The 111,845-nt window shown below is 70.8% G+C and carries 108 protein-coding genes, 4 pseudogenes and 1 riboswitch (2 of these 113 only partly in view); of the genes and pseudogenes, 52 read left to right on the forward strand and 60 right to left on the reverse strand.

Translation table 11 applies throughout. The features are described from left to right. From ACZ7HQ_RS22335 to ACZ7HQ_RS22390, 12 genes and pseudogenes are all read right to left on the reverse strand, one after another. Positions 1-87, reverse strand: the beginning of a protein-coding gene (locus ACZ7HQ_RS22335; protein WP_470992563.1) for a hypothetical protein. The gene continues 510 nt to the left of window position 1, outside the view; 87 of the gene's 597 nt are visible here — the first part of the coding sequence; the start codon lies at positions 85-87; the stop codon falls past the left edge of the window. A gap of 13 nt (positions 88-100) precedes the next feature. Then, positions 101-295, reverse strand: a complete 195-nt coding sequence (locus ACZ7HQ_RS22340) for a hypothetical protein (RefSeq protein ID WP_362618793.1) — start codon at positions 293-295, stop codon at positions 101-103. A 153-nt stretch (positions 296-448) separates the two neighbouring features. After that, positions 449-700, reverse strand: coding sequence for a hypothetical protein (locus ACZ7HQ_RS22345; protein ID WP_470992566.1), 252 nt, complete (start codon positions 698-700; stop codon positions 449-451). Positions 701-841: 141 nt separating this feature from the next. After that, a complete protein-coding gene (locus tag ACZ7HQ_RS22350) occupies positions 842-3,070 on the reverse strand; it encodes a cell division protein FtsK (protein ID WP_470992569.1) in 2,229 nt (742 codons plus the stop codon). Between the two features lie 411 nt (positions 3,071-3,481). Further along, entirely contained in the window at positions 3,482-3,658 is a 177-nt protein-coding gene (locus ACZ7HQ_RS22355) for a pRL2-8 (protein ID WP_470993555.1), read from the reverse strand. After that, the gene (locus ACZ7HQ_RS22360) at positions 3,655-3,972 is read right to left on the reverse strand and encodes a hypothetical protein (protein WP_470992571.1); all 318 of its coding nucleotides are present in this window, start codon (positions 3,970-3,972) and stop codon (positions 3,655-3,657) included. The genes ACZ7HQ_RS22355 and ACZ7HQ_RS22360 overlap by 4 nt, the downstream gene beginning before the upstream one ends. A gap of 65 nt (positions 3,973-4,037) precedes the next feature. Beyond that, a complete protein-coding gene (locus tag ACZ7HQ_RS22365) occupies positions 4,038-4,367 on the reverse strand; it encodes a hypothetical protein (RefSeq protein ID WP_470992574.1) in 330 nt (109 codons plus the stop codon). Next, entirely contained in the window at positions 4,364-5,014 is a 651-nt protein-coding gene (locus ACZ7HQ_RS22370; protein ID WP_470992577.1) for a GGDEF domain-containing protein, read from the reverse strand. Before ACZ7HQ_RS22370 ends, ACZ7HQ_RS22365 begins: the two co-directional genes overlap by 4 nt. After that, complete coding sequence (locus ACZ7HQ_RS22375) at positions 5,011-6,027, reverse strand: DUF2637 domain-containing protein (protein WP_470992579.1); 1,017 nt, start codon at positions 6,025-6,027, stop codon at positions 5,011-5,013. Before ACZ7HQ_RS22375 ends, ACZ7HQ_RS22370 begins: the two co-directional genes overlap by 4 nt. Further along, the gene (locus ACZ7HQ_RS22380; protein WP_470992583.1) at positions 6,024-6,317 is read right to left on the reverse strand and encodes a hypothetical protein; all 294 of its coding nucleotides are present in this window, start codon (positions 6,315-6,317) and stop codon (positions 6,024-6,026) included. Before ACZ7HQ_RS22380 ends, ACZ7HQ_RS22375 begins: the two co-directional genes overlap by 4 nt. A 165-nt stretch (positions 6,318-6,482) precedes the next feature. Then, positions 6,483-6,716 (reverse strand): RapZ C-terminal domain-containing protein, encoded by a 234-nt coding sequence (locus ACZ7HQ_RS22385; RefSeq protein WP_470992586.1) that lies wholly within the window; start codon positions 6,714-6,716, stop codon positions 6,483-6,485. Further along, positions 6,706-7,083: pseudogene (locus ACZ7HQ_RS22390) on the reverse strand (RapZ C-terminal domain-containing protein); the annotation flags it as partial. The gene ACZ7HQ_RS22385 and the pseudogene ACZ7HQ_RS22390, both read right to left, overlap by 11 nt. A gap of 180 nt (positions 7,084-7,263) precedes the next feature. Here ACZ7HQ_RS22390 and ACZ7HQ_RS22395 point away from each other — a divergent pair. After that, positions 7,264-7,659, forward strand: a complete 396-nt coding sequence (locus ACZ7HQ_RS22395) for a GntR family transcriptional regulator (protein ID WP_468319280.1) — start codon at positions 7,264-7,266, stop codon at positions 7,657-7,659. A gap of 197 nt (positions 7,660-7,856) precedes the next feature. Here ACZ7HQ_RS22395 and ACZ7HQ_RS22400 read toward each other — a convergent pair whose 3' ends face one another. Beyond that, positions 7,857-9,092 (reverse strand): helix-turn-helix domain-containing protein, encoded by a 1,236-nt coding sequence (locus tag ACZ7HQ_RS22400; RefSeq protein WP_470992589.1) that lies wholly within the window; start codon positions 9,090-9,092, stop codon positions 7,857-7,859. 416 nt (positions 9,093-9,508) lie between these two features. Further along, positions 9,509-10,828, reverse strand: a complete 1,320-nt coding sequence (locus ACZ7HQ_RS22405; protein ID WP_470992592.1) for an AlbA family DNA-binding domain-containing protein — start codon at positions 10,826-10,828, stop codon at positions 9,509-9,511. A gap of 374 nt (positions 10,829-11,202) precedes the next feature. Between ACZ7HQ_RS22405 and ACZ7HQ_RS22410 the strand changes: the two genes are divergently transcribed. Continuing rightward, on the forward strand, positions 11,203-11,508 hold the full coding sequence (locus tag ACZ7HQ_RS22410; RefSeq protein WP_470992595.1) for a winged helix-turn-helix domain-containing protein: 306 nt from the start codon (positions 11,203-11,205) through the stop codon (positions 11,506-11,508). A gap of 256 nt (positions 11,509-11,764) precedes the next feature. Next, complete coding sequence (locus tag ACZ7HQ_RS22415; protein ID WP_470992598.1) at positions 11,765-12,151, forward strand: hypothetical protein; 387 nt, start codon at positions 11,765-11,767, stop codon at positions 12,149-12,151. A gap of 166 nt (positions 12,152-12,317) precedes the next feature. On the opposite strand, the gene ACZ7HQ_RS22420 is transcribed toward ACZ7HQ_RS22415, so the two are convergent. Next, positions 12,318-12,800, reverse strand: a complete 483-nt coding sequence (locus ACZ7HQ_RS22420; RefSeq protein WP_470992601.1) for an SMI1/KNR4 family protein — start codon at positions 12,798-12,800, stop codon at positions 12,318-12,320. A gap of 1,077 nt (positions 12,801-13,877) precedes the next feature. On the opposite strand from ACZ7HQ_RS22420, the gene ACZ7HQ_RS22425 reads away from it, so the two are divergent. The 3 genes and pseudogenes from ACZ7HQ_RS22425 to ACZ7HQ_RS22435 all read left to right on the forward strand — a co-directional run bounded on the left by ACZ7HQ_RS22425 (position 13,878) and on the right by ACZ7HQ_RS22435 (position 16,378). Then, on the forward strand, positions 13,878-14,627 hold the full coding sequence (locus ACZ7HQ_RS22425; RefSeq protein WP_470992604.1) for a transposase family protein: 750 nt from the start codon (positions 13,878-13,880) through the stop codon (positions 14,625-14,627). Between the two features lie 379 nt (positions 14,628-15,006). After that, entirely contained in the window at positions 15,007-15,531 is a 525-nt protein-coding gene (locus ACZ7HQ_RS22430) for a CAP domain-containing protein (RefSeq protein ID WP_470992607.1), read from the forward strand. 112 nt (positions 15,532-15,643) lie between these two features. Next, positions 15,644-16,378, forward strand: a pseudogene (locus ACZ7HQ_RS22435) (transposase). 953 nt (positions 16,379-17,331) lie between these two features. On the opposite strand, the gene ACZ7HQ_RS22440 reads toward ACZ7HQ_RS22435, so the two are convergent. After that, positions 17,332-17,916 (reverse strand): hypothetical protein, encoded by a 585-nt coding sequence (locus ACZ7HQ_RS22440; protein ID WP_470992609.1) that lies wholly within the window; start codon positions 17,914-17,916, stop codon positions 17,332-17,334. 459 nt (positions 17,917-18,375) lie between these two features. On the opposite strand from ACZ7HQ_RS22440, the gene ACZ7HQ_RS22445 reads away from it, so the two are divergent. From ACZ7HQ_RS22445 to ACZ7HQ_RS22455, 3 genes are all read left to right on the forward strand, one after another. Next, complete coding sequence (locus ACZ7HQ_RS22445; RefSeq protein ID WP_470992612.1) at positions 18,376-19,344, forward strand: hypothetical protein; 969 nt, start codon at positions 18,376-18,378, stop codon at positions 19,342-19,344. A gap of 202 nt (positions 19,345-19,546) precedes the next feature. Then, positions 19,547-20,710, forward strand: a complete 1,164-nt coding sequence (locus ACZ7HQ_RS22450) for a metallophosphoesterase family protein (protein WP_470992616.1) — start codon at positions 19,547-19,549, stop codon at positions 20,708-20,710. Between the two features lie 193 nt (positions 20,711-20,903). Then, positions 20,904-21,734: a serine/threonine-protein kinase gene (locus ACZ7HQ_RS22455; protein WP_470992618.1), complete on the forward strand. Its 831-nt coding sequence runs from the start codon at positions 20,904-20,906 to the stop codon at positions 21,732-21,734. A gap of 58 nt (positions 21,735-21,792) precedes the next feature. Here the strand turns inward: ACZ7HQ_RS22455 and ku are convergent, their stop codons facing one another. After that, complete coding sequence (gene ku, locus ACZ7HQ_RS22460) at positions 21,793-22,851, reverse strand: non-homologous end joining protein Ku (protein WP_470992622.1); 1,059 nt, start codon at positions 22,849-22,851, stop codon at positions 21,793-21,795. A gap of 125 nt (positions 22,852-22,976) precedes the next feature. Here ku and ligD point away from each other — a divergent pair, with 125 nt between their 5' ends. Continuing rightward, complete coding sequence (gene ligD / locus ACZ7HQ_RS22465; RefSeq protein ID WP_470992625.1) at positions 22,977-23,864, forward strand: non-homologous end-joining DNA ligase; 888 nt, start codon at positions 22,977-22,979, stop codon at positions 23,862-23,864. 45 nt (positions 23,865-23,909) lie between these two features. Here the strand turns inward: ligD and ACZ7HQ_RS22470 are convergent, their stop codons facing one another. Beyond that, positions 23,910-24,713: a nuclease-related domain-containing protein gene (locus ACZ7HQ_RS22470; protein ID WP_470992628.1), complete on the reverse strand. Its 804-nt coding sequence runs from the start codon at positions 24,711-24,713 to the stop codon at positions 23,910-23,912. A gap of 100 nt (positions 24,714-24,813) precedes the next feature. On the opposite strand from ACZ7HQ_RS22470, the gene ACZ7HQ_RS22475 reads away from it, so the two are divergent. The 5 genes from ACZ7HQ_RS22475 (at position 24,814) to ACZ7HQ_RS22495 (ending at position 30,345) form a co-directional block, all read left to right on the forward strand. Further along, a complete protein-coding gene (locus ACZ7HQ_RS22475) occupies positions 24,814-25,323 on the forward strand; it encodes a protein-tyrosine phosphatase family protein (RefSeq protein WP_470992631.1) in 510 nt (169 codons plus the stop codon). A 111-nt stretch (positions 25,324-25,434) separates the two neighbouring features. Beyond that, positions 25,435-26,169 (forward strand): hypothetical protein, encoded by a 735-nt coding sequence (locus tag ACZ7HQ_RS22480; protein ID WP_470992634.1) that lies wholly within the window; start codon positions 25,435-25,437, stop codon positions 26,167-26,169. After that, positions 26,166-27,416 carry an ATP-binding protein gene (locus tag ACZ7HQ_RS22485; protein WP_470992637.1) on the forward strand — a complete coding sequence of 417 codons (1,251 nt, stop codon included), beginning with the start codon at positions 26,166-26,168 and terminating at the stop codon, positions 27,414-27,416. Before ACZ7HQ_RS22480 ends, ACZ7HQ_RS22485 begins: the two co-directional genes overlap by 4 nt. A 74-nt stretch (positions 27,417-27,490) precedes the next feature. Then, on the forward strand, positions 27,491-28,852 hold the full coding sequence (locus ACZ7HQ_RS22490; protein ID WP_470992640.1) for an FtsW/RodA/SpoVE family cell cycle protein: 1,362 nt from the start codon (positions 27,491-27,493) through the stop codon (positions 28,850-28,852). A gap of 35 nt (positions 28,853-28,887) precedes the next feature. Next, positions 28,888-30,345, forward strand: a complete 1,458-nt coding sequence (locus ACZ7HQ_RS22495; protein WP_470993558.1) for a peptidoglycan D,D-transpeptidase FtsI family protein — start codon at positions 28,888-28,890, stop codon at positions 30,343-30,345. Positions 30,346-30,370: 25 nt separating this feature from the next. On the opposite strand, the gene ACZ7HQ_RS22500 is transcribed toward ACZ7HQ_RS22495, so the two are convergent. Next, entirely contained in the window at positions 30,371-31,285 is a 915-nt protein-coding gene (locus tag ACZ7HQ_RS22500) for a hypothetical protein (protein ID WP_470993561.1), read from the reverse strand. Positions 31,286-31,350: 65 nt separating this feature from the next. Continuing rightward, positions 31,351-32,460, reverse strand: coding sequence for a ferritin-like domain-containing protein (locus ACZ7HQ_RS22505; protein ID WP_470992643.1), 1,110 nt, complete (start codon positions 32,458-32,460; stop codon positions 31,351-31,353). Between the two features lie 146 nt (positions 32,461-32,606). Between ACZ7HQ_RS22505 and ACZ7HQ_RS22510 the strand changes: the two genes are divergently transcribed. The 4 genes from ACZ7HQ_RS22510 to ACZ7HQ_RS22525 all read left to right on the forward strand — a co-directional run bounded on the left by ACZ7HQ_RS22510 (position 32,607) and on the right by ACZ7HQ_RS22525 (position 35,751). Continuing rightward, the gene (locus ACZ7HQ_RS22510) at positions 32,607-33,545 is read left to right on the forward strand and encodes an AurF N-oxygenase family protein (RefSeq protein ID WP_470992645.1); all 939 of its coding nucleotides are present in this window, start codon (positions 32,607-32,609) and stop codon (positions 33,543-33,545) included. A 59-nt stretch (positions 33,546-33,604) separates the two neighbouring features. Next, the gene (locus tag ACZ7HQ_RS22515; protein WP_470992648.1) at positions 33,605-34,261 is read left to right on the forward strand and encodes a TetR/AcrR family transcriptional regulator; all 657 of its coding nucleotides are present in this window, start codon (positions 33,605-33,607) and stop codon (positions 34,259-34,261) included. A 4-nt stretch (positions 34,262-34,265) separates the two neighbouring features. Further along, positions 34,266-34,568, forward strand: coding sequence for a hypothetical protein (locus ACZ7HQ_RS22520; RefSeq protein WP_470992651.1), 303 nt, complete (start codon positions 34,266-34,268; stop codon positions 34,566-34,568). A gap of 124 nt (positions 34,569-34,692) precedes the next feature. After that, on the forward strand, positions 34,693-35,751 hold the full coding sequence (locus tag ACZ7HQ_RS22525) for a C40 family peptidase (protein ID WP_470992654.1): 1,059 nt from the start codon (positions 34,693-34,695) through the stop codon (positions 35,749-35,751). Positions 35,752-35,797: 46 nt separating this feature from the next. On the opposite strand, the gene ACZ7HQ_RS22530 is transcribed toward ACZ7HQ_RS22525, so the two are convergent. The 6 genes from ACZ7HQ_RS22530 to ACZ7HQ_RS22555 all read right to left on the reverse strand — a co-directional run bounded on the left by ACZ7HQ_RS22530 (position 35,798) and on the right by ACZ7HQ_RS22555 (position 42,055). Beyond that, positions 35,798-36,028: a hypothetical protein gene (locus tag ACZ7HQ_RS22530; RefSeq protein WP_470992657.1), complete on the reverse strand. Its 231-nt coding sequence runs from the start codon at positions 36,026-36,028 to the stop codon at positions 35,798-35,800. A gap of 189 nt (positions 36,029-36,217) precedes the next feature. After that, positions 36,218-37,471: a styrene monooxygenase/indole monooxygenase family protein gene (locus ACZ7HQ_RS22535; RefSeq protein WP_470992660.1), complete on the reverse strand. Its 1,254-nt coding sequence runs from the start codon at positions 37,469-37,471 to the stop codon at positions 36,218-36,220. A 34-nt stretch (positions 37,472-37,505) separates the two neighbouring features. Then, complete coding sequence (locus tag ACZ7HQ_RS22540) at positions 37,506-38,153, reverse strand: GTP-binding protein (RefSeq protein WP_470992663.1); 648 nt, start codon at positions 38,151-38,153, stop codon at positions 37,506-37,508. Next, the gene (locus ACZ7HQ_RS22545; RefSeq protein WP_470992665.1) at positions 38,134-38,541 is read right to left on the reverse strand and encodes a DUF742 domain-containing protein; all 408 of its coding nucleotides are present in this window, start codon (positions 38,539-38,541) and stop codon (positions 38,134-38,136) included. Before ACZ7HQ_RS22545 ends, ACZ7HQ_RS22540 begins: the two co-directional genes overlap by 20 nt. After that, complete coding sequence (locus ACZ7HQ_RS22550; protein WP_470992668.1) at positions 38,538-39,035, reverse strand: roadblock/LC7 domain-containing protein; 498 nt, start codon at positions 39,033-39,035, stop codon at positions 38,538-38,540. The genes ACZ7HQ_RS22545 and ACZ7HQ_RS22550 overlap by 4 nt, the downstream gene beginning before the upstream one ends. Continuing rightward, positions 39,032-42,055: a sensor histidine kinase gene (locus ACZ7HQ_RS22555; protein WP_470992671.1), complete on the reverse strand. Its 3,024-nt coding sequence runs from the start codon at positions 42,053-42,055 to the stop codon at positions 39,032-39,034. Before ACZ7HQ_RS22555 ends, ACZ7HQ_RS22550 begins: the two co-directional genes overlap by 4 nt. A 384-nt stretch (positions 42,056-42,439) precedes the next feature. Here ACZ7HQ_RS22555 and ACZ7HQ_RS22560 point away from each other — a divergent pair, with 384 nt between their 5' ends. Next, positions 42,440-43,258, forward strand: coding sequence for a protein phosphatase 2C domain-containing protein (locus ACZ7HQ_RS22560; RefSeq protein ID WP_470992673.1), 819 nt, complete (start codon positions 42,440-42,442; stop codon positions 43,256-43,258). Here ACZ7HQ_RS22560 and ACZ7HQ_RS22565 read toward each other — a convergent pair. Continuing rightward, positions 43,245-43,736, reverse strand: coding sequence for a MarR family winged helix-turn-helix transcriptional regulator (locus tag ACZ7HQ_RS22565; RefSeq protein WP_470992676.1), 492 nt, complete (start codon positions 43,734-43,736; stop codon positions 43,245-43,247). The two genes, ACZ7HQ_RS22560 and ACZ7HQ_RS22565, sit on opposite strands and share 14 nt — an antisense overlap. A 237-nt stretch (positions 43,737-43,973) precedes the next feature. On the opposite strand from ACZ7HQ_RS22565, the gene ACZ7HQ_RS22570 reads away from it, so the two are divergent. Further along, a complete protein-coding gene (locus ACZ7HQ_RS22570) occupies positions 43,974-44,816 on the forward strand; it encodes a lysozyme (RefSeq protein WP_470992678.1) in 843 nt (280 codons plus the stop codon). 121 nt (positions 44,817-44,937) lie between these two features. Next, positions 44,938-47,301: an ATP-binding SpoIIE family protein phosphatase gene (locus ACZ7HQ_RS22575; RefSeq protein WP_470992681.1), complete on the forward strand. Its 2,364-nt coding sequence runs from the start codon at positions 44,938-44,940 to the stop codon at positions 47,299-47,301. Position 47,302: 1 nt separating this feature from the next. Here the strand turns inward: ACZ7HQ_RS22575 and ACZ7HQ_RS22580 are convergent, their stop codons facing one another. From ACZ7HQ_RS22580 to ACZ7HQ_RS22595, 4 genes are all read right to left on the reverse strand, one after another. Next, the gene (locus ACZ7HQ_RS22580; protein ID WP_470992684.1) at positions 47,303-47,677 is read right to left on the reverse strand and encodes a hypothetical protein; all 375 of its coding nucleotides are present in this window, start codon (positions 47,675-47,677) and stop codon (positions 47,303-47,305) included. Positions 47,678-47,727: 50 nt separating this feature from the next. Beyond that, the gene (locus ACZ7HQ_RS22585) at positions 47,728-48,678 is read right to left on the reverse strand and encodes a serine/threonine-protein kinase (RefSeq protein WP_470992687.1); all 951 of its coding nucleotides are present in this window, start codon (positions 48,676-48,678) and stop codon (positions 47,728-47,730) included. A 112-nt stretch (positions 48,679-48,790) separates the two neighbouring features. Then, positions 48,791-51,220, reverse strand: coding sequence for an endopeptidase La (gene lon, locus ACZ7HQ_RS22590; RefSeq protein ID WP_470992690.1), 2,430 nt, complete (start codon positions 51,218-51,220; stop codon positions 48,791-48,793). A 139-nt stretch (positions 51,221-51,359) separates the two neighbouring features. Beyond that, positions 51,360-52,163, reverse strand: coding sequence for a rhomboid-like protein (locus ACZ7HQ_RS22595; protein WP_470992693.1), 804 nt, complete (start codon positions 52,161-52,163; stop codon positions 51,360-51,362). Positions 52,164-52,351: 188 nt separating this feature from the next. Between ACZ7HQ_RS22595 and ACZ7HQ_RS22600 the strand changes: the two genes are divergently transcribed. The 4 genes from ACZ7HQ_RS22600 (at position 52,352) to ACZ7HQ_RS22615 (ending at position 59,108) form a co-directional block, all read left to right on the forward strand. Then, on the forward strand, positions 52,352-53,032 hold the full coding sequence (locus ACZ7HQ_RS22600) for a spermine/spermidine synthase domain-containing protein (RefSeq protein ID WP_470992695.1): 681 nt from the start codon (positions 52,352-52,354) through the stop codon (positions 53,030-53,032). Positions 53,033-53,145: 113 nt separating this feature from the next. Next, complete coding sequence (locus tag ACZ7HQ_RS22605) at positions 53,146-53,886, forward strand: response regulator transcription factor (protein WP_031163266.1); 741 nt, start codon at positions 53,146-53,148, stop codon at positions 53,884-53,886. Then, the gene (locus tag ACZ7HQ_RS22610; RefSeq protein WP_470992698.1) at positions 53,883-55,001 is read left to right on the forward strand and encodes a HAMP domain-containing sensor histidine kinase; all 1,119 of its coding nucleotides are present in this window, start codon (positions 53,883-53,885) and stop codon (positions 54,999-55,001) included. The genes ACZ7HQ_RS22605 and ACZ7HQ_RS22610 overlap by 4 nt, the downstream gene beginning before the upstream one ends. A 303-nt stretch (positions 55,002-55,304) precedes the next feature. Next, on the forward strand, positions 55,305-59,108 hold the full coding sequence (locus ACZ7HQ_RS22615) for a multifunctional oxoglutarate decarboxylase/oxoglutarate dehydrogenase thiamine pyrophosphate-binding subunit/dihydrolipoyllysine-residue succinyltransferase subunit (RefSeq protein WP_470992701.1): 3,804 nt from the start codon (positions 55,305-55,307) through the stop codon (positions 59,106-59,108). 99 nt (positions 59,109-59,207) lie between these two features. Here ACZ7HQ_RS22615 and ACZ7HQ_RS22620 read toward each other — a convergent pair whose 3' ends face one another. Next, complete coding sequence (locus ACZ7HQ_RS22620) at positions 59,208-59,387, reverse strand: DUF6104 family protein (protein ID WP_028420339.1); 180 nt, start codon at positions 59,385-59,387, stop codon at positions 59,208-59,210. A 164-nt stretch (positions 59,388-59,551) separates the two neighbouring features. Between ACZ7HQ_RS22620 and ACZ7HQ_RS22625 the strand changes: the two genes are divergently transcribed. Continuing rightward, positions 59,552-60,538 carry a DUF4097 family beta strand repeat-containing protein gene (locus tag ACZ7HQ_RS22625; RefSeq protein ID WP_470992704.1) on the forward strand — a complete coding sequence of 329 codons (987 nt, stop codon included), beginning with the start codon at positions 59,552-59,554 and terminating at the stop codon, positions 60,536-60,538. Position 60,539: 1 nt separating this feature from the next. Continuing rightward, positions 60,540-61,586 (forward strand): PadR family transcriptional regulator, encoded by a 1,047-nt coding sequence (locus tag ACZ7HQ_RS22630; protein WP_470992707.1) that lies wholly within the window; start codon positions 60,540-60,542, stop codon positions 61,584-61,586. 76 nt (positions 61,587-61,662) lie between these two features. Here the strand turns inward: ACZ7HQ_RS22630 and ACZ7HQ_RS22635 are convergent, their stop codons facing one another. Then, complete coding sequence (locus ACZ7HQ_RS22635; protein ID WP_470992710.1) at positions 61,663-62,628, reverse strand: zinc-binding dehydrogenase; 966 nt, start codon at positions 62,626-62,628, stop codon at positions 61,663-61,665. Between the two features lie 175 nt (positions 62,629-62,803). Beyond that, entirely contained in the window at positions 62,804-64,027 is a 1,224-nt protein-coding gene (locus ACZ7HQ_RS22640) for an NAD(P)-dependent malic enzyme (protein ID WP_470992713.1), read from the reverse strand. A gap of 567 nt (positions 64,028-64,594) precedes the next feature. Here ACZ7HQ_RS22640 and ACZ7HQ_RS22645 point away from each other — a divergent pair. From ACZ7HQ_RS22645 to ACZ7HQ_RS22655, 3 genes are read left to right on the forward strand one after another with little or no spacing between them, the layout of a single operon-like run. Continuing rightward, entirely contained in the window at positions 64,595-65,557 is a 963-nt protein-coding gene (locus ACZ7HQ_RS22645) for an ABC transporter substrate-binding protein (protein WP_470992716.1), read from the forward strand. 28 nt (positions 65,558-65,585) lie between these two features. After that, the gene (locus ACZ7HQ_RS22650; RefSeq protein ID WP_470992719.1) at positions 65,586-66,554 is read left to right on the forward strand and encodes an amino acid ABC transporter permease; all 969 of its coding nucleotides are present in this window, start codon (positions 65,586-65,588) and stop codon (positions 66,552-66,554) included. Beyond that, positions 66,551-67,312, forward strand: coding sequence for an amino acid ABC transporter ATP-binding protein (locus ACZ7HQ_RS22655; protein WP_470992722.1), 762 nt, complete (start codon positions 66,551-66,553; stop codon positions 67,310-67,312). Before ACZ7HQ_RS22650 ends, ACZ7HQ_RS22655 begins: the two co-directional genes overlap by 4 nt. Before the next feature lie 84 nt (positions 67,313-67,396). Here ACZ7HQ_RS22655 and ACZ7HQ_RS22660 read toward each other — a convergent pair whose 3' ends face one another. Next, complete coding sequence (locus tag ACZ7HQ_RS22660) at positions 67,397-68,155, reverse strand: class I SAM-dependent methyltransferase (protein ID WP_470992725.1); 759 nt, start codon at positions 68,153-68,155, stop codon at positions 67,397-67,399. A 100-nt stretch (positions 68,156-68,255) separates the two neighbouring features. Here ACZ7HQ_RS22660 and ACZ7HQ_RS22665 point away from each other — a divergent pair, with 100 nt between their 5' ends. After that, positions 68,256-68,885, forward strand: a complete 630-nt coding sequence (locus tag ACZ7HQ_RS22665; RefSeq protein ID WP_470992728.1) for a CGNR zinc finger domain-containing protein — start codon at positions 68,256-68,258, stop codon at positions 68,883-68,885. Here ACZ7HQ_RS22665 and sodX read toward each other — a convergent pair. Continuing rightward, positions 68,789-69,223: a nickel-type superoxide dismutase maturation protease gene (gene sodX / locus ACZ7HQ_RS22670; RefSeq protein ID WP_470993563.1), complete on the reverse strand. Its 435-nt coding sequence runs from the start codon at positions 69,221-69,223 to the stop codon at positions 68,789-68,791. The genes ACZ7HQ_RS22665 and sodX overlap by 97 nt on opposite strands. Before the next feature lie 145 nt (positions 69,224-69,368). Between sodX and sodN the strand changes: the two genes are divergently transcribed. Then, complete coding sequence (gene sodN / locus ACZ7HQ_RS22675) at positions 69,369-69,764, forward strand: superoxide dismutase, Ni (protein ID WP_014674929.1); 396 nt, start codon at positions 69,369-69,371, stop codon at positions 69,762-69,764. A 341-nt stretch (positions 69,765-70,105) separates the two neighbouring features. On the opposite strand, the pseudogene ACZ7HQ_RS22680 reads toward sodN, so the two are convergent. Continuing rightward, positions 70,106-70,477: pseudogene (locus ACZ7HQ_RS22680) on the reverse strand (inorganic phosphate transporter); the annotation flags it as partial. A gap of 151 nt (positions 70,478-70,628) precedes the next feature. Here ACZ7HQ_RS22680 and ACZ7HQ_RS22685 point away from each other — a divergent pair. The 3 genes from ACZ7HQ_RS22685 (at position 70,629) to ACZ7HQ_RS22695 (ending at position 72,330) form a co-directional block, all read left to right on the forward strand. Next, positions 70,629-71,027, forward strand: coding sequence for a helix-turn-helix transcriptional regulator (locus ACZ7HQ_RS22685; RefSeq protein ID WP_470992732.1), 399 nt, complete (start codon positions 70,629-70,631; stop codon positions 71,025-71,027). A gap of 40 nt (positions 71,028-71,067) precedes the next feature. Next, positions 71,068-71,484: a VOC family protein gene (locus ACZ7HQ_RS22690; protein ID WP_067129055.1), complete on the forward strand. Its 417-nt coding sequence runs from the start codon at positions 71,068-71,070 to the stop codon at positions 71,482-71,484. 81 nt (positions 71,485-71,565) lie between these two features. Further along, positions 71,566-72,330, forward strand: coding sequence for a VOC family protein (locus ACZ7HQ_RS22695; protein ID WP_470992735.1), 765 nt, complete (start codon positions 71,566-71,568; stop codon positions 72,328-72,330). A gap of 107 nt (positions 72,331-72,437) precedes the next feature. Here the strand turns inward: ACZ7HQ_RS22695 and ACZ7HQ_RS22700 are convergent, their stop codons facing one another. The 6 genes from ACZ7HQ_RS22700 to ACZ7HQ_RS22725 form a co-directional block, all read right to left on the reverse strand. Continuing rightward, positions 72,438-72,770 (reverse strand): DUF952 domain-containing protein, encoded by a 333-nt coding sequence (locus tag ACZ7HQ_RS22700; protein ID WP_470992738.1) that lies wholly within the window; start codon positions 72,768-72,770, stop codon positions 72,438-72,440. 9 nt (positions 72,771-72,779) lie between these two features. Further along, positions 72,780-73,181, reverse strand: coding sequence for a YciI family protein (locus ACZ7HQ_RS22705; RefSeq protein ID WP_470992741.1), 402 nt, complete (start codon positions 73,179-73,181; stop codon positions 72,780-72,782). Further along, positions 73,178-73,414, reverse strand: a complete 237-nt coding sequence (locus ACZ7HQ_RS22710; RefSeq protein ID WP_470992744.1) for a hypothetical protein — start codon at positions 73,412-73,414, stop codon at positions 73,178-73,180. Before ACZ7HQ_RS22710 ends, ACZ7HQ_RS22705 begins: the two co-directional genes overlap by 4 nt. Positions 73,415-73,440: 26 nt before the next feature. Then, positions 73,441-74,025 (reverse strand): dihydrofolate reductase family protein, encoded by a 585-nt coding sequence (locus ACZ7HQ_RS22715; RefSeq protein ID WP_470992746.1) that lies wholly within the window; start codon positions 74,023-74,025, stop codon positions 73,441-73,443. A 152-nt stretch (positions 74,026-74,177) separates the two neighbouring features. After that, on the reverse strand, positions 74,178-75,317 hold the full coding sequence (locus tag ACZ7HQ_RS22720) for a family 2 encapsulin nanocompartment cargo protein polyprenyl transferase (RefSeq protein WP_470992749.1): 1,140 nt from the start codon (positions 75,315-75,317) through the stop codon (positions 74,178-74,180). Positions 75,318-75,429: 112 nt separating this feature from the next. Next, positions 75,430-76,836, reverse strand: coding sequence for a family 2B encapsulin nanocompartment shell protein (locus ACZ7HQ_RS22725; RefSeq protein WP_470992751.1), 1,407 nt, complete (start codon positions 76,834-76,836; stop codon positions 75,430-75,432). Between the two features lie 213 nt (positions 76,837-77,049). On the opposite strand from ACZ7HQ_RS22725, the gene ACZ7HQ_RS22730 reads away from it, so the two are divergent. Then, the gene (locus ACZ7HQ_RS22730) at positions 77,050-77,967 is read left to right on the forward strand and encodes a 1-aminocyclopropane-1-carboxylate deaminase/D-cysteine desulfhydrase (protein WP_470992754.1); all 918 of its coding nucleotides are present in this window, start codon (positions 77,050-77,052) and stop codon (positions 77,965-77,967) included. Here ACZ7HQ_RS22730 and ACZ7HQ_RS22735 read toward each other — a convergent pair. After that, positions 77,949-79,544, reverse strand: a complete 1,596-nt coding sequence (locus tag ACZ7HQ_RS22735) for a Na+/H+ antiporter (protein ID WP_470992757.1) — start codon at positions 79,542-79,544, stop codon at positions 77,949-77,951. The two genes, ACZ7HQ_RS22730 and ACZ7HQ_RS22735, sit on opposite strands and share 19 nt — an antisense overlap. A 61-nt stretch (positions 79,545-79,605) precedes the next feature. Here ACZ7HQ_RS22735 and ACZ7HQ_RS22740 point away from each other — a divergent pair, with 61 nt between their 5' ends. The 3 genes from ACZ7HQ_RS22740 (at position 79,606) to ACZ7HQ_RS22750 (ending at position 81,716) form a co-directional block, all read left to right on the forward strand. Next, complete coding sequence (locus ACZ7HQ_RS22740) at positions 79,606-79,866, forward strand: UBP-type zinc finger domain-containing protein (RefSeq protein WP_470992759.1); 261 nt, start codon at positions 79,606-79,608, stop codon at positions 79,864-79,866. Positions 79,867-80,190: 324 nt separating this feature from the next. Then, positions 80,191-80,607 carry an ATP-binding protein gene (locus ACZ7HQ_RS22745; protein ID WP_031163342.1) on the forward strand — a complete coding sequence of 139 codons (417 nt, stop codon included), beginning with the start codon at positions 80,191-80,193 and terminating at the stop codon, positions 80,605-80,607. Beyond that, on the forward strand, positions 80,604-81,716 hold the full coding sequence (locus ACZ7HQ_RS22750; protein ID WP_470992762.1) for an RNA polymerase sigma factor SigF: 1,113 nt from the start codon (positions 80,604-80,606) through the stop codon (positions 81,714-81,716). Before ACZ7HQ_RS22745 ends, ACZ7HQ_RS22750 begins: the two co-directional genes overlap by 4 nt. 3 nt (positions 81,717-81,719) lie before the next feature. Here the strand turns inward: ACZ7HQ_RS22750 and ACZ7HQ_RS22755 are convergent, their stop codons facing one another. Then, positions 81,720-82,166: a hypothetical protein gene (locus ACZ7HQ_RS22755; RefSeq protein WP_470992765.1), complete on the reverse strand. Its 447-nt coding sequence runs from the start codon at positions 82,164-82,166 to the stop codon at positions 81,720-81,722. Positions 82,167-82,310: 144 nt separating this feature from the next. On the opposite strand from ACZ7HQ_RS22755, the gene ACZ7HQ_RS22760 reads away from it, so the two are divergent. Continuing rightward, on the forward strand, positions 82,311-83,279 hold the full coding sequence (locus ACZ7HQ_RS22760; RefSeq protein ID WP_470992768.1) for a diacylglycerol/lipid kinase family protein: 969 nt from the start codon (positions 82,311-82,313) through the stop codon (positions 83,277-83,279). Between the two features lie 320 nt (positions 83,280-83,599). Further along, positions 83,600-83,857, forward strand: a complete 258-nt coding sequence (locus ACZ7HQ_RS22765) for a WhiB family transcriptional regulator (RefSeq protein WP_003992873.1) — start codon at positions 83,600-83,602, stop codon at positions 83,855-83,857. Between the two features lie 172 nt (positions 83,858-84,029). Here the strand turns inward: ACZ7HQ_RS22765 and ACZ7HQ_RS22770 are convergent, their stop codons facing one another. Both ACZ7HQ_RS22770 and ACZ7HQ_RS22775 read right to left on the reverse strand, forming a co-directional pair. Further along, a complete protein-coding gene (locus ACZ7HQ_RS22770) occupies positions 84,030-85,505 on the reverse strand; it encodes a sensor histidine kinase (protein WP_470992771.1) in 1,476 nt (491 codons plus the stop codon). A gap of 330 nt (positions 85,506-85,835) precedes the next feature. Next, positions 85,836-86,465, reverse strand: a complete 630-nt coding sequence (locus ACZ7HQ_RS22775) for a TetR/AcrR family transcriptional regulator (RefSeq protein ID WP_470992774.1) — start codon at positions 86,463-86,465, stop codon at positions 85,836-85,838. A 166-nt stretch (positions 86,466-86,631) separates the two neighbouring features. Here ACZ7HQ_RS22775 and nagB point away from each other — a divergent pair, with 166 nt between their 5' ends. The 4 genes from nagB to mctP all read left to right on the forward strand — a co-directional run bounded on the left by nagB (position 86,632) and on the right by mctP (position 90,350). Next, on the forward strand, positions 86,632-87,417 hold the full coding sequence (nagB, locus tag ACZ7HQ_RS22780) for a glucosamine-6-phosphate deaminase (protein WP_470992777.1): 786 nt from the start codon (positions 86,632-86,634) through the stop codon (positions 87,415-87,417). A 154-nt stretch (positions 87,418-87,571) separates the two neighbouring features. Continuing rightward, positions 87,572-88,336, forward strand: coding sequence for a GntR family transcriptional regulator (locus ACZ7HQ_RS22785; RefSeq protein WP_470992780.1), 765 nt, complete (start codon positions 87,572-87,574; stop codon positions 88,334-88,336). A gap of 125 nt (positions 88,337-88,461) precedes the next feature. Then, positions 88,462-88,725, forward strand: a complete 264-nt coding sequence (locus ACZ7HQ_RS22790) for a DUF3311 domain-containing protein (protein WP_470992784.1) — start codon at positions 88,462-88,464, stop codon at positions 88,723-88,725. Further along, a complete protein-coding gene (gene mctP, locus ACZ7HQ_RS22795) occupies positions 88,722-90,350 on the forward strand; it encodes a monocarboxylate uptake permease MctP (RefSeq protein ID WP_470992787.1) in 1,629 nt (542 codons plus the stop codon). Before ACZ7HQ_RS22790 ends, mctP begins: the two co-directional genes overlap by 4 nt. 210 nt (positions 90,351-90,560) lie before the next feature. Here mctP and ACZ7HQ_RS22800 read toward each other — a convergent pair. Together ACZ7HQ_RS22800 and ACZ7HQ_RS22805 are read right to left on the reverse strand one after the other, a co-directional pair. After that, a pseudogene (locus ACZ7HQ_RS22800) lies at positions 90,561-90,668 on the reverse strand (roadblock/LC7 domain-containing protein); the annotation flags it as partial. A gap of 155 nt (positions 90,669-90,823) precedes the next feature. Beyond that, complete coding sequence (locus ACZ7HQ_RS22805) at positions 90,824-93,796, reverse strand: NACHT domain-containing protein (RefSeq protein WP_470992790.1); 2,973 nt, start codon at positions 93,794-93,796, stop codon at positions 90,824-90,826. A 194-nt stretch (positions 93,797-93,990) separates the two neighbouring features. Then, positions 93,991-94,133, forward strand: a riboswitch (cobalamin riboswitch). Between the two features lie 125 nt (positions 94,134-94,258). Here ACZ7HQ_RS22805 and ACZ7HQ_RS22810 point away from each other — a divergent pair. Beyond that, on the forward strand, positions 94,259-96,628 hold the full coding sequence (locus ACZ7HQ_RS22810) for a ribonucleoside-diphosphate reductase subunit alpha (RefSeq protein WP_470992793.1): 2,370 nt from the start codon (positions 94,259-94,261) through the stop codon (positions 96,626-96,628). Then, on the forward strand, positions 96,628-97,641 hold the full coding sequence (locus tag ACZ7HQ_RS22815; RefSeq protein ID WP_470992796.1) for a ribonucleotide-diphosphate reductase subunit beta: 1,014 nt from the start codon (positions 96,628-96,630) through the stop codon (positions 97,639-97,641). The genes ACZ7HQ_RS22810 and ACZ7HQ_RS22815 overlap by 1 nt, the downstream gene beginning before the upstream one ends. An 84-nt stretch (positions 97,642-97,725) precedes the next feature. On the opposite strand, the gene ACZ7HQ_RS22820 is transcribed toward ACZ7HQ_RS22815, so the two are convergent. From ACZ7HQ_RS22820 to ACZ7HQ_RS22865, 10 genes are all read right to left on the reverse strand, one after another. Beyond that, entirely contained in the window at positions 97,726-99,096 is a 1,371-nt protein-coding gene (locus ACZ7HQ_RS22820; protein WP_470992799.1) for a bifunctional albaflavenone monooxygenase/terpene synthase, read from the reverse strand. After that, on the reverse strand, positions 99,093-100,178 hold the full coding sequence (gene cyc1 / locus ACZ7HQ_RS22825) for an epi-isozizaene synthase (protein WP_470992801.1): 1,086 nt from the start codon (positions 100,176-100,178) through the stop codon (positions 99,093-99,095). The genes ACZ7HQ_RS22820 and cyc1 overlap by 4 nt, the downstream gene beginning before the upstream one ends. Before the next feature lie 293 nt (positions 100,179-100,471). Next, positions 100,472-101,122: a peptide deformylase gene (gene def, locus ACZ7HQ_RS22830; protein WP_470992804.1), complete on the reverse strand. Its 651-nt coding sequence runs from the start codon at positions 101,120-101,122 to the stop codon at positions 100,472-100,474. 73 nt (positions 101,123-101,195) lie between these two features. Next, positions 101,196-102,176 carry a hypothetical protein gene (locus tag ACZ7HQ_RS22835; RefSeq protein WP_191871517.1) on the reverse strand — a complete coding sequence of 327 codons (981 nt, stop codon included), beginning with the start codon at positions 102,174-102,176 and terminating at the stop codon, positions 101,196-101,198. 100 nt (positions 102,177-102,276) lie between these two features. Beyond that, entirely contained in the window at positions 102,277-103,569 is a 1,293-nt protein-coding gene (locus tag ACZ7HQ_RS22840; protein ID WP_470992808.1) for an HD-GYP domain-containing protein, read from the reverse strand. Beyond that, on the reverse strand, positions 103,566-104,876 hold the full coding sequence (locus tag ACZ7HQ_RS22845) for an HD-GYP domain-containing protein (protein WP_470992811.1): 1,311 nt from the start codon (positions 104,874-104,876) through the stop codon (positions 103,566-103,568). Before ACZ7HQ_RS22845 ends, ACZ7HQ_RS22840 begins: the two co-directional genes overlap by 4 nt. 127 nt (positions 104,877-105,003) lie before the next feature. Beyond that, entirely contained in the window at positions 105,004-105,306 is a 303-nt protein-coding gene (gene rsrA, locus ACZ7HQ_RS22850) for a mycothiol system anti-sigma-R factor (protein WP_470992814.1), read from the reverse strand. After that, positions 105,303-105,998: an RNA polymerase sigma factor SigR gene (gene sigR, locus ACZ7HQ_RS22855; protein WP_470993566.1), complete on the reverse strand. Its 696-nt coding sequence runs from the start codon at positions 105,996-105,998 to the stop codon at positions 105,303-105,305. Before sigR ends, rsrA begins: the two co-directional genes overlap by 4 nt. 256 nt (positions 105,999-106,254) lie before the next feature. Further along, positions 106,255-106,881 (reverse strand): alpha/beta hydrolase family protein, encoded by a 627-nt coding sequence (locus tag ACZ7HQ_RS22860; RefSeq protein WP_470993569.1) that lies wholly within the window; start codon positions 106,879-106,881, stop codon positions 106,255-106,257. A gap of 21 nt (positions 106,882-106,902) precedes the next feature. Beyond that, on the reverse strand, positions 106,903-107,718 hold the full coding sequence (locus ACZ7HQ_RS22865; RefSeq protein WP_470992817.1) for an SOS response-associated peptidase: 816 nt from the start codon (positions 107,716-107,718) through the stop codon (positions 106,903-106,905). Positions 107,719-107,768: 50 nt separating this feature from the next. Here ACZ7HQ_RS22865 and ACZ7HQ_RS22870 point away from each other — a divergent pair, with 50 nt between their 5' ends. From ACZ7HQ_RS22870 to ACZ7HQ_RS22885, 4 genes are all read left to right on the forward strand, one after another. Continuing rightward, a complete protein-coding gene (locus ACZ7HQ_RS22870; RefSeq protein ID WP_470992820.1) occupies positions 107,769-108,491 on the forward strand; it encodes a M50 family metallopeptidase in 723 nt (240 codons plus the stop codon). A 110-nt stretch (positions 108,492-108,601) separates the two neighbouring features. Further along, positions 108,602-109,918, forward strand: coding sequence for a 3-phosphoshikimate 1-carboxyvinyltransferase (gene aroA, locus ACZ7HQ_RS22875; RefSeq protein ID WP_470992823.1), 1,317 nt, complete (start codon positions 108,602-108,604; stop codon positions 109,916-109,918). Between the two features lie 9 nt (positions 109,919-109,927). Next, positions 109,928-110,938: a ribosome small subunit-dependent GTPase A gene (gene rsgA, locus ACZ7HQ_RS22880; RefSeq protein ID WP_470992826.1), complete on the forward strand. Its 1,011-nt coding sequence runs from the start codon at positions 109,928-109,930 to the stop codon at positions 110,936-110,938. Positions 110,939-111,022: 84 nt separating this feature from the next. Continuing rightward, a complete protein-coding gene (locus ACZ7HQ_RS22885) occupies positions 111,023-111,346 on the forward strand; it encodes a DMT family transporter (RefSeq protein ID WP_470992829.1) in 324 nt (107 codons plus the stop codon). 67 nt (positions 111,347-111,413) lie between these two features. Here ACZ7HQ_RS22885 and ACZ7HQ_RS22890 read toward each other — a convergent pair whose 3' ends face one another. Beyond that, on the reverse strand, positions 111,414-111,845 hold the 3' portion of the coding sequence (locus ACZ7HQ_RS22890) for a TetR/AcrR family transcriptional regulator (protein ID WP_470992831.1). 168 nt of this gene lie beyond the right edge of the window; 432 of the gene's 600 nt are visible here — the last part of the coding sequence; its start codon lies beyond the right edge, outside the window; the stop codon is at positions 111,414-111,416.

The following is a 111,845-nucleotide window of genomic DNA, read 5'->3' on the forward strand; positions in this document are numbered from 1 at the left end:
GGCGAGCACGGTCGTGGTGGCGACGGCGGGCGCGGCCTTGGGTGCGGCGGTGGTGAGCCAGTGCCGCGCGACGATGGGTTCGTTCACGGGATGGCTCCGGTCAGTGGCCGAGCTGGGACAGGAACCGGGCGAAGGACGCCACCAGGTCGTGAATCGGGCCGTAGGCGCCGGTCCCGGCGGTGAAGAACCCGAACAGGAACAGCAGCACCGCGGCTCCCCCGCCGGTGGCCCTGGTCTTGATGGCGAAGAACGAGGCGATGCCGAACAGCAGCACGGCCGAGATGGTGAGGGTCATAGAGGAATCTCGCTTTCAGGCGAGGGAGACGGATCGGTAGGCTCTGCGGGCCCCGGGTGCTGCCAAGTTCGGGGTGCTGACCGGCGACCGCGCTGGCCTGGCTCCAGCTAGGAGCGGGGTCCGTCTCATGGCGGGCGGTCGCCGGTCGTCTGTTCAGTTGGTGCCTGCGCGGTAGATGCGGGCCCAGCGGTTGTAGAGCCAGCGGCCGACGCGGATGCGCTTGCCGGTGGCGTGGCAGCGGCGGCAGTCCTTGCCGCGCTTGAGCCGTCCCTTGCGGTCGGTCTTGAGCTGGTGGCCCATGCCGCGGCACTTGCGGCAGTTGCCGAACGGCGAGGCCGCACACAAACCGCTGTAACCGAGAGTGACGAAGGCCAGGTAGGCGATAGCAAGCAGGATGAGGGTCACGTGGGGCCCTTCCAGGCGGTTTTCGGGGGTTTCCGCAGGTGGGCCGCTATGCACTAGCGGCCTGATCAGACTGGGTTTGGGCCGCTAAGGGGGCCGCTAACGATAGCGGGGCGCACCGCTATCGGTAGCGCCCCCCGGGCGTCAGCTCGCGTCCCGCTTTCCATTACGCTCCGCAATCGCGGTGACGATGTGGGAGCGGTCCACGCCTCGCCGGTTGACGACCTTGCCGTCGATGCGGCGCCCCACCTGGATCGTGGAGATGCCCAGCGGCTTGAGGGCGGCGGCGATGGTCTCGGGCTCCCAGCCCGTGTAGACCTCCGGGCGCAGTTCGGCGAGCCGGGCGACGACCGTCTCGGACCATTCCTTGGCCTGCGCTGCGGGCACGACGGCGAGGATGTCGGCGAGCAGGTCGTAGGCCGGGCCCGTGACCTCCTCGGGGGCCTCCCCGAGCGCGTAGCCGGACAACAGCCCCGCCTTCTCACGGGCCCTGCGGGCGCGGGCGCCGATAGCGTCGGCACCGGGTGCGTCCACGTAGACGGAGGAGACGATCCGGGCGTCGGCGCCCTCGCCGACGAAGTAGTGAATGCCCTTGTCTCCCCAGGCGAACATGGTGGCGCGCACGCCGCGCTTGTACGCGGACGTGCCCAGCACCATGTCGTTCTCGGTCTGGCCCATGACCTTCAGGCACCAGCGGGCGGACGCGTTCGCGGAAATGCCGGTGGGCAGCGACTTGGCGTCCGGGCGCTGGGTGGCCAACAGCACGACGATGCCGGTGGCCGGACCCCGCTTGACCAGGTCCGTGATGATCTCCTCGAACTCCTTGCCGTGGTCGGAATGCTCGAACAGCACCTGGCACTCATCGACTCCGACCACGATCGGATGCAGCCCCAGGGAGCGCTTGTCAGCAAGCTGGCTGGTCACTTTGTTCTCGGGGCAGATGTCCCGGGGCAGGGAGCGGATCACCTTCACGCGGTGGCGCAGTACCTCGCGCAGGGCGCGGAAGTCGGCGAGCGCGTACAGGATCGCCTCGTCGTCGTCGCCGGCGGCGTGCCGGTGGGAGACGTTGTTGCCGACCGGGTCGAGGTCGCCGGTGCCCTTCATGTCGTAGCTGTGCACCTCCGCGCGCGGGTCCAGCGCGGCGATGAGCAGCAGCAGACGCAGCAGGAACGTCTTGCCCATGCGCGGGATGGCGCCGATAACGCCCGCGATGTACATAAGAGTGATCTCGACCCAGCGCCCGCGCTGGTCGGTACCGAACGCGACCGGCTTGAACAGGTCGACCGTGCCGGACTTGGCCAGCGGCCACGCGGGCTTCTTGGCCTTGTTCATGTCCTGGTCGCCCACCCACAGCACCAGGTGGCCGGTGTGCTCGTCGGGCACGGCTTCGGGCCACACGCACCCCAGCGGGCGGCGCAGGCCGGAGGCGAGCCGGTCGCGGCGCTCGATGACGTCGGTCACGGTGACGCCGTAGGGGAGGTTGCCCTCCGCCCTCCAGCCGGGGCCGTCGCGGGTGATGGGGGCGGTGAACTCGAACCCGTCCCGGCCCTTGGACTGCGCCTGGTTGATCGCCGGGATGCCCAGCGCCCCCAGTGCGCGCAGCACGATGTCACTGGTGAGCTTGGTCGCCTTGGGTACCTCCACAGCCCTGTGGATGACCGGGGCGTCCGGGCGGCGGCCGGCGAACCCGAGCGCCATCACGACCCCACTCACCGACACCGCCTGAAGCCAGCCCGGCGCGAGCACGTACATGGCGAGCGCGGCACCGATGCCGACGAACAGAGCGAGCACGGTGACGAGGGTGCGCAGCCGGACCCGGCCGTCACGCTGCCGCGACAGCTTCAGGTACTCGGCGGCGTCCTCGCGGCGCACGGCGGCGAGTCGGACCGGCTCGCCCTCGCGGTCGGCCACCCACCGCATGGTGCCGCCGATGAACCGGGCCGCGCCGGTCGGGGCCTGAAGGGTGAGGCGGGCGGCGTAGACCGGGGTCCGCAGGGCGTGGTATCCGGCGGCGTGCGCGTAGTGCCGGGCCACCCATGCCGCGGCGGTCCGCAGCTCCGCTACCGAGCGCAGCCACTCCGGGACGACCGCCCGGCGCCGGGCTCCGGCGAGCCGACCGAGGTAGCCCGGACCGGTCGCGGTCGGCGTCGGCTGGTCGACCATCACGGTTGCGGTCGGGTCGGCCGACTCCGCCCCCGACCGAGCCGCGCCAGAGTCGGGCGACCGGTCGGCATGGGGGCGGGTGGTCGGGTCGGCCGACTCGGCGCGGGCCGACCGCGCCTTGCCCAGGTCGACCACCTCTCCGCCGGAGTCGGCGGCCAACTCGGCTTCGAGTCGGTTGAAGAGTTCGTTGTCGTCGTCGGGGTGCTTCACTGAAGGTCCTTCCGGAATTGGCGGGAGGGTGGGGCCCGGCCGTCGCTGTAGGAGGTGAGCGGCCGGGCCCGTGTTTGGGCGCTGAAGAAGCGTTCCGCGGTGTGTCGCTGAGCTGAAGAAACGAGACGGACGACTCTGGTTATTTGACGTTCTTCGAAGTAGTACGAGGCGGACGAGTTCGATGGACGTCCGACCTTGAAAGTCGTCCGTTGCGGTGTAGTTCGATGGGCGTCGGATCGTCAAAGCCGTCCGTAACGGCCGACTTCGACGGCGCGCCCGTGGTGGTGCGAGTGCCGGCCAGGTCGGATTCGATCCGGCGCCCTCGCGGGCGTGGATGCCTGGGCGGTGTGCCGCATCGCAGGGTGCGGTGGTCCATGACTTGGGCGACGGTGCGGATCCGCCTGGATGCGGTCACCACCAGCGGGACGGCTTCTTGGGCACGATGTAGGGGCAGCCGTTGCGCATGTGGTCCACGCACTGCGGGCAGTCCTCGCGGGGCCGCAGCTTGCGGTGGATGCGCCGGTCGTAGGCGTGCTGCCAGCACTGCGGGCACTGCCCTGGAGGCGTCTGGTCACCGGCCACGGTCACCACCACCCCGAGGACTTCTTCGCGGCCTTGGCGGTGGCGGCCTCGTTCACGATCCGCTGCCGCTCGGTCTGAAGCACGGTGATCTCCGCGGACAGCCGCGTCTCGGCCGATCCCCACGCCGTCTCCAGCTTCCGTTCGGCGCTCGCCGGGCTGTTGCCCCGCACGACCTTGTAGGAGCCGCCAGCCAGGGCGGCCAGGACAGCGCGCCGCTCGCGGCCGTTCAGCGGCCACATCTCGCGCTTCTGGACGGCCGTGAGCTTGCGGGTGGTCTGCTGGATCTCACGGTCCAGGCGACGGGTGTCGGGCTTGGTCATGGTCAACCCCTCCTCGGGGCGGTATGTCGCCCGGCGGGCGCGCGGCCCGCCGGGAGCAGATGGGGTCACACGTCGAACAGGCCCGGCGCGTCGTCCACCGGCGCCGTGGCGCGGGCACGGCGGGCGGCGGCGGTGTGGCACTCCGGGCACCAGGCCCGCAGCTCACCCATCGGCAGCGCGGCGGCCTTCACGGGCGGGGTGAGCGGGTCGGTGGGGGCGGCCATCAGGCGGATGCGGTGGCCGTGCTTGCTGGTGTAGGCGTCGTGCTCGCGCGGGCAGCGGCCCTCGGTCTTGGCGTGCGGGTTGCCGCACTGGCCGGTGCACTGGCAGCGGTAGCCCGCCACCTCCATCACCGGCCGCCAGATGTCCACCGCGGCGAGCGGCTGAGACTTCATGCCGCCACCCCCACGACCGGGGCATCGGTGCGGGCGCCACTCCGGCCGGCGCGGCGGCCGGTGACGGTGGCGAACAGCCAGCCGAGGCCCGCGCGGCGGGTCCCGGTACGAGCCTGTTTGGCCGCGTACATCGCCTCATCGGCCCGCCGCAGCAGGCCGGACAGGTCGTCGCCGGGGAAGTCGGCAGCGCGCACCCACCCGAGACTGACCGTGGTGCGGACGGCGGGGTCCTGGCCGTCGACCGGCCGGGCCAACACGCTGTGCAGCACGGCGAGCAGGTCCGCGGCGGTGCCGTGGTCGTCGAGCAGGACGGCGGCGAACTCATCGCCCCCGAGCCGTCCGGCGACCCCGTAGCGGCCGACGTGGTGGGCGAGCCGGTCGGCCGTCGCCTTCAACAGGGCGTCCCCGGCGGCGTGACCGTAGGTGTCGTTGATGTGCTTGAACTTGTCGACGTCGGCGAGGACGACGACCGCGCGCGGGTCCTTCAGCAGGGCCGTGGCGCGCCGGGTGAAGCCGTCGCGGGTGCGTAACCCGGTGAGCGGGTCACGCCGGGCGGTGTTCAGGCAGCCTCGCAGCCACCACACGTGGACCGCCCACCCGGCGGCCAGGGGCAGCGCGGACAGCAGGACCGTGGCCAGGGTGTTCACGCGGCCACCTCCTCAAGGGCGCTCTCGGCCTCGTCGGCCGGGGCGGGGGCGGCGTGCAGGGGATAGTTCTGGGCGCGCTCGGCGAGCAGGGCGTCACGCACCTGCCGGGCAGGGCCCGAGCCGCAGTGCAGGGCCTTGCGCAGCGACTCGCCGTTGATCTCGGCATCCTTCCAATCGGCCGTAACGGTGCGCGCCTCGGCCAGCAGTTCGGCCGTCGTACGCTGCGGCCCGGTGGCCTTTTTCTTGGCCGGTCGCTTGCGCGGCGGCTTGGGTGCCTCGCGCGTCGACTCCGCCGGGGGCTGGTCCGGCTCCGGCGTCGGGTCGGGCTTGATGTCCGCGGCAGCCGGGGCCAGCTCCCCCAGGCGCAGAAGGACGCGTTCGCGGCGCGGCGTCTGGCGGCGCCAGGAACGGCCGTAGCGCTCCCGCAGGTCCGCGCGGGCCAGCAGACGTTCCTTCTCCAGGGCGAGGGCGTCGCTGTATGAGGTGACCTCCCACAGCGTCATTCGGCGCCACAGGGCGAACGTGGAGCCTGGGGCCAGCAGCCAGCGAGAGAACCGGATCTTCTCCATGCGCCGGCTGGTGACGGCCCCGATCCGGACGGCGTAGACGTGCGCGCCGATCTCGGAAAAGACCACCCACAGCAGCGGCATCGTGCCGTGCGCCATCTTCGCCGACAGCGAGTGCCCGGCGGCCACGTTCAGGCCGCAGGTGACCAGAGTGAGCACCCACGGCACGAACCGCACCCACGCCAACGCCATGTCCAGCCGGATCAACAGCAGGTTGGCCAGCGTGAACACCGGAATGGCCACGTCGATGGCGACCGGCAGGATGTGCGGCTGGGTGAAACTCCAACGGGCCGCAGCGAGGGACACCGCGTCGAAGGAGGAGATCAGGCCCAGGGCGCCGACCGCAGCAGCGGCGAGCGCACCCACCCCGGCAAGGCCCATCTCCGGCTTCGTGAGCGGTGGGACCGTCGGACGCTCGGCCGGGGGGATTGTCTCGACGGTGTTCATGCCGCCGCTCCCCTCCGCGCGGGCCGCCGGCGCCCGCCCGGGCGGGACAGCGGGACGACGTTGAACAGCTCCGGGGCGTGCGCCTCGATCACCTCGGCCACGACCCGGCTCACGTCGTCTGGGAGGTCCGGGTTCTCGGCGAGGATGTCGCGCGCGGCGTCCAAGCGGGCCATGCGCTCCTCGTCGGTCTCGCCCTCCACCCCGAGCCACAGCTCAGCCGGGGTGCCCAGCGCCAGTTCGATGAAGTCGTTGACGGAGACGGCCTGATGACCGCCGATGTACGTGCGCATTCAGCGCTCCTGATGTCGAAGGGACAGGGAAAGCGCCCGGGTGGGTCGTGGCCTGGTGGTGAGAGGCGACCGTTCGGGATGCGACCCCAAGCCGCGTCGGCGGCGGGGTGGTGCCCCGACCGGGAGTCGAACCCGGTCTTGCGACCATCGGGGCTGTCGTACGGCTCAGCGGTGAACGACGGGCTTGTCCATGTCCCGGTGGTGGACTGTCACGTCGTGTCCGGCGTCGCTCAGCACTTCGGCGAGGGCGCGAGCGAAGACTGGGGCGCCGTGCCGGCCGCCCGCACATCCGTCGGCGACCGATAACTCCGGCGGATGGTCCGGACGCGAGTGCCTCGACGGCCGATGCGGTCTCCAGCACCAGGGCTGCGACCCCCGGTGTGCCCAGCACCGCGGCACGGACCGGCTGGTCGTCGGCGGTCATGTGCCGCAGCTCCGGCGAGATGTGCGGGTCGCGGAAGTGGTGGCGCAGGTCGATGGTCAGGTGCGCGGCGGGCGGCTCGTCGTGCAGGTAGCCGAACGAGACGATCTCGACAACAGCCATGAGGACTCCCAGGAGTCGAAGGGGTGGAAAGGGCGGCCGGGGTCGTGGCGTGGTGAGAGGCGGCCGCCCCGAGTGCCCCGGAGCGGATTCGATCCGCTGCCTCACGGCCGGCCGGGGCCGCAGCGCCGGAGCGCTGCGAGGGGTTGGGTTGCGCTGTACCTCACGCGGCACGAAGCCCGCGTGGCCGCCTACTTGGCCGAGGAGAGGCGGCGTGATCCCCATTCAGTTGTCAAGGAACGAACACTTCCGGCGAGCGCGGTAACCCCTGGTCAAAGGGGCTCCCGTCCCTTGCGGAGCGGGGTCCGCCGGGCACATGCTCAGATTGACTTAAGTCAATCTGACTGTCAAGGGGGTCCGACGGAGAGGCGGAGATTGACTTAGGTCCCAGCTACTCTCGAACCCATGGAGCAGAGCTCAGGAGCGCCCAAGCAGGCGCATACGGCCAAGGACATCGCTGCCGACTTCCGCGCGAAGATCACAGGCCCGAACCGCGAATACGGACCGGGCGAGCAGCTCCCGGCGGCCCGCAAGCTCGCCAAGGAACTTGGCGTGCAGCTCCTGACCGTGCAAAGCGCGTACAGCCAGCTCCGTGATGAGGGGCTGGTTCTCACCCAGCAGGGCCGGGGGACGTTCGTCCGTGACCCTTCCGTGCCGCTCGGCACTGAGCCGGGCAGCAGCCCCGCGTTCACCGCTCTGGCCGCAGAACTCAGCTCGATTCACGAAGCTCTTCGCCTGTTCGGTGAGCGGCTTGACCGTCTTGAGCACCTCGTTGGCAAGGAGACTCCACCCGCGCAATGAGTTCATCCGCGCGCCTCAGCAGTCGCTCCACCGTGGCGCGGGCCTCGCTGAGACTCGCTTCGATCACTGCGAGTTCTGAGGGGGTGAGACCCCCCAACTCTCCGCGTCGCTCCTGGATCCCTGACATGCCAATGAGCATGCGGCCGCGCCCCCGGCCGCCGACCCGACGACCCCGAGCACCCCACGCTTGCCTGAACTCACTGCACCGCCCTGCACCGCTGAGCCATCGCGAACACCTCGGACGAACGCGAACCACTCGTAACCGGGGATTGCTTGATCAGGTCCCGTAGCGTCTCGCGCACCCTCGGATTGTTGCGCACGAGCTGCGGCGACGTGCGCTCAGCCGTACGCAGTTCCGTGAACGCATCGTCCCCTTGCCCGGCAAGGGACAAGGCACGCGCGAAGTCGATGCGGTGCGAGACGCTGCGCTCCTGCGGCATGTGGTCGACATTGATCCGGCCGTGCTCCACCACGTAGGAGACGTTGTCCAGGTCCAGCTCAACGGACAGACGGTGAAGCAGTACGTTCGTCGGCCCGAAACCGGTCTGCCAGTAGTTCTCATCCGAGCCGAGATCATCCGCGAGTTCTTCGGCACGGTTCAGCAGCCTCGTCGCGGTGGACCGGTCCTGATGTCGGGCCGCAGCGACGGCGGCCCGCAGGTGGATCATTCCGAGCAAGCTGAGCGCTGCCGGATCGTGTTCGGTCACCTGAGACGACAGCCACGCTGCGGCCGTGTTGCCCAGTTCCAGGGCGTCGTCATAGCGCCCGTTGGCGAGCAGGGCATGAGTGCCGGACCGTGCAGCAGACGCCAGTACGAGCGGGTCATCCGACTCGTCAGCGGCTCGCATCGCGCGCTCAGCGGCGAGCCATGAGATGTCCGACTCACCGATCTTGGCCAGCGTCGTGGCCGCGAGGTGATGCGTGCGCGCCGACACCGCCCAGCAGTCGCCACCTTCCTCGCTGCGGCGCGCCGCTCGCTCCTCCAACTCCTGCGCCGTCTGCAGCAGGGCTGGGAGAGCAGAGATGACGCTGCCGAGCCGGCCGCCCTGATAGTCGTTCCATGCCTGCTCCACGCGCACGGCGACAGGCGCAGGCGTCGGGAGCTGAGCCTCAGCATCCGGGCCGAACAGCAGACGGGACAACCGTCGCGGGCTCATGAGGGCGTCGCGCACAGAAGGGACGTCGTCCTGGTGCCGCTCGTCTTCCATGAGGATGGACTGTCCGAGCAAATCCCCGAGGGGTACGCGAAGGATGCGCGACAGCTCGGCGAGCATGTCGATACGAGGTGGCTTCCGACGCCCCGTCTCGATCTTCGCGAGCCAGTCAGTGCTGCGTCCGACGAGGCCGGCCAACACCTCTTGCGTGTAGCCGCGACGCTTCCGATAGAACGCGATGCGCTCACCGATGCTGAGGTGATCTCCGAGACCACGCATGGCCTGTTGCCTCCTGCTCGTAGGGGCTGGCTTTACGGTACCTAGCTGACTGGCGCTGAGGCAGACAGTCGTCCACCGATCCGAGCATGCAGGCGCCAACAGGCGAGAGCCCGGACGAAGTGTCCGGGTACAGGGTTTCCCTACGTCATCAAGGCCCGCGCACGGCGCGGGCGCGCGCCGCCTCTGCGGCGCGCTCGGCGGCTGCAGGCACATCGCGGGGAGAAAACCCTCTGTGGCTGGGGCGGTCGGCTCCACGGCTTTAGGCAGCCAATTTGGCGCGAGCCTCGAAGATCATGGCCCAAGATCGGGCACTAGCGGGCAGGCTCACAAACCTGCCCGATCCGCTGGCTAGCGTAATTGGCCATGATCACTCGCGCCAAATCAGCTCCAGCCCAAAGCCGCTCCGCCGACCTTTTCTACTCGCCCGCCTGGGCGGCGTACGCGTCTTTCTCGATCTTGGGACCGGCGCTGATTTCCAAGTGCCCCCTGGTGCGGCCCAGGGCGTTAACTGCGGTCAGAGACCACGGCATCACCAGCGGTGATACGCTCAACCTTTCGGGAGCCATCAAATGCACGGAGGGCAGAAGCAATGTCTCTTCGGCCCGCAGGCTTGTCACGTCACATAGGATGGCACTTCCCTCTACCCGCATATGGACATCAGGGACAACCCTAGGGGAAACAATCCCCTGCATATTAGTGATGTTGCTCTGTATGATCGAGTATTCACCACCAAGGGGTGTAGGCCTGCGAGGCTGCCTAAATTTTATGCCCGTATAGTCATCACCCAGGAAGGCAGAGATGCCCTCCGGAAGGTCGAGTTCTACCCTTACTTGCTGATAACTGCGCTCTTGTGAATTCTTGAGCCGCAGACGCAGCAGTCCGTGACCTTTGCGCATGTAGGTCTGCATCGCCACATTGAAGAGGTATTCCTTGAAGTGGCGCAAGTAGGTCCGCGCCTCCCTGTCGTAGTCACTTTCCGAGCGACGGTCAAAACTCATGGCAGTGATAAATCCGTTTTTACGGGGAGGAGGCTTCCTCCTGCCCGCCTTGACGACTTCTACCTCCTTCGCGAGGGTGGAGCTGATAGCTTTTTCAAGCAACGGCCAAGACGGTACTTCCACAGGATTGACTAGGCTCTCAAGCGAAAGAGACTGGCGCTCTCCTGAGGTCTGCGCTCTCTGCGTAAGACGCAGAACCTCACCAGGCCCGGCAATCGCTGTCTGAGCCGTCCTGCGTACAAATATCATGCCAGCGTAATATCGATCAAAGTCCTTATAGAGCGTGTGAATAGGGTCACCGTCCTTCGGGGGGTCAACGGCTATAACTAGCACTTCGTTACCGTCGACAGTAACGTAGGAGGGAACCCATTCAGGGCCTTGCGGTCCCAGGTAGGACCTAATTCCCGACTCTAGGTCGGCCAGGTCGATTGTAGCTACTCCGTTTACGGAACCTGGTTCAACTCCCACAAGGATGTACCCAAAGCCACCGGCCGTTTGTGAGCTTTTCTCTACTGATCTATTTGCCATAGCAAGAATATGGCGAGCGAGAGTGGCCTTGGTCTGCTTCTCGCTTAGGTTGTAGTTCGACTTCCACTCGATCCAGTCATTCTCATCGTGCTCACCCGCACCCTTCACCGCTTCGACGAGCGACCTCAGCTGCAGGGGGGTGCGAAAGGGCTTGCTGTGGTCAACATCCAACGCCATGTACCGATTATGTGCTGCGATGAAGGCCAGCACCCAGCTATTAAGGTAGTAGGGCGATGATCGCGGACCTGTGGTTGGTGTGAGGTGCGCCAGTCGGCACGGTCGGTGGGCTTGGCCGCCCGACCAAAGGACAGGGGGCCGATGCGACGTTCGGGTGCCGTCCCTGGGCCGTCCGACGCCGCCCAAGGCCACCCGACGACCGGCAGTGACAGTCGAGCCGCACCCCTCAACCGCGAAGCCCCAGGTCAGCGGCCTGCGACCGAACCGGTTTCCCCCTCAGGGTGGACCTCAGGCAGGATGGGGCGCTTCTTTCCAGCCGAGGGCAGCACCCCAACTGGCGCCGGATCCGTGCCACGTTCTCACAGAGGGCGCCACGCAGGTTGGAGTGGCATCCTACGATCGCTGGCATGCAACTGACACCCCACGAGGTACTCGGCCGTTGGCTTCTCACAACGCTTGGTGAGATGGGCGGTGCGGGTTCCAAGCAGGCCGTGCTTCGGAGGATCGAGGAGCGCTACGGTTCCCAACTGACCGAGACCGACCACTTGCCGCAACCATCCAACGGAGAAGTCAAGTGGGAGAACCGAACCGCTTGGCAGCGGAACCGGATGGTCAAGGCAGGGCTACTCAAGCCTTATGCGAGGCGTGGGGACCCTTGGGCGCTCACCGAGGCAGGCTGGGCGGCTTACCGTGCCCTTGTACCTGGTCAGTAGGGATCCACGTAGAGGTCCAACGCCGACGGACAACCGCGGACGAGCCCGGACGGCTAGAAACCATCAGCAAAAGGTGGAAGACCTACCAACCCAAGGCAGCGCCCCTGCTCAAGTTGCTTCGGGACGAAGAGGTCAGTTTCGCCGCGCGAGGCGGGACTCGCTGGGGTGCCCTCTGCCGGCCGCGCCGAGGCATTGCTACCGTGCGCCCCCGTCGCGCCGCTCCCCCGGTCTGGGCCCGGCTGGATCATCGGCGCGCATGAAGGGATTCGGGAAGTACTGGGGTTGGATCGTCTTTGCTGTGCTGATCGCAGGATGGCTGACCTTCGACTTTGGGCCGGTCGCGCTCCTCATCCTGTCTGGGATCAGCGCCTTCTACTTCTTCTTCAACGTGCCCGTCTGGTGTGGAGCTGAGGGTCGTGGCGGATCATGCCGTAACAACAGCCACGGCGCGCTCATGGGCTGCCACCTCCGTCAGCACAAGTGGCAGAAGGTCAAGATGCTCTTCTGGAGTGCGCGCTGGGCACGTCTCCGGCAGGAGCTGTTCCAGAACGCGACCACCACCCTGGCAAGCCTGGGCGGCATACTCGCCGTCACGTCAGGTATAGCGGCAACCCTGCAACCCCTATTCGGCGGTGGCTGGTAGCGGGACACGCTGGCGCTCAACCTGCGCGCCGCTCGGGCCGTCTCTGGGCCGTGCGAGGCCACCCGAAGCCGACCAACAACGACAGAAGCCCACGGCATCTGAACTGGTCAGAGCCGTGGGCTTCTTCAGTCTCGCTGGTCAGCGGGACCGGTGATCAGTAGACCGGCTACTGAACGCCCTCGACGGCGGGCTGGCTGTCGAGCAGCGTGTCCACCGTCACTGTTCCTGCCGACGTGCCGATCAGCCACTCCGCGAGAGTGATCCCTTGGGCCCAAAGCTCTCCCTGGTGGTTGCACCACATCCGGCCCGCGGGGTCGCGGAAGTCGACCAGAGACCAGATGGTGCACCCCCAGTCGTAGACCAGCACCAGGCCAGCGGGAATGCGGCCGGACGGATCTGGTCCGTCCCGGTACAACTCGGCGATGTCGTAGAAGTTGCCTTGGGCGTGGCCCCCGCTCACGCCCAGGATGCCGTCGTCCGGCCCGAATCCTCCGTTGGCCACTTCGCTGTACAGACGCCGCAGGAGCGGAGGCGTCCGAAACCCGATGACCTGTTCCGCCTCGGCGATAGCATCCGACCCTGCGGGCGGGGGCAGGGTTCGTGTCCGGGTTACAGCACGCACCATCTCCACGACCTCGTCATCAGTCACCGGCTCACCCTCTCAGCCCGGAGAGAGGGAGGCCAGTGCCCTTGGGGGGCCGCAAGTCCCTGAGTCCCTCCTGGGCCGTCTCTGGGCCGTGCGAGGACGCCCGAGGACACCCAGCGGCGACCGACAGTGACAAACGCGCCATGAGCGTCAGCAGCAAAGCCCCAGGTCAGGGCCCCGTGACGATACGGGTTTCCGCCCAGGGGTGGCGGTCGGGCAAGATGGGGTGTTTCTTGTCGCCCCGTCTTAGCTTGAGCGATTCTTCCCGGCCTCATGTCTCCTGACGTTGCTGGGCCATATGCTCAGCCGACCTTCACACTTCCTTCAGGAGTGCACCCGTGCGTCGGTTGGTCATAGTCGCGCTGTTCACTGCCGCTTCCCTCACAGGCTGTTCACCCGCACCGTCATCTGGGCACGCGCCCTCCAGAGCCGAACCCGCGTCAGCGGCCCGCCCGACGCCCTCAGCCTCACCCACCGTCCCAGCTTGCGCAGCCTCGGCCAAAGCCACCGAAGCACTATCCAGGTCGGGCGAATTGCTCGTGACTGCAGTGTCTCTGAGTGATGCAACGCTGACCTCTGCCGAAAAGATCGTGAAGCAGGTTCAGGGCCTAAAGGGGGTCTCTGACTCCGTGTGCCAGCTTGAGACCGGTAACGGGGGCAAGCCGAACCGCGAGACGGTATGCGAGTCGGCCAAAGAGTTGGACCGTGACGGTGGGCTGAGGGCGCAAACCCAAGCGGAGGCCGCCGCGGACGCAGCGCCACTTGCGTCGAGTGATGACGTCAAAGCTTTCAAAGACCAACTGACAGCCGTCACAGACCCGACCACTGCCGGCACAGTCTCACTCCAAGCGCAGTACTGCGACGATCTTCCATAACGTGGCTCTCCGGGACACCGAGTATCTGTCGAATGCGTGTCGAAGTCCGTTGGAAGGCTTCCTCAGCTGAGGAGAAGCTCCAGGTCAGTGAGCTCTTTCAGCGTGGCCACTGATCGGGTGACGGGTCGATGTCCCGCAGCGCACGAGGCTCCCGTGCCGTTGAGAGAGGTGTTCGACGTCTCAACTCATCAGCGCAGGAGCCTCGTTGGTTCCCTATCCTGCCTCACTCGACCTGCCTCACGCCCTCGTCGAGTGGGTAACCATGCTCATCGTCACCCGTGAGGGTGACCGCCGCTGCAAGCTCCCGCCTCGCCTGCGTGCTCTCGTCGCCCTGGTCTACCTGCGCCAGCACGACCCTCTCACGCAGATCGCCGCCGGGTTCGGCATATCCGTCGGCACCGCCCACGCCTACGTCACTGCCGTCGTCGACCACCTCGCCCGGCGGGCGCCCGGTCTGCTGCGAGTCCTGAGGGAGACCGATCCCGAGCACGTCCTGCTCGACGGCACGCTCGCCGAGTGCGACCGGGTCGGCGACAGCCGGGCCGACTTCTCGCACAAGCACCGCCGACACGGCGTGAACGTGCAGGTCGTCGCCGATCCCGCGGGCGAGCTGCTGTGGCTCTCGCCCACACTGCCCGGACGCACCCACGACCTGACCGCAGCCCGCATCCGCCGCATCATCCGGATCTGCGAACGCCGGGGCGTTCCCGTTCTCGCCGACCGTGCCTACATCGGGGCCGGCCCCTGGGTGACCACGCCGATCAAGCGACTCCCGCACCAGGACCTCAACCCGACCCAGCGGACGATCAACCGGGCCCTGTCGGCGGCGCGGGCGCCAGTCGAACGAAGCGTCGCGAGACTGAAGTCCTGGCGCATCTTCCGCAGAGCCCGCTGCAGCCCCAACCGCATGACGGTCATCGCCAAAGCCGTCCTCACCCTGGAGAGGCAACGCTGAAAACCCTCAGTGCCTCATTCGGTGAGATTGCGGCCCGTAACTAATTTTGCACTCTATGGAAGCGACGAGGCAGGCGGGAGACGAGTTGCGTATTCTCAGCGGAGCAACTCTACTGGAAGTTGGGAACGGGGGCTTGGGGGATTCACCTCGTCGAGATTTGGAGCGTCCCGTCAGTGGCGCTGCCGCGGCTTCTTCCCTTTGCCCCGGAGCGGTGAATATTCGACAGTGCCGGAAGAGCGAAACAATGCAGCACATACACGCCCTACGCACTGCGCAGGTCGCAGTGGCCGCCGCCGCAGCCGGCGCCCTGGCAGCGATCACAACCCTGGGTAGCGCCACACCTGCGGCCGCCCGCCCCGCACGGTGCAACAGCCTAGTTATGAGCTTTTACGACAAAGCGCCGACAAAAGGCGGTCTTTTGCCGGACTTGTGGAATTTCAGGCTGGGCCAGGCGACACATTGCCTCATCAACGCGGAGCGCGCCAAAGTCGGCGCGCAGCCGCTGATGTGGGGAGACGCCACCGGCGGGCCGCTGATCGACGCCGCAGCCGAGCACGCTAAGGCCGCTGTGACCCAGCAATGGTGGGGGGAGCCGAACGCGGACCCTCACTACAACCCTGTGACCAAAACGCATCCACTAGATCGCATTAGGCGCGCAGGCTTCTGCGCGAACGGCAGCGCATGGGGAGGAGCCGAGATTGTGTACTCCGGCTGGGGCGGTTCAGGTACCCCGAGGAAGGCTGTCGAGTGGTGGATGTCCAGCCCAACCCACGCCGCGATCATCAAGGATTCCCAGCTGGCCTGGATCGGCTATGAGGTGCTACCCGGATCGGGTTATAAAGCCGACGCGGGCCGGCCAGGCGCTGGAACGTACGTCGTGACGTTTGGGTACTGCCAACAATGAGCTTCTTCGAGCTGGTCCCTGATCAGGTGACAGGCCGCGAAACGCAACGAGCGAGGCCCCCGAGCTGTTGATCGAGATGTCTGACGTCTCAATCAACTGCCCGGGGGCCTCGTTGGTCATCTATCCTGCCGCACTCGACCTGCCCCATGCACTCGTGGAGTGGGTGACCATGCTGGTCGTCACCCGTGAGGGTGACCGGCGCTGCAAGCTCCGCCCGTCCCAGCGCGCGATGGTGGCACTGGTGTACCTGCGCGAACACGATCGCTGCCGGGGTCGGGATCAGCGAGTCCACCGCCCACGCCGACACCAGCCACGTCATCGACCTGCTCGCCGAACGCGCGCCGGGCTTGCTGAAGGCCCTGCGCGAGGCCGACGCGGACTTCGTCCTGCTGGACGGCACGCTCACCGAGTGCGATCGGGTCGGCGACGGACGGGCCGACTACTCCCACAAACACCGCCGACACGGGGTGAACGTGCAGGTGGCACCGATCCGGACGGCCAGCTGCTGTGGCTGTCACCCGCGCTGCCGGGCCGGGCTCACGACCTGACCGCGGCCCGTACCCACCGGATCATCCGCATCTGCGAGCGCCAGGGCGTCCCCATCCTGGCCGATCTCGCTTACCAGGGCGGTGGCCCCTGGGTGACCACCGGCATCAAACGCAGGCCCCTTCAAGAACTCACCCTCACCGAGAAGACCGTCAACCGGGCCCTGGCGGCGGCACGGGCACCGGTCGAACGCGGCGTCGCACGCCTGAAGTCCTGGCGGATCTTCCGCAGATCCCGCTGCAGCCCCAACCGCATGACGTCAATCGGCAAAGCCATCCTCACTCTGGAGCGGCAACGCTGAAAAAGCTCAGTAAGTGGACAGGACTCAACCCGCAAAGCGCCTTCCAAGCACACCGCCGCTAACTGCTCCAAGCAGGCCCACGGCCAACGCAGGACGTCATGGGAGGGTGTCCTAGGTGTCCGACTGTCCGGTTAGAGCGTTGACCTGCACGAATGGATCGGACACCCCTAGACGGCAAGTGTCCGACTGTCTGGGTGCCGAGGCTGAAACACCAGGGTGTTTCAGCACTCCCGACGACGACAGTGCACAGGCCTATGCCAGCGGGAGCACACGGCCCTGTGCGTGAGCAGTGCGTGAGATTCGGGACCTGCGACCTTGCGTGCGCATCTACGCAGGTCAGGGGCATCATGCGCATGATCTCCGGAGCCGTGTGCGCAGGTTCGAATCCTGCCGGGGGCACCCAGTATGAGGTGCCCAAAGACCCCGTCACCAGCGGAAACGCTGAGGCCGGGATCTTCGCGTATGTGCAGGCGTATGCCAGCGCCGAGCGGTCGTATACCCGGGTCTGCGGACGTGGGTCGACGGGATCTTGAAACAGCGGCGCAGGTGAGGTCGAGGGAAAGGCGGGGCCGCACCAAAGCCAGGCGCCCCGGTCCCGTACGAATCGTCACGCCGCTCGGGGCTGCCCATGGGCGTCGGTGAGGACTGCCGGCACCCCGAGAGACACCGACTCAGGCCTGAGTCCGAGCCTGACAATGGCGAGCGACGCGTGGCACCTGCTCCGTCTGGTCGGCCGTGAGCGCTCCTGGGGGCGGAGTGAGTGCCGCTACTTGGTGCTCCTGGTGGACCCGGGCAGCTCCGTCCGCCTCGGGCCAGGTTCGTTGAGAAGTCGGCAGCGCCGGACGCGCCTGTGCCCCGGCGCTCTGTCTGGACAGCAGCAACCGAGACGAGGCCGTCGCGGAACGTCTCGTGCTCCTCGCCAGCGAGCGTCACCGCACGTTTTCACGCCCCGCTCAGGGCTCGGGGGTCCATTCCACGGGAGGGGGCTTGCGGCTGTAGCGGGCTCCCTTGGTGCCGTAGTGGGCGAGGTGCAGGGTCTCGCCGTCGAGCTGGATCTCTGGCGGCGGAGGGTTGGGTACGGAGATCCGTGGGTGGGTGTAGGGGTGGCCTTCGATGAAGACGGGCTCCCGGAAGTTGTTCCGGGCGTCCGCCCAGTCCTGGGCCCCTTCGCGGGTCCATGGGTTCTGCAGGGTCCGCGGGGCGGCCGGGTCGTGGTCGTAGCCGTTGAGGCTGCGCACCAGAGCCTCGCTGTAGACACCCTTGACCCGGAAGTTCTCCAGGTCATCCGCGCGTACGATCATGTGGACGTACCGGCGGCCGTTGCCCCGGTGCCGGCCCACCGCGGGCCAGCGACCGTGGCCCGGGTCCCAGCGGACGGGCGGGAGCCACAGCAGGGCGCCCGCGCGGAAGTGCTTCGTGCCGTGCTGGATGTCGAGACCGCTCTCGCCGTGCGCGGTTTCCCGTGCCACGTTGGCCACCAGGCACCAGCCCAACAGCCCGTCCGGCGCCTCTTCTTCGGTGGGTCCCGTGTCTGTCACGCCGAGAATTCTGAGGCACGGGACGGGTCGCGAGCCAGCTCTTATCAGCCGGGCCGACCGGAGCAGGCGTGTGGGTCCTTCTCGCCCTTGCCGGCCACGGACCTCTTCGGCGTCGTGCTCGCGCCCGCCCCTTCCACCGGTAGGGGCCGGGATTCGGCGTCGTGCTCGCGCCCACCCCTCCCACCGGTAAGGCCCCGGCCCCGCATCGTGCTCACACCCACCCCTCCCACCGGCAAAGCCCCAGCCCCCGCATCGTGCTCACACCCACCCCTCCCACCGGTAAAGCCCAGGCTTCCTCACGTTCCGGCAACGAGGGCACCCTCGTCCCGCATCGCTGCCACAGTGTCTCCACCAACTCCGGTCACCTGTGGGGGAATCGTGCGCCGCACCGTCTCGGCTGTCGCTCTGCTCTCCTGTCTTCCTCTCGCTGCCTGCGCGTCTTCCCACAGGCCTTCTGCCGTGCCCCGCATCCGACCGGCTTCCTCGGCGCCTTCGGCCACGAGCAGCGCAGCGGCGGCGGCAGCGGCGACGCCGGCGGCAGGTGGCGGCGGGGGTGTCTGCACGATCTACCTGTACGGGCACGCCGCCCGTGCCGAGGTGCACGGCAGCGGGGAGGCCGATCCGGCGGCCGAGTGCCGCGGCCTCGCTTCTTCCCTGTCCGCCGGCGGGGACTTCTGGACCACGCAGGCCGTCGCCGTGCAGGGTCTCGTCCCCGAGGTGTGTGCGGTGCGGAGGAACGACGTCGTGGTCGTGGTCCGCGACACCAACGGCCAGATATTCGGGCAGAAGGTGTGCAGCGCCCTGCTTCAAGGCGGCTGGACTGAGGACGCGCAGGCGGAGCGGACCGCACAGCAGCAGGACCAGGCGACGGTTCGTGCGCGTGCTCAGGCCAGTGCGCAGGCGGCGGACCAGCAAACGGCGCAGGACGCGCTGGCAGCGCTTCAGGACTCCAACAGCTCCTTCAACAACGCCAAGCCGGTACGGGACGACGTCGGGACGGCCGACCAGGACCTCGCGCAGGAACGGCAGGACGCCAAGGGCGGAAACGGCGACGGCTGCTACAACGTGGAGAACGTGGTCGGCTACGACGCCGAGAACGTCGTCGGGTACGACGTCACGACCACAGCCGGCAACGACGTGGATCAGGAGCAGCAGGCGATCACGGGGCTGCGGTCCCAGATCACCGCTCTCAAGAACGCGCAGACAGCCCTCACCGCTGACGGACTACCCACGCTGCCCGGTGCCGGCACCGCCATCGCCACGGCCCAGGCACACATCACCACCGCGCTCTCCACGGCGAACAAGGCCGTCGACCATCTCAACGCCGACATGCAGACCGCGTACGGCATCGCCAACACCCTTGGCACCGGCGACTGCGCCGGCACCGGACCCGGTGAGGCGCCGGCGGGGCTCTCGCACATCTCGTGAACGAGTCCGGGTGGACTAGTGGCCGGAAGGCGACGGCGGTGGCGGGTCTACGGGAGGGCCCTTGCAGGTGGCCGCGGCAGGGACGCCGTCGCCGCCCAGCCGCGAACGGAGTTCACCGGACCGTCGGGACGTGTTTGTGTCAACTGGCAGATCGACTGCTTAACGTGCGCTGGTTCGTTGCTCCCGTGGAAGGACACCGCGCATGAGACGCGCCACCAAGATTTCCTCCGCAGCTGTCGGCCTGGCCGTGCTCGCGGTCACCGGCACAGCCGTCGCCGCCGCGAACCAGAGCGACAACGACTGGCCCTACGCCCACCACAGGGCGGCGTCGTACACCCTGGCGGCCGTCGGCGACATCGCCTGCGAGCCCGACGACGCGGAGAACGCCACCACCCCGGCGGCGCTCAAGTGCGGCAGCCCCACTCTGGGCGGTATGAGCGCCGAGTTCGCAACCGCCAAGCAGGCCACGGACATGCACCCCGACGCCGTGGCGCTGCTGGGCGACGAGCAGTACCAGGTCGGCAAGCTGACCGACTTCGAGCAGTCCTTCGAGCAGGCGTGGGGCGGCCTGAAGATGCTCGAGCGTCCGGCGCCGGGCAACCACGAGTACTACTCGTACGCCAAGAAGGGCGACAACGAGGCCGGGCAGAACGGTGCCGGCTACTTCGGCTACTTCAACGGCCACGACCAGGCCGGCACGCCGAACACCCAGGGCCAGGCCGGTGACGACACCGCCGACAAGCAGGGGTGGTACTCCTACGACCTCGGCAACTGGCACATCGTCTCGCTCAACGCCGAGTGCGACTCCGACGCGTTCCACCACGACTGCTCCACGACGGACAGCGGCCTCCTCGGCCAGGAGACCCAGTGGCTCTCACAGGACCTGGCCGCCAACAAGCGCCCGTGCACGGTCGCGTACTGGCACCAGCCGGCCTTCAGCGCCACGGCGGCCTCTACCGCCACGGTGCCCGCTTCCGCGCCGGGCGCCGGCGGCGTCGAGGGCGGGGCGACGGACGCGTGGTGGAAGCTCCTCTACCAGCACCACGCCACGCTCGTCCTCAACGGCCACGAGCACGCGTACGCCCGGCTGCGCCCGATGGACCCGGACGGCCAGTACGACCCGGCCCACGGCATCCCGGAGTTCATCGTCGGCTCCGGCGGCGAGGCCATCGACACCCTCGCCGGCACACCGGGCGACTACGCCAATCCCAACGTGGTCACCGCCCAGGCCCGCGCCTTCGGCGTCATGAAGCTCACCCTCAAGTCCCACGGCTACAGCTGGGACTACAAGCCCGTCCTGCCCGGCCCCGGCTTCGACTCCACGGCGCTGCAGTACAGCGACTCCGGCAGCGGCACCTGCGACTGAGTCCCGGCCTTCCGCAGCGGCGGGACGGGGTCTGAAGCGGCCGCGGTGCAAGGGGTGCGACGGATCAAGTCTCGGGGTGGATGGGCGTGTTGAGCAACGGTGGGCCCGGTGCGGTGAGTCTCGCGCCGCTGGAGGAGGCGATCCGCGGACAGTGGGCGGCTAACGGCTGGTGGCCCGGCTCAGGGCCGGCGGCATGGGGCGGGTCCACCTCTCGCACACCCCGGGCGGAAGGGCCGTCGCGGTCAAGGTGATCCGGCCCGAACTGGCCGAGAGCGCCGAGTTCCGCAGGTGGTTCCGGGCCGAGGTGGCCGCGGCGAGCCGGGTCCACGGGCTGTACACGGCTCCCGTCGTCGACAGCGACACCGAGAGGGCCGTGCCGTGGTGCGCGACCGCCTACGTGCCGGGGCCCTCCCTCTCCGACGCCGTGCGTGATCACGGGTCGCTGCCCGTCGCCACCGTGCTGCGGCTGATCGCCGGTGTCGCCGAGGCGCTGCAGGCGGTGTACCGCGAAGGCATCGTGCACCGGGACCTCAAGCCGTCGAACGTCCTGCTCGCCGCCGACGGCCCACGCGTGATCGACTTCGGGGTCGCGCGTGCGGCGGACGCCACCTCACTGACGCAGAGCGGTACGGCCCTGGGCACGGTCGCCTACATGGCGCCGGAGCAGGTGCTCGGCGCGGAGGCCGCACCCGCGGCCGACGTGTTCGCGCTGGGGCAGACCGCCGTGTTCGCGGCGACGGGCGGCGCGGCGTTCGGGGACGGGGACCCGCGCTCCGTGCTGTACCGGGTCGTGCACCCGGAGCCCGATCCCAGCAGGGTGCCGGCCGGGATGCGGGAGCTGGTGGCGCGGTGTCTGCGCAAGCCCGCCGCCGAACGGCCCACCGTCGAGGAGGTCATCCGCTCCGCCCAGGCGATCCTCCAGTCGATCCACGCGTACCGCGGTGACGAGGCGCGGTTCGCGTCTGACGTACCGGGGCTCGTCCGGGACGACCTACGCCACGCTGGACGTGAAGGTGTGGCGTGACGCGGCCCAGGCGGGCCTGAGCCGCTGCCCCCAGCCCCCGGCTCTCGGGCGTGGTCGCTCATGCCGTTCGGCGACGGGACGCGGGCTTCTTCTCGGCGGCCGTCTTCTTCGCCGTGCTCTTCGACGTGCTCTTCGACGCCGCGCTCTTCGACGTGCTCTTCGACGCGGCCGTCTTCTTCGTTCCCTCGGCCGACTTGGCCGTGGACTTCCTGGCAGGCGCGGCCTTCTTCGCGGCGGCGGTCTTCCTGGTCGTGGACGTCGACTTCTTGCCCCCGGCCTCCTTCGGTGCTGCCCGGCGCGGCAGGGGTCTGACCTCGGCTTCCGTCCCGGCGGGCGGTGCGCCGCGGGACTCGCGGGCCGCCCGGACGCTGTTCTCCAGAGCCGCCATCAGGTCCAGCACCTTGCCGGCGGCGGCCGGCGCGGGGGCCTCCGGCGGGGCCTCGCCGGAGGCCTTCGCGGCGATGACCTCCTCCAGGGCCTCCCGGTACTCGTCGTGCAGGTCCTCCAGGTCCACCTCGCCGAGGGTGTCCATGAGGGCGTCGGCCAGGTCGAGTTCCTTGTCGCGGATGGTGACGGAGGTGTCCGGGGCGACGCCCTCGGGGGCGCGGACCTCGTCGGGCCAGAGGAGGCCGTGCATGGCGATGGCGTCGTCGACCACGCGCAGCATGCCGAGGCGTTCACGACCGCGCAGCGCGTACTTGGCGATGGCAACCTTGTTGCTGCGTTTGAGGGCCTCGCGCAGGAGGACGTACGGCTTGGCGGCCGGGGCTCCGCTCGCCGCGAGGTAGTAGGCCGCGTCCATCTGGAGCGGGTCGATCCGGTCGGCCGGGACGAAGGCGACGATCTCGATCGTGCGGGCCGTGGGGATGGGCAGGTGGGACAGGTCGTCGTCGCTGATGGGGATGATCGTGCCGTCGGCGTCCTCGTACCCCTTGCCGATCTCCGACTGGGTGACCTCACGGTCCTCCAGCTCGCAGAACTTGCGGTAACGGATGCGGCCGTTGTCCTCGGTGTGGACCTGGCGGAAGGAGATCGAGTGGCTCTCCGTGGCGTTCAGCAGCTTGATCGGGATGCTGACGAGCCCGAAGGAGATGGCGCCGTTCCAGATCGATCGCACGTGCCGCACCCTTCCATCTGCCGGGACTGCCGGGACTGCCGGGACTGCCGGGGTCGTCGGGACCACCGCAGCCGCCGGAATACCGCTTGCACCGATTTCACCCGCTTTTCTGGGATTGTCATCTTATGACGCCTATCACAGAGGTGGAGGGGCGGCGGGTCGCCCTCAGCAACCTGGAGAAGGTGCTGTATCCGGAGTCCGGCTTCACCAAGGCGGAGCTGGTGCACTACTACGCGACCAGCGCCGGGGTACTGCTGCCCCATCTGCGCGACCGCGCCGTGTCCTTCCTGCGCTATCCGGACGGACCGGAAGGGCAGGTGTTCTTCACGAAGAACGTTCCGCCCGGCACGCCCGAGTGGGTCACGACCGCCGAGGTGCCGCGGTCCTCGGCGGACAGTCCGGCCCGGATGGTGGTGGTGCAGGATCTGCCGAGCCTGGTCTGGGCGGCGAACCTGGTCACCGAGTTCCACACCCACCAGTGGCTGGTGCAGAGCCCGGACGTGGCCGACCGGCTGGTCTTCGACCTCGACCCGGGGGCGCCCGCGACCATCGTCCACTGCTGCGAGGTGGCCCTGTGGCTGCGCGAGCGGCTCGCGCAGGACGGCATCGAGGCGTACCCGAAGACGGCCGGGTCGAAGGGGCTGCATCTGCTGGCGGCGGTGGGCGGCGGCTCGTCCGAACGGACGAGTGAGTACGCGAAGGCGCTCGCCGTGGAGGCCGAGCGGGCGATGCCGCGGCTGGTGGTGCACCGGATGACGAAGAGTCTCAGGCCGGGGAAGGTGTTCGTCGACTGGAGCCAGAACGCGGGCCGCAAGACCACGGCCACGCCCTACACGCTGCGCGCCCGCCGGGCCCCGCTGGTCTCGGCGCCGGTGACCTGGGAGGAGGTGGCGGACTGCCGCCACCCCGCCCAGCTGGAGTTCCAGGCCCACGACATCGCCCCGCGCCTGCAGGACCTGGGTGACCTGCTGGCGCCGCTGCTGGAGGCCGGGGCAGCGGCACCCCTGCCCTGACCCGGGACCCGGAAAGCCTCCCCGAAGAGCCAGGACCCCGCGGCCCTAGACCCTCCGCCACGTGTTCCGGTCCCGTGCCATCCCGTGCAGTGCCTCCACGTCCGCCGGCTTCAGCACCCCGCCGAGCCGGGCCAGGCCCGGCAGGTCGGTGTCCTGGAGGATCCGTACCGCCCGGGGTTCGGCGGTCACGGTCAGTTCGGCCGGACCCGCCAGGGCGAGCACCGGGCGCACCTCGGCGGTCAGCGCGTGGGAGGCCCGGTCGGCGGCGGCGCGCAGCCGGCGCAGCAGCGGCTCGGCCTCGCGGCGGCCCACGGTGACCATCGGGTCGGCGACCTGGACCCGGGCCTTGCGGGCGTACAGGGCGTGTACGACGAACAGGCCGCCGGGGCCGAGCAGCAGATGGTGGATGCGCGCGCCGCCGGGGAGCGGGACGGAGTGCACGGTGTGCCAGCCGGCCCCCTCCAGGGCGTCCAGGGCCGCGCCGACGGCCTGCTCGGCGGCCAGGGCGCGCCGGCGCGGGTCGGGGCGCAGCCGGTGGGCGGGGCCGGGGTCGCGCTCCAGGGTGACGAGCAGGGCCTCACCGGGGCGGTTGGGCGCCAGGTCGTCGTCCGGGTGCAGGCTGAGCCGGGCCAGTTCCGCGGGGGTCGGGACCGGGGGCGGGCCCACGGTGACCGGGCCGGTCAGGAACGGTTTCAGGGCCTGGAGCACGTCGTCCCTGCTGTCCTCGCCGAGCAGGTTGACCCGGCCCGCCTCACGGTCGTACCAGGCGAGGTGGGATCCGTCCGGGCGGCAGACGTACAGCCGTTCTTGCCCGTGCCGGTAGGTCGGTACCACGCGCAGTGCGCTCATGCGCCATCACCCCTCGACCATGGGAACAGGCGGGGTGCTCCCGGGGCAAGACCGGTTACCGTGGAGGGCGGTCCCTTGAGGGGGAGTTGGGGAGGCGCCGTTGAGGATCCGCGGAAGGCAGCCCGACGTACCGGCTCCGGAGAGCCCGTGGAACGAGATCGTGCCGGGTCTGTGGATGGGCGGGCACGAGTTCCGGGGCCGCTCGGGACAGCCGGAGCTCGCCGTCGTACGGGATGAGTTCGACGTGGTGCAGACGCTGCTGAGACTGCCGGGGTACGGCCCCGGTCCGGGGGTCGAGCACCATGTGTGGCCGATTCCCGACGGCCCGCTGGACGGGACGCAGCTCGCCGGGGTGATCCGGCTGGCCCGGGCGGCGAACGAGGCACTGGACGCCGGTCGCCGGGTGCTCGTCCGCTGTTACCACGGCTACAACCGCTCGGGCCTGGTCGTCGCGCACGCGCTGGTCCAGCGGGCGCACACGTCGCCCGACGAGGCGATCCAGCTGATCCGGGCCCGGCGCTCGGCGTGGGCGCTGCACAACGAGCTGTTCGTGGAGTACCTGCGCGCGGGCCTGTCGACGGTGCGGCTGCTGGAGGAACTGGCCGAGTAGCCTCTCTTGCAGCACCGCCCCGGCGGCGCAAAACGGACTTACATACAAAATCCCTCGTCTCCCCATAAGGTGTACGGGGGCCCAGCCCGACCCCGACGTCCCAGGAGCACCGTGCCAGCACGCCGCCCCGCGCGCACCGCCCTCACCGCCGCCGCTGTCGCCCTGCTGTCGGCCACGGCGGCGGCCTGCGGGGACGCCGGCGGACTGCGGGGCGCGGGCGCCACCGCTACCGCCGTCAGCCCCGCCAAGCTCTGGCCCGACCTGCGCCCGGCGTCCAGCCCCGCCTACCCGTACGACGTGGCGACCAGGGCCGTCGTCAAGGGGATCACGGTCCCCGGCGACGACATCCGCAAGGTCGACCCGGTGGACGTGGTCGAGGCCGAGATCAGGGCGCACCCGGACGACTACGGCTCGAAGGGGGCGTACCACGGGACGGTGGACCGGCTGGGGGACTGCCGGCCGGGCGGCGACCGGGCCCGCTGTCCGCTGCTGAAGCCGTACTACCGGGACCTCACGGGTGACGGCAGGGACGACATGACACTCGGCTTCCGGCTCTATCCGACCAACCAGACGGCCGTGCGGGTCTACACCGTGGAGAAGCACCGGCTGGTGCAGGTGCTGGCCGACAACGACGCGATCCTCGGGGTGGAGCTGGCCGGACGGTCGCTGATCGAGCGCTCACCGGCGGACATCTCCGGCTACGAGTACCGCACGACCTGGGTGTGGGACCCGGGCCAGCGCGCGATGGTGTTCTCCCGCGACGAGTACCTGCACACGGGCGACGGCCGGCACGCCAAGAAGCCCTCGCCCTCGCCGTCCGCCTCCCCCTCGGCGAGCGCGCGATGAGGCTCGCGCTGCCCCAGTGGGCCGGGGCGCTCGCGGTGAAGGCGGCCGTGTTCATCACGGTGATGTGCTGCGCGCTGGCCGCGCTGCTCGGCGTCCTGGTGCACGTCTCGGTGACCAACCAGACCGTCGGCCAGGCCCGCAACCTCGCCCTGTCCCGCCTGGCCGACGCCACCGCGGACTACGAGGCCGGGGACACGCTGCTCCCGAACGCCGGGGTGAACCCCCAGGGGCTGCCCGCGCCGCTGCACACGCTGGCTGCGGCCGGCGAGCGCGGCACGATGGTCTCCTCGCACGACGGCCGGCCGACCATGTGGGCGGCGGGCCCGGTGGCCGGGCACCGGGCGCTCGCCGTGGCGGTCGACTACTCCCAGCAGGCCCGCACGATCGCCGGCCTCGACAACTCGATCCTGTGGTCCGCGGGGCTCGCGATCGGGGCGACCGTGCTGGTCGGCGTGTTCGCGGTGACCCGGGTGACCCGGCGGCTGCACGGCACCGCGCGGGTGGCCCGGCGGATCAGCGCGGGCGACCTGGACGCGCGCGTCGACGACCCCCGTACGAAGGACCCGTCCCGTCCGCAGGACGAGGTGGCCACGGTGGCGGCGGCGCTGGACTCCATGGCGTCGAGCCTGCAGAGCAAGCTGCTGAGCGAGCAGCGCTTCACCGCGGACGTGGCGCACGAGCTGCGCACCCCACTGACCGGGCTGCACGCGGCGGCGGAGCTGCTGCCGCCGGGCCGGCCGACGGAGCTGGTGCGGGACCGGGTGGCGGCGCTGCGCACCCTCACCGAGGACCTGCTGGAGATCTCCCGGCTGGACACCGGCCGGGAGCGGCTGGAGCTGGACACCGAGGAACTGGGGGCGCTGGGCCGGCGGGTGGTGCGGGCCTCGGGCACCGATACGGAGGTGCGCGTCCTGGCCGACGCGCGGGTGGAGACCGATCGGCGGCGGCTGGAGCGGGTGCTGGGGAACCTGGTGGCCAACGCCCACAAGCACGGGGCACCGCCGGTGGTTCTCACGGTGAACGGCGCCGTGGTGACCGTACGTGATCACGGGGCCGGATATCCGGAGTATCTGGTGGCGCACGGGCCGCAGCGGTTCCGCACGGAGGGCGGGGCCACCGGGCACGGGCTGGGGCTGACCATCGCCGTGGGGCAGGCGGAGGTCCTCGGGGCACGGTTGTTCTTCGCCAACGCGGTGGACGGTGGGGCCGTTGCCACGCTGGTCCTGCCCGCGGCCGGGGGACGGTAGGGATCCCGTACGGCCCCGGGCTCCTTTGGGGCGCGCCCAGCACACAAGACGCCCTATTTGGGTAGGTTCCCGGCATGACCAAGGCCGGAACCACCGTGGCGGCGGCGCAGACTCCCGCACCCGCCGTACGCCTCCCCCGGCGCCGTGGCATCGAACTCGCCCTGATCCTGCTGGCCGTGCTGCTGTCGGTGTACGGCTACTGCGCGGTCGGGCTGGCGCGGACCGGCACCGTCCCGCCCGGCGCCGCCGGGTACGGCGCCGGGCTCGGGGTGCTCGCCCTGTGCGCGCATCTCGCGGTGCGCATCCGGGCCCCGTACGCCGATCCGCTGTTCCTGCCGATCGGTGTGCTGCTCAACGGGCTCGGGCTGGTCCTGATCTACCGGCTGGACCTGGAGACCCCGGGCGACCGGGCGGCTCCGGCCCAGCTCGTGTGGTCCACGCTCGGGGTCGGGCTGTTCATCGCCGTCGTGCTGGTGCTGCGCGACCACCGGGTGCTGCAGCGGTACTCGTACGTCTGCGTGGTCGGCGCGCTCGGGCTGCTCGCGCTGCCGATCCTGTTCCCGGCGGTCAACGGCGCCCGGATCTGGATCCGGATCGCCGGATTCTCCATCCAGCCGGGCGAGTTCGCGAAGGTGCTGCTCGCGGTGTTCTTCGCCGCCTATCTGGCCGCCAACCGCAGCGCGCTCGCGTACACCGGCCGTCGGCTGTGGCGGCTGCAGTTCCCGACGGGCCGGGTGCTCGGGCCGATCGTGATGATCTGGCTGCTGAGCGTCGGGGTGCTGGTGCTGGAGCGGGACCTCGGCACCTCGCTGCTGTTCTTCGGGCTGTTCGTGGTGCTGCTGTACGTCGCCACGGGGCGGACCGGCTGGATCGCGGTGGGGCTGGTGCTGGCCGTGCTGGGGGCCGTCGCCGTGGGACGCCTCGAACCGCATGTGAACCAGCGGATCGAGGACTGGCTGCATCCCTTCGCCACCATCGAGGCCGGGCAGGGGCCGAACCAGCTCTCCCAGTCGCTGTTCGCCTTCGCCGCCGGCGGGGTCCTCGGCACCGGGCTCGGGCTCGGGCACTCGATCCTCATCGGCTTCGCCACCAAGTCGGACTTCATCCTGGCCACGGCCGGCGAGGAACTGGGGCTCGCGGGGCTCGCGGGGATCTTCCTGCTGTACGCCCTGCTGGTGGAGCGCGGCTACCGGGCGGGCCGCGCCCTGCGGGAGCCCTTCGGCCGGCTCCTCGCGGTCGGGCTCGCCTCGATCCTGGCGCTGCAGGTGTTCGTGATCGCGGGCGGGGTCACCGGGCTGATCCCGCTGACCGGCATGGCGATGCCCTTCCTCGCCCAGGGCGGCTCCTCGGTGGTCACCAACTGGGCGATCGTGGCGCTGCTGATCCGGGTGAGCGACTCGGCGCGCAGCCAGTACGACGGCCGGGAGGCCCTGTGAGCGAGTACGGCGGCTTCCACGAGGGCGGCCGGCCGATGGCGCGGTACATCCGGCACGCCTGCGCGTTCAGCACGCTGCTGCTGGCGGCCCTGCTGGTCAACGCGGCCCGCGTGCAGGTGGTGCAGTCCGGTCTCTATGACGGCAACCCGGCCAACCGCCGCGCCGAGATCGCCCGTTACGGCCATCCGCGCGGCGACATCCTGGTCGGCGACGAGCCGGTCACCGGATCCGTGGACACCAAAGAGCAGCTGCGCTACGAACGCACCTACAAGAACGGCCCGTTGTACGCCCCGGTCACCGGCTTCGCCTCGCAGTCGTACGGCACCACGTTCCTGGAACACGCCGGGGACGGGGTGCTCTCCGGCACCGATCCGATGCTGTCGCCGCTGCCGCTGTGGAACGACGTGACGCGCGGGCGCCTCCTGACCGGGAACCTCGTGACGACACTGAACCGGGGCGCGCAGGAGGCGGCGTACCGGGGGCTCGCCGGGCGCAAGGGCGCGGTGGCCGCGATCGAGCCGGCCACGGGCCGGATCCTGGCGCTGGTGTCGAGCCCGTCGTACGACCCCGGGGAGCTGTCCGGCAACGGCGAGGCGGTGGCGTCGGCCTGGGCGCGGCTCAACCACGACCCGGAGAAGCCGATGCTCAACCGGGCGGTGCGGCAGACCTATCCGCCGGGGTCGACGTTCAAGGTGGTCACCGCGGCGGCGGCGCTGGACGCGGGCGTGGTCACCGACCTGGACGCACGCACCGACTCCCCCGACCCCTACCGGCTGCCCGGCACCACGACCCGGCTGACCAACGAGGCCGACGACTGCCGCAACGCCTCGCTGCGGTCGGCCTTCGAGTGGTCCTGCAACACGGTGTTCGCCAAGCTCGGGGTGGACGTCGGGGTGCAGGGCATGGTGGGTGCGGCGCGCGCGTTCGGGTTCAACGACACCGGGGTGCGCATCCCCTTCTCCGTCGCGCCCAGCACCTTCGACGCGCACGTGGACCGGGCGCAGCTGGCGCTGTCCTCGATCGGGCAGTACAACACGCGGGCCACGCCGCTGCAGATGGCGATGGTGGCGTCGGCGGTCGCGAGCGGCGGTCAGCTGCGGTCGCCGTACCTGGTGGACCGCACGACCCGGAGCAGCGGTGAGACGCTCGCCGGGAGCGGGACGCATCCGGTGCGGCAGGTCATGAAGCCCTCGACGGCCGCGCGGCTGAAGGAGCTGATGGCCGATGTCGTCCAGGAGGGCACCGGCACCCAGGCGGCCATTCCCGGCGCCCTGGTGGGCGGCAAGACCGGCACCGCGCAGCACGGGGTCGGCAACACCGGTGTGCCGTACGCCTGGTTCGTCTCCTGGGCGCAGAACGACGACTCCCTGGAGCCGCAGGTGGCGGTCGCGGTGGTGGTCGAGGACGCCTCGGCGGACCGGGGCGAGATCAGCGGCGGCGGGAACGCGGCACCGATCGCACGGGACGTGATGCGGGCGGTTCTCGGCCGGTGAGACCCGGCCGAGCGGCCCCGGGTGGTCAGCCGATCGGCTTGACCGCCTCGTCGCGGACCCGGAGGGTCTCCTTCGCGAGCGCCTCGAGGTCGACGTCCGACGGTCTCTGCGACAGCAGCGGCGTGTCCACGACGGCGACCGTGGCACCCGTGTTGCCGTCGGCCCAGGCGCACATGGGCAGGGTGATCTTCGTGCCCATCTGCTCCTGGAGGACCACCTCACAGGTGATGGTCACGCCGTCCAGGCCGAAGTCCCTCGCGGGGACGGCGACCGTGGCACCGTCGCTCTGCGCGGCGCCCTTCATCATGTTCCTGCGGGCCGTGCCGGCGTTCTTGAACCGGCCGTACATGCCCGAGATCACCAGGGTGCCCTTGGCCGCGTCGCCGCCCAGGTCGTAGCTGCCGACGACGCCGTGGGTGTCCTTGGCGTCCCAGGCGCCGTCCGCCTCGCGCTCGATCTTCTTGCCCTCGGTGTCGGACATGTCCTTGGCGAGCCGGTACTTGCCGTCGAGCAGGGTCCCGGGGAGGGTGAGCTTGTTCTTCGCCTCGGGGAAGCCGCCCTCGACCGCCGCCCCGATCAGGACGAGCACCACGACGACCGCGGTGACCGCACCGCCCACGATCCCGAGCACCAGCCCGACCCGCCGCTTCTTCGGCGGCGCCATGGGCGGCGCACCCCAGGCGGCGTACGGCTGCTGGGGGTAGGGCTGGGGCGGGTACGGCTGCGCTTGCGGATACGGGGAGCCGTAGGGACCGGGAGCGGCCTGCTGGGGCTGGCCGTAAGGGCCGGGAGCAGCCTGCTGGGGCTGGCCGTAAGGACCCGGACCGGCCTGCGGGGGCTGGCCGTAAGGACCCGGACCGGCCTGCGGGGGCTGCTGGCCGTACGGGTACGGCTGCTGCTGGGGGCCGTTGGGATACGGCTGCTGCGGTGGCGGAGGCATGGACACGCCAGCACGCTACTGCACCGGGGTGAACGACCGGTTCACCACCCGAACCCTGCGCCGCCTCAGCTCTCCGCGGCCCCCGCGTCGATCGCGTCCCGCACCTCGGCGATCCGCTCGCGCTCCTCGGTGGCGAAGCGCTCCGCGTCCAGCTGCTCGGCCAGTTCCTCGTCCTGGGCCATGAGCAGGTCCAGGTTGGAGTCGCCCATCTCGAGGACGCCCATGTCGACATAGGCCTGCTGCAGCCGCTTGCCCCACAGGCCGATGTCCTTGACGCAGGGCACGATGCGGCTGAACAGCAGCCTGCGGAACAACTGGAGGAACTCGGAGCGCTCGCTCAGCGCCTCCGCCTCGGCCTTGGGGATGCCGAAGTTCTCCAGGACCTCGACGCCGCGCAGCCGGTCGCGCATCAGGTAGCAGCCCTCGATGACGAACTCCTCGCGCTCGCGCAGTTCGGCGTCGGTGAGCTGCTTGTAGTAGTCCCTGAGCGCCAGCCGGCCGAAGGCCACGTGCCGGGCCTCGTCCTGCATGACGTAGGTGAGTATCTGCTTGGGCAGCGGCTTGTCGGTCGTGTCCCGGATCATCCCGAAGGCGGCCAGCGCCAGCCCCTCGATGAGCACCTGCATGCCCAGGTAGGGCATGTCCCAACGGCTGTCGCGGAGCGTGTCGCCGAGGAGGGACTGCAGATTGTCGTTGATCGGGTAGACGAGCCCGATCTTCTCGTGCAGGAACCGGCCGTAGATCTCGGCGTGCCGGGCCTCGTCCATCGTCTGGGTGGCGGAGTAGAACTTGGCGTCCAGGTCGGGCACCGACTCCACGATCCGCGCGGCGCAGATCATCGCGCCCTGCTCGCCGTGCAGGAACTGGCTGAACTGCCAGGAGGCGTAGTGCCGCCGCAGCTCGCCCTTGTCCTTCTCGGTCAGCTTGTCCCAGTACCGGGTGCCGTACAGGGACATCGCCTCGTCGGGTGTGCCGAGCGCGTCGTACGGGTCGACCTCCAGGTCCCAGTCGATGCGCTGCTGCCCGTCCCACTGCTTGTCCTTGCCCTTCTGGTACAGGGCGAGCAGGCGGTCGCGGCCGTCGTCGTACTCCCAGCTGAAGCGGGCGGCGCCACTTGCGGGCACCAGCCAGGGGGAGTCACCGGGGTCGTTGGCGTACAGGTCTTGGGTCGGCATACCCCGCAGGCTCACACGTAGACGCGAAGTCAACAAGTCACGCGCAAGGGATTGACGACCTTGCTGACAAGCAGTCTCATAAGGGGAGCACGACGTACCCCCGGTAACGATCCCGGCAACGACCCCGGCGACGAGGTGAGGGAGCCATGACGACCCTGACGGAAGCGGACGCGCTGGACGGTCTGCGCGATGCGCTCGGCCTGCTCAAGGACCGGGAGCAGGTGGCCGAACGGCTGCTTCACTCCTCCGCCAAGCACTCCTTCGACCCGGACAAGGAGCTGGACTGGGACGCGCCCTTCGAGGAGGGCAAGTGGTTCTGGCCGCCGGAGCTGGTGTCGCTGTACGACACCCCGATGTGGAAGCGGATGAGCGAGGAGCAGCGGATCCTGCTCTCCCAGCACGAGGCGGCCGCACTCGCCTCGCTCGGCATCTGGTTCGAGCTCATCCTGATGCAGCTGCTGGTCCGGCACATCTACGACAAGGCGGCGACGAGCGCGCACGTCCGCTACGCGCTCACCGAGATCGAGGACGAGTGCCGGCACTCGAAGATGTTCGCGCGGCTGATCTCGCACGGGGACACGCCCTGGTACCCGGTCAGCAGGGCCCACCAGCACCTCGGCCGCCTCTTCAAGACCATCTCCACCACTCCCGGCTCCTTCACGGCGACGCTGCTCGGTGAGGAGGTCCTGGACTGGATGCAGCGGCTGACGTTCCCGGACGAGCGGGTGCAGCCGCTGATCCGAGGTGTCACGCGCATCCATGTGGTCGAGGAGGCCCGCCACGTCCGGTACGCCCGTGAGGAGCTGCGGCGCCAGATGGTGACGGCGCCGAAGTGGTCGCAGGAGTTCACCCGGGTCACGTCCGGGGAGTTCGCCCGGGTGTTCTCGGTGGCCTTCGTGAACCCCGAGGTGTACACGAACGTGGGACTGGACAAGCGGGAGGCCCTGGCGCAGGTGAAGGCCAGCGCCCATCGGCGGGAGGTCATGCAGACGGGCGCGCGGCGGCTGACGGACTTCCTGGACGACATCGGTGTGCTGCGGGGGGTCGGGCGGCGGCTGTGGAGGTCGTCGGGCCTTCTGGCGTAGGGGAAGTGGACCGGCGCACGGGAGACGGCCGCCCGAGCGGAGCGATTAGGCTGCGGTTCATGACCCCGGCCGCCACCCCCGCCTACCGTCGGCTCAGCGTCGAGGAGCGACGAAGTCAGCTTCTCGGCGCCGCGCTCTCCCTCTTCGCGCACCGCGCCCCCGAGGACGTGTCCCTGGACGACGTGGCGGAGGCGGCCGGAGTCTCACGCCCCCTCGTGTACCGGTACTTCCCGGGCGGCAAGCAGCAGCTGTACGAGGCCGCGCTGCGCTCCGCCGCCGAGGAGCTGCAGCTGTGCTTCGACGAGCCCCCCGAGGGCCGGCTGCTGCCCCGTCTGTCCCGCGCCCTTGACCGCTATCTGGCCTTCGTCGACGGGCACGACACCGGTTTCAGCGCCCTGCTCCAGGGCGGCAGCGTGGTGGAGACCTCACGGACCACGGCCATCGTCGACGGGGTGCGCCGGGCCGCCGCCGAGCACATCCACCGCCACCTCGGCGTCACCGACCCCGGCCCCCGGCTGCGCATGACCGTCCGGACATGGATCACGGCCGTGGAGGCGGCCTCCCTGATCTGGCTGGACGAGGACAAGCAGCCCCCGGTCGAGGAGCTGCGCGACTGGCTGGTGGAGCAGTTCCTGGCCATGCTCACGGTCACCGCGGGCCGGGACCCGCAGACGGCGGCCGTCGTCGGCGCGCTCGCGGGGAATGACCGAGACTGAAGCGGTGAAGAGTCAGGACACCCCCTTCGAGGGCGGGCCCATGGACGGGCGCGTGCTGCCGGTCATGGTCGGCCCCACCGGGCACCCGCCGAAGACGTACCGCATCCCGGTCCCCGACCCGGACGGCGGCCCGCCCTCGGTGCTCGTCTACCGCCGCGTGCCGCGCGGACACAGCAGGCGGCTGGGCCTGATCCAGGGGTGGAAGTACCAGTACGACCCGGAGGACACCTCCGGCGGCAGGCTCCGGTGGCCCTGGTCGAAGCCACAGGGCACGCCGTCCGGCAAGCCGGACGACGCGAACGGGTGACAGGCTTGCGCCGAACCGCGCACGCTCGGGGCGCGGCCCGCGCGGACACGTCTGATTATCACGTGATGATCCCGGTGCGACGAGCGGCGGAGAGCCCGCCCTCACCGGCACCGGAGGTGAAGACGTGTCAGGAACGGTTCTGCGCCTGGTCTGTACGGCGACGGTGGCGGCCCAGGCCGTCCTCACGCCCACACCCGCCATGGCCGCCGCCCCGGACCCGCAACAGCGGTCCGTGGCCCAGCTGCTGACGGACCTCCAGCAGCTCTACCGGCAGACCGAGCAGGTCACCGAGACCTACGACGCCACCGCGGAGAAGCTGCGGCGGCAGCGCACCGAGGTGTCCCGGCTCGACGGCGAACTGGCCCGCGCCCGCCGCGCCCTGCAGGACAGCCGGGCCGCCGCCGGGCGGCTGGCCCGGCAGCAGTACCAGAGCAGCGACGGCCTCGGCCCGTACGTCCGTCTGCTCCTCGCCCGCGACCCGCAGCACGCGCTGGAGGAGGGGCATGTCATCGGTGAGCTGGCGCGTCAGCGGGCCCGGGCCGTGGCCCGGCTGGCCGCCGCGGAACAGCGGAAGGACACCCTGGCCCGGGCGGCCCGCAAGGCCCTCGACACCCAGCTCGCCCTCGCCGACCAGCAGAAGAAGCAGCGCGACGACGTCCGGGCCGGGCTGGGCGACGTGGAACGCCTGCTGGCCTCCCTCACCCCGGCCCAGCTGGCCGCGATCGCCGGCCTCGAACAGCAGGGGGTCACCGAGGCCCAGCAGAGGCTCACCACCGCCGGCGCCCTGCCCGCCGACCGCCCCGCCTCCCCCGAGGGCGACCGCGCGGTCCACTACGCCATGGCCCAGCTCGGCAAGCCGTACCGGTGGGGCGCGCAGGGCCCGTCGGCGTACGACTGCTCCGGCCTGACCTCGGAGGCCTGGGAACACGCCGGCACCCCGATCCCCCGCACCAGCCAGGAGCAGTGGAGACGGCTGAGGAGGATCCCGCTCAAGGACCTCCGTCCGGGGGACCTGGTGGTCTACTTCCCCGAGGCGACCCACGTGGCGATGTACGTGGGCGACGGCAACGTCGTACAGGCGCCGAGACCGGGAGAGCGCATCGAGGTCTCCCCGATGGCGTCCTACCCGATCCTCGGCGCCGTCCGCCCCGGCGGTCAGGCCCTGGAAACCGAGGCCGAGTAGGCCTGCGGACGGTGGGCCTTGACCTGGGCCGCGGGGGTCGTCCCAGCTAGATCGTCGGGCGATCGAGCGTGTTGCCGTTCGCGCAGCCGTTGGCGTGGATGGGAACGAAGTCGGTCAGAACGGGCAGCGCCGACACCTCCGCCCCTTCCAGCCCGCAGACGGATGCCGGCGAGAAGGTCCAGTTGGTGAACGGGGTCGACGTGTTGTCCGCATGGGCGGGAGCGGCCATGGCGAGGGCGGCCACGGCCAGCGTGGCGGTCATGATGATCTTTCGCATGCTCGCTCCAACGACCATGCCGATCACCGGACACGGCCCCCCGCGGGCATGTCCCCCGCCTGCCCGAAACCCTTCGCCGTCCCGGACGGCTCAGGGGGACGGCCCCGGTGCGGCCGGGGCCGTCCGAGGGCGGCCGACGCCGGCCGACAATGACAGACGACGACGGCCGAACCCCAGGTCAGAGACCCGTCACGCTCCTGCGACCGAGGCCAGGTAGGCGGCCGTCTTCTCCGGCTCGTAGAAGAAGTTCTCGAAGTCCGCCGGGTCGTTGAACGCGTTGGCGAAGCGGTCGGCGACCGGCTGCAGCTGGCCGGCGGCGCCGATGAGGTTCAGGATGTGCTCCGGCGGCGGCGCCAGCATCGCGTTGGTCCACTTGGTGACGTGCTGGGCCGTGGCCCAGTACCGGTCGAAGGTGGCCTGCATCCACTCCTCGTCGAACGGCTTGTCACCGTGCTCCAGGATGGATGCGAGGTACGCGGCCGCGCACTTGGCGGCGGAGTTGGAGCCCTGGCCGGTGATCGGGTCGTTGGCCACGACGACGTCCGCGACGCCCAGGACCAGGCCGCCGCCGGGAAGCCGCCCGATGGGGTTGCGGACCGTCGGGGCGTAGCGGCCGGCCAGGGTGCCGCCGGCGTCGGTCAGTTCGGCCTTCGTGGCCCGCGCGTACTCCCAGGGCGTGAACTTCTCCATGAGTTCCAGGGTCAGGGAGAGGTGCTCCGCCGGGTCCTTGACGCCGTTGAAGACGTCGAGCGGGCCGCCGGGTATGCCCTCCCAGAACAGGATGTCGGCCGGTCCGGAGGTGGTGAACGTCGGCATGATGAACAGCTCGCCGACACCAGGGACGAGGTTGCAGCGGACGGCGTGGAAGTCCGGGTGCTCGGGGCGGGGGCCGAGCCCGTGGACGTACGCCACCGCCAGCGCCCGCTGCGGCTCGCTGTACGGGGAGCGCGAGGCGTCGCGGCCGAACATCTGGACCAGCTCGCCCTTGCCCGCCGAGACCAGGACGAGGTCGTAGGTGCGGGAGAAGTAGTCGAGGTCGCCGACCGCCGCGCCGTGGATGACCAGCTGGCCGCCGCGCTGCGCGAAGGTCTCCATCCAGCCGGCCATCTTCACCCGCTGGTCGACCGACTGGGCGTACCCGTCCAGCCTGCCCACCCAGTCGATGGCCCGCTGGGTGGGGCCCGGGTCGTGCGAGCCGGGGGCCGCGACCGAGACGCCGAGCCCCTCGATCCTCGGGGCCTGGGACTCCCAGAAGTTCAGCTGGAGGTCGCGCTCGTGCTGCAGCGCCGTGTGGAACATGCACTGCGTCGACATGACCCGGCCGGTGCGGATCTCGTCCGCGGTCCGGTTCGACATCAGGGTGACCTCGTAGCCGTGCGACTGCAGGCCGAGGGCGAGCTGGAGGCCGGACTGGCCGGCTCCGACGACGAGTATCTTCCGCATGCGGGTGAAGCTCCTAACGGGACTGCTCGAGGGACTACTCGGGGGTTTCGTCCAGCGCGTGGCCGACCAGGGCCAGCAGTGTCTCGATGGCCGAAATCCGACGCCGCGCATCCATGATCATGACAGGGATGTGCGCGGGGATCGTCAGCGCCTCCCGTACGTCCTCCGGCTCGAACAGCTCGCTGCCGTCGAAGTGGTTGACCGCGACGACGTACGGCAGTCCGCAGCTCTCGAAGTAGTCCAGTGCCGGGAAGCAGTCCTTCAGCCGGCGGGTGTCGGCCAGGACGACCGCACCGATCGCGCCACGCACCAGGTCGTCCCACATGAACCAGAACCGCTGCTGGCCCGGCGTGCCGAACAGGTAGAGCACCAGGTCGTCGTCGAGCGTGATGCGGCCGAAGTCCATGGCCACGGTGGTGGTCAGCTTGCCGGGTGTGGCAGTGAGGTCGTCGGTCTCCTCGCTGGCCTCGGTCATCAGCGCCTCGGTCTGCAGGGGCGTGATCTCCGAGACGGAGGTGACCAGCGTGGTCTTGCCAACCCCGAAGCCTCCCGCCACGACTATCTTCGTGGCGATGGGGGCGCGGGTGCGGTCCGTCTGCCAGGACCTCAGGTCCTCGTCGGGCTCGGCGTGTCCGGCGGCGAGGGGGGCCACGCGGGCGGCGTCAGAGACGGCGGAGTCCACTCAGCACCCTTTCCAGCAGAGCGCGGTCCGGGCGGCCGGTGCCATGACCGGTTCCGGTGCCGTACACACGGATCTTTCCCTGGTCCGCGAGGTCGCTCAGGAGCACGCGGACCACGCCGAGCGGCATTTTCAGCAGCGCGGCGATCTCGGCCACCGTGCGCATACGGCGGCACAGTTCGACGATGGCCCGCATCTCCGGCATGATCCGGGTGGCGGGGGCACCGTTCGTCAGTTCCCTGCGCTCCTCGGGGGCCTCCAGCGCCGCGACGAACGTCTCCACGAGGAGGACGTGGCCGAAGCGGGTACGGCCGCCGGTGAGCGAGTAGGGGCGGACGCGGGCGGGTTTGCGGTCGCCGCCGCGCACGGGGAGTTTCGCTGTGCCGCTCATCGGGCGCTCCCGGTCGACTGGGACTCCAGTGACTGCCGTAGCTTCGAACGGAGTTCCGGGGTGAGGACATGGCCGGCGCGGCCGACGAACAGCGCCATGTGGTACGCCACCACGCTCATGTCGCACTCGGCGCTGCCGTGCACACCGAGCAGCGAGCCGTCGCTGATCGACATCACGAACAGGCTGCCCTCCTCCATCGCGATCATCGTGTGCTTGACGCCGCCGAACGCCATCAGCTTCGCGGCGCCGACGGTGAGGCTGCCGATGCCGGAGACGATGGTGGCGAGGTCGGCGGAGGAGCCCCGGGGGCCCTTCGCCGGGCGGGCTCGACGGGACTGCTCGGTGTGCCCGGGGTCGGACGAGAGGAGCAGCAGACCGTCGGAGGAGACCACGGCGACCGACTGGATGCCGGGGACTTCCTCGACCAGGTTGGTCAGCAGCCAGTGCAGATTGCGGGCTTCACTGCTCAGTCCGTACGTACTGGGCGCGGTCAACTGCTTGCCTCCTCGGCTGTGCCCCCCGTGGCTTCTTCGGCGTGTGCGTAGCTCGTCGCCGTGGTTTCGTCGGCGTCGGTGTGACTGGTCGGCCGCCGGTGGGCGGCGGTCTGTTCGGCGATCTCCGCCTCTACGTCGCGGTAGCCGGCCTGTGCGCCGCTGCGGAAGCCGCCGAGCCTCCTGCGGAGGGCTTCGGCGTCGACGCTGCCGCTGCGCTGGCGGGGCGGGGCCGCGGGGGCGGTGATCCTGGGGGTGCGCTTGGGGAGGCCCTTGCTGGTCAGCTGCTCCTCCGCCTCGGCTTCGCCTTCGGCGTGCTCGCTCCCGGCCGCGTCATCCGTGCGGCTCGCGTGGTCGGGTGCGGGTGACCCCAGCAGGGCGCGTCCGTCGTCGGCGGCCTGCGGCTGCGCGGGCCGTCCCTGCGGTGCGTCCGCCCGGTCGGACGTGGGTTCCGCCGTGATGTCCGGGAGGAACAGCTCCATCGTCGTCTCGGCGTAGGTCTCCGCCGGGGCCTTCGGCCGGGTCTCCGTGTTCTGCGCGCCCGGGCCGGCCTGCTCGTGGACCGCCTGCTCCGCGTCCTCGGCCGACCCGCCGGGGGCGCCACCGCCCACACCCCCGCTTTCAGCGCCCACTGTGCCGGGGTCGGCCTCCTCGGCGGTCGCGCCCTCCCCCGCCGGAACGGCCCGATCCGCCGTTCCCTCGGGGGCATCGTCTCCGGCCGGACCGCCGGAACCGGACGCCATTGCGTCCGCCGGACCGTCGGAGGCCGGCGTGACCTCCGACGCCTCACGAACCGCCTGTTCGGCCAAGGCCACCAGCGGGTCGCTCGACCTGGGGCGGCCCGGGAGGACGTTGGAGTTGACCTCGGCGTCGGCGCCGGGAAGGGGGAAGGTGCCGGTGCCGCCCGGGACCGTGGACCGGGGAGGCAGAGCCGTGGCCGGGGCCTCGGTGAGGAGGGTGGCCGGAAGTACGACGACCGCCGCGATGCCGCCCTGCTTCTGCTCGCGCAGCTGCACGCGCAGCCCGTGGCGGTGGGCGAGGCGGGCCACGACGTACAGGCCGAGGCCGAGGCCGGCATCGCCTTCGTCGTCGTAGGGGGACTCGGGGTCGAAGTCGGTCAGCCGGGTGTTGAGGCGGTCCAGACGGTCCGCCGCCATGCCGATGCCCTCGTCCTGGACGGAGAGCATCACCTCGCCGCTCTCCAGGAGCCAGCCGGACAGCTCCACCGGCAGCTCCGGCGGGGAGAACGACGTGGCGTTCTCCATCAGTTCGGCCAGCAGGTGGGAGAGGTCGTCGGCCGCGAAGCCCGCCACGTGGGCGTGCGGGGGGAGCGCCGCGATGCGAACGCGTTCATAGCGCTCGATCTCGCTGACGCCCGCCCGGACCACGTCGACCAGGGGCACCGGGTTGTGGTGCTGCTGGACGTGCTCGGCGCCGGCCAGCACCAGCAGGTTCTCGCTGTGGCGGCGCATGACCGTGGCGAAGTGGTCCAGCTTGAAGAGCGTGGCGAGGCGGTCGGGGTCCTGTTCGCGGTCCTCCAGTCCCTCGATCACGGCGAGCTGGCGTTCGACCAGGCCGAGGGTGCGCAGCGAGAGGTTCACGAACGTGCCGCCGATGCTGGTGCGCAGCCGCCCCAGCCGGGCCACGGCGTCGTCGAGTTCGGCGCGGAGTTCCTCGCGGGCGTCGGCCATCTTCTGCCGCTGGCCGACCAGGTGCCTGCGGTCGGTCTCCAGCGTGGCCACCCGCTCGTGCAGGGCGGCCGCGTGTGCGTGCAGGGCGTTCACCGAGCGGACGACCTGGGCGAACTCGTCGTTGCGGCCGGTGAAGGCGATCGGCTCCTGCGCCGCCGGGTTCTCGGACTCCGCCAGGCGGGCCGAGCCGCGGCGCAGCACCGACAGGGGGCGGGTCAGGGTGCGGGCCATGGCCGTGGCGATGCCGATCGCGGCCAGCGCCAGGGCGCCGAGGACGGCGATGCGGATCTCCAGGGCCGTGACGTCGTCGTCCCGGAGCTGCGCCAGGTCCTTGGTGCGGTGGTCGTACAGGGCCGACTCCGTGCCGCGCATCAGGTCGACGCGCGCGGACAGGGCCGCGTCCAGCTTCTTGGTGCTGGTGGCCAGGTCGCTGTCGGCCAGCGTCGGCTGGTCGGTGAGCGTGGCCAGGTACTTCTCCGCCGAGTTGACGTCGGAGCCGGTGACCGTGGAGTCGTAGGAGTCGACGGCCGCCTTGGGGGCGGTCGCCCGGAAGTCGGCGAGGGCCGCGTCGGCGCGCAGCCGGGCCTGCTGGGCGGCGGCGGTCAGCTGGTCGCGCTGCTTCCTGTCGGCCGGGGACGTGGTGGAGGTCGTGGTGGCCAGGCCGGTGACGGGGTTGATCACCGTGCGGGTGGTGGACGGCACGTTCAGCGCGGCCAGCAGCAGGCCGCGGGCGGCGGCGGACTGCTGGACGGCGGAGTCCAGTTCGGCCAGCGCGTGGGCGCCGGAGCCGGCCCGCGGGGGCGTCTGCTCGGCCAGCTGCTCGGCGAGCCGGTGCAGCGCGGTGATCGTGGCGGAGTAGGCCTCGTGGGTCTGGAGCGCGGTGGTCTTCCCGGTGAGGGCGGCGCGCCGGGTGACGGAGATGCCGTAGAGGTCGGTGCGCAGCGCGGGTGCGAGGTCCGGGTCGGCGCGCAGGTCCTCGACCTGACGGTCGACGCGGGCGCTGCGGTCCTCGGAGGGGGCCTTGGCCTTGGGGCGGCCGGCGGCGACGTAGGAGGTGACCTCGTCGCGCTCGTCGGCGAGGGAGTTCGCGAGGGCGAGGGCGTCCTGGGTACGGGTGGCCAGCGTCACCAGGTCCTGGGAGTCGCTGACGTCCTGGGAGGCGGTGAGCAGGGAGGGCGCGCCGGCCCCCGCGACGGCGGCGGCCACCACGGCGACGGCGACGATGAGCCGGGTGCGCACATGGGTGGGACGGCCGGTGCCCACGGGGTTCTGCTGGGCGGTCCCCTGGGGGGCCGTCTGCCTGCCTGTGCGCCGAGGCCGCTTCTTCTGCACCGGTGCTCGCAATCCTGAACTCGTCTACCCAAGGGCCCGGGTGGCGCCCCGTCATGTCGGTGCCAAGTGGTGCCTACACCCGGTTCGTACGGTTCCCGACCCTCCCAGCGCCGGTGGGCGGTGGTCGCCCATCACCTGGCCCGCCACCCGAAGGAGTGAACATCGGAGGGGAGTTGGCGGGCAAGTTCCCCGGGCTCGTCCGGTTCCCCTGTGCGGCACGCCGGTTGGACGCGCGCCGCAGGCTTTGGCAGTATTCGCCACCACGCCTTCCCGGAGCGACTCATTCCCACCCAAAACAGGCGCCTGACCTGCGAGGTCGTGTCAATTCAAGGGCGCTTGCCAGCCTTTGGCGGATCCTGTGAAGGGCTCGTGCAGACTGGCCGAATGCGCACTGATCTCGTTTCGGAACCCGGCGACGCGAACCGCCCCAACGAGGACTTCGCCGGTGTCGGACTACCCGCCTCCGGACAGGGAGGTTGCGTGGTCGTCCTGGACGGAGTGACTCCGCCGAGAGGGGAGACGGGGTGTCTGCATTCCGTGCCCTGGTTCACCGCGCGACTCGGCGGCGCGCTGACCGAACTTTCCGTTTCGAGCGGAGATCTGACGCTCCCGGAGATTCTCTCGCGGGCGATCGGCCGCACCGCCGAGGCCCACGCGGACACCTGTGAGCTTTCTCACCCGCGAACCCCCCAGGCAACCGTCGCCCTGGTGCGCTGGTCCGCCGACACCGTCGAGTACCTGGTGCTGTCCGACTCGGTGCTGCTGCTGCAGGGCCCCGACGGGACGGTCACCCCGGTCCTGGACGACCGGCTGGCCAGGATCCCGCGCTCGGCGCTCGCCACCGACGCCCTGGTGGACGCCACCCTGCGCAACAAGGAGGGCGGCTTCTTCACGGCCGCCGCCGACCCCGCGGTGACGGCACGCGCGGTCACCGGCACCCTGCCCCGCCGCGAGGTCAGCGCCCTCGCCGTACTGACGGACGGCGCCACCCGGTGGACGGAGAAGTTCCACGAGGGCGACTGGGCGGCGCTGTTCGACGTGGTCGCGAAGGAGGGCGCCCGGTCGCTGGTGGACCGGGTGCGGGAGCTGGAGACGGCGGACCGGGCGGAGCGGGCGTTCCTGGGCCGCAGCAAGACGCACGACGACGCGACGGTGGTGTACGTGGAGCCGGGCGGCCCGCGAAAGGCTCCTACCTCTCCATGACGCCGTTCAACTGGTGCAGCAGCCGGGCCAGTTCCGCGACCTCGCGGCGGTCCCAGTGGGCGAGCTGGCGGACGTAGCGGCCCCGGCGGGCCTCGCGGACCTTGGTGACCCGGCCGCGTCCCTCGTCGGTCAGGGTGACGAGCCAGGCCCGGCCGTCGGCGGGATCGGGTTCGCGGGCGATCAGGCCCAGCTCCTCCAGGGCGCGCAGCTGGCGGGACATGGTGGCCTTGCCGACGCCGATGTAGGCGGCGAGTTCGGTCGCCCGCTGGCCGCCCAGCTCGTCCAGGCGGATGAGCAGGCCGTACGCGGAGGACTCCAGGTCGGGATGGACCTCGCGGGCCATCTCGCCCTGGTTGGCCCGTGCTCGCCGCAGCAGCACGGTCAACTCCCGCTCCAGCGCCAGGAACTCCTGGTCGGCGCCACTGGGCGTCATCTCGTGGGCGCCGCGATGCGCGTCGCCGTTTCCGTCCTCGTGCACGTCAGTACCCCTGCTCGGTTTCCCGGTCCTGAAAGTTTCTGCCAAAAGTCGTCATTGCCGCAGCTCCGTAAGTATTTCGCAGGCGTAGACCAACGGCGGCGTCCGGACCCCCTTCCCACGCCGACATCTACGTGCGTAGCTTCTTTATCAGGCAATCAATGGCATGCCCACGCCAGTACGGCGATCGGTTCCCGGTCACCGTCACGTTCCCCCCACCCCACATCCCGGAGGCACGTCATGCCCGTGCACAGACCCGGCTCCGACCGCTCCGCCCGCCCCATCCGCCCGCGCCCCCGCGCCGTCCTCGTCACGGCCGTGCTCGCGGCGCTCTCCCTCACCCTCCCCCTCACCTCCGCCCACGCCGCGACCACCCCCAGCCGCGGCTCCGCCCACATGGGCATGGGCGTCCTCGCCCACGACGGCCGCGGCGGAACCCCCACATCGGGTGACGTCACCCAGACCGAGGGTGTGGACGTCGCCGGCTACCAGGGCAACGTCGCCTGGCCGACGCTGTGGAGCAGCGGGGTGCGCTGGGCGTACACCAAGGCGACGGAGGGGACGTACTACACGAACCCGTACTTCGCCCAGCAGTACAGCGGCTCGTACAACGTGGGCATGATCCGTGGCGCCTACCACTTCGCGACGCCGGACACCACCAGCGGTGCCACCCAGGCCAACTACTTCGTCGACCACGGCGGCGGCTGGTCCAGGGACGGCAGGACCCTGCCCGGCGCCCTCGACATCGAGTGGAACCCGTACGGCGCCGAGTGCTACGGCAAGTCCGCGAGCCAGATGGTCAGCTGGATCGCCGACTTCCTCACCACCTACAGGTCACGCACCGGCCGGGACGCCGTGATCTACACGGCGACCAGCTGGTGGAGCGACTGCACCGGCAACTACGGCGGTTTCGCCGCGAACAACCCGCTGTGGATCGCCCGCTACGCCTCGGACCCGGGGACACTGCCGGCCGGCTGGTCGTACTACACGATGTGGCAGTACACCTCCTCCGGCCCGACGGTCGGCGACCACGACAAGTTCAACGGAGCTCTGGACCGGGTGCAGGCCCTGGCCAACGGCTGACGTTCGCCTGATGGCCCCTGCCGTGCCCGGGCAGGGGCCGCTCTCCTGCGTTGGTGCTCTGCGCCGCCCGGGATCATGCTGGTCAGGGAGAGCCTGCCGAGCTAGGGCGAGATGAGCGGCGATGGAGCGACAGTCGACGTACACGGCCACGGCCACCATCGATGAGCAGGGCATCCTCACGGGCTGGAGCGAAGGCGCACGGCGGCTGCTCGGCTACGACTCCCCGGCCGTCGTCGGACGGCCCGCCACCGCGCTGCTCGCCACCGACGGCTCGGCGGCACGCCGGGTGCTGGCCGGACGTGAACGCTGGAACGGCACCGTCCCGCTGCGCCACCGCGACGGCCGGCGGCTGGAACTGGGTGTGCTCGCCCACCGCCGGACCTCGGCCACCGGGGTCACCGACTGGCTCGTGGTGAGCGCCGTGACGATCCGTTCGCAGCCGCCCCGCGGTGAACCCCTGGAGGAGTGGACGTTCCTGCAGTCCCCCTTCCCGCTGGCGATCTTCGACGCCGACCTGCGGCTCGTACGCGCCAACCGCCGGATGGAACACGCCCTCGCCCTGCCCGAGGCGGCGATGCGCGGCCTCGGCCTGCCGCACATCGCGCCCGGCGCCGCGAGCGAGGCGGCCGACCGGTCGATGCGGCTCGCGCTGGAGTCCGGCCGCCCGCAGGAAGCCACGGCCGGACTCGGCACGGAACGGGACGCCCCCGCCGTACTCACCCCGCTGAAGGACGCCGGTGGCCGGGTGCGCGCCGTCTGCCTGTCCACGCAGCCGCCCGGCCAGGACTCCACCGGCGGGCCGCAGCCGTCGGCCGGGACCGGCGCGCACGTCGGCGTGGCGGCGGACCAGGCCCGTGCCGCCCAGGAACTCGGCGAGGTCACGGTCCCCCGGCTCGCCGACATCATGGCGGTCGAGCTGTTCGACGCACCCCGCGACGCGGACGAGGAGCCCGGACCGCCCGGCCCGGTGGTGCTGCGCCGCGCCGCGCTGCGCGCCGTCCCGGACGGCCACGGACCCGCCCACGGCTCCACTGTGGGCGAGGCGGTCGTCTGCCCGGTGGACTCGCCGCCGGCCCAGTGCCTCGCCGCGAGCCGGCCGCTGCTGTACGACACGACGGACCCGGTCGTCGCCGAGTGGGCCGCGGTGGACCCGGGCGCGGCATGGCTGCGCGCGTCCGGGGCGCGTTCGCTGCTGACGGTGCCGCTGCTCGCCCAGGGCAGCACGCTCGGGGTGGCGCTCTTCGGCAGGCGCCCCGGCCGGGGGCCGTTCGGCCCGGAGGAGCTGCGGCTGGCCCAGGAGTTCACGGCCAGGGCGGCCGTCGGCATCCGGCAGGCCCGCGCCTTCTCACGGCCCCGCACCACCACCATGGCCCTGCAGCAGAGCCTGCTCCCGCACACGCTGCCCGACCAGGCGGCCCTGGAGATCGCCACCCGTTATCTGCCCGCCGCGCCCCGGGCCGGCGTGGGCGGCGACTGGTTCGACGTGATCCCGCTGTCCGGGGCGCGGGTGGCGCTCGTCGTGGGCGACGTGGTGGGCCACGGCATCCGCGCCTCGGCCACGATGGGCCGGCTGCGCACGGCGGTGCGCACCCTGGCGGACGTGGACCTGCCGGCCGACGAACTCCTCACCCACCTCGACGACCTGGTCCTGCGGCTCGCCGCCGACGAGGGCAGCGCGGATCCGGCCGCCGACACCGCGGGCGGCATCGGTACCACGTGCCTGTACGCCGTCTACGACCCGGTCTCGCGCCGGTGCACCCTCGCCCGGGCCGGCCATCCGCCACCGGCCGTGGTCATGCCGGACGGCGCCGTGCGCTTCCTCGACGTCCCCGCGGGGCCCCCGCTCGGGCTCGGCGGGCTGCCCTTCGAGGCCGTCGAGACCGAACTGCCCGAGGGCAGCCTGCTCGCCCTCTACACCAACGGGCTTCTCGAGGCCCGCGAGCACGACATCGACGAGGCGCTGGACAGGATGTTCGCCGCGCTCGGCCGGCCCGCGACCTCGCTGGACGCGATCTGCGACCACGTGCTCACCGAGCTGCTGAGCCACCGCCCCGACGACGACATCGCCCTGCTCGTCGCCCGCACCCGGGTCCTGCACGAGGACCGGGTCGCCGCCTGGGAACTGGCGAACGACCCCATGGACGTCTCCCGGGCCCGCCGCCTGGCCTGCGACCAGCTGTCCGCCTGGGGCCTGGACGAGGCCTCCTTCCCCACCGAGCTGATGGTCAGCGAGCTGGTCACCAACGCCCTGCGGTACGGCCGCCCGCCCGTCCAGCTCCGGCTGATCCACCAGGACTCGACCCTGATCTGCGAGGTGTACGACTCCAGCGGCACCACCCCGCACATGCGGCGCGCCCGCATCTTCGACGAGGGCGGCCGGGGCCTGCTGCTGGTCGCCCAGCTCGCCGACCGCTGGGGCACCCGGCACGACCGGGTCGGCAAGACGGTGTGGGCGGAACAGTCGCTGGCCCGGACCACCGGCTGAGTCAGCCGCTGCCACCGTCGCCCCCACGGCCGCCGTTGCCGCTGGTCTCGCAGCCGGCCCCGAGGCAGATTCCGCCGTTCCCGCCCCGCCCGCCAGGTCCCCCGTCGCCCCCGCCGACCGCGTCGCCGCCGTTCCCGCCGGCGCCGCCGTTGGCGCTGCCCGCGCAGACGCCGGCGCAGATGCCGCCGTTGGCGCTGCCGTTGCAGAGCCCGGCGCAGATGCCGCCGCCCGAGCCGCTGGTTCCGTTGACGGTGCCGTTGCAGTTGCCGGCGCAGATCGAGTCGCCGACGCGGACGCTGCCGTTGCCGACGTGGATGCTGCCGAGGCCGGGGTGGCCGCTGCCCGCTCCGCCGACGGGGCCGGTGTCGGCGGTCACCGCCGCCCCCGCCGCGTAAGCGGCGGGGAGCCTGGGGCCCCGGGCGGGTGTCAGGACAGGACCGGCCCGGCCCAGGACGGCGGTTCCGGAGGCGGAACGCGGTCCACCAGGGTCGGCGTACGGCGGCGCGGTGCGGGCTCACCGACGGCGGCGCGCAGGGCCGCCACGAACTCCAGGCAGGAGCCGTGGCGGTCGCCCGGGGCCTTGGCCAGCGCGCGCCGGAGGACGGCGTCGGCGGCCTCCGGGATGTCCGGCCGCTCCTTGCTGAGCGCGGGCGGCTGGTCGTACTGGTGGGTCCACAGCAGCTCGAGGTGGTCCTCCCGCCGGAAGGGCGGGGTGCCCGCGAGCATCTCGTGGACCACACAGGCCAGGCTGTACAGGTCGGACCTGCCGTCCACCGGGCGCCCCGCGATGCGCTCGGGCGCCACGTAGTCCAGGGTGCCGACGAACTCGCCCGCGGTGGTGAACCCGGTGAGCGACAGCGACTTCTTCGCCAGCCCGAAGTCGGTGAGGTAGACGTGCTCGGGATGGTCGCTGTCGACCCCCTTGGCGACCAGGACGTTGCCGGGTTTGACGTCCCGGTGCACCAGCTCGCGCGCGTGGGCCGCGTCGAGTGCGGACGCCAGCTGGGCGGCGACGCGCAGCGCGGTCGCGACCGGCAGCGGGCCCGCCCGGTCGATCAGGGCGCCCAGGTCCTGGCCGGAGACGAAGCACATGGCGATGTAGAGGACCCCGTCGGTCTCGCCGGCCTCGAAGACGGGGACGATGTGGGGGTGGTCGATGGCGGCGGCCACCCGGGACTCCTGGGCGAACCGGCGGCGGAAGGCGTCGTTGCGCGTGTACTCCGGGGCGAGCAGCTTGAGCGCGACCGTCCGGCCGAGCCGCAGGTCCTTGGCGCGGTAGACGACGGCCATGCCGCCCCGCCCGAGCTCGCGTTCCACGCGGTACCCCGCGATCTCGGCCCCGATCAGCCCGGAGGGGCTTCTGGGCGGCCAACTCACGCCTGAATTCTACCGAGAGGTCCGTATATCCGCGTACGGCGAGGACGCGGGGCACGGCGAAGGCCCGGGCCTCCCTCACGGGACCCGGGCCTCGCCTCTCCCGGGGCGTCCGTCACGCCGCCACGGGAACCTCCGGCGCCGCCCCGTTCGTCGCGGGGGCGAGCGCCAGCTCCAGGACCTGGCGGACATCGGTCACGGCGTGGACGTCGAGCTTGTCCAGCACCTCGGCCGGGACGTCGTCCAGGTCGGGCTCGTTGCGCTTGGGGATGATCACGGTGGTCACCCCGGCCCGCTGGGCGGCGAGCAGCTTCTGCTTCACTCCGCCGATGGGCAGCACCCGGCCGGTCAGCGAGACCTCACCGGTCATGGCGACGTCCGTGCGGACCAGGCGGCCGGAGAGCAAGGACGCGAGGGCCGTCGTCATCGTGATGCCGGCGCTCGGGCCGTCCTTGGGGACCGCGCCCGCCGGGAAGTGGATGTGCACGCCCCGGTCCTTCAGGTCGCCGACCGGCAGCTCCAGTTCGGCGCCGTGGCTGCGCAGGAAGCTCAGCGCGATCTGCGCCGACTCCTTCATCACGTCACCGAGCTGACCGGTCAGTGTCAGGCCCGCCGCGCCCGTCTCCGGGTCGGCCAGGGACGCCTCGACGAAGAGGACGTCGCCGCCGGCTCCGGTGACCGCGAGACCGGTCGCCACGCCGGGTACGGCCGTACGGCGCTCGGCCGGGTCCTGGGCGGACTCGGGCACGTGGTGCGGGCGCCCGATCAGACCGCGCAGGTCCTCGTCCCGCACGGTGAACGGCAGCTCCCGCTCGCCGAGTTCGTGCTGGGCCGCGACCTTGCGCAGCAGCCGCGCGAGGGACCGCTCCAGGGTGCGCACGCCCGCCTCGCGGGTGTACTCGCCGGCCAGCTTGCGCAGGGCGCTCTCGTCCAGCGTGACCTCGTCCTTCGTCAGGCCGGCCCGCTCCAGCTGGCGCGGGAGCAGGTGGTCGCGGGCGATGACGACCTTCTCGTCCTCGGTGTAGCCGTCCAGGCGGACGATCTCCATCCGGTCGGCGAGCGCCTCCGGAACGGCCTCCAGGACGTTGGCGGTGGCCAGGAAGACCACGTCCGACAGGTCGAGTTCGACCTCCAGGTAGTGGTCCCGGAAGGTGTGGTTCTGCGCCGGGTCGAGGACTTCGAGCAGGGCCGCGGCCGGGTCGCCGCGGAAGTCGGAGCCCACCTTGTCGATCTCGTCCAGCAGCACCACCGGGTTCATCGACCCGGCCTCCTTGACGGCCCGCACGATCCGTCCGGGCAGCGCACCGACGTACGTACGGCGGTGACCGCGGATCTCGGCCTCGTCGCGGACGCCGCCGAGGGCGACGCGGACGAACTTCCGGCCCATGGCGTGCGCGACGGACTCGCCGAGGCTGGTCTTGCCGACGCCCGGCGGACCCACGAGCGCGAGCACGGCACCGCCGCGCCGGCCGCCGATGACGCCCAGACCGCGCTCACTGCGCCGCTTGCGCACCGCGAGGTACTCGGTGATGCGCGCCTTCACGTCCTCCAGGCCCGCGTGCTCGGCGTCCAGGATCGCCTTGGCGCCCTGGATGTCGTACGCGTCCTCGGTCCGCTCGTTCCAGGGCATCTCCAGGACGGTGTCCAGCCAGGTGCGGATCCAGGAGCCCTCCGGGGACTGGTCGCTGGACCGCTCCAGCTTGTCGACCTCCTTGAGTGCCGCCTCGCGGACCTTCTCCGGCAGGTCGGCGGCTTCCACGCGGGCGCGGTAGTCGTCGGACTCCTCGGCCGAATCCCCTGAGTTCTCGCCGTTCAGCTCGCGCAGTTCCTTGCGGACGGCCTCCAGCTGACGGCGCAGCAGGAACTCGCGCTGCTGCCTGTCGACGCCCTCCTGGACGTCCTTGGCGATGGTCTCGGCGACGTCCTGCTCGGCGAGGTGGTCGCGGAGCTGCTGCGTGGCGAGCTGCAGCCGGGCCACCGGGTCGGCGGTCTCCAGCAGGCCGAGCTTCTGTTCGGTCGTGAGGAACGGCGAGTAGCCGGAGTTGTCGGCGAGCGCGGAGACGTCGTCGATGGCCTGGACGCGGTCCACGACCTGCCAGGCGCCGCGCTTCTTCAGCCAGGCGGTGGCGAGCGCCTTGTACTCCTTGACGAGGTCGGCGACCTGACCCGGCAACGGGTCCGGCACGCTCTCGTCGATGCGGGCGCCCTCGACCCACAGGGCCGCGCCGGGACCGGTGGTGCCCGCGCCGATGCGCACCCGGCTCCGGCCGCGGATCAGAGCCCCGGGGTCACCGTCGGCCAGCCGGCCGACCTGCTCGACCGTGCCCAGCACACCGGTCTTCGCGTACGTGCCGTCGACCCGTGGCACCAGCAGCACCCTGGGCTTGCCCGGCTCCGACCGGGCGGCGGCCTGCGCGGCCTCCACCGCGGCCCGCACCTCCGCGTCGCTCAGGTCCAGCGGAACCACCATGCCGGGCAGCACGACCTCGTCGTCGAGCGGCAGCACAGGCAGGACGAGCGTGAACGCCGGTGACTCAGCAGCCATGATCTCCCCTTCGGCAGTCAAGTTGAGCTATGTCGACTCAACCGCCGGGGGGTGGGCTGGTGTTCCCCTTGCCTGTTCGCTGTGAGCGATCACGTTCGGCTCCACGTGAGCGATCCCCCTCGCCCAAGGGACCACCGCCTCAGGGCGTCTGAGCCCACCGGCGGACAAGAGGCCACCCCGCCACGCCTATCGACAGCGCGATCAGATGGCCCCAGTTCGTCATCGGGTCCTCGAACGCGATCAGGTCGTTCAGGAGGAGGCCGGCCGCGAGGCCGAGCACGGGCCAGCGGAACCAGGGGCGCAGGAGGCCGGCCAGGGCGCCGGTGCTGGCGGCGACGCCGAAGCTGATGCCGTAGTCGAGCCGGTGCAGCGAGGTGACCGGGAGGTGGCCGACCAGGACGGCGAGGCCCACCGGCACCTCGGTGGCGAGGGTGGCCAGGACATGGCCGGCGAGGAAGACGCAGGCCGCCCGCGCGCCGCCTATGCGCCGCTCGAGCGCGGTGATCACCAGCACGAACGCGACCGCGTACGGCGAGAGGACACCGCCCGCGATCCACAGCGCGCTCGCCAGCAGCACCAGCACGGGCGTACGCGCCAGGTGTGCCACGTCCGTGCTGGAGTCCTGGAAGAGGGTGTGCACCAGGCCCCGGTCGGCCATGGCCGCGATCACCGAGGTGACGGCCAGGACGGCGCAGTAGGCGAAGGTGAACGGGGTGCCCGTGGGCGTGGGCAGCAGCCGCCACGGCCGCGGGAGCCGGATGGCCGGGCGGGTGTCGGCGAGGGCTGGATCGCAGGCCGGGGCCGTGGCGTGCCGCTGGCGTGGCATCCCGTCCAGCAGGTCCGCGAGCGCGGGCGCCGGGACGACGGCGGCACCGTCGGAAAGGGGCGCACCCGGCAGGGGCGCGGACGCGGCCGACACAGGGCCCGTCGCGATCGGTTCCACGGTGAGGCGCTCCTTCCGTCGCGCCCCACCTTTCGGGTTGCGCGGGCCGCTGTCTATGACCGACGCCACGCGAGAGCGGATTCACAGCAACCTCTCATGTGCCGGATGCGTCCGCGTCGTGCCCACAACGTACGCGCGTCATCCGCAATTCCCGTGAAGGACAGGGCCCGTTCAAGCAGGATGGGGTCATGACTGCTGCCGTGCACGACTCCCCCGTGATCCTCGACCGGCGCGAAGGCCCGTACGGCGAGGTGGTGCTGCGCCGGCACGGAGCGCTGCTGCAGATCATCGCCAACGGCTGTTTCCTGATGGACACCTCCGACGGCCGCTCGGAGCGGCTGCTGGTGGACGCCGCGTACGACGCGCTGGACGGGCGGCCCGAGCCGAAGGTGCTGATCGGCGGGCTGGGAGTGGGGTTCTCCCTCGCACATGCGGCGGCGGATGCGCGGTGGGGGCGGATCACCGTCGTCGAGCGGGAACCCGCCGTCGTCGACTGGCACCGGGACGGGCCGCTGGCACAGATCTCCGCCGGTGCGCTCGGCGATCCGCGCACCGAGATCGTGCAGGGCGACCTCGTGGCGTTCGTCAATGAGACATCGGACACGTTCGACGCGCTCTGCCTGGACATCGACAACGGCCCCGGCTGGACCGTCACGGACGACAACAACAGCCTCTACTCCCCGACCGGACTCGCGGCCTGCGCAAGGGTGTTGAAACCCGGTGGGGTGCTGGCCGTGTGGTCCGCCGAGCCGTCTCCGGAATTTGAAGGAACCTTGCGGAATGCCGGGTTCCGGCAGGTGCGTACCGAAGAGGTGCCCGTTGCCCGGGGCGTTCCGGACGCCGTGCACCTCGGGGTCCGGCCTGGATAGCGACAGCACGGTGGATCCCCGTAATGTGCTGCCCTGACGCGGATCATTCAAGCGTCAATCGCAGACATGGGATCACCCCACGGGTTCCGGAAAGCAACAAGCAGGGGCGGGCGATGGAGCAGACACACACCTCCCAGAGCGGCGCGGCGACGACCACCCCGGGCGCGCAGCGCCGGGTGCTGGTCGTCGAGGACGACCCCACGATCGTCGACGCCATCGCGGCCCGGCTGCGTGCCGAGGGATTTCTCGTGCAAACCGCGTCGGACGGCCCGGCTGCCGTCGACACGGCCGAGGCCTGGCAGCCCGACCTGCTGATCCTCGACATCATGCTGCCGGGTTTCGACGGCCTCGAGGTCTGCCGGCGGGTGCAGGCGCAGCGTCCGGTGCCGGTGCTGATGCTGACCGCGCGGGACGACGAGACGGACATGCTGGTCGGTCTCGGGGTCGGCGCGGACGACTACATGACCAAGCCGTTCTCGATGCGGGAGCTGGCCGCGCGGGTGCACGTGCTGCTGCGGCGGGTGGAGCGGGCGGCCCTGGCCGCCGCGACGCCCCGCAGCGGGATCCTGCGCCTCGGCGAGCTGGAGATCGACCACGCGCAGCGCCGGGTCCGGGTGAAGTCCGAGGACGTCCACCTCACGCCCACCGAGTTCGACCTGCTGGTGTGCCTGGCGAACACCCCGCGCGCGGTGCTCTCCCGGGAGCAGCTGCTGGCCGAGGTGTGGGACTGGGCGGACGCCTCCGGCACCCGCACGGTCGACAGCCACATCAAGGCGCTGCGCCGGAAGATCGGCGCCGAGCGCATCCGTACGGTGCACGGCGTGGGATACGCGCTGGAGACACCGACACCGTGAGCGGCGACGGGCGCCAGGCCGCACGGAGGAGCCCCGGGGAGGAGCCCTGGGGTGGTGGCGTACGCCCGTTCTCGATCAAGACCAAACTCGGTGCACTCGTCGTCATATCGGTGCTGATCACCACCGGACTGTCGATCGTCGCGGTGCACACCAAGACCGAGCTGCGCTTCATCACGGTCTTCTCGATGATCGCCACACTGCTGATCACGCAGTTCGTGGCGCATTCGCTGACCATGCCGCTGGACGAGATGAACACGGTGGCGCGGTCGATCTCCGAGGGTGACTACACCCGCCGGGTGAGCGAGGGCCGCCGGGACGAGCTGGGCGACCTGGCCGGGACGATCAACCTCATGGCGGACGAGCTGGAGGCCCAGGACAGCCAGCGCAAGGAGCTGGTCGCCAACGTCTCGCACGAGCTGCGCACCCCCATCGCCGGCCTGCGCGCCGTGCTGGAGAACATCGTCGACGGGGTCACCGAGGCCGACCCCGAGACCATGCGCACGGCCCTGAAGCAGACCGAGCGGCTCGGCCGGCTCGTGGAGACCCTGCTGGACCTGTCCCGGCTCGACAACGGCGTCGTACCGCTGAAGATGCGCCGCTTCGAGGTGTGGCCGTACCTGTCGGGCGTGCTGAAGGAGGCCAACATGGTGGCCTCGGCGCGGGCCGGCATCGCCTCCGGCTCCGGCAGCCACACACGCACCGACGTCCACCTGCACCTGGACGTCTCGCCGCCGGAGCTGACCGCGCACGCGGATCCCGAGCGCATCCACCAGGTCGTGGCCAACCTGATCGACAACGCGGTCAAGCACAGCCCGCCGCACGGCCGGGTGACGGTGAAGGCGCGGCGCGGGCCGCAGCCGGAGTCGCTGGAGCTGGAGGTGCTGGACGAGGGCCCGGGCATCCCGCGGTCGGAGTGGCACCGGGTGTTCGAGCGGTTCAACCGGGGCGCGGTCACCCGGCCGCACGGCCCGGGCAGCGACGGCGGTACGGGCCTCGGGCTGGCGATCGCCCGCTGGGCGGTGGATCTGCACGGCGGCCGGATCGGTGTGGCCGAATCCGAGCGCGGCTGCCGGATCATCGTCACTCTTCCGGGACTGACTTCCGTCCCGGGTTGACGTAGGGTCCGAACCCGGAAGCACAAGATCCACGATCGTCGCCGCCGTTCCGCGCAGCTGGACACGTGTGATCAGGGGCAGGCCCGCGCCACCCGTCGAACGAAGGCGCGCCGGGCCGGGGCCGGTGCACCCTCCGACATGCGGAACCACGCTTGTTTCCCGCCATATCAAGCCCTGAAACAAGATTTCCGATGTGACTTACACGACGATGACCTTGCTCGACCTGACCTTCCCCGCCATGGAGGCGTAGCCTTTATTCCCGCTGTCCATCACCTTGTGAAGCGGAAGAGGGCGGTTGCCGCCGTGTCGCCACAGTCCCCCAGTAACTCGAGCATCTCGACCGACCAAGCCGGGAAGAACCCCGCTGCCGCGTTCGGTCCGAACGAGTGGCTCGTCGACGAGATCTATCAGCAGTACCTCCAGGACCCGAATTCGGTAGACCGCGCCTGGTGGGACTTCTTCGCCGATTACAAGCCGGGTGCTCCTGCCACCCCGGCTGCGGCGGGTGCTGCGGCCGCGGGGGCCGCAGGGACCACCACCACGGCCCCCCAGGCCCAGCCCACGGCCCCGGCCCCCCAGGCCGCCGCCCCGGCACCCGCGGCCCCGAAGCCGGCCGCCGCCCCTGCTCCCGCTCCCGCGGCGAAGGCCGCGGCCCCCGCCCCGGCCAGGCCGGCGACGCCCGCACAGGCGCCGGCCCAGCCCAAGGCGAAGGCCGCCCCCGCCGCCGAGGCCCCCGAGGGCCCGGAGCTGGTCACGCTGCGCGGCCCGGCCGCCGCCGTCGCGAAGAACATGAACGCCTCGCTGGAGCTGCCGACCGCCACCTCGGTCCGCGCGGTCCCGGTGAAGCTGCTGTTCGACAACCGCATCGTCATCAACAACCACCTCAAGCGCGCCCGCGGCGGGAAGATCTCCTTCACGCACCTGATCGGGTACGCGATGGTGCAGGCCATCAAGGCCATGCCGGCGATGAACTACGCGTTCGGCGAGAAGGACGGCAAGCCGACCCTCATCAAGCCGGCGCACGTCAACCTGGGCCTGGCCATCGACCTGGTCAAGCCCAACGGTGACCGCCAGCTCGTCGTGGCCGCCATCAAGAAGGCCGAGACGCTGAACTTCTTCGAGTTCTGGCAGGCCTACGAGGACATCGTCCGCCGCGCCCGCGACGGCAAGCTGACGATGGACGACTTCACCGGTGTCACGGTCTCCCTGACCAACCCCGGCGGCCTCGGCACCGTCCACTCCGTGCCGCGCCTGATGCCCGGCCAGTCGGTCATCATGGGCGTCGGCTCCATGGACTACCCGGCGGAGTTCCAGGGCACCAGCCAGGACACCCTGAACAAGCTCGGCATCTCGAAGGTCATGACGCTCACGTCGACCTACGACCACCGGGTCATCCAGGGCGCCGCCTCCGGCGAGTTCCTCCGCCAGGTCGCGAACCTGCTGCTCGGCGAGAACGGCTTCTACGACGACATCTTCGAGGCCCTGCGCATCCCCTACGAGCCGGTCCGCTGGCTCAAGGACATCGACGCCAGCCACGACGACGACGTCACCAAGGCCGCCCGCGTCTTCGAGCTGATCCACTCCTACCGGGTCCGCGGCCACGTCATGGCCGACACCGACCCGCTGGAGTACCGCCAGCGCAAGCACCCCGACCTGGACATCGTCGAGCACGGCCTCACCCTGTGGGACCTGGAGCGCGAGTTCGCCGTCGGCGGCTTCGCCGGCAAGTCGATGATGAAGCTGCGCGACATCCTCGGCGTGCTGCGCGACTCGTACTGCCGCACCACCGGCATCGAGTTCATGCACATCCAGGACCCCAAGCAGCGCAAGTGGATCCAGGACCGTGTGGAGCGCGGCCACTCCAAGCCGGAGCGCGAGGAGCAGCTGCGCATCCTGCGCCGCCTGAACGCGGCGGAGGCCTTCGAGACCTTCCTGCAGACGAAGTACGTCGGCCAGAAGCGCTTCTCGCTGGAGGGCGGCGAGTCCGTCATCCCCCTGCTCGACGCGGTCATCGACTCCGCGGCCGAGTCCCGCCTGGACGAGGTCGTCATCGGCATGGCCCACCGCGGCCGCCTGAACGTGCTGGCGAACATCGTCGGCAAGTCGTACGCGCAGATCTTCCGCGAGTTCGAGGGCAACCTCGACCCGAAGTCGATGCACGGCTCCGGCGACGTGAAGTACCACCTGGGCGCCGAGGGCACCTTCACCGGCCTGGACGGCGAGCAGATCAAGGTCTCGCTGGTCGCGAACCCCTCCCACCTGGAGGCCGTCGACCCGGTCCTCGAGGGTGTCTCGCGCGCCAAGCAGGACATCATCAACAAGGGCGGCACGGACTTCACGGTCCTGCCGGTGGCGATCCACGGCGACGCGGCCTTCGCGGGCCAGGGCGTGGTGGCCGAGACCCTGAACATGTCGCAGCTGCGCGGCTACCGCACCGGCGGCACGGTCCACGTCGTCATCAACAACCAGGTCGGCTTCACCGCCGCCCCGGAGTCGTCCCGCTCGTCGATGTACGCGACGGACGTGGCGAGGATGATCGAGGCCCCGATCTTCCACGTGAACGGCGACGACCCCGAGGCCGTCGTCCGCGTCGCCCGCCTGGCCTTCGAGTTCCGCCAGGCGTTCAACAAGGACGTGGTGATCGACCTCATCTGCTACCGCCGCCGCGGTCACAACGAGTCGGACAACCCGGCCTTCACCCAGCCGCTGATGTACGACCTGATCGACAAGAAGCGCTCGGTGCGCAAGCTCTACACCGAGTCCCTGATCGGTCGCGGCGACATCACCCTGGAAGAGGCCGAGCAGGCCCTGCAGGACTACCAGGGTCAGCTGGAGAAGGTCTTCACGGAGGTCCGCGAGGCCACCTCCCAGCCTGCCGCCGGTGACGCCCAGGCGCCCCAGGACGGCTTCCCGGTCGCGGTGCCGACCGCGGTCTCCACCGAGGTCGTCAAGCGGATCGCCGAGTCCCAGGTCAACATCCCCGACACCATCACCGTCCACCCGCGTCTGCAGCCGCAGCTGCAGCGCCGCGCGGCGATGGTCGAGGACGGCACGATCGACTGGGGCATGGGCGAGACCCTCGCCATCGGCTCCCTCCTCCTCGAGGGCACCCCGGTGCGCCTCGCGGGCCAGGACTCCCAGCGCGGCACCTTCGGCCAGCGCCACGCGGTGCTGATCGACCGGGAGACCGGCGAGGAGTACACCCCGCTGCAGTACCTCTCCGACGACCAGGCCCGCCTGAACGTCTACAACTCCCTGCTGTCCGAGTACGCGGCCATGGGCTTCGAGTACGGCTACTCGCTGGCCCGCCCGGACGCGCTCGTGATGTGGGAGGCGCAGTTCGGTGACTTCACCAACGGCGCGCAGACGGTCGTGGACGAGTTCATCTCGTCGGCGGAGCAGAAGTGGGGCCAGACCTCCGGTGTCACCCTGCTCCTCCCGCACGGCTACGAGGGCCAGGGCCCGGACCACTCCTCCGCCCGCCCGGAGCGGTTCCTGCAGCTGTGCGCGCAGAACAACATGACGGTCGCCATGCCGACCCTGCCGTCGAACTACTTCCACCTCCTGCGGTGGCAGGTGCACAACCCGCACCACAAGCCGCTGATCGTCTTCACCCCGAAGTCGATGCTGCGTCTGAAGGCCGCCGCCTCGAAGGCGGAGGAGTTCACGAGCGGCGAGTTCCGCCCGGTCATCGGCGACGCGTCGATCACCGACCCGGCGGCCGTGAAGAAGGTCGTCTTCTGCGCGGGCAAGGTCTACTACGACCTGGAGGCCGAGCGTCAGAAGCGCGGCGCCACGGACACGGCGATCATCCGCATCGAGCGGCTGTACCCGCTGCCGGGTGCCGAGCTCCAGGCGGAGGTCAACAAGTACCCGAACGCCGAGAAGTACCTCTGGGCGCAGGAGGAGCCGGCGAACCAGGGTGCCTGGCCGTTCATCGCGCTCAACCTGATCGACCACCTGGACCTCGCGGTCGGCGCGGACATCCCGGCCGGCGAGCGGCTGCGGCGCATCTCGCGCCCGCACGGCTCGTCCCCGGCCGTCGGCTCCGCCAAGCGGCACCAGGCGGAGCAGGAGCAGCTGGTGCGTGAGGTGTTCGAGGCCTAGGCCTCGCAAACACCGGGGCGCAAGCCTTGGGGCAACAGGGCCCGGTACCGAGTTCCCACTCGGTACCGGGCCCTTTCGTTGGAGGAGTACGCGTCCGGGCTACTCGTCGTCCTCGTCGTCCAGCCGCGCCAGCCAGGTCGCCAGGCGCTCCACCGGCACCTCGAAGTCCGGGTTGAGGTCGACAAACGTCCGCAGCTGCTCGGCGAGCCACTCGAAGGTGATCTCCTCCTCGCCGCGCCGCTTCTCCAGCTCCTCGATGCCACGATCGGTGAAGTACAACTCTCGCTCCTGACGGGGACGGGCCTGCACACCCCAGGGTAGGCCGTGCCGGGACACCCGGAGGTGTCTTGACTTACGGCAACCACGATATATCGTGTTGTTCAGAGAACGCGATATGACGTGTCGCGTGCCGTGCGTGTACCGTGCCTGGCTGAGGAGTCCCCATGCCCGAGTGGTCCGTCACCGAGCCCCGGAAGCTGACCTTCGACACCCGCGTGAGCGACCTGCAGGTCCGCATCGTCAACGGAACGGTGAACGTGGTGGGCACGGAGGAGGGTTCCGCCCGCCTCGAGGTCTCCGAGATCGAGGGACCGCCCCTCGTGGTCACCCAGCAGGGCACCACCCTCACCGTGGCCTACGAGGACCTGCCCTGGAAGGGCTTCCTCAAGTGGCTCGACCGCAAGGGCTGGCGGCGCAGCGCCGTCGTCTCCCTGGCGGTTCCCGCCGACACCCGCGTGGAGGTGGGCGTGGTCGGCGCCGGCGCGGTCGTCTCGGGCATCCGCGGCCCCGCGGTGGTCAAGGGGGTGACCGGCGACACGACCCTGGTCGGCGTCTGCGGCCCGGTCCGCGCGGACACCGTGTCGGGGAACGTGGAAGCCCAGGCGGTCACCGGTGACCTGCGGTTCAACTCGGTCTCCGGGGACCTGACGGTGGTCGAGGGCTCCGGCCGCTCCGTCCGCGCGGACTCCGTCAGCGGCTCCATGATCGTCGACCTGGACCCGGACGGCCCCACCGAGGTGAGTCTCACCAGCGTCTCCGGCGAGATCGCCATCCGCCTGCCGCAGCCGGCGGACGCCGAGGTGGAGGCGAACACCGCGAGCGGCACGATCTCCAACGCCTTCGACGGACTGCGGGTGCACGGCCAGTGGGGCGCCCACCGGATCACCGGCCGCCTCGGCGCCGGTACGGGCAGGCTCCGGGCCACCACGGTCTCCGGCTCGATCGCCCTGCTGCGCCGCCCGCCGCGCGAGGACGAGGCGGACACCCTGTGGGACACCGAGCCCTTCGAGGCGCCACGGCACCCCGGCACCGCTCCCGCCGCAGGCGGCCCGGCCGCTGCGGGGGACAATTCCGTCTCCGGCCGGGGTGCCGACGCCTCCGACGCCACCGCCGCCCCGGCCGACGGCTCGAACGACAAGAAGGTGCTCTGACATGCCCCCCGTCTTCGCCCACGGACGCCTGCGCCTGTATCTGCTCAAGCTGCTCGACGAGGCCCCGCGCCACGGCTACGAGGTGATCAGGCTCCTCGAGGAACGCTTCCAGGGGCTGTACGCCCCCTCCGCGGGCACGGTCTACCCCCGGCTGGCCAAGCTGGAGGCGGAGGGCCTGGTCAGGCACACCACCGAGGGCGGCCGCAAGGTGTACGCCATCACGGACGCGGGCCGCGCCGAACTGGCCGACCGCAGTGGCGAGTTGGCGGACCTGGAGCTGGAGATCCGCGAGTCCGTCGCGGAACTGGCCGCCGAGATAAGGGCCGATGTCCGCGGCGCGGCCGGTGACCTGCGCCGTGAGATGCGCGAAGCCGCGTCCGAGGCCCGCCGGAACGCGAGGGCGGGGGCGGGCGCGGCGGACGCCACCGGGGAGTACGGCGACCTCACCGACAAGGAGGCCTGGCGGGCCGCCAAGGAGGAGATGCGCCGGGTCAAGCAGGAGTGGAAGGAGCAGGCCCGCCGGGCCAAGGACGAGAGCCGCCGGGCCCGCGAGGAGGCCCAGCGGGCCCGGCGCCAGGCCCAGGAGGCGCAGGCGCGGGCGCGCGCCCAGGCGCAGGAGGAGATGCAGCGCATCGCGCGTCAGGTCCAGGACCGTGTCCAGGACCACTTCACGCAGGGCGACTGGCCGACGGGCGTCCGCGAGGGCCTGTCCGAACTGGCCAGGGAACTGGGCGACTTCGGCAAGAGCTGGGGCTCCCCCCGCACCCCCGAGGAGCCGGCGCCCAAGTCCGCCTCCTCGGCCCCGGACGTGCACCACGTCCCGGCCACCGAGGACTTCCCCGCCGCGTACGAACCCTCCTGGGCGCACGAGGACCTCACCGGGGACCCGGCCCGCGACCTGGACCGCCTCCTGGACCGCTTCCGCGACGACATCCGCGACGCGGCCCGCGACCACGGCGTCACCGAGGACCAGCTCCGCGACGCCCGACGCCACCTGTCGACGGCGGCGGCTCACATCGGCGCGCGCCTGCGCACGCCGAAGGCCTGAGCCGAAAGCGAGCGAGCGGGGGCGCGGGCCGGCCGGTGCCTCAGCCGGCCCGCGCCGTCTCCCCAGCCGTTCGAGCTCAGGAGTTGGTGAGCACGATCTTCCCGAACTGCTCCCCGGACGCCAGCCGTTCGAAGCCCTCCCGGGCCCGGTCCAGCGGCAGTTCCTCGTCGATGACGGGCCGTACCCCGGTCGCGGCGCAGAAGGAGAGCAGGTCCTCCAGCTCCTCCTTGGTGCCCATGGTGGAACCGACCACCTTCAGCTCCAGGAAGAAGATCCGGGTCAGCTCGGCGTGCGAGGGCCGGTCGCCGCTGGTGGCACCGGAGATGACGATCGTGCCGCCGGGCCGCAGGGACTTCACCGAGTGGGACCAGGTGGCGGCGCCCACGGTCTCGATGACGGCGTCCACCCGCTGGGGCAGCCGCGCCCCCGACTCGACGGCCTCCACGGCACCCAGTTCCAGGGCCCGCTTCCGCTTGGCCTCGTCCCGGCTGGTGGCGAAGACGCGGAGCCCGGCCGCCTTGCCGAGCACGATCGCGGCCGTGGCGACGCCACCGCCCGCGCCCTGCACGAGAACCGAGTCACCGGGCCGTACCCCGGCGTTGGTGAACAGCATCCGGTACGCCGTCAGCCAGGCCGTCGGCAGACACGCGGCCTCGGCGAAGGACAGCTCCCTGGGCTTGGGCAGGACGTTCCAGGTCGGCACGGCGACCTGTTCGGCGAAGGTGCCCGGGTAGCGCTCGGTGAGGATGGAGCGCGGCTCGTCCGGGCCGACGCCGTGGCCGGTCTGGCCGATGACGGAGTGGAGGACGACCTCGTTGCCGTCCTCGTCGACGCCTGCCGCGTCACAGCCGAGGATCATCGGGAGCCGGTCCTCCGGGAGGCCGACGCCCTTGAGGGACCAGAGGTCGTGGTGGTTGAGGGAAGCGGCCCGCACATTGATGGTGCTCCAGCCGGGCCGGGTCTCGGGGGCCGGACGCTCCCCCAACTCCAGGCCGGTCAGCGGCTGGTCGCGGTCGATTCGGGCGGCGTAGACAGCGAACATGCTGCCGACGATAGGTGCGGTGGCCATCCGGCGGAACCAGGCGGCTCTGTGACACATGCCCTCTTGCCTTGAAGGGCACCCGTTCCCCACGCGTATCCGGCGGCCAGCACGCGTATCGGGCGGCTGGGGGAAAGAAACGGCCCCGCCCGAACGGACGGGGCCATTCAGCGCAACGTCAGCGACGAGCAACGCCCTCGGCACGCGCCGCGGCCGCGACCGCCGCCGTGACCGCGGGAGCGACCCGCTCGTCGAAGGGCGACGGGATCACGTAGTCGGCGGCGAGGTCGTCGCCGACCACCGCGGCCAGGGCCTCGGCCGCGGCGATCTTCATGCCCTCGGTGATCCGAGTGGCCCGCACCTGCAGCGCGCCGGCGAAGATGCCCGGGAACGCCAGCACGTTGTTGATCTGGTTCGGGAAGTCGGACCGCCCGGTCGCGACGACCGCCGCGTACTTGTGGGCGACGTCCGGGTGCACCTCGGGGTTCGGGTTGGCCATCGCGAACACGAAGGCGCCCTCGGCCATGGAGGCCACGGCCTCCTCCGGGACCGTACCGCCGGAGACGCCGATGAAGACGTCGGCGCCCGCGAGCGCCTCCTCCAGCGAGCCGGTGACGCCGGCCTTGTTCGTGAAGCCGGCCAGCTCGCGCTTGACCGGGGTCAGGTCCTCCCGGTCGGCCGAGACGACGCCCTTGCGGTCCGCGACCGCCACGTCCCCGATGCCGGCCTCGACCAGCATCTTGGCGATGGCGACACCGGCCGCGCCGGCGCCCGAGATGACGGCCCGCAGCTGCCCGATCTCACGCCCGCTCAGGCGCGCCGCGTTCCGCAGCGCCGCGAGCGTCACGACGGCCGTACCGTGCTGGTCGTCGTGGAAGACCGGAATGTCCAGGCGCTCCTGCAGCCGGCGCTCGATCTCGAAGCACCGGGGCGCCGAGATGTCCTCGAGGTTCACTCCGCCGAAGGAGGGAGCGAGCCGGACGACGGTCTCGACGATGTCGTCCACGTCGGTGCAGTCGAGCGCGATCGGCACCGCGTCGACGCCGCCGAACTGCTTGAACAGGATGGCCTTGCCCTCCATCACGGGGAGGGAGGCCTGGGGACCGATGTCCCCGAGTCCGAGGACGGCCGTACCGTCGGTCACGACGGCCACCACGGAGGACTTCCATGTGTAGTCGTTGACCAGCTCCGGCTGTTCCGCGATCGCGGTGCACACGCGCGCGACGCCGGGCGTGTACGCGAGGGAAAGGTCGTCCTTGTCACGGACCGGCACGGTGGCCTGCACGGCCATCTTGCCGCCGCGGTGCAGCGCGAACGCCGGATCGAAGGAATCGAGGGGCTCGGCCCCGCCGTCCTGATCCGTTTTGCTGTCGCTGCGAGGATTGACGATCTCCGCTGCCACTTTGTTTTACCCCTTAGGTATGCATGGTTTGAGGGTCGACCACTCCTGGTGAGGGGTGGGCGGGCACCGTGCAAGGCCCGAATGCCGATACGTACGAGCACGTACGAGCACTTGCACGACGGGCGCGCCGCACACGCGCCCTGAGCCCCGGATGAGGGGTGTAAAGAACCTTCTTACCGGACGGACGGCACCCACGACGAGTCCAATAGGCGCAAGGTCACATCGCGGAACCGGAAAACCGCCGTCAGGTGACGCTCGGCTGACAACCGTGCGAAGTGCGCGCAGAGCGCTGGTACACCGGCGCATGAGCCGACCACATGGTGAGACGCGTCAAAGATTTTCCGGCTGGGGGGATGGATTCCCGCAGATGGTTCGGTGGTGATGCACCAAAGATGTGCCGGTCTGAGACGGTTCGGGGGTCACCCGTTATGCGATTTTGACATGAGCACCACTCCGAATGGCATTGTCCGAATGGCAAGATGCGGTAAAACCACGAGGTCGCGACACCCGAAGGTGTGTGTTCTCGTCGACCATCGGCACCTCTTCCCATCCGCCGGAGGAACCACGATGACCGCAAGCTCCACCCGTCGTACGACCGCGACACGCTCCCGTCTGGCGGCGGTCGGTGCGATCGGGGTCGCGGGCGCCCTGCTGCTCACCGGCTGCGGGGACCAGACCAACGGCAGCAAGGGCGGCTCCTCCGCGTCCGGCAGGGCGAGCACCGCTCCCCTCTTCTCGAAGCTGCCGAAGACGATCCAGGACAAGGGCGTCATCCAGGTCGGCACCAACGCCGAGTACGCCCCCATGGAGTACCAGGAAGGCGGCGACATCGTCGGCGTCGACCCCGACATCGCCGCCGCGCTGGCCAAGAAGCTGGGAGTGAGCTTCACGTTCACCTCCGGCTCCTTCGACGGCCTGATCACGTCGCTGAACTCCGGTCGTTACGACGTGGCGATCTCCTCCATAACGGACACCAAGGCGCGCCAGCAGGGCCTGGACGACAAGGGCAAGAAGCTCGGCCCGGGTGTCGACTTCGTCGACTACTTCACGGCCGGCACCGCGGTGTACGTGCAGAAGGGCAACCCGAAGAAGATCGGCTCGGTCGAGGACCTCTGCGGCCAGACCGCGGCCGTGCAGCACGGCACCACCTACGAGGCCCTGCTGCAGAAGCAGTCGAAGGCCTGCACGGACGGCGGCAAGAAGAAGATCACGATCGAGTCGTTCGACAACGACACCGAGGCCCAGACCCGGGTGAAGTCGGGCGGCGCGGTGGCCGGCGTCAACGACTACCCGGTCGCGATCGACCTGGCCCGCAAGGCCGACGGGGGCAAGGCCTTCGAGGTCGTCGGCGAGCAGGTCGACGCCGGTCCCTTCGGCATCGCCGTGAACAAGGACAACAAGCAGCTCACCAGCGCCCTGCGGGCCGCCGTCGACGCGATCATCCAGGACGGCACGTACAAGAAGATCCTCGCGAAGTGGGGCGCCCAGAGCGGCGCCATCGACAAGGCCGCGGTCAACGGCGGCAAGTGACTGCCGGGAAGGCTGAAGGGCAGTCACGGTGACTGACGATCTCGACAAGACGCCGGCCGGCGCGACGCCGCCGGCAACCGTCTCCAAGGAACCCGGCGGCACCCCGGTGCCCCCGGACACGATCAAGGCCGTTCCGGTCCGCCACTGGGGCCGCTACGTCAGCGCGGTCGTGGTGCTGGCCCTGGTCGGCCTGCTGGTCAACGCCTTCGCCACGGCCGACAAGATCCAGTGGCACGCGGTCGGCGACAAGCTGTTCGACTCCACCGTCCTCGCGGGCGCCGGCCGCACGCTGCTGATCAGCGTGCTCGCGATGGCCCTGGGCGTGTCCCTGGGCGTCGTACTGGCCGTGATGCGGTTGTCGAGGAACCCGGTGACGAGCTGGGTCGCCTGGGTCTACATCTGGTTCTTCCGCGGCACGCCGGTGTACGTCCAGCTCCTGCTCTGGTTCAACCTGGCGCTCATCTTCCCCCTCCTGAACCTCGGTCCGGTCTACAAGGACGAGATGACGGACGTGATGACGCCGTTCATGTGCGCCCTGCTGGGCCTCGGCCTGAACGAGGCCGCGTACATGGCCGAGATCTGCCGTGCCGGACTGCTGGCCGTCGACGAGGGCCAGACCGAGGCCGCGCACGCGCTCGGCATGAGCCATGGCAGGACCCTGCGCCGGATCGTCATCCCGCAGGCGATGCGGGTGATCGTGCCGCCGACCGGCAACGAGTTCATCAACATGCTGAAGACCTCGTCGCTGGTGTACGCGGTCACGTACAACGAGCTGCTGCGCGCCACCTCGACGATCGGCTCCACGTCCTACGCCGTGATGGAGATGCTGTTCGTCGCCTCCCTCTGGTACCTGGTGATGACCAGCGTGTTCAGCGTCTTCCAGTACTACCTGGAGCGCCGTTTCGCCCGTGGCTCGGCCCGCAGTCTGCCGCCCACGCCGTGGCAGAGGGTCAAGGCCAACCTGCTCAACCCGAGCGGCGACAGGAGCGTGCGATGAACGCCATGGTGAGGGCCGAGGGCGTGCACAAGTCCTTCGGCACCGTCGAGGTCCTCAAGGGCATCGACCTGGAGGTGAAGCCGGGCGAGGTGTTCTGCCTCATCGGCCCGTCCGGCTCCGGCAAGTCCACCTTCCTGCGGTGCATCAACCACCTGGAGAAGATCAACGCCGGGCGCCTCTACGTCGACGGCGAGCTGGTCGGCTACCGGCAGCAGGGCGACAAGCTGTACGAACTGCGGGACCGCGAGGTCGCCCTGAAGCGCCGCGACATCGGGATGGTCTTCCAGCGGTTCAACCTGTTCCCGCACATGACGGCCGTGGAGAACGTCATGGAGGCGCCGGTCCAGGTCAGGGGAGACAGCAGGGCGCAGGCACGGGAGCGGGCGATGGGCCTGCTGGAGCGGGTCGGTCTGGCCGACCGGGCCGGCCACTATCCCGCCCAGCTCTCCGGTGGCCAGCAGCAGCGGGTGGCGATCGCCCGGGCGCTGGCGATGGAGCCGAAGCTGATGCTGTTCGACGAGCCGACCTCGGCTCTGGACCCGGAGCTGGTCGGTGACGTCCTGGACGTCATGCGGGACCTCGCCGAGTCCGGCATGACCATGGTCGTCGTCACCCATGAGATGGGCTTCGCCCGCGAAGTGGGCGACAGCCTGGTGTTCATGGACGAGGGCGTGGTGGTCGAATCGGGCCATCCCCGCGAGGTCCTGACCAACCCCCGGCACGAGCGGACGCAGTCGTTCCTGTCGAAGGTCCTGTGACCGCGCGCCGGTGAGGGGCGGTACGGGCCACCCGTACCGCCCCTCCCGCCTGTCCGCCTACTTCACCCGCTTCGCCTGCTTCACCTACTTCACCGCGAGCAGCAGCGTGTCCGACGGCGAGCACCATACCGGCCGGGCCTCCCCGAACCCCTTCTCGCGCAGCACACGCGCGTGCCACGCCGGCGAGGGCATGTCCCCGTCGGCGTGCTCGCCGTAGATCTCGAACCGCCGGGCGGTCGGCTCGGCGAGGGCGGGGTCCTCGGCGGCGACCTGCCACCACTCGGCCCAGTCCAGCGCGCCTTGCCGCTTGGCCTGATCCATACGCGCGTGCCGCTGAGCGCGCTCGGCGGCGTTGATCCGGGGCGTGCTGTCGTCGATCATGTGGTCCGCGTTCATGAAGACACCACCGTCGCGGACCAGCCCCGCGACCTGACCGTAGAGGGCCGCGAGGGGTTCGCTGTGCAGCCAGTGCAGGGCCGTGGCGGTCAGGACGGCGTCGTAGGAGCCGTACGGCAGCTTCGCCGGCCAGTGGGGGTCCTTGAGGTCGGCGGTGACGAAGGAGACGCGCTCGTCGCCCTCGAAGGTGCCGCGCGCGATGGCGAGCAGGGCCGGGTCGAGGTCGACGCCGGTGCTGGTGGCCTCCGGGAGGCGTCTGAGCAGCCGGTCGGTGATGCTGCCGGTGCCGCAGGCGAGGTCGAGGACCCGCGGAGCCGTTCCCACGAGCGCCTCGACCATGTCGAGCATGATCCCGAACCGCTCCTCCCGGTCCGGCATGTACCACTCCTGCTGCCGGTCCCAGCTCTCCTGCCAGGCGGCCCAGTCGGTTCCGGTACTCGTCGTCATGGCACCCCGACTCCCCTCGGTTCGCGTAATACCCTGGAAGCACGACCGGCTGTTACCCGACCGCAGACACGACCATAAAGCGCGCCCGTAAGGACTACAAGTGGAACTGGCCTATTACTCGGATTACGCCGTCCGTCTCGTCAACAGCGAGGAACCGGCCCGGGGCAAGGACTCGCTGACCTCGGTCGAGGCCGTCCGCGACCTGTTCGGCGCCAACTCGTCGGCGGCCCGCCGCACGACCGACGCCGACGTCACGCGGTTTCGCTCGGTACGGGCCCGGCTGCGCGCGGTCTTCGAGGCGGCCGACAAGGGCGACGAAATCCTGGCGGTGGACCTGCTGAACTCACTCCTCCTGGAGTTCCCCGTGTCGCCGCAGATCTCCGGCCACGACCACCGGGACGACGACGGCCGTCCGCTGTGGCACATGCACCTGGCCGACCACCCCTCCAACGCCACGGCGGGCTACGCGGCGATCGCGGCGATGGGCCTGGCCTTCCACCTGACGGAGTACGGCGTGGACCGCCTCGGCCTGTGCGAGGCGGCCCCGTGCCGCAACGCCTACCTCGACACGTCCACCAACCGCTCCCGCCGCTACTGCTCCGACCGCTGTGCGACCCGCGCCAACGTGGCCGCCTACCGGGCCCGCAAGCGGCTGGAGGCCGACCGGTCGGGCAGCAGCGGCCTCGCGGCCGAGAGCGCCCAGCGCGCCAGCGTGAGCGGGGAGCGCTGACCGGCGGGGAACGGCCGGTACCGCAGACGCGCGCGCCCGAGGATGAGTTCATCGGGTACGACGCCGTAGTCCGTGCTGTCCCCGCCCGCGTACGGGTTGTCGCCGAGCACCCACCAGCCGCCCTCGCGCCGCTCCACGGCACGCTTGACCACGAGCAGGTCCTGCTGGAACGGATGGCGCAGGACGACGACGTCCCCCGGCCTGACCGAGGCGCCGTACTGCACCAGCAGCCGGTCCCCGTGTTGGAGCGTGGGCACCATGGACGGGCCGGTGACCTCGGCCAGCCCGAACGGCGCCACGGCCCTCCCCCGCTCGCTCTCCTGCGACAGCTCCGGCATCCCCGGCACCTCCCCGGTCCGTTCCTCCACCAGTCTCAGTCTGACCCTGGACTTTTGTCCTAAGCCCCAGGGGGCACCCGAGAAATCGCCTTCCGCAGGGAGTAATGTCGCACCTGAGAAGACGATCACGAGGAAGGAATGCTCCATGCTTTCCCGCCTGTTTGCCCCCAAGGTCAAGGTCAGCGCCCACTGCGACCTGCCCTGCGGCGTCTACGACCCGGCCCAGGCCCGCATCGAGGCGGAGTCGGTGAAGGCCGTCCAGGAAAAGATGGCCGGCAACGACGACCCCCACTTCCAGGCACGCGCCACCGTCATCAAGGAGCAGCGCGCGGAGCTCGCCAAGCACCACGTCTCCGTGCTCTGGAGCGACTACTTCAAGGCCCCGCACTTCGAGAAGTACCCGGAGCTGCACCAGCTGGTCAACGACACCCTGAAGGCCCTCTCGGCCGCCAAGGCGTCCACCGACCCGGCGACGGGCCAGAAGGCGCTGGACTACATCGCCCAGATCGACAAGATCTTCTGGGAGACCAAGAAGGCCTGACCTTCTGGTACACCTTCTGGCCTGCGGTTTCCTTGGCCGCAGCGTCTCTTTGTCCACACCCGGTCCGCAGTCCGCCGAGCACGGCGTCCCTGACGGGCCGGGTGTGGTCTTTTCTCACCCGTTCCCGGCGTCCGTCAGTGGAACTGCGGCACGACCAGACAGATCCCGTACGCCACCGCCGCCGCGCAGGCGAGGAAGCACGGGCCGGCCAGGGCCCGGCCCGTGGTGGCGGCGCCGGGGCGGCCGGCGTCGGCCTGGGACAGGCCGAGGACACCGATGGTGAAGTGCGGCGGGGGCCGGGGTGCGGAGGGTGACCTCGTGGTGGTCGTTGACCTTGCCGGCGTCGTGGAGGCCGTCTCGGCGGCGAAGCCCTGCGGTGACTGGATCTCCGCCAGCCCCTTGCCCATGGTGCGGATGATCCGCCAGCCGCCCTGATAGGTGCCGAGGCCGATGGCGAGGCCCGCGGTCGCGATCACCCAGACCGGCGGGCCGGGGTCATGGCCGAGCGCGCCCGCCGAGATCAGGGTCAGCGTGATGACACCCATCGTCTTCTGCGCGTCGTTGGTGCCGTGCGCGAGGGACACGAGGGAGGCGGAGGCGATCCGGCCGAGGCGGAATCCCCAGGTCACCGAGGACTGGCGGGCGCGGGCGCTGAGCTTGTAGGCGAGGCAGGTGGCGGCCCGGGCCGCGAGACCCGCCACCACCGGGGAGGCCGCGCGCCGGTGGCGATGGAGGTCGCCGTCGCGGGCCAGTGTGTGGCGAACCGGAGGCGAACGCCGTGTCGAACATGGGGAACTCTGTTGTGCCTTCCTGTGTGAAAACGTTCCCTCTCTCGATGTCGGTGCCCTGTGCCAAGCTGTCGAGGTGACCCTGGAGGACCTCAGACGGCTGCGGCGGGTGCGCGACCGCATGGACCGCGAGTACGCCGAGCCGCTCGACATGACCGAGCTGGCCCGCGGCGCCCACATGTCGCCCGGCCACTTCCAGCGCAGTTTCCGCAAGGCGTTCGGTGAGACGCCGTACAGCTATCTGATGACCCGCAGGATCGAGCGGGCCAAGGCGCTGCTGCGCCGGGGCGACCTCACCGTGACCGAGGTGTGCCTGGCCGTGGGGTGTACGTCGCTCGGCTCCTTCAGCTCCCGCTTCACGGAGCTGGTCGGGGAAACGCCGAGCGCGTACCGGGCCCGCGACCACGCGGAGAGTGCGGTGATCCCGTCCTGCGTGGCCCGTACGTTCACCCGCCCACGCCGCCGGCCCTGGTGACTCGCGCGCGTCCCCGCCCGGATGGGCCTAGCGTGGCCCCATGGACGTGAAACTCAAGACGTGTTTCATCGCGGTGGACGACCATGACAAGGCGCTCGCCTTCTACCGTGACGTGCTCGGCCTGGAGGTCCGCAACGACGTGGGCTTCGAGGGCATGCGCTGGGTGACGCTGGGCTCGCCGCTCCAGCCGGACGTCGAGATCGTGCTGGAGCCGCCCGGCGCGAACCCGGACGCCTCCCCCGCCGACCGGCAGGCGATGGCCGAACTGCTCGCCAAGGGCATGCTGCGGGGCGTCCTCTTCACGACCGAGGACTGCGACGCGCTGTTCGAGCGGGTACGGGAGTCCGGCGCCGATGTGCTCCAGGAGCCGACGGACCAGCCGTACGGGGTGCGGGACTGCGCCTTCCGGGATCCGGCGGGCAACCAGTTGCGCTTCCTCCAGCGGCCCGCGGAGTGACCTCCCAGAAGCGGTGTGAGATTCCAGAAGCGGTGTGAAATGCCGGAAGCCGTCGGCGCGTTGGCGCCTACACTCCCCGGCATGATCATTCGCTGGACGTACGCCTTCGTCGACCGGCCCGTCGGCCGGCTGCCCGAGGCCCGCGCCTTCTGGGCCGCCGTCACCGGCACCCGGCCGTCCGAACCCCGCGGCGACCAGGCAGAGTTCCTGACGCTGCTGCCCCAGGACGCCGACGGGGCGGACGCCTGCGTGAAACTCCAGGGCGTGACCGGGGGCGACGGCGGCGCCCACCTCGACTTCTGCGCCGAGGACGTGCGGGAGCTGGCCGGGGCGGCCCGTGCACTCGGCGCCCATCTGGTGGCGGACCACGGCGACTGGGTCGTACTGCGCTCTCCGGCGGGGCAGTTGTTCTGTGCCGTGCCCTGGCACGGGGAGACGGTACGGCCGCCGGTGGTGGCGGGCAGCCGGCTCGACCAGGTCTGCCTCGACATCCCGCCCTCGGTGTACGCCTCCGAGTCCGCCTTCTGGGCCCGGCTCACCGGCTGGGAGCGGCACACGGGTTCGCGGCCGGAGTTCGAGGTGCTGACGCCACCGGCGGGGCTCCCTGTGCGGATCCTGCTGCAGCGGCTCGGCGACGAGCGCCCCGGCTCCGCCCATCTCGACCTCGCCTGCGCGGACGTCGCCACCGTCCGTGCCCGGCACGAGGCGCACGGGGCGGTACGGGTGGGCGGGGGCCCGCACTGGACGGTGATGCGCGACCCGGCCGGCGGCACCTACTGCCTGACCGGCCGGGACCCCGAGACCGGCGGACTTCCCGGCGCCGGCCGGTCCCCGGCGGACGCGTAGGCGCCAAGGAGGACGCGGAAGGAAGAGCGTGGGGTGTTCCGCTCACGGCCACCGCCGCGGCCACGGCGACCGCCTCGCCGCCCCTCACCGCCTGCCCTCCTCTCCGGTCACCCCCAGGGCTCCACGTCCACCACGACGTCGACCGGCAACGGCCCGTACACGTGCGGGAACTCCTCCCCGCCCGGCTCCACGGCCTCGTACCTGACCGGGGCCCGGACCAGGGCGGGGTCGACGACCAGCACGACCAGTTCGTCCGGGCCGTCGTACTCGCCGTAGAGGAACGCGGCGACCCGCGGAAGCTGCTCGCGGGTGGAGAAGTGGATGAAGCCCTCCTCCTGGAGAGTGCGGCCACGGGTGGACACCTCGTAGGTGCCGCGCTCACGCGCGCTGTCCCAGAGGGAGCGTTCGGTGATGTGCAGGATGCGGGGCAGTTTCGGCATGCGCCCACGTTACGGCTCGTCGACGGGCCGGATCACCACCGGCCAGGCGGCCATGCCCTCCGGACCGGGGCAGCGGGTGACCCGTTCGGCGATCTCGGTGACCCGCTCCAGGCTTGCGCAGTCCACCAGCCAGAACCCGGCCAGCAGCACCTCGGTCTCGCCGTACGGGCCGTCGGTGATCACCGTCTCGCCGCCCTCGCCGCACGCCACGAACCGGGCCCGCGCGGGCTCGGCCAGTCCCTGGGCCTCGATCAGCTCGCCGGACTCGACGAGGTCCTCGTTGACGGCTCGCATGTAGAGGTACATCACCTTGAGCTGCGTCTCGGTCCAGGCCGGCGCATGCGCGGAGGACCTGCCGCGCATGCCGTCGTAGTCGGCCTGCGTGGCCTGCACCATGACCAGGTACTTCATGGGCCGCCCCGGCGGCCCGGGGCGGAGTCCGGCGGCTGGTCCGCATCGGGAGCACGGCCTGCGGACCTGCTGGAGCCGTCGGGTTCGACGGCGGCGGCGAACGCCGGGCAGTCGGGGTTGCGGCACGGGCCGGGGCCCCAGACCGGCACCCAGGCACCGAGCGTCTTGTGCCGCCCGACGACCGTTTCGACGGACTGCCCGCACACGGAACAGACGGATTCCTCGCTGCCCACGTCCTCAGCGTAAGGCGGCCGGGGTCTCAGCGCTTGCGCGTGTACGTCCGTACGACCGCGCCGTTGCCGAAGGTGCGCACCTCGTCGAGGCCGAACTCGCTGATGTCGAGGCCGGTCGCGAACATGGGCATGCCCCTGCCGTAGACGATCGGGTAGGTCTTGATGACGAGTTCGTCGATCTCGTCCAGCAGTTGTCCGGCGAGATCCGCACCGCCGCACAGATAGATGTCCAGGCCGCCCTCCTCCGCCTTCAGCGCACGGACCCGGCCGACCAGGTCGTCGGCGACGATTTCGACGTGCGGGTCGGGTGACACGGTCAGGGTGCGGGAGGCGACATACTCGCGCAGATGGGCGTAGGGGCTGGTGATGCCTTCCTTGAGGGCCAGGTCGTAGCTGGCGCGGCCCTGGATGACGGTGTCGAACCGCTTGTTCGGAAGGTGGTCGAGGCCGAGCGGCCCACGGCCGTGGGTGGCGACGGTCTCCGGGAACTCCGTCTTGAGGAAGTCGAGATACTCCTCGTCCATGAAGCGGAACATCGCCGTGGCGTCGCCGTGCTCGTCGCCGATGAAGCCGTCGATCGAGCAGGCGACGAAGTAGGTGAGCTTGCGCAAACTGATTCCCTCTCGTTGAGCCACTGCAGGCGTAGTGCTTTATTTATAGTACTTCATCTGTCGTGGTTCAAGAGTTTTTCGCGACCCGCACAGCAACGGGCCCCGCACACCGTGGGGATGTGCGGGGCCCTCCTGGCCGGAGCCGGCCACGGTCAGCCGTTGCGCCGGGTCACGAACTCGGCCAGCGCCAGCAGCCCGTCGGCCGCCTCGGGAGCGGGGACCGCGCGGGCCAGCTCCTGCACGGCGCGGGCCATCCGGTCGGCCGCCTCGGCCTGCGCCCAGTCCCGGCCGCCCGCCCGCTCCACGGCCAGTGCCGTACGCGCGATGCTGTCGGCGTCCTCAGGGACGTGCGGCGTGCCGTACAGCTCGGCCAGTTCGGCCGCCGCCCCGGTGCCGGCCGACAGCGCCGCCACCACGGGCAGCGACTTCTTGCGGGCCGCGAGATCCGCCCCGGCCGGTTTCCCGGTGCGCCGCGGGTCCCCCCATATGCCGATGACGTCGTCGATCAGCTGGAAGGCGAGCCCCGCCTGACGGCCGAAACCGTCCAGCGCGGCCACGCCCTCGGTGTCCGCGCCCGCGTACAGCGCGCCGAGGGCGCAGGCGCAGCCCAGCAGCGCGCCGGTCTTGGCCTCGGCCATGGCGAGGGCCTCGTCGAGGGTGATCTCGCCCGGGGCACGGCGCTCCAGGTCCACGTCGATGTGCTGGCCGGCGCACAGCTCCACGACACAGTCCGTGAGCCGGGCGGCGGCCTGCCCCGAGGCCGGGTGCGGGTCCTCGGCGAGCAGCCGCAGGGCCAGCGCCTGCAGGGCGTCACCGGCGAGGATCGCGTCGGCGTCGCCGAACACCGTCCAGGCCGTGGGCCGGTGCCGGCGGGAGGCGTCCCGGTCCATCACGTCGTCGTGCAACAGCGTGAAGTTGTGGACCAGTTCGACCGCCACCGCCGCCCGCACCGCCGCCGTACGGGCCACCGGGCCGCCGAGGGCCGCGGCCGCCGCCAGGACGAGGGCCGGCCTTATCGCCTTGCCGGCGTTGCCCGTTGCCGGGGTGCCGTCCGCGTGCTGCCAGCCGAAGTGGTAGAGCGCGATCCGGCGCATGGAACCGGGCAGCGACTCGAGGGCCGCGCGCAGCTCCGGGTCGACGACGGCCCGGGTGCGCTCCAGCAGGGCCGCCGCCTCCTGTCCCTCGAGCGGACCGGCACCGGCGTCCCCGGTCCTCCCCCGCCGTTCCCCCGGCGTGCCGGGGTGCGGCACGCCGGGGGAACGCTGTTCGGTCTCCGTCATGAACTCGGCCATGTCTCCCCCTCGCCAGGTCCGCGGACACCGGCGTCGCCGGCCCGGCCGGACACATGTTCCGAGGGTCTACCCGCCGTGGCGGGCGGGGACACGGCCGCGACGTGCGGAAACGTCACCTCCAGCGGCCGATTTCGACGTTCTCCAGGACACCGAGGGCGTCGGGCACCAGCACGGCGGCCGAGTAGTAGGCCGTCACCAGGTACTTGATGATGGCCTGTTCGTTGATCCCCATGAAACGGACGGACAGGCTCGGCTCGATCTCGTCCGGGACGCCCGACTGCCTGAGACCGATGACACCCTGCTCGTCCTCGCCGGTACGCATCGCGATGATCGACGTCGTGCGCTCCGGGGTGACCGGGATCTTGCCGCACGGGTAGATCGGCACCCCGCGCCAGGTCGGGATGCGGTTGCCACCGATCTCGACGGTCTCCGGGACCAGGCCCCGCTTGTTCAGCTCCCGTCCGAACGCGGCGATCGCGCGCGGGTGGGCCAGGAACAGCTTGGTGCTGCGCCGGCGGCTGAGCAGCTCGTCCATGTCGTCCGGGCTGGGGACGCCGTCGTGCGGCTGGATCCGCTGGTCGTACTCGCAGTTGTGGAGCAGGCCGAAGTCGCGGTTGTTGATCAGCTCGTGCTCCTGGCGCTCCTTGAGCGCCTCGACCGTGAGCCGCAGCTGCTGCTCGGTCTGGTTCATCGGCTGGTTGTACAGGTCGGCCACGCGCGTGTGGATGCGCAGCACGGTCTGGGCGATGCTCAGTTCGTACTCGCGGGGCCGCGCCTCGTAGTCCACGAAGGTGTGCGGGATGTCGGGCTCACCGGAGTGGCCGGCCGCCAGCTCGACCTCTTTCTCGCCGTACTTGTTGGTCCGCTGTTCCGGGAGGGAGCGCAGCTGCTCGAGGTGCGCGCGCAGCGTGTCGGAGCGCTCGGCGACCTGCTGGAAGTCCTGGCGGCTGAGGATCAGCACGGTGGTCGCGGTGTCCGCGCGGACGGTGTACTCCCAGATGGCGTCCGGGTCCAGCAGCGCCTGGTCGCCGAAGTAGGCGCCGTCGGCGAGGACGCCGAGGACGGCGTCGTCGCCGTAGGGGCCGGTGCCGATCTTCTCGACCCTGCCGTGCGCCAGCAGGTACACCTCGCCCGTCTGGTTGCCGAAGTCTGCGATGATCTCACCGGGTGCGAAGTCGCGCTGGCGGCAGCGCCGGGCCAGCTCGGTCAGCACCTCCTCGTCCTCGTAGGAGCGCAGGGCCGGCAGCTCGCCCAGTTCAGCCGGGATGACCTCGACCTGGTCACCGGTCTTCACGAAGGTGATGCGGCCGTCACCGACGGAGTACGTCAGCCGCCTGTTGACGCGGTACGTGCCGCCCTGTACGTCGACCCACGGGAGTGTGCGCAGCAGCCAGCGGGAGCTGATCTCCTGCATCTGCGGAACGGACTTGGTGGTGGTGGCCAGGTTCCGCGCGGCCGCCGTCCCGAGGGACTGCTGCGGCTTGCCCTGATCCGTGCGGACCTCTTCGCCTACCGACATAGAGAATTGCCTCCCAGGTATTCCCGGTGCCGAATCGCACGGGCACCGGTCTCGGGACCGAGCCTTTCATCACCGAGCGTGGTCGCACCATTACCCAAACGAGCGGGAATGGATCATCGGATTACTGGGCACGAAGAGGGATCCCGCCGGGGTCGGCACGCAAGGGCGTCCCCTTCCCCGCAACCCGTCCCCGCGCCGGGCGACAATGAAGCGGTGACCAGCAGCGACCCGCTCACTCCCCGCCTCCCCTCCCCTCTTCAGGGGGTCGGGGACGAGCGTTTCGACCGCCATGGACTCACGCTGCTGCTGAAACGGGAGGATCTGATCCACCCGGATCTCATAGGCAACAAGTGGCGCAAGCTGGTGCCGAACATAGCGGCGGCCGAGGGCCGCCCCCTGGTCACCTTCGGCGGCGCCTACTCCAACCACCTGCGCGCCACCGCCGCCGCGGGCCGCCTCCTCGGGCTGCCGACCACCGGCGTGGTCCGCGGTGACGAGCTGGCCGGCCGTCCGCTCAACCCCTCCCTGGCCCGGTGCGCGGCGGACGGCATGCGGCTGCACTTCGTCGACAGATCGACGTACCGACGCAAGACGGAGCCGGGGACCCTGGCCTCGATCCTGCGCGCGGCCGGCGCCGAGGAGGCGTACGTCGTACCCGAGGGCGGCAGCAACAGCGCGGCCGTACACGGCTGCCGGGCACTGGGGGAGGAACTGCGCGGGCGTGCCGACGTCGTCGCGGTCGCCTGCGGCACGGGCGGCACGCTCGCGGGGCTCGCCGCCGGGCTGACGGCGCAGCAGCGTGCACTGGGCATACCGGTCCTCAGGGGCGGCTTCCTGGAAGGCGACGTACAGCGACTGCAGGAACGTGCCTTCGGTACCCGTACCGGCTCCTGGTCCCTCGACGGACGCTTCCACTTCGGCGGTTACGCCCGTACGACCCGCGAACTGGACGCGTTCGCCGAGGACTTCGAGGAGCGGCACGGACTGCCCGTCGAGCGTCTGTATGTCGCCAAGTTGCTGTACGGACTTGTCGCCCTCGCGGACGAGGGTGCCTTCGCGCGCGGGACGACGATCGCCGCCGTCGTCACGGGGCGGCCGTTCCCGCAGGGACCTCAGCCCGCCTCCCTGTAGGCCGCCGCCTCCTCCAGGTCCAGGCGCCTGAGCAGGGCGCGCAGCATCTCGTCGTCGATGTAGCGGTGGTCGCGGAGCTTGACGAAGACCTCGCGCTCGGCGCTGATCATCTCGCGGGACAGCCGGCGGTAGGTGTCGTCCACGGACTCGCCGGTGACCGGGTTGGTCTGGCCGAGGCGTTCCCAGACGGCGTTGCGGCGGCGCTCCAGGACCGTGCGCAGACGGTCGGCGAGCGGCGGGGGCAGGGCGTTGCGCTCGTCGGAGAGCAGGTCGTCCAGGCGGTGCTCGGCGGCCCGGGAGGCCTGTGCCTGGGCGTTGGCCTCGGCGAGCGTCTCGGCCTGCGGGTCGCGGCCGGGGAACCGCATCAGGCGGATCAGCGGCGCGAGCGTCAGCCCCTGCACCACGAGAGTGCCGATGACCGTGGTGAAGGTCAGGAAGAGGACCAGGTTCCGCTGCGGGAAGGCGGTGCCGTCGTGCACGGTGAGCGGGATCGAGAAGGCGATGGCCAGGGACACCACGCCCCGCATGGCGGCCCACCCGGTCACGACCGGGCCCCGCCAGGTGGGGTTGTCCTCGCGCCCCCGGATGCGGCGCGAGAACCGGCGGGGCAGGAAGGTCGCCGGGAACACCCAGACGAAGCGGGCCGCGACGACCACGAGGAAGACCGCGATCGCGTACCAGGCCGCGTCGGCGCCCCGGTACGCGCCCAGCCCCTTCAGGACGGTCGGCAGCTGCAGGCCGATCAGCGCGAACACGGCCGATTCCAGCACGAAGGCCACCATCCGCCACACCGCGTCCTCCTGCAGCCGGGTGGCGAAGTCGACCTCCCACGCGCGGTGCCCGAGGTAGACCGCGACCACCACGACCGCGAGGACCCCGGAGCCGTGGAACTGCTCGGCCACGCCGTAGGCGACGAACGGGATCAGCAGGGAGAGCGTGTTCTGCAGCAGCGCCTCCTTCAGATGGGTGCGCAGCCAGTGGATCGGCACCATGAGCACCAGTCCGACGACGACACCGCCGACGGCGGCCCGCAGGAACTCGCCGATGCCGCCCGCCCAAGTGGCGCCCTCGCCGACGGCCGCGGCGAGGGCCACCTTGTAGGCGGTGATCGCGGTGGCGTCGTTGAGCAGGGACTCGCCCTGCAGGATGGTGGTGATCCTGGACGGCAGGCCGACCCGGCGCGCGATCGCCGCGGCCGCGACCGCGTCCGTCGGTGCGACCACCGCGCCCAGCACCAGCGCGGCGGGCAGCGGCAGCCCCGGAACGACGAGGTAGGAGACCCAGCCGACGACGAAGGTCGCGAACAGCACATACCCGATCGACAGCAGGCCCACGGGCCGCATCTGGGCGCGCAGGTCGAGGTACGAGCTCTCCGTGCCCTCCTTGTACAGCAGCGGGGGCAGCACCAGGGGCAGGACGACCTCCGGGTCCAGCGTGTAGTGCGGGACCCCGGGGAGGTACGAGACCGCCAGGCCCACGGCGACCAGCAGCAGCGGGGCCGGCACGGGGGTGCGCCGGGCGGCCCCCGCGACCGCCGCACTGCCCGCGACCAGCAACAGCAGCGGCATCACGTCCATGGTCCTCGCCCACCCTCGTTTTTCGCGCGGCCACCCGCACACCCGTCGTAATCTGGCAATCATGAAACAGTGCACGCACGCCGAGGCGCTGCCGCACCCGGAGCCGGACCCGCTCGAGCCCACCTGCCCGGAGTGCCTGCGGAACGGCACGCACCCCGTCCAGCTGCGGTTGTGTCTCACCTGCGGCCACGTCGGCTGCTGCGACTCCTCGCCGGGGAGGCACGCGACACAGCACCACGAGACGTCCGGTCACCCGGTCATGCGGTCCTTCGAACCCGGCGAGGAGTGGAAGTGGTGCTTCGTGGACCACGTTCTCGTCTGAGTTCACAGGTCGGAGCGGGTTCTCACGCGGAGACATTCCCGGTCGACCGCGTTCTCGTGTGACACTGCATGCGGCGGCGACCGCACGACGGTTCGAGCGTGTGACGTCTGGGTACGTCAACCCGGCGCGCCCTCTTCCCATTTGGGCCCGCAAACCCTCTAGACACGGAGCGTATACACAGCTTTACTGTGAGTGACGCCAGGGGGGTTGGGGTCCCGGGACAGGAACGTTCGGAGCGCGATAGCGTCACCGCGGAACCACGTACGCGTTACCCCGGGGGGCGACCCTCGGCCCCGTAGAGCTTGTACCACCATGGAGGTGAGGGTGTCCCAGATCGCAGGCGAGCCCACGGCGAATCAGGACTTCGTGGAAGTCCGGCTGCCGGCTGCGGGTGCCTACCTGTCGGTGCTGCGGACGGCCACGGCCGGTCTGGCGGCCCGCTTGGACTTCACCCTGGACGAGATCGAGGACCTGCGCATCGCCGTGGACGAGGCCTGCGCGATCCTGCTCCAACAGGCAGTGCCCGGCTCCGTGCTCAGCTGTGTCTTCCGGCTCGTCGACGACTCGCTGGAGGTCACGGTCGCGGCGCCGACCACGGACGGTCACGCCCCGTCGCGGGACACCTTCGCCTGGACCGTGCTGTCGGCCCTCGCGGGCAAGGTCTCGTCCGCCGTCGACGAGGACAAGACCGTGTCGATCAGCCTCTACAAACAGCGCGGCGCGGGTCCCGGGCCGGCGTGAGGAACGGGGACGGTCCGGTGCGGGACGAAGAGCGCGGCACACGGGAGCTGCCGGCCGGGGACGGGGGTGCCCCCTGGTCGAGCGCGGGCGAGATCTCCGAGGAGGCCCCTCGGGACGGTTCCCGGCGCATGGCGGACGGCATCGACGGCATCCCCGAGCAGGCCAGACCGCACCCGGAGGACGACTCCACGCGGGCCGGCGGTGACGGTTCCGTCGAGGACGCCCCCGGGGAGGGGCCCCGCGCGGCGGCCAGGGCTCGGGGAAGGGCTACGGGCGGGACGATGAGCGAGCACGAGCGCAACGCCGAGGACGACGCGCTGGGCGCGGAGGCCGTGCAGGCCGCACAGCACGGCCCCCAGGACCGCAGCGGGGCGCGGGCGATGTTCATCGAGCTGCGCACGCTGAGCGCGGGCAGCGCGGAGTACGCGGAGCTGCGCAACCAGCTGGTCCGCATGCACCTGCCGCTCGTGGAGCACCTGGCGCGCCGCTTCCGCAACCGCGGCGAGCCGCTGGACGACCTCACGCAGGTCGCCACGATCGGCCTGATCAAGTCCGTCGACCGGTTCGACCCGGAACGCGGCGTGGAGTTCTCCACGTACGCCACCCCGACCGTCGTCGGCGAGATCAAACGGCACTTCCGCGACAAGGGCTGGGCCGTGCGCGTGCCACGCCGTCTGCAGGAGCTGCGGCTCGCGCTGACCACGGCGACGGCCGAGCTGTCCCAGCTGCACGGCCGCTCCCCCACGGTCCACGAGCTGGCCGAGAAGCTCGCGATCTCCGAGGAGGAGGTCCTGGAGGGCCTGGAGTCCGCCAACGCGTACTCCACCCTGTCCCTGGACGTCCCCGACACCGACGACGAGTCCCCCGCGGTCGCCGACACCCTCGGCGCGGAGGACGAGGCGCTGGAGGGCGTGGAGTACCGGGAGTCGCTGAAGCCGCTGCTGGAGGATCTCCCGCCGCGCGAGAAGCGGATCCTGCTGCTGCGCTTCTTCGGGAACATGACCCAGTCGCAGATCGCGCAGGAGGTCGGCATCTCCCAGATGCACGTCTCCCGGCTGCTGGCCCGCACGCTGGCCCAGCTGCGGGAGAAGCTGCTCGTGGAGGAGTGAGCGCTATTCGGCGCGGCCCGGTCCCTTGATGCCGAGGGCCCGGGTCGTCTCGCCGTTGACGAGCAGCACCAGCGCCGCCACGGCGACGGCCGTGAGGGCGATACCGGCCGGGATGGCCACACTGTCGGCGTGGATCAGGTTGTACGCGATCGGCAACGCCAAGAGCTGCGTGATCACCGCGGGGCCGCGGCTCCAGCTGCGCCGCAGCAGCAGTCCGCGCGCGGCGAGCAGCGGCAGCAGCGCGAGTACGGCCAGCGTGATCCCCAGGGTCACGGCCTGCTGCCGGCCGTCCGGCTCACCGGTGATCCCGAGCACGAGCACCCACAGCCCACCGACCCCGAGGGCGGCACCCTCCAGCGCGGCCAGCGCGGCGGCCCAGGCCAGCCGGCGGGGACGCGGACCGGCGGCGGCTTCGGCGGAGTCCTGGGCGGGGTTCTGCTCACTGCTCACCCCAGAAGGGTAGCCGCCAGACCGGTGCGGGCAGGGGCGGGTCCCGCTTGCCGCACCCCGGGTGTCCGGTCTCACGCCCCGGCCTCTTACCGGATCCCTACCTCGGTCTGGGCCCGGTACCCCCCAGTAGGTACGCTGCCATCCATGCGTGCACTTCTCGTGGTCAATCCGGCGGCAACCACCACAAGCGCACGCAGGCGCGACGTCCTGATCCACGCGCTGGCGAGCGAGATGAAGCTGGAGGCGGTCACCACCGAGTACCGCGGCCATGCGCGCGACCTCGGCCGGCAGGCGGCGGACAGCGACGACATCGACCTCGTCGTGGCCCTCGGCGGCGACGGCACGGTCAACGAGGTCGTCAACGGCCTCCTGCACGCCGGCCCCGACCCCGGGCGCCTGCCCGGTCTCGCCGTCGTCCCGGGCGGCTCCACGAACGTCTTCGCCCGCGCCCTGGGGCTGCCCAACGACCCGGTCGAGGCGACCGGCGCCCTGCTGGACGCCCTGCGCGAGGGCGGCGAGCGGGTCGTCGGACTCGGGCTGGCCTCGGGCACGCCGGGCACCGAGGACGAGGCGGTCCCGGACCGCTGGTTCACCTTCAACGCCGGGCTCGGTTTCGACGCGGGCGTGGTCGGCCGGGTCGAGCAGCAGCGCGAGCAGGGCAAGAAGTCGACGCACGCGCTGTACGTACGCCAGGTGATCCGGCAGTTCCTCGGCGAGCCGAACCGCCGGCACGGCGCGATCACGCTGGAGCGTCCCGGCGAGGACCCGATCAGTGATCTTGTGGTCGCCATAGTCTCGAACACGTCCCCGTGGACGTATCTCGGCAATCGCCCCATGTACACGTCGCCTAAGGCCTCGTTCGATACGGGCGTCGACGTGCTCGGTCTCAGCCGCCTGTCGACGGCCGCGGTTGCCCGGTATGGCACCCAGTTGCTCACTTCGTCCCCCGAGCGCGGACCCCATGGCAAGCACGTGGCCTCACTGCACGATCTGGACCAGTTCACCTTGCATTCCAAGGCGCCTCTCCCCCTCCAGATGGACGGTGACCACCTCGGGCTGCGTACGAGCGTGACGTTCACAGGCGTACGCCGTGCACTGCGTGTGATTGTGTGAGCGGAACGGGCCAAAGTCCTTTCACTCGAACGTTTAGGCCAGGATCCACCCCATGGAAGTACGGCTGTGACCTAGTCGACACCGAGGAATCAAAAAAAACTTTCCGGAAGGGGTTGTATCCGTCGCTGAGGTTTGCGAGTCTCTACGTGGCGATCGGGACGGCCCGCAACACCGGCCTCCACTGATCACCGGAACCCCTCTTCAAACCAAGGACCACGCCGGGGAAGACTCGGCGGTCGGCCCTTCACTTGTTGAGGGATTCGTGAAAGCGTTCACATTCACAAGCAATCTGCATGTAATACCAAGGAGAGGTAGCAGCCATGGACTGGCGTCACAACGCCGTTTGCCGCGAGGAAGACCCCGAGCTCTTCTTCCCCATCGGCAACACCGGTCCTGCGCTGCTGCAGATCGAGGAAGCCAAGGCCGTCTGCCGTCGCTGCCCGGTGATCGAGCAGTGTCTGCAGTGGGCGCTCGAGTCCGGTCAGGACTCCGGCGTCTGGGGTGGTCTCAGCGAGGACGAGCGCCGCGCCATGAAGCGCCGCGCCGCCCGCAACCGGGCCCGTCAGGCCTCCGCCTGACACACCCACCCCTGCTGACAGCCTGAGCTTGGCGGCGCGTGCAGCACGTACGCATCTCCCGCCCCCGAGCCGCAGCGCGCAGTATCCCCCGATGCCGCTAGCGATATAGCAGAGCAGCAACGAGCACGAGCCTCGGACCGATGACGGTCCGGGGCTTTTTGCTGTGCTCACGCTACTTCTGCGCCCGCACCGGAATGTCGAGGATCACCCTGGTCCCCCGGCCCGGCGCCGGCACCATGTCGAACGAGCCGCCCAACTCGCCCTCCACCAGCGTCCGTACGATCTGCAGCCCGAGATTGCCCGAGCGGTGCGGGTCGAAGTCCTCGGGCAGGCCGACGCCGTCGTCCTGGACGGTGACGAGGAGGCGGGCCTCCTTCGTCGTACCGCCACGGACGGCCGAGACCTCGACCGTGCCGGTGTCGCCCTCGCGGAAGCCGTGCTCCAGGGCGTTCTGCAACACCTCGGTGAGGACCATCGACAGCGGGGTGGCGACCTCGGCGTCGAGGATCCCGAAGCGCCCGCTGCGCCGGCCGGTCACCTTGCCCGGCGAGATCTCGGCGACCATCGCCAGCACGCGGTCGGCGATGTCGTCGAACTCCACGCGCTCGTCCAGGTTCTGAGACAGCGTCTCATGCACGATGGCGATCGAGCCGACGCGGCGGACCGCCTCCTCCAGGGCTTCCCGGCCGCGCTCGGACTCGATGCGCCGGGCCTGCAGCCGCAGCAGCGCGGCGACCGTCTGGAGGTTGTTCTTCACCCGGTGGTGGATCTCCCGGATGGTCGCGTCCTTGGTGATCAACTCGCGCTCGCGGCGCCGCAGTTCGGTGACGTCCCGGCACAGCACCAGGGAACCGATCCGGGTGCCCTTCGGTTTGAGCGGGATCGCCCGGAACTGGATCACCCCGTCGTTGGCCTCGATCTCGAACTCACGCGGCGCCCAGCCGCTGGCCACCTTGGCGAGCGCCTCGTCCACCGGCCCCCGGGTCGGGGCGAGTTCGGCGGTGGTCTGTCCGAGGTGCTGGCCGACCAGGTCGGCGGCGAGGCCGAGCCGGTGGTACGAGGACAGGGCGTTCGGGGACGCGTACTGGACGACGCCGTCCGCGTCCAGCCGGATCAGACCGTCACCGACGCGCGGCGAGGCGTCCATGTCGACCTGCTGGTTCGGGAAGGGGAAGGAGCCGGCCGCGATCATCTGGGCCAGGTCGGAGGCGCTCTGGAGGTAGGTCAGCTCCAGGCGGCTCGGGGTGCGGACGGTCAGCAGGTTGGTGTTGCGGGCGATCACACCGAGGACGCGGCCCTCACGCCGTACGGGGATGGACTCGACCCGTACGGGGACCTCTTCGCGCCACTCCGGGTCGCCCTCGCGCACGATCCGGCCCTCGTCCAGCGCCGCGTCCAGCATGGGCCGGCGGCCGCGCGGGACGAGGTGGCCGACCATGTCGTCCTGGTAGGAGGTCGGGCCGGTGTTGGGGCGCATCTGGGCCACCGAGACGTACCGGGTGCCGTCGCGGGTGGGGACCCACAGGACCAGGTCGGCGAAGGAGAGGTCGGAGAGCAGCTGCCACTCCGAGACCAGCAGGTGGAGCCACTCGAGGTCGGAGTCGTCGAGGGCGGTGTGCTGGCGGACCAGTTCGTTCATGGAGGGCACGTGTGCGAGCGTACCCGCGGGCCTCAGGTGGCCGGAAAAACACCCGCGGGCCGCGGCGCCTGGAAGGGACCCTCAACCCTCCCGGCACCGCAGCCCGGAGCATCATCGGCCACGGGGTGTGCGGTCCCGGTCGGCCGAAGGTCGAGGAGCCGGGGCAGTCAGGGCAGAGAGCGCCGGTTCCTCGGTCCGCCTTCCTGTGCGGGGAAGACGGAGGCTTTTCGCGTCGATGCGTTCGTGTCGATTGTGGACTAGACCACAAGGATGTGTCCATGGCCTTGTCGGCATGCACGACTGATGGCACCCGATGCCACGCAGCCTAGCCCGCCTCGGTCAGCCGTGGGGCCAGATGGCCATGGCAATTTCCGCGAGTGCCTCCAGTTCCGCCCGGTCCGCTCCGTCGCGCGCCTGCTGGGACATGCCCTGGATCATCGCGCCTGTGCAACGGGCGAGGGCGGCGGCATCGGTGCCGGCCGGGAGCCGCCCGGCCGCGACGTCCGCCCGGATCCGGGAGGCGAGGGCGGCGATGGTGCCGTTGCGGCGCTCACGCAGCAGCTCCTCGACCTCGGGGCTGGTGCAGTTGGTGGCGGCGTGCACCACGAGGCAGCCGTACGGGTGCGCGGGGTCGGTGTACTCGGCGGCGGCCTCGCGCAGCGTGCGCTCGACGGCCGCACGGGCGGTGGGCTCCTCGGCGAGGGCGCGGTCGACGAAGGCGCCGTGGGTGGCGGTGTAGACCCGGACGACCTCCTCGAAGAGGGTCCGCTTGTCACCGAAGGCCGCGTACAGGCTCGGTGCCCCGATGCCCATGATCCGGGTGAGACCGGAGACCGAGGTGGCCTCGTAGCCGTGCTCCCAGAAGGCCATGAGCGCCTTCTCCAGCGCGGTGGCCCGGTCGAAGGAACGCGGCCGGCCGCGCCCCTTCGGCGTCCTGACCTGCTCTTCCGTCTGCGCGCGCGCCACCATGGAGGCCATTTTATAGCGGACCCTAGAGAAATGACCCCGCCGTGCCGCACCCAGAGTTTCCCGGATCTTCCGCGTTCCGCACCTCCACGGCCGAACGCCGCTTCTGTTAGATTGGTCTAAACCACATGGAGACGCACAGAGCCCACTTCAGAACGGCAGGCCCAGCGTGGAAGTTGTCATCGTTCCGGACGCCGCGGCGGGTGGCGAGCTGATCGCCGAGGCAATGGCCCAGCTGCTGCGACGCAAGCCCGACGCCCTGCTCGGCGTGGCCACCGGCTCCACCCCGCTGCCCGTCTACCAGGCGCTGACCGCGAAGGTCCGCTCCGGCGCCGTCGACACCTCGCGGGCGCGCATCGCCCAGCTCGACGAGTACGTGGGGCTGCCCGCCGACCACCCCGAGTCCTACCGCTCGGTGCTGCGCCGGGAGGTGCTGGAGCCGCTCGGCATCGGCATGGACGCGTTCCTCGGACCCGACGGCACCGCCCAGGACGTCCAGGCGGCGTGCGAGGCCTACGACCGCGCGCTCACCGAGGCCGGCGGAGTGGACCTGCAGCTGCTCGGCATCGGCACCGACGGGCACATCGGCTTCAACGAGCCCTGCTCCTCGCTCGCCTCGCGCACCCGGATCAAGACGCTGACCGAGCAGACCCGCGTCGACAACGCCCGCTTCTTCGACGGCGACATCGAGCAGGTCCCGCACCACGTCATCACCCAGGGCATCGGCACCATCCTGGAGGCCCGGCACCTGGTGCTGCTGGCGACCGGCGAGGGGAAGGCGGACGCGGTCGCCGCGACCGTCGAGGGACCGGTCGCGGCCGTGTGCCCGGCCTCCGCGCTGCAGCTCCACCCGCACGCCACGGTGGTCGCCGACGAGGCCGCGGCGTCCAAGCTGAAGCTGGCCGACTACTTCCGGCACACCTTCGCCCACAAGCCGGACTGGCAGGGGATCTAGGCTCGTAGGCCTAGACCAGTCCGGATCGCGACGGTATAGAGAGGAGATCACGGAGCGTGCGGGTGGCATCCTGGGAAAGGAACCCGTGCCACGATGTGATCCGTGGCCGATGTCAGTCGGTCGCTTTCGGCATCCGGAGCCGGGAAGGCAGAGCATGAGCACCGACGTCAGCAGTGCGGAGACCGAGGCCGGCACGACCGTCCGTACGGCGCGCGTGCCCAAGTACTACCGCTTGAAGAAGCACCTGCTCGACATGACGGAGACGCAGGCCCCGGGCACGCCGGTGCCGCCCGAGCGCACGCTGGCCGCCGAGTTCGACACCTCCCGCACCACCGTCCGCCAGGCCCTGCAGGAACTGGTGGTGGAGGGCCGGCTCGAACGCATCCAGGGCAAGGGCACCTTCGTCGCCAAACCCAAGGTCTCCCAGGCGCTCCAGCTCACCTCCTACACCGAGGACATGCGCGCACAGGGTCTGGAGCCGACCTCGCAGCTGCTGGACATCGGCTACATCACCGCCGACGACCGGCTCGCCGGGCTGCTCGACATCGCCGCCGGCGGCCGCGTGCTGCGCATCGAGCGGCTGCGCATGGCCAACGGCGAGCCGATGGCCATCGAGACCACGCACCTGAGCGCCAAGCGCTTCCCGGCACTGCGCCGCTCCCTGGTGAAGTACACCTCCCTGTACACCGCCCTCGCCGAGGTCTACGACGTCCACCTCGCCGAGGCCGAGGAGACCATCGAGACCTCGCTGGCCACCCCGCGCGAGGCCGGCCTGCTCGGCACCGATGTGGGCCTGCCGATGCTGCTGCTCTCCCGCCACTCCCTGGACCGCGAGGGCAAGCCGGTGGAGTGGGTGCGGTCCGTCTACCGAGGCGACCGGTACAAGTTCGTCGCGCGCCTCAAGAGGCCCGTCGAGTAAGGCTCGTGGCCGTTCGCTGAATCGATATACCGATATACGGACGAGGTCTTCCACTGGCCCGACACCGTCACCTAGATTGCCTGCGCATTACACAGGTGATCAGCGAGGGGACGGAGAGCCGTGGCATGTCCGAAACACCTGAAGTGAGACCACCGGTCGTCACGCCGGCCCGGGTGATCATCGCCCTCTGCCTCGTCGCACCCTTCGTGGCGATGCTCTGGGTCGGCTCCTACGCCAAGACGGACCCGGCCTTCATCGGGATCCCGTTCTTCTACTGGTACCAGATGCTCTGGGTGCTGATCTCCACCGCGCTCACCCTGCTCGCGTACCAGCTGTGGCAGCGCGACCAGCGCGCCCGCGCCGTACGGAAGGGCGGTGAGGCGAAGTGAAGAACGGCGTCAACGGCGTCGCGCTCGGCGTCTTCATCTTCTTCTTCCTGGCCGTCACGGTCATGGGCTTCCTCGCCGCACGCTGGCGCAGGGCCGAGAACGAGCACTCGCTGGACGAATGGGGCCTGGGCGGACGGTCGTTCGGCACCTGGATCACCTGGTTCCTGCTCGGCGGCGACCTGTACACGGCGTACACCTTCGTCGCCGTACCGGCGGCGGTCTACGCGGCGGGCGCGTCCGGCTTCTTCGCGGTGCCGTACACGATCCTGGTCTACCCGCTGATCTTCACCTTCCTGCCGCGCCTGTGGTCGGTGTCCCACAAGCACGGCTACGTGACGACCTCGGACTTCGTCCGTGGCCGCTTCGGCTCCAAGGGACTGTCGCTGGCCGTGGCGCTGACCGGCATCCTGGCGACGATGCCGTACATCGCGCTCCAACTCGTCGGCATCCAGGCGGTGCTGGACGTGATGGGCGTCGGCGGCGGTGACAACACCAACTGGTTCGTGAAGGACCTGCCGCTGCTGATCGCCTTCGGTGTGCTGGCGGCGTACACCTACTCCTCCGGCCTGCGCGCCCCCGCCCTGATCGCATTCGTCAAGGACGCGCTGATCTACATCGTCATCGCGGTGGCGATCATCTACATCCCGATCAAGCTGGGCGGCTTCGACGACGTCTTCGCCAAGGCGGGCCACGCGCTCAGCCAGGTGAACCCGGCGACGGGCAAGCCGCGCGGGGCGCTCGCCCCGCCACAGGCGGGCCAGTGGACGTACGCCACGCTGGCGCTGGGCTCCGCGCTCGCGCTGTTCATGTACCCGCACTCGATCACCGCGACCCTGTCGTCCAGGAGCCGTGAGGTGATCCGCCGCAACACCACGATCCTGCCGCTGTACTCCCTGATGCTCGGCCTGCTGGCGCTGCTGGGATTCATGGCGATCGCGGCCGGGGTCAAGGTCACCAACGGGCAGCTGGCGATCCCGCAGCTGTTCGAGGACATGTTCCCGGACTGGTTCGCGGGCGTGGCGTTCGCGGCGATCGGCATCGGGGCGCTGGTGCCGGCGGCGATCATGTCGATCGCGGCGGCGAACCTCTTCACCCGGAACATCTACAAGGACTTCATCAAGCCGGATGCCACGCCGAAGCAGGAGGCACAGGTCTCGAAGTTCGTGTCGCTGCTGGTGAAGGTCGGCGCGCTGGTCTTCGTCCTCACCATGGACAAGACGGTCGCGATCAACTTCCAGCTCCTCGGCGGCATCTGGATCCTGCAGACGTTCCCGTCCCTGGTCGGCGGCCTGTTCACGCGCTGGTTCCACCGCTGGGCCCTGCTGGGCGGCTGGGCGGTCGGCATGGTGTACGGCACGGTCGCCGCGTACGGCGTCGCCTCGCCGACGCAGAAGCACTTCGGCGGCTCGGCGAAGGAGATCCCCGGCATCGGCGAGATCGGCTACATCGGCCTGACGGCGTTCGTCCTCAACGTCACCGTGGCCGTGGTCCTCACCGTCGTCCTCAGGGCCGTCAAGGCCCCCGAGGGCGTCGACGAGACCAGGCCGGAGGACTACACGGCGGACGCGGGTGACCCCGGCGTGCAGGCGGAAATGCCGCCGGCGACGGCGGGGGCGGGCCACTAGGTCCTGTCCGGCACGAGTCACCAGCACCGCGCAGCGGGCCGCCGAACCCCAGACACACGGCGGCCCGCTGCCGTTTCCCCCCGAACACCGATCCCTCACCGGCCCGGCGGACGCCAGTCCCCTACAGGCCCTGCCGGACGCCGATCCACAATTGCCCCTGCCCGGCACCACTCTCCAACTGACCCCAGCGACTCACCAGGACGACCTGGGGACGTCCCCGCCGTCGCCGAAGCGGACGCCAGCGCTGCGGCCGAGTGAGTACAGGCCGGAGGCCAGGGCCGCCATGTGATCCGCGCTGTCGATGTCGAGACCGTGTACCGGTCCCGCCGACGCCAGCCACCACCAACCCTGTCCGACGCCGGCCACGCACCACTCCCGCCGCATGCCAGCCCCCCCCCCCCCCCCCCCCACCGGCCCGCCCGAGGCCAGCCACCACGACCCCGGGCGCCAGCCACCCCCGCCCCTTCCAGACGTCAGCCCCTCAACCAGTCCCGCCCACGCCAGCCCCACCAACCTCCAGACACCCCTCCCCCACCGACCCGCCCAACACCAGCCTCCACCGGCCCCCCGGACGCCCGGCCCCACCGACCCTGTCCGACGCCGGCCACCACCAGCCCCTCCAGACGCCACCCGTCCTGCTCCCGGCGGCCGGCGCTGTCCGGCAGCTCCCACAGGCACAGCGCCTGGAGCAGGTTGAGCTGGGCGTACCAGCAACGGCTCTGCTGCAGTACGGTCTCCGCCTGCCGGATCAGGTCGGCACGGGCGCCGGGGTAGGTGTGCGGGTGGCGCGTGCGCCGGTTGGCCGCGTACTTGAAGCCCTGGGCCAGGGCGGTCTCCAGGGCGAGCGGCAGATCGGGGGTGCCGCCGGTCTGCCGCGGGTCCAGGTGGCGCAGCCACTTGGTGAGGCGTTCGCGGGCCTCGTCACGATGGGCGTCGTCGACGGAGCCCAGGAGCATGGGGATCATCCAGGCCCGCATGACGAACTCCCGCAGGAGCGCGACACGTTGCTCCCGGTAGCGCCGGTTGACCGCCCGCCGCCGGCGCTGCAGCCGGTCGATGAGGTCGGCCCGGGACGAGGCGCGGGCGGCCCTCGCCCTGCGCATGTCCGCCGCCCACACGGCGTACCGCTGTCTCTTCCAGGTCTTCAGGTCGCCGACCTTCTTGTTGTACTCCTGCACCGGGTCGGTGTGCACACCGATCTTCTCGCGGACCACGGCGAACGCCGGGTTGCCGCCGCTGCCGAACTCCTGGGCGGCCGCCAGGCGTATGGCGTACCAGGGCTCCTCCATGCCCATCTCGAACAGCTCCCGGTACAGCGCCGTCGTGTCGACCCTGCCGGAGACGGACCGCAGCGCCGTACCGAGCTGCCTGAGCAGTCCGAGCTTCGCCTCCTCCAGGGTGCGCTGGTCCCCCTTGAAGCTCCGCCACCTGAGGTGCACCGTGCGGACGATGTCGTCGAGCAGCTTCGGGGTGTCCTCCACGCTCTCGACCTCCAGGGCCGCCGTGTACAGGTCGAGGGCCTTCGGGTCGGCGGGGCGGCGGTTGGCGGCCGTCAGGAGCCGGTGGGCCATGGGGCGCCCGTGCACGGGAGCCCGCCGCCACCGCTCCCTCAGTTCCCGCTTCAGCTCGGTGGTGACACCGCCGTGCACGGCGGAGCGGTCCGCCGCCCGCCGGCGGGACAGCAGCACCAGGGAGATGAGCAACTCCCGGCTGGGACCGGGTGGTTGCAGCGCCTGCTCGATCAGCTCCCCGGCATCGCGCTCTCCCAGGCGGTACAGCATGCGGTAGCCGAAGTACGCCTGGATGATGCTGTGCGGGAAGCGGACCTTCTGCTCGAAGCCCTCCACCAGCCTCAGCTTGTCGGCATGGCTCGCGAAGCGGGCCATGACGGCGTGGCACTGGCCCAGGTTCCCCTCCCGCAGCCTCCTGCTCACCTCCCCGCTCACCCGGGCGCAGAGCAGGTTCCAGACCCGCTCGCGGTGCCACTCGGAGAAGGCGTTCCCGCGCTTGCCGTACCGGTCGAAGCCCCGCTGCTCCCAGAGGTGTTCGGCCTGCGCCCGCACCCGCCGGGCCCGGCCGGGGTGGACGTCCCGGTCCAGCAGCTCCGTGAAGCCGACCTCCAGCGTGTCCTGGAGCAGTCCGGTACAGGCCAGGGCGGAGACCACCTCCAGGGTGTCGCGGCGCTCCCGCGGCCCCAGTGCCACGTCCTCGCGCAGCAGGCCCTCCAGCAGCGCCCGCTCCCATGTCTCCAGCAGCCACAACCGCAGCTGACTGCGGTCCCAGCTGCGGGTGTCCAGCCGCCGCGGGTCGTTGCGCCGGTCGCGCTCCAGGGCGCCGTGGTGGTGCAGCTCCCGGGCGATGTGCAGATAGATGGGCGACTCGGTCACCTCCGCCGTCTCCACGATCCAGTCCAGGCGGCGCTCGTCGGTGTCCGGCATGTGCGCCTTGACGAAGTGGAGCGCCGCCTCCTCGCTCAACGGTTCCAGCTCCACGATGGCGGCGGGGGTGCTCTCCAGCGGGCTGTGCGGCCGGGAGGCGATGACGAGGGGCAGTTTCTCCTCGTGGGCACGCTCGATGGCCTTGCGGATGATGTTGTTCCGGTCCTCCTGGAGATCCTCGTCGAGGACGGCCTCCTCCAGGCCGTCGGCGATGACGACCACCTTGTCGTCGGCGAGCAGCTGCTGCCAGACCCGCTCCGTCTTGGTGCGCGCCAGGATGCCCTGGGGCGCTTCCTCGGCGAAGCGCTGTCTGGCCATGCGCTCGAAGTTCAGGCCGGGGCCGGTGGCGTCCCGCAGCCGGATCGGCACGGGTACGGCGCGCTGCTCCGCCAGCAGTTCGGTGAGCCGCACCAGGACGGCGGTCTTGCCCACCCCCACGCCGCCGACGAGCAGGTACGGGCGGCGGGTGTCGCGGTCGCGCAGCCGCTGGGCGATGACCTGGGCGACCTCCTCCCGGCCGACGATCTCGGCGATGTCCGGCCCGGCGGTGACCACCAGGTCCTGTGGTCTGCGGCGTGCCTTCGCGAGATAGCGGCGCTTGGTCCAGCCGTACCACCAGAACAGGAAGACCGCGGCGGCGAGCGAGGCGGCGAGGACGGGGCCGACGAAGCGAAGGAGGGCGTCGAACCCCTGGTTGTTCTTCCGCCATGTCTCGAACCACGTCGAGTGGTGGGCCACCAGGATGTAGACGCCCTCTCCGATCCAGGCGAGGACGGTGAGCGCGGCCAGGGCCCAGACGACCCTGGTGGCATTGGTGTAGGAGAACCATCTGCGCCACTTCCTGGGCCGGGTGGTGTCCTGGCGGGCTTCCCAACGGACCGTCAGTCGGTGCCAGTGGCGCAGGTACACGCGTCGGCCCCGGCGGCCGAGCCCCCTCAGGGGGAGGGTCGCCATGGGCGCGTTGCGCGGTCGCTCCTTGCCCGGCGGGCGGCGCACGACCTTGGGCATGGTGCGCTCTCCTCCCAGAGCTGCTCGGGACGGAGGACCCCCGGTGGTGCCGGCACCCACCTTCCATGGAAACACGCACGGCCCGACCCGCAACCCGGCCGCCGCGCGGGACCGGTGAGTTGACGCTCCGAAGCCACCGCACCACACAACAGACACAACATCTGGGGGTGCCACGACAGCCCGGCACTAGATGTATGCTCATGCTCGCTGTCGCCGCAGGGGAATCCGGTGCGAATCCGGAACTGTCCCGCAACGGTGTACTTGTGCCTGCCCGCCCCAAAGGTGCCTGCATCGCACAGGAGTCAGTCCGAGGACCTGCCGACAGCGCGCCCGGCCGTCCGGTCCGGGTGTCCCGATACGTCCGGGCCTCGTGGAATGGGCCGGTGGACGCGACGCCGTGTGCGCTCGTGGCTGCCCCCTGTCCTCCGCAAGGCCCCCGTGCCGAGCGAGGGAGAGCCCCACGTGACCATCGCGCCAGCAGATCCGGCTTCAGCCAGCGGCCTGGAGACCGACGGTCCCGGTACCGCGCTGCTGCGTACCCTGACCGAGCTGACCGCCGACCTCCCCGACGCCGACCCCGGCCGGGTCGCCGCCGCCGCCCTGCGCGGCCGGTCGGCGCACGCTGACGAGGCGGAGTTGCGCGAGCTGGCCACGGAGGCCGCCGCCGGGCTCATCTCGGAGGACCCCGCCTACTCCCGGCTGGCCGCCCGGCTGCTGACCCTCTCCATCCGCGCCGAGGCCGCCTCGCAGGGCGTGACGTCCTTCACCGAGTCCGTGGCCGTGGGGCACCGCGAGGGGCTCATCGCCGACCGGACCGCCGAGTTCGCCCGGCTGCACGCCGAGCCGCTCGACGCGCTGATCGACCGCCAGGCCGACGACCGCTTCGGCTACTTCGGCCTGCGCACCCTGTACAGCCGCTACCTCCTGCGGCACCCGATCACCCGCAAGGTCATCGAGACGCCGCAGCACTTCATGCTGCGGGTCGCGAGCGGCCTGGCCGAGGACGACACGACCCGTTCCGTCGACGAGGTCGCCGCGCTCTACCGGCTCATGAGCCGGCTCGACTACCTCCCGTCCTCCCCCACCCTCTTCAACTCCGGCACGCGGCACCCCCAGATGTCGTCCTGCTACCTGCTCGACTCCCCGCTGGACGAGCTGGACTCCATCTACGACCGCTACCACCAGGTGGCCCGGCTCTCGAAGCATGCCGGCGGCATCGGTCTGTCGTACTCCCGGATCCGCAGCCGCGGTTCGCTGATCCGCGGCACCAACGGGCACTCCAACGGCATCGTGCCGTTCCTGAAGACCCTGGACGCCTCGGTGGCCGCGGTGAACCAGGGCGGCCGGCGCAAGGGCGCCGCGGCGGTCTACCTGGAGACCTGGCACTCCGACCTCGAGGAGTTCCTGGAGCTGCGGGACAACACCGGTGAGGACGCCCGCCGTACGCACAACCTGAACCTCGCGCACTGGGTCCCGGACGAGTTCATGCGCCGGGTCAACGCCGACGCGCAGTGGTCGCTGTTCTCCCCGGCGGACGTGCCGGAGCTGGTCGACCTGTGGGGCGAGGAGTTCGACGCGGCCTACCGCAAGGCCGAGGCGGCGGGCCTGGCGAAGAAGACCATGCCGGCCCGTGAGCTGTACGGCCGGATGATGCGCACGCTCGCGCAGACCGGCAACGGCTGGATGACCTTCAAGGACGCCGCCAACCGCACCGCCAACCAGACGGCCCTGCCCGGTCACGTGGTCCACTCCTCCAACCTCTGCACGGAGATCCTGGAGGTCACGAACGACGGCGAGACCGCGGTCTGCAACCTGGGCTCCGTCAACCTGGGTGCCTTCGTCGACCCGGCTTCCCAGGACATCGACTGGGAGCGGCTGGACGAGACGGTCCGCACGGCCGTCACCTTCCTCGACCGGGTCGTGGACATCAACTTCTACCCGACCGAGCAGGCGGGCCGGTCCAACGCCAGATGGCGTCCCGTGGGCCTCGGCGCGATGGGTCTGCAGGACGTCTTCTTCAAGCTGCGCCTGCCCTTCGACTCGCCGGAGGCGAAGCGGCTCTCCACGCGGATCGCCGAGCGGATCATGCTCGCCGCCTACGAGGCGTCCGCCGACCTCGCCGAGCGCAGCGGCCCGCTGCCGGCCTGGGAGAAGACCCGTACGGCCCGGGGCGTGCTGCACCCCGACCACTACGACGTGGAGCTGACCTGGCCCGAGCGCTGGGCGGCCCTGCGCGAGCGGATCGGACGCGTCGGCATGCGCAACTCGCTGCTCCTCGCGATCGCGCCGACCGCGACCATCGCCTCCATCGCGGGCGTGTACGAGTGCATCGAGCCCCAGGTGTCGAACCTGTTCAAGCGCGAGACGCTGTCCGGCGAGTTCCTGCAGGTCAACTCCTACCTGGTGCAGGACCTGAAGAACCTCGGCGTGTGGGACGCCCGCACCCGCGAGGCGCTGCGCGACGCGAACGGCTCGGTGCAGGACTTCGCCTGGATCCCCGAGGAGGTACGCCGGCTGTACCGCACGGCCTGGGAGGTCCCGCAGCGCGGCCTGATCGACATGGCCGCGGACCGCACCCCGTTCCTGGACCAGTCGCAGTCCCTGAACCTCTTCATGGAGACGCCCACCATCGGCAAGCTCTCCTCGATGTACGCGTACGCCTGGAAGTCCGGTCTGAAGACCACGTACTACCTGCGCTCCCGCCCGGCGACCCGGATCGCGCGCGCCGCCCGGGCGCAGAGCGGGACGACCATCCCCGTCCAGCAGGCCGCCGATCCCGAGGCCGTCGCCTGCTCCCTGGAAAACCCCGAGTCCTGCGAGGCCTGCCAGTAATGACCACCCGTAACACCAATCTCCTCGACCCGGGCTTCGAGCTGACCCTGCGTCCCATGCGCTACCCGGACTTCTACGAGCGCTACCGGGACGCCATCAAGAACACCTGGACCGTGGAGGAGGTCGACCTCCACTCGGACGTCGCCGACCTCGCGAAGCTGACCCCGGCCGAGCAGCACCTGATCGGCCGGCTGGTGGCCTTCTTCGCGACGGGCGACTCGATCGTCGCGAACAACCTGGTCCTGACGCTGTACAAGCACATCAACTCCCCGGAGGCGCGCCTGTACCTGTCGCGCCAGCTGTTCGAGGAGGCCGTGCACGTCCAGTTCTACCTGACCCTGCTGGACACCTACCTCCCCGACCCGGAGGACCGGGCGGCGGCCTTCGCGGCCGTCGAGAACATTCCCTCCATCCGCGAGAAGGCCGCGTTCTGCTTCAAGTGGATGGACTCGGTCGAGAAGCTCGACCGCCTTCAGACGCGGGCCGACCGCCGGCGCTTCCTGCTCAACCTCATCTGCTTCGCCGCGTGCATCGAGGGCCTGTTCTTCTACGGCGCCTTCGCGTACGTCTACTGGTTCCGCAGCCGGGGTCTGCTGCACGGTCTCGCCACGGGCACCAACTGGGTGTTCCGCGACGAGACGATGCACATGTCCTTCGCCTTCGACGTCGTCGACACCGTCCGCAAGGAGGAGCCGGACCTCTTCGACGACGAGCTCGGGCAGCAGGTGACGGACATGCTGCGCGAGGCGGTCGAAGCGGAGCTCCAGTTCGCCCGCGACCTGTGCGGGGACGGCCTGCCCGGCATGAACACCGAGTCGATGCGGCAGTACCTGGAGTGCGTCGCCGACCAGCGCCTCACCCGCCTCGGCTTCGCCCCGGTGTACGGCTCGGAGAACCCCTTCTCCTTCATGGAGCTGCAGGGCGTCCAGGAGCTGACGAACTTCTTCGAGCGCCGCCCGTCGGCGTACCAGGTGGCGGTCGAGGGCACCGTCGACCTGGACGAGGACTTCTGAGCCCGCCGGTCACACCTGCCGGCGCGCGTTCCGGGGCCCGGGGGCCCCGCGAGCGCGCGCCGGTATCAGGCGGACCTGGCGGTCCTACCAGGGCATCGGCCTCAGCAGCAGGTCGTGCGGGCGCAGCGTGATGCCCACCCGCGTGCTGTCGTTCGACCCGGCGACCTGCTCGAAGCGGTACTTCGCCGAGATCGCCGCGGTGATCAGGCTCAGCTGGGTCATGGAGAAGTGGTCGCTGGGGCACTTGCGGTTGCCGACGCTGAAGGGGCTCATGGCGTACTTCGGCACCTCCTGGGCCCGCTCCGGCAGCCACCGGTCGGGGTCGAAGTCGAGGTGCCGTTCGTAGGAGCGGGCGTCACGCTGGATCGCGTACGGGCTGTAGACGATGTCCGCCCCGGCGGGAATGCGATAGCCGCCGAGTTCGGTGTCGGTGACCGCGCGCCGCGTCAATATCCATACGGCGGGCCTGAGCCGCATGGCCTCGACGACGACATTGTTGGTGTGCGTGAGCGCGCGAACGTGCTCGAATCCGACCGGCCGGCCGCCGGTCACGGATTCGACCTCGGTCCGTACCTTCTCGGCGTGTTCCGGGTGTTCCGCGAGAACCTGCAGCAGCCACATGATCGTGGACGCCACCGTTTCGCTTCCGGGGGTGAGTATCGCGACGACCTGGTCGTGGATCTCCTGTTCCCCGATGGGCTCGCCATTGTCGTCCTTTGCCTCCAGCAATGCTGTCAGCAAATCGTCCGGCTTTTGACCAGATGCCCTCCGCTCAGCGACGATCTCGTCGACCAGCAGATGCAAATCGGCCAGGGCCCGGTTGAATTCGCGGTTGGCCGGGAACGGCAGCCGGTACAGGGGTCCGAGCGGGACGACCATCCGGCGGTACATGCCCCGGAAGACGCTGGCGAGGTCGATGCTCAGCCGCTCGGCGCGCTCGTCCATGTACTCGCCGCGCAGCAGGCAGCGGGCGGCGATGCGCACGGCGACCCGGAAGGACTCGGAGGTGCAGTCGATGGTCTCGCCGGGCCGCCAGCGCCGGGTCAGGGCGTGCGCCTCCTCCTCCATGACCGGGCCATAGTTGGGGATCGCGTCCAGCCGGAACGCGGGCTGGATGGTGCGCCGCTGGCGCCGGTGCCGGGGGCCGTTGGCGGTGGCCACGCCCTCCTTGCCGAGCAGGCCTTCGAGGGACTCCCAGAGCGGTCCGTCGATCTTGAAGTCGGTGCTGAGCGCCAGCGCGCCGGTCAGCTCCGGGGTGGTGACGGCGTACACCGTCTTGGGGCCGAGCTTGAGGCGTACGACGTCGCCGTGGTCGCGGAGCCGGGACATGAAGGCGAGCGGATCGCGGACCAGTTTCAGGCCGTGCCCGAGAACCGGCACGGCGCCTGCGGCCAGGGGCGGTTCGCGCAGTTCGGTGGCCTCGGAGCTCAGGGGCTGCGCAGACTGGACGGTCATGACTCTCCTGCCGCTTCGTTCGTGACGTACGGGGGCGTGGACCGGTCGTCCCAGGTCTCGACCATGTACCGGCCGGACTCGTGGTGGAACCAGTAGACGGAGCTGAACCAGTTGCGCATATTGCCGACGCAGGCGCGGACCGCGGCGCTCAGTTCCTTTCCGTGGACCGTTCCGTCGGCGAGGCCGTCGGCGAACCGCAGGGCTTCCTGCTCGACCTCCAGGAATTCGCTGACGCATTCCTCGACCCGCCGCCTGACTTCGTCCACCGCTTCTTCGAGAGCCAGCCCCTCATGGGTGATGAGACTGATTCCGAGATTGTGGACGTCATCGCCCGCTATTTCCTTCGGCAGCGAGCACAGGTCGTTGTACCAGGCGGCGAATTCCTGACTGAGCAGCGCGGCCCGGCGGTAGACCGGATTTTCCCGCACCGCGTCCGGGAGTTCACATCCGGCGCTCGGTTCGAGCAGGTCCGTCCATATCCAGTGCGCGAAGGTGAGCCGGCGCAGGGCGAGGTATTCCTCGACGCCGGGTATGTATCCCTCGGTTCGATTGCGGAACTCGCGGTCGTAGGCCTCGATCACCGCGTGGAAGTGCCGGGCGAACCGCAGGTTCCAGGTGTGCGGCAGGAAGCCGTACAGCCGCAGCACGCTGTCCGCGAACCCGGCGACCAGCGGGTCCGGGTGGTGCAGATGGTGCCGGGGTGCGTCGAGGGCCGCGTGCAGGCGGTACCTCAGCCGCCGCCAGGCACCCACCCGGCCGTGGACGACGTAGCGGTCGTGGTGGTCGTCCCAGACGAAGAACCAGGCACTGTAGTCGGCGATGGCCTGCATGACCTCGTCGGGAGCGCCGAGGTAGTAGCCCGCCATGAGGTCCGTGTAGCACAGTCCGTCGGCATATTCCTGCACCTTGTCCGCCGGCATGAGCCGTTTTTCCAGCAGCCAGAGCCGTGTCGTGTGCTGGAGCCGCGGCCAATACGGATGCAGTTGCCGGGGAAAGGCGGACTCGATCACCGGGAGTGCCAGTGAAGGTGGTACGACGACCGCCGTCGGCGTCGCTGTGGTGCTGTGTGGGAAAGCTTGCACGAACAAACCCCTCTCAGCCGCCAGGAGCGCATGCCCCTCTCCGCTTGTGCCGGGCGTGCGCCGTTGCGTATCCCCGCACTTACATTCAGCACCACAACTGACCGTCATGGGAACGGATTTGCTTCACTCACTACCCCGAGGCTGCCGAGAATCCCGCCTTGTGTGACCGATTAAGGATCACAACGAGGGCAGAAGGGATCGGTTGTACGACGCACGGACGAGCGAGCGAGGGCATACGAAGGGCGCCCGACCGGGAGTGATCCCCGCCGGGCGCCCCAACGGCCGCGTGCCGCCTAGTCGTTGGCGACCACGGGGTAACGTGGCTCATTCTCGGCCATCTGCCGCAGCGCGTCCTTGCGGTCCCGCTTGGACAGCCGGTCGATGTACAGGTAGCCGTAGAGATGGTCGGTCTCGTGCTGCAAACAGCGTGCGAAGTAGCCGGTGCCGCGCACCTTGATCGGGTTGCCCTGTTCGTCCTGGCCGGTGACCTCGGCGTAGTCGGGACGCGCGAGCGGCGCGTACGCCGTCGGCACGGACAGGCAGCCCTCGTTGCTGTCGTCCAGCCGGCGCCGGTCGGCGGGCAGGTCGACCAGCTTCGGGTTGCACACCACGCCGACGTGCCGGACGCCCTCGTCGTCCTGGCAGTCGTAGACGAAGACCTTCAGGTCGACACCGATCTGGTTGGCGGCCAGGCCCACGCCCTCGGCGGTGCGCTGGCTGGCGAACATGTCGGCGACCAGCTGCCGCAGCTCCTCGCCGAACTCGGTGACGTCCTTGCACTCCTTGTGCAGCACCGGGTTGCCGACGACCGTGATCGGCCGCGAGGTCCCGCGCTCCCGCCAGGCCTTCTCGCGCCCCTCGCAGTCCTCCGTGTCGACGACATAGCCCTCGTCGTCGACGGGGAGCACGCCCGCGTGCTGCTGATCGGTGTCCTGCTGCGCCATGACCGACGTACGCCTTCCTGCAAGCCTGGAAAATTCTGCGAGTACAGCCTAAAGGGGGCCGGTCACCGGCTGCTCAGCAAACCTCTTCGAGATCCCGCCAGTCCCGGGAGTCCGGGCTGTCCGCGACCCACCCGTCCAGCAGCCCCCGGACCAGCGAGGCCGGTGCGGCCACCCCGCACTCACGCTCGGGCACCCACAGCTGCCCGTCCGTCCGGTGCCCCAGCGGGCCGGGGTGCCCCGGCTCGCTGTGATCGTGCGGGTCGAGATGCACACCCTCGCCCTCGTCCGACGGCATCCGCGACTCCGAACACATCCGGCACAGCAGCCGCACCGAGGACGACCAGTCCTCCGCCGCGAACCCCGCGTCGGCGGCCAGCTGCTCCAGCGCGTCCCGGTCCGCCTCGGTCGCCGCCTCCAGCAGGACCACCCAGGTCGGAACGGGCGAGGGCGCCCACAGCTCGATCTCGTCGAACACCGGGTAGGAGTGCCCGGCGGACGTGGTGCGCTCGCCGTGCGGAACTCCGTCGTGCAGCACGACCTCGCCCCAGCGCCGCCCGGACGAGGGAAGCGGGATGGACAGCACCTCCAGCCGCGCGGGGTCCAGCCGGCGGCCCCACACGACCTCGGCCTCGCCCTCGGGTGAGAGCCGTACGGCCGCGCTGCCCAGTTCCATGCCGAGGGGCTCGGCGGAGGCGGCGGCACCCCCGGGCACCTTCAGCCCGTACGCCTGCCAGGCGCGGCGGGCCAGCGGCCAGTCCTGCAGGGCGGTGGCGGCGATGCCGACGTTCCACCAGTCGGGCGCGCCGGTCTCCCGGTCCAGCAGGGCGACCGCGCGCAGCCCGGCGGCGCGGGCCTGCTCCCAGTCGTGCCGGAACTTGTGCAGCAGTGCGAGGTTGAACCAGGACTCCGACAGCCAGGGCTCCAGGTCGGCGGCCCGTGTCAACAGCTCGCCCGCGTCCTCGTACCGGCCGTCGCCGATCAGCGTGAACGCACGGTCGGTGGCCTGCCGCCAGGAGGCGGAGGGCCGGTGCCGTCCCTTGCCGAAGATCCTCACGATTCCCGCCTGCCAGTTCCAGTTCCGCTCAGTGGGCTGGCTTGTGCCCCCGGACACCCTCTCCCTCGCATCCAACCACGTGCGGCGGGAAAGGCGCTCATTACCCATGGGTTACCCAGCCGCGCGCGGGGTCAGACAGTGCCGTGCGTCTCCCGCCGCCCTCCGCCTGCGCGCTCTCGCGCCAGGTGCGTGGCCGGGCGAGGACCCGGGCGAGGGACTCCACCACCTGGGGAGCGTAGTCACCGGCGGTGCCGAGGCGGAGGTCCTCCAGCGCCCGCAGCGGCCCGTCGGGGCCGGCGTCCCGGGTCTTCTCGTCGTAGGCGTTCACGGCCCGGACGATCCGCGCGGCGACCGGCTGTTCGCGGTACGGGTCCGCCTGCCGTTCCACCACCACGGCGACGGCCGCGGCCACCCCGGTCTGCCGTACGACGGCCCCGCCGAGCAGCGCGATCCGCCGCTGTTCCGCGGCGGGCAGGCCGGCGGTGGCGCCGGCCGGGACCGGGTCGACGAGGCTGAGCTGGCCGATGTCGTGCATGAGGGCCGCGTACTCCAGGACCGTCAGCTCGCCCTCGGTCAGGCCGAGGTCCCGGCCGACGGCCAGGCTGAGCGCCGCGACACGCCGGGCGTGTCCCGCGGGGGTGTATCCGGCGATCTCGGTGGCGCGGGCGAGGGAGGCGATGGTCTGCCGGTTGGTGGCGCGGACGGCCGCGTACCGGCGCAGGGACAGCTGGGTGAGCAGCAGGGGCAGGCAGAACACGGGCAGCGCCCACAGGCCGACGACGGCGACCGCGAGCGCCATCACCGCGCCGGTCGCGCAGACGGCGGAGCCGATGCCGAGCAGCCCGCGCAGTTCGTCGCGCAGCAGCGGGCCGAAGGGCCAGCGGGTGCGGGAGTGGGCGAGGGCCGCGGCGAGGACCGCGTCGCACAGGGCGGTGAGGACCAGGAGGGCGACGAGCAGCAGGGCGTAGGCGGGGCCGCTCCAGGACACGAACACCCCCTTGTTGGAAAGGGGTTGGAAGCAGACGGCGGCGAATCCGACGCTCAGCACGCGGCGGGCGAGGTGGTCGAGGGTCCGGGTGCGTCCGCACCAGATGTGCGGGACGCCGCCGAGCAGGGAGGCGGTGAGGACGACGGTGACGACCTGCGGCGCGTCGTGCAGCGTCTGGTGCCCCGCGTCGGGCCCGAGCAGGGCGTACGACAGCGATCCGGCGGTGCCCAGCGGTGCCGCCTGCCGCACCTGGGCCCCGCTCCAGCGGGTCAGCTCACCGACGGCTATGAGCACCCCGAAGGCGAGCGCGACACCCCGGTCGACCGGCCCGGCCCACAGGGTGGCGCCGAGGGAGACGGCGGCGGTGAGCCCCGCGGCGGCGTGGACGAGCCGGAGGACGGTCATCGCGGTGCCCCGCTGCGGGGGCCGGCGGCCTGCTGCTGGGCCGGGACCGCGCGCGCCGTCTCGTCGGCCGTGACGGCCGGGTGCCAGCCCTGGCGGCCGAGGGCCCGGGCCAGCGCCGTGACCATGCGGGGGTCGAAGTGCGTGCCGGCACACCGCTCCAGTTCGGTGAGCGCCGCCTCGACGGGCCGGGCCCTGCGGTAGGAGCGGGTGGAGGTCATCGCGTCGAAGGCGTCGGCGACGGCGACGACCCGGGCGCACTCGGGGATCCGGGTGCCGACGAGGCCGTACGGATAGCCGCTGCCGTCGAGGCGTTCGTGGTGGTGCAGGATCGCGGCGCGGGCCTCGCCGAGGAAGGAGATCCCGCGGACCATCTCATGGCCGTACTCGGGGTGCAGTTCGATGATCCGGCGTTCCTCGGGGGTCAGCGGGCCGTCCTTGCGCAGCAGCCGGGTGGGGACGCCGAGCTTGCCCACGTCGTGCAGGATGCCGGCGAAGCGCAGGGTCTCGACGCGTTCGTCGTCCATGCCGAGTTCCCGGGCGATCATCACGGAGGCCTGTCCGACGCGTTCGCTGTGGCCGCGCGTGTAGCCGTCCTTGATGTCGACGGCCTGCACGAGGGCGCGGATGGTGGCCTGGTGGGCGGCGCGTTCGCGGTGGTACTGGGCGAAGATCCACCAGGACACGTACATCGGCAGCAGCACGAGCAGGGCCGCCACCGGGCCGTACGGGCTGCGCCACAGCACGGCCATCATCAGCCCGGCGAGCCCGTGCACCGCGACCGGTGCGAGCGAGCGGGACAGCAGGCCGCGCCAGGCCTGGCGCGGCGGTACCCCAAGGGCCACCGCGCGCAGGCCGCCGTCGAGGAGGGTGAGGATCAGGCAGAAGGCGAGGACGGCCGCACCGGCGGGCAGCAGCGCGTACGGGAAGTCGCAGCCGACGACGGCGTCGCGGCCGCCGAGCGCCCAGTGCACCCGGGCGGCGCCGTACACGGCGAGCGCGGGCTGCACGGCCCGCCAGACGCGCCTGAGCAGCGCGGGCCGGTGCTCCACCGGCGAGAACAGGGCCGCGGGCAGCGGTACGAGCGCCGCGGCCGGCGGCGGCAGCAGGAACGCCCCGGCGAGCAGGACGGGGTGGAAGGTGCCGCCGAAGCGACGGCGTACGACGTGCTCGCTGGCGGCGTAGAGCGCGCAGAGCAGGCCGAGCACCCACCAGGGAGTGCGGAGCGCCGGCAGCGGCAGCAGGCAGAGCACCGCCGACAGGGCGACACCGGCCACGTAGCCGCGCGCCCTCGCCGGTACCGCCTCCATCGCGTCCCTCCCCGACCGTGCCTGTCCGGGCTCGGAGCCTAGGGCGGGGGCCGGGGGGTGCGGGGCCTATGACCTGAGGATTAGCACATTCGGGTGAAGGGCCGGGGGGCCGAGGTCCGGGCCGGGGTCAGTTCTCCTGCGGCGTCGCGGTCACGTCGTGGTCCGGCACGGCGTGGCCGGAGCGGATCAGGTCGATCCGCCCCATGACCTTGGCGCGCAGGTCGGCGGGCACGTCGTCATGGCCGCAGCACCGCTTGACCAGCTTCTTCACGGCCTGCTCCAGGCCGTACTTCTCCAGGCACGGCGAGCATTCCTCGAAGTGGTGCTGGAACTTGTCGCGGTCGACGTCCGGCATCTCGCTGTCGAGGAACTCGTACAGATGGTCGAGGACCTCACTGCAGTCCGTCTCGTGCGCGTCTCCGCAGCTCATGAGCCCGAACCTTTCGCTTCGTTCGACTCTCCGGCGCCCGCCGGGACCAGCCCGCGCTCACGGGCGTAGTCCTCCAGCATGCCGCGCAGCTGACGGCGGCCCCGGTGCAGCCGGGACATCACCGTACCGATGGGTGTCCCCATGATGTCCGCGATCTCCTTGTACGCAAAGCCCTCGACATCCGCGAGATAGACGGCGATGCGGAACTCCTCGGGGATCGCCTGCAGCGCTTCCTTCACGTCCGAGTCGGGCAGGTGGTCGAGCGCCTGCGACTCGGCGGAACGCAGGCCCGTCGACATGTGCGACTCGGCGCGGGCGAGCTGCCAGTCCTCGATCTCCTCCGCGGCGGAGCGCTGCGGCTCACGCTGCTTCTTGCGGTAGGAGTTGATGAAGGTGTTGGTGAGGATCCGGTACAGCCACGCCTTGAGGTTGGTGCCCTCGCGGAACTGGTGGAAGGACGCGTACGCCTTGGCGTAGGTCTCCTGCACCAGGTCCTCGGCGTCGGCGGGGTTGCGCGTCATGCGCAGCGCGGCCGAGTACATCTGGTCGAGGAATTCGAGCGCGTCCCGCTCGAAGCGCGCACTGCGCTCGGCGGTGGACTCGGAGGTCGTCTCCGCGCTCACGCCCTGGCCCTCGGGCTGCTCCGCCTGGCCGTTGTCGGTCCCTGCGTCGGTACCGGTGACCGGACCCACCTCCTCAAGATCCCGGGCAGGACCGAGAGCGGTCCCACTCGATTCGGAGGATAGAACACGACCCGTGCCCGCCGCCCCTCGAATAGGAGCGGTCCTGGCCGCGTGCAGCACCGTCCAGTCCAGGTCGGCGCTGCGCTGGCGGGCCGGGCAGATGGTCGAACCCATGCGGCGGACTCCCTCTCCTACGACGTCGGTGCCGAGGCCTCAGCACTTCTGTCCGCCACAACAGTGGTCCGGCGCGGCGCATTCCCGCCCGTCACCCCAGTGACGCGAGCCACTGCGCCACGCCCTCGGTGATGAGTTCCAGGGCCCGCTCCTGGCCGATCTCCGCGCGCTTGGGCACGGCGAACCCGTGATCCCCGTACGGCACCTCGATCAGCTCGAAGTCGCCCTTCGGGAACTCCGCCGGCTTCCCGAAGGGGTCGTTGCCGCCCTGCACGACCAGCGTGGGCACACCGGCCCCGAGCAGTTCCCCGGCCCGGGACTTCTCCGGCTTGCCGGGCGGGTGCAGCGGGAAGCTCAGGGCGAGCACGGCGTGCGCGCCCAGCTCGGTCGCCGTACGGCAGGCGACCCGGGCCCCGGCGCTGCGGCCGGCGGAGATCACCGGCAGCCCCGGCTTCGCGAGCGCCGGCCACAGCCCGCGCCATCCGGTGTCCAGCGTCTTCGGTGCCGGGGCGACCTTCTTCCCGGCCACCCGCCAGGGCTGCTCGACGAGGGCGACGGTCACCCCGTGCGCCGGGAGCGTCCCGGCGAGCGCCTGGAGGTCCCGTGCCTCGATGCCGCCTCCGGCGCCGTGGCTCGCGGCGAGGACAAGCTGGGGTTTCTTCGCCGGGTGCCAGGTGACGCGTGCGGTCCCGGCCTCGGTCTCGACAGTTTCGATCACGCTGGAAGTCACGCCAGAAGGCTAGAAGAGTGTGCCCTCTTCCGGCGCCTCCAGCTCCTTCAGCAGCTCCGGGCCGTTGTTGCGGACGTTGCTGACGGCTGTGGAGACCGGGTAGGCGCGCATCAGGCCGGGCGGGGGCGGGGTCAGGAGGTCGCGCAGGTCGTCGGGGGCGGTGCGGGAGGGGTCGAGCCAGGCGTCCCAGCGGTCCGGGGTGAGCATGAGCGGCATCCGGGGGTGGATGTCGACGAGGGAGTGCGGGCCGTCGGCGGGGGCCACGGCCAGCGGGGTCGTCTCGGCCTCCGTGGTGATCACCGAGCAGGTGGCCCACCAGGCCCGCGGGTGGTCGTCGGGCAGCGTGCGGTCGCGCCAGAACTCGTAGAGCCCGGCCATCGCGAACACCGAGCCGTCGGCCGGCAGCACGAAGTACGGCTGCTTGCGCGGCCGCTTCTTCTTCCCCTCGACCTCCAGCTCGCGCTCCTGGGTGCCGGTGACCCACTCGTAGTAGCCGTCGGCGGGGACGATGCAGCGCCGGGTGGCGAAGGCACGGCGGAAGGCGGGCTTCTCGTGCACGGTCTCGGCGCGCGCGTTGATCATCCGGGCGCCGCCCTCGGGGGTCTTCGCCCAGGACGGCACCAGTCCCCACTTCAGCTTGCGCAGCTGGCGAACCGGACGCGGGGAGTCCGCGTCTTTCAGGGGACGGTCGAGAACGGCCAGGACCTCCTTGGTCGGAGCCACGTTGTAGTCGGGCTCCAGGGTCTCCTCGGGCTCCCACTTCTCGATCTCAAAGATTCCTGCGAGATCCTCGGGCCTACGACTCGATGCATACCGTCCGCACATAAGTGCCACACTGCCAGACTCCGTACGACGACAGGGAGCCACTCGGACACATGGACAGCCTCGCCGCCCTCGCGCTGCCCGACCTCTGGGACCGGCTCACCGGTACCCAGCCCGACCCCGATTTCTGGGTGGTCCTCGCCACCTCGGCGGCCGCTCTCGCCGTGGTCGTCCCGCACACCCTGTGGCGGATATCCCGCAACGCGATCACCATCGCGCACGAGGGCGGCCACGGCCTGGTCGCGCTGCTCACCGGCCGGCAGCTCACCGGCATCCGTCTGCACTCCGACACCAGCGGCCTCACCGTCAGCCGCGGCAAGCCGTACGGGCCGGGCATGATCCTGACGGCCGCCGCCGGCTACACGGCGCCCTCGCTGCTGGGCCTCGGGGGCGCCGCGCTGCTGGCCGCGGGCCGCATCACGCTGCTGCTGTGGGCGGCGACGGCGCTGCTGGTGGCGATGCTGGTGATGATCCGCAACGCGTACGGCGTCCTGACGGTGGTGCTGGCCGGGGGCGCCTTCCTGCTGGTGTCCTGGCTGGCGGGGCCGCAGGTGCAGGCGGCGTTCGCGTACGCGGTGGTGTGGTTCCTGCTGTTCGGCGGGGTACGGCCGCCGTTCGAGCTGCAGCGCAAGCGGTCACGGGGCGGCGCGGGGGACTCGGACGCGGACCAGCTGTCCCGGCTGACGCATGTGCCGGCGGGGCTGTGGCTGTTCCTGTTCCACGCGGTGTCGCTGTCCTCGCTGATCGGTGGGGGCCGCTGGCTGCTGGAGGTGTGAACACCGGGACGGGACGCGTGCGTAACAGACAAGTCCTGTCGCTGTTTCGTTGGGGTTTCGACGCTTTTGATCGAGATCTCCGGTCGCCCCCAGCCACTAAAGTGGGGCGCATGACCGTGAACCCCGCACCCACCGCCCTTTGGCCCGCCCCGCACGCGAGCGGAGCCGTCGACGCGACGGTCCACGTGCCAGGGTCCAAGTCGGTCACCAACCGCGCGCTGGTGCTGGCCGCCCTCGCCTCCGAGCCCGGCTGGCTGCGCCGTCCGCTGCGCTCCCGCGACACCCTGCTGATGGCGGGCGCACTGCGCGCGATGGGCGTGGAGATCGAGGAAGGGGTCGGCCCGGACGGCTCCGGCGAGGCCTGGCGGGTGCTGCCGACGGGCCTGCACGGCCCGGCCACGGTCGACGTGGGCAACGCCGGCACGGTGATGCGCTTCCTGCCTCCGGTGGCCGCGCTGGCCGACGGCCCCATCCGGTTCGACGGCGACCCCCGGTCGTACGAGCGTCCCCTGCACGGTGTGATCGACGCGCTGCGCGCGCTCGGCGCCCGGATCGACGACGACGGCCGGGGCGCGCTGCCGCTGACCGTGCACGGCGGCGGCGCCCTGGACGGCGGCCCGGTGTCGATCGACGCCTCCTCGTCCTCCCAGTTCGTCTCGGCCCTGCTGCTGTCCGGGCCGCGCTTCAACCAGGGCGTCGAGGTCCGCCACACCGGCACGAGCCTGCCCTCCATGCCGCACATCCGGATGACCGTCGACATGCTGCGCGCGGTCGGCGCCCAGGTGGACACCCCGGAGTCGGGCGGCGAGCCGAACGTGTGGCGGGTGACGCCGGGCGCGCTGCTCGGCCGGGACCTGACCATCGAGCCGGACCTGTCCAACGCCCAGCCGTTCCTCGCGGCGGCCCTGGTCACCGGCGGCAAGGTGCTGATCCCGGACTGGCCGGAGCGCACCACCCAGCCCGGTGACCGGCTGCGGGAGATCTTCACCGAGATGGGCGGCTCCTGCGAACTCACCGAGTACGGCCTGGTGTTCACCGGTTCGGGTGCCGTGCACGGGATCGACGTGGACCTGAGCGACGTCGGCGAGCTGACCCCCGGTATCGCGGCGGTCGCGGCCCTCGCGGACTCCCCCTCCACCCTGCGGGGCGTGGCGCATCTGCGGCTGCACGAGACGGACCGGCTGGCCGCGCTCACCAAGGAGATCAACGAGCTGGGCGGTGACGTCACCGAGACCGCCGACGGCCTGCACATCCGCCCGCGCCCGCTGCACGGCGGCGTCTTCCACACCTACGAGGACCACCGCATGGCGACCGCCGGCGCGATCATCGGCCTCGCGGTCGAGGGCGTGCGGATCGAGAACGTGGCGACCACGGCGAAGACCCTGCCGGACTTCCCCGAGCTGTGGGCCGGGATGCTCGGGCAGTAGGGACACGCCATGCGCCGCTACGGCAAGCACACCGACGAGGACGACATCCGCACCCGTCCCAACCGCAAGGGCAACCGGCCGCGGACGAACATCCGGCCCAAGCACGAGGACGCCGCCGGGGGCCTGGTCCTCACGGTCGACCGCGGCCGGCTGACCTGCCTCGTCGAGGACCGGGTCGTCATGGCGATGAAGGCCCGCGAACTGGGCCGCAAGGCGGCGGTGGTCGGGGACCGGGTGGCCCTGGTCGGCGACCTGTCCGGCCAGAAGGACACGCTCGCCCGGATCGTGCGGATCGAGGAACGCACGTCGGTGCTGCGGCGCACGGCCGACGACGACGACCCCTTCGAGCGGGTGGTGGTGGCGAACGCGGACCAGCTGGCGATCGTCACCGCCCTGGCCGACCCCGAACCCCGTCCCCGGCTGATCGACCGCTGTCTGGTCGCCGCGTTCGACGGCGGTCTGGAGCCGCTGCTGGTGATGACCAAGTCGGACCTGGCCCCGCCGGACAAGCTGCTGGAGCTGTACGGCGCGCTCGACATCCCCTACGTCGTCACCAGCCGCGAGGAACTGGAGAACGGGGACGCGGCGGACCGGGTCCGGGAGCACCTGGACGGCAGGGTCACCGCGTTCGTCGGCCACTCCGGGGTCGGCAAGACGACCCTCGTCAACGCGCTGGTGCCGCAGGAGCGCCGCCGTACGACGGGCCATGTGAACGCGGTGACGGGCCGCGGCCGGCACACCACCACCTCGGCCCTCGCCCTGCCCCTGAGCGGCGAGGACGGCTGGGTCATCGACACCCCCGGCGTCCGCTCCTTCGGCCTGGCGCACATCGACCCCTCCCGCGTGATCCACGCCTTCCCGGACCTCGAACCCGGCACGGAGGGCTGCCCGCGCGCGTGCAGCCACGACGAGCCGGACTGCGCGCTGGACGCCTGGGTCGAGGAGGGCCGCGCGGACCCGGCGCGGCTGTATTCCCTGCGCCGGCTGCTGGCCACCAGGGAGCGCAGGGAAGGCGACTGACCACCGCGTTGTTTGGCCGGGTCAGCGGCCGGTAAGTGCATAATCGCACCGAGCCGGAGATCCGGATCAACGGGAGGACCGCACATGGCGTGGCTGCTGGTCATGGTGGCCGGAGTTCTGGAGACCGGTTTCGCCGTGTGCCTGAAACTCTCGCACGGGTTCACCCGGCTCTGGCCGACGATCGCCTTCGCCTCCTTCGCCCTCGGCAGCTTCGGGCTGCTGACCCTGTCCCTGAAGAAACTCGACGTCGGCCCCGCGTACGCCGTGTGGACCGGGATCGGCGCGGCCGGCACCGCGGTCTACGGCATGGTCTTCCTGGGAGACCTGGTCTCCACCCTGAAGCTCATCTCGATCAGCCTGGTCATCATCGGGGTGATCGGGCTGCAGCTGTCGGGCTCGGCGCACTAGGCGCGTCGGCTCCGCGAAGATCGACGCGCTGCTGAGGAAGGCGGGCGAGTCCACCGGCCGGCTTCGATCACACCGTCTGGCGTGGGACGACCGCCCGGACCAGTTCCCTCACGCCCGCCTCTCCCGGTGGTGCCGCGACGCAGGACAGGGCGAGGCGTACGACCAGTTCGCAGGCGAGCGTCAGTTCGGCGGGGGTGGCGGTGGAGCCCGCCAGGGCGCTGACCGCGCGGTCCCGCACGATGCGGACGAAGTCGCGGGGCGTGGGCAGCGGCCCGTCCGCGCGGCGCTGCGCCGGCACCGAGGAGGAGGACGGCACGGCGGCCGGCGGCGGGGCGGGCAGCCGCTCGCTCCATGAGCCGGTGAGCACGGCCCGTACCAGCGCGTTCTCCCGTGCGGCGAGGCTCGTCCACTCGACCACGGCGGTGAGCCGCTCGCTCGGCTCGCCCGGGCCCGCGAGGGCTCGCTCCACGCCGGCCAGGTAGCCGTCGGCCTCCCGCCG

It is taken from the genome of Streptomyces sp. NPDC037290, from assembly GCF_055603245.1.

Coding starts and splice junctions, on each gene's coding strand:
- ACZ7HQ_RS22790 (WP_470992784.1), top strand. CDS start 88,462: ATGTCCGAAACACCTGAAGTGAGACCACCGGTCGTCACGCCGGCCCGG.
- ACZ7HQ_RS22820 (WP_470992799.1), bottom strand. CDS start 99,096: ATGACCGTCCAGTCTGCGCAGCCCCTGAGCTCCGAGGCCACCGAACTG.
- ACZ7HQ_RS22410 (WP_470992595.1), top strand. CDS start 11,203: ATGCAACTGACACCCCACGAGGTACTCGGCCGTTGGCTTCTCACAACG.
- ACZ7HQ_RS22815 (WP_470992796.1), top strand. CDS start 96,628: ATGACCACCCGTAACACCAATCTCCTCGACCCGGGCTTCGAGCTGACC.
- ACZ7HQ_RS22545 (WP_470992665.1), bottom strand. CDS start 38,541: ATGAGCGGCACAGCGAAACTCCCCGTGCGCGGCGGCGACCGCAAACCC.
- sodN (WP_014674929.1), top strand. CDS start 69,369: ATGCTTTCCCGCCTGTTTGCCCCCAAGGTCAAGGTCAGCGCCCACTGC.
- ACZ7HQ_RS22700 (WP_470992738.1), bottom strand. CDS start 72,770: ATGCCGAAACTGCCCCGCATCCTGCACATCACCGAACGCTCCCTCTGG.
- ACZ7HQ_RS22660 (WP_470992725.1), bottom strand. CDS start 68,155: ATGACGACGAGTACCGGAACCGACTGGGCCGCCTGGCAGGAGAGCTGG.
- ACZ7HQ_RS22760 (WP_470992768.1), top strand. CDS start 82,311: ATGCGTGCACTTCTCGTGGTCAATCCGGCGGCAACCACCACAAGCGCA.
- ACZ7HQ_RS22360 (WP_470992571.1), bottom strand. CDS start 3,972: ATGACCAAGCCCGACACCCGTCGCCTGGACCGTGAGATCCAGCAGACC.
- ACZ7HQ_RS22530 (WP_470992657.1), bottom strand. CDS start 36,028: ATGCGAAAGATCATCATGACCGCCACGCTGGCCGTGGCCGCCCTCGCC.
- ACZ7HQ_RS22695 (WP_470992735.1), top strand. CDS start 71,566: ATGATCATTCGCTGGACGTACGCCTTCGTCGACCGGCCCGTCGGCCGG.
- ACZ7HQ_RS22690 (WP_067129055.1), top strand. CDS start 71,068: ATGGACGTGAAACTCAAGACGTGTTTCATCGCGGTGGACGACCATGAC.
- ligD (WP_470992625.1), top strand. CDS start 22,977: ATGACGCCTATCACAGAGGTGGAGGGGCGGCGGGTCGCCCTCAGCAAC.
- ACZ7HQ_RS22495 (WP_470993558.1), top strand. CDS start 28,888: ATGGCGCGGTACATCCGGCACGCCTGCGCGTTCAGCACGCTGCTGCTG.
- rsrA (WP_470992814.1), bottom strand. CDS start 105,306: ATGAGCTGCGGAGACGCGCACGAGACGGACTGCAGTGAGGTCCTCGAC.
- ACZ7HQ_RS22500 (WP_470993561.1), bottom strand. CDS start 31,285: ATGCCTCCGCCACCGCAGCAGCCGTATCCCAACGGCCCCCAGCAGCAG.
- ACZ7HQ_RS22885 (WP_470992829.1), top strand. CDS start 111,023: ATGGCGTGGCTGCTGGTCATGGTGGCCGGAGTTCTGGAGACCGGTTTC.
- ACZ7HQ_RS22570 (WP_470992678.1), top strand. CDS start 43,974: ATGCCCGTGCACAGACCCGGCTCCGACCGCTCCGCCCGCCCCATCCGC.
- ACZ7HQ_RS22515 (WP_470992648.1), top strand. CDS start 33,605: ATGACCCCGGCCGCCACCCCCGCCTACCGTCGGCTCAGCGTCGAGGAG.
- ACZ7HQ_RS22840 (WP_470992808.1), bottom strand. CDS start 103,569: ATGACCGTCCTCCGGCTCGTCCACGCCGCCGCGGGGCTCACCGCCGCC.
- ACZ7HQ_RS22845 (WP_470992811.1), bottom strand. CDS start 104,876: ATGGAGGCGGTACCGGCGAGGGCGCGCGGCTACGTGGCCGGTGTCGCC.
- ACZ7HQ_RS22575 (WP_470992681.1), top strand. CDS start 44,938: ATGGAGCGACAGTCGACGTACACGGCCACGGCCACCATCGATGAGCAG.
- lon (WP_470992690.1), bottom strand. CDS start 51,220: ATGGCTGCTGAGTCACCGGCGTTCACGCTCGTCCTGCCTGTGCTGCCG.
- ACZ7HQ_RS22725 (WP_470992751.1), bottom strand. CDS start 76,836: ATGTCGGTAGGCGAAGAGGTCCGCACGGATCAGGGCAAGCCGCAGCAG.
- ACZ7HQ_RS22630 (WP_470992707.1), top strand. CDS start 60,540: ATGCCCCCCGTCTTCGCCCACGGACGCCTGCGCCTGTATCTGCTCAAG.
- ACZ7HQ_RS22505 (WP_470992643.1), bottom strand. CDS start 32,460: ATGCCGACCCAAGACCTGTACGCCAACGACCCCGGTGACTCCCCCTGG.
- ACZ7HQ_RS22470 (WP_470992628.1), bottom strand. CDS start 24,713: ATGAGCGCACTGCGCGTGGTACCGACCTACCGGCACGGGCAAGAACGG.
- ACZ7HQ_RS22720 (WP_470992749.1), bottom strand. CDS start 75,317: ATGGCCGAGTTCATGACGGAGACCGAACAGCGTTCCCCCGGCGTGCCG.
- ACZ7HQ_RS22415 (WP_470992598.1), top strand. CDS start 11,765: ATGAAGGGATTCGGGAAGTACTGGGGTTGGATCGTCTTTGCTGTGCTG.
- ACZ7HQ_RS22805 (WP_470992790.1), bottom strand. CDS start 93,796: ATGCCCAAGGTCGTGCGCCGCCCGCCGGGCAAGGAGCGACCGCGCAAC.
- ACZ7HQ_RS22430 (WP_470992607.1), top strand. CDS start 15,007: ATGAGCTTTTACGACAAAGCGCCGACAAAAGGCGGTCTTTTGCCGGAC.
- ACZ7HQ_RS22870 (WP_470992820.1), top strand. CDS start 107,769: ATGGACAGCCTCGCCGCCCTCGCGCTGCCCGACCTCTGGGACCGGCTC.
- ACZ7HQ_RS22450 (WP_470992616.1), top strand. CDS start 19,547: ATGAGACGCGCCACCAAGATTTCCTCCGCAGCTGTCGGCCTGGCCGTG.
- ACZ7HQ_RS22865 (WP_470992817.1), bottom strand. CDS start 107,718: ATGTGCGGACGGTATGCATCGAGTCGTAGGCCCGAGGATCTCGCAGGA.
- ACZ7HQ_RS22485 (WP_470992637.1), top strand. CDS start 26,166: ATGAGGCTCGCGCTGCCCCAGTGGGCCGGGGCGCTCGCGGTGAAGGCG.
- ACZ7HQ_RS22455 (WP_470992618.1), top strand. CDS start 20,904: ATGGGGCGGGTCCACCTCTCGCACACCCCGGGCGGAAGGGCCGTCGCG.
- ACZ7HQ_RS22605 (WP_031163266.1), top strand. CDS start 53,146: ATGGAGCAGACACACACCTCCCAGAGCGGCGCGGCGACGACCACCCCG.
- ACZ7HQ_RS22625 (WP_470992704.1), top strand. CDS start 59,552: ATGCCCGAGTGGTCCGTCACCGAGCCCCGGAAGCTGACCTTCGACACC.
- ACZ7HQ_RS22400 (WP_470992589.1), bottom strand. CDS start 9,092: ATGCGTGGTCTCGGAGATCACCTCAGCATCGGTGAGCGCATCGCGTTC.
- ACZ7HQ_RS22365 (WP_470992574.1), bottom strand. CDS start 4,367: ATGAAGTCTCAGCCGCTCGCCGCGGTGGACATCTGGCGGCCGGTGATG.
- aroA (WP_470992823.1), top strand. CDS start 108,602: ATGACCGTGAACCCCGCACCCACCGCCCTTTGGCCCGCCCCGCACGCG.
- ACZ7HQ_RS22535 (WP_470992660.1), bottom strand. CDS start 37,471: ATGCGGAAGATACTCGTCGTCGGAGCCGGCCAGTCCGGCCTCCAGCTC.
- ACZ7HQ_RS22740 (WP_470992759.1), top strand. CDS start 79,606: ATGAAACAGTGCACGCACGCCGAGGCGCTGCCGCACCCGGAGCCGGAC.
- ACZ7HQ_RS22510 (WP_470992645.1), top strand. CDS start 32,607: ATGACGACCCTGACGGAAGCGGACGCGCTGGACGGTCTGCGCGATGCG.
- ACZ7HQ_RS22735 (WP_470992757.1), bottom strand. CDS start 79,544: ATGGACGTGATGCCGCTGCTGTTGCTGGTCGCGGGCAGTGCGGCGGTC.
- ACZ7HQ_RS22560 (WP_470992673.1), top strand. CDS start 42,440: ATGCGCACTGATCTCGTTTCGGAACCCGGCGACGCGAACCGCCCCAAC.
- ACZ7HQ_RS22380 (WP_470992583.1), bottom strand. CDS start 6,317: ATGCGCACGTACATCGGCGGTCATCAGGCCGTCTCCGTCAACGACTTC.
- rsgA (WP_470992826.1), top strand. CDS start 109,928: ATGCGCCGCTACGGCAAGCACACCGACGAGGACGACATCCGCACCCGT.
- ACZ7HQ_RS22340 (WP_362618793.1), bottom strand. CDS start 295: ATGACCCTCACCATCTCGGCCGTGCTGCTGTTCGGCATCGCCTCGTTC.
- ACZ7HQ_RS22395 (WP_468319280.1), top strand. CDS start 7,264: ATGGAGCAGAGCTCAGGAGCGCCCAAGCAGGCGCATACGGCCAAGGAC.
- ACZ7HQ_RS22705 (WP_470992741.1), bottom strand. CDS start 73,181: ATGAAGTACCTGGTCATGGTGCAGGCCACGCAGGCCGACTACGACGGC.
- ACZ7HQ_RS22785 (WP_470992780.1), top strand. CDS start 87,572: ATGAGCACCGACGTCAGCAGTGCGGAGACCGAGGCCGGCACGACCGTC.
- ACZ7HQ_RS22645 (WP_470992716.1), top strand. CDS start 64,595: ATGACCGCAAGCTCCACCCGTCGTACGACCGCGACACGCTCCCGTCTG.
- ACZ7HQ_RS22775 (WP_470992774.1), bottom strand. CDS start 86,465: ATGGTGGCGCGCGCGCAGACGGAAGAGCAGGTCAGGACGCCGAAGGGG.
- def (WP_470992804.1), bottom strand. CDS start 101,122: ATGGCGCAGCAGGACACCGATCAGCAGCACGCGGGCGTGCTCCCCGTC.
- ACZ7HQ_RS22765 (WP_003992873.1), top strand. CDS start 83,600: ATGGACTGGCGTCACAACGCCGTTTGCCGCGAGGAAGACCCCGAGCTC.
- ACZ7HQ_RS22655 (WP_470992722.1), top strand. CDS start 66,551: ATGAACGCCATGGTGAGGGCCGAGGGCGTGCACAAGTCCTTCGGCACC.
- ACZ7HQ_RS22375 (WP_470992579.1), bottom strand. CDS start 6,027: ATGAACACCGTCGAGACAATCCCCCCGGCCGAGCGTCCGACGGTCCCA.
- ACZ7HQ_RS22635 (WP_470992710.1), bottom strand. CDS start 62,628: ATGTTCGCTGTCTACGCCGCCCGAATCGACCGCGACCAGCCGCTGACC.
- ACZ7HQ_RS22600 (WP_470992695.1), top strand. CDS start 52,352: ATGACTGCTGCCGTGCACGACTCCCCCGTGATCCTCGACCGGCGCGAA.
- sodX (WP_470993563.1), bottom strand. CDS start 69,223: ATGCCGGAGCTGTCGCAGGAGAGCGAGCGGGGGAGGGCCGTGGCGCCG.
- ACZ7HQ_RS22490 (WP_470992640.1), top strand. CDS start 27,491: ATGACCAAGGCCGGAACCACCGTGGCGGCGGCGCAGACTCCCGCACCC.